This window comes from Prevotella ihumii, assembly GCF_900155655.1.
GTDB classification, from domain to species: domain Bacteria; phylum Bacteroidota; class Bacteroidia; order Bacteroidales; family Bacteroidaceae; genus Prevotella; species Prevotella ihumii.
The window spans coordinates 819,705-935,047 of sequence record NZ_LT706987.1; the positions used below are offsets into that span (position 1 = coordinate 819,705).

General features: G+C 39.8%; 100 protein-coding genes, 2 tRNA genes and 1 pseudogene. 57 read left to right on the forward strand and 46 right to left on the reverse strand.

Annotated elements, in window-relative coordinates; genetic code table 11:
- The coding region (locus CZ367_RS03900) for an IS3 family transposase (RefSeq protein WP_144006016.1) at nt 1-517 on the forward strand (517 nt) is incomplete at its 5' end.
- Between the two features lie 293 nt (nt 518-810).
- Here the strand turns inward: CZ367_RS03900 and CZ367_RS03905 are convergent.
- On the reverse strand, nt 811-1,647 hold the full coding sequence (locus CZ367_RS03905; RefSeq protein WP_449421164.1) for an IS982 family transposase: 837 nt from the start codon (nt 1,645-1,647) through the stop codon (nt 811-813).
- 37 nt (nt 1,648-1,684) lie between these two features.
- On the opposite strand from CZ367_RS03905, the gene CZ367_RS03910 reads away from it, so the two are divergent.
- Nucleotides 1,685-2,302 (forward strand): hypothetical protein, encoded by a 618-nt coding sequence (locus tag CZ367_RS03910; RefSeq protein WP_077195712.1) that lies wholly within the window; start codon nt 1,685-1,687, stop codon nt 2,300-2,302.
- Between the two features lie 27 nt (nt 2,303-2,329).
- On the opposite strand, the gene CZ367_RS03915 is transcribed toward CZ367_RS03910, so the two are convergent.
- The 5 genes from CZ367_RS03915 to CZ367_RS03935 form a co-directional block, all read right to left on the reverse strand.
- Nucleotides 2,330-3,310: an IS982 family transposase gene (locus tag CZ367_RS03915; RefSeq protein WP_077195713.1), complete on the reverse strand. Its 981-nt coding sequence runs from the start codon at nt 3,308-3,310 to the stop codon at nt 2,330-2,332.
- Nucleotides 3,311-3,396: 86 nt separating this feature from the next.
- Nucleotides 3,397-6,198, reverse strand: a complete 2,802-nt coding sequence (locus CZ367_RS03920) for an outer membrane beta-barrel protein (protein ID WP_077195714.1) — start codon at nt 6,196-6,198, stop codon at nt 3,397-3,399.
- 565 nt (nt 6,199-6,763) lie between these two features.
- Complete coding sequence (locus CZ367_RS03925; RefSeq protein ID WP_077195715.1) at nt 6,764-7,999, reverse strand: IS4 family transposase; 1,236 nt, start codon at nt 7,997-7,999, stop codon at nt 6,764-6,766.
- A 68-nt stretch (nt 8,000-8,067) separates the two neighbouring features.
- Nucleotides 8,068-8,334, reverse strand: coding sequence for a hypothetical protein (locus tag CZ367_RS03930; RefSeq protein WP_077195716.1), 267 nt, complete (start codon nt 8,332-8,334; stop codon nt 8,068-8,070).
- Between the two features lie 246 nt (nt 8,335-8,580).
- A complete protein-coding gene (locus CZ367_RS03935) occupies nt 8,581-9,879 on the reverse strand; it encodes a vitamin K epoxide reductase family protein (RefSeq protein ID WP_077195717.1) in 1,299 nt (432 codons plus the stop codon).
- A 92-nt stretch (nt 9,880-9,971) separates the two neighbouring features.
- Between CZ367_RS03935 and CZ367_RS03940 the strand changes: the two genes are divergently transcribed.
- The 3 genes from CZ367_RS03940 to tnpC (CZ367_RS14780) all read left to right on the forward strand — a co-directional run bounded on the left by CZ367_RS03940 (nt 9,972) and on the right by tnpC (CZ367_RS14780) (nt 12,962).
- Nucleotides 9,972-10,388 (forward strand): helix-turn-helix domain-containing protein, encoded by a 417-nt coding sequence (locus CZ367_RS03940; protein ID WP_202613108.1) that lies wholly within the window; start codon nt 9,972-9,974, stop codon nt 10,386-10,388.
- Nucleotides 10,304-10,987 (forward strand): IS630 family transposase, encoded by a 684-nt coding sequence (locus tag CZ367_RS03945; RefSeq protein ID WP_144005935.1) that lies wholly within the window; start codon nt 10,304-10,306, stop codon nt 10,985-10,987. The genes CZ367_RS03940 and CZ367_RS03945 overlap by 85 nt, the downstream gene beginning before the upstream one ends.
- A 559-nt stretch (nt 10,988-11,546) precedes the next feature.
- Complete coding sequence (gene tnpC, locus CZ367_RS14780; protein WP_237581533.1) at nt 11,547-12,962, forward strand: IS66 family transposase; 1,416 nt, start codon at nt 11,547-11,549, stop codon at nt 12,960-12,962.
- Between the two features lie 355 nt (nt 12,963-13,317).
- On the opposite strand, the gene CZ367_RS03955 is transcribed toward tnpC (CZ367_RS14780), so the two are convergent.
- Together CZ367_RS03955 and CZ367_RS03960 are read right to left on the reverse strand one after the other, a co-directional pair.
- Entirely contained in the window at nt 13,318-15,066 is a 1,749-nt protein-coding gene (locus tag CZ367_RS03955) for an LTA synthase family protein (protein ID WP_077195719.1), read from the reverse strand.
- A gap of 34 nt (nt 15,067-15,100) precedes the next feature.
- Nucleotides 15,101-15,634: a transposase gene (locus CZ367_RS03960; protein WP_237581534.1), complete on the reverse strand. Its 534-nt coding sequence runs from the start codon at nt 15,632-15,634 to the stop codon at nt 15,101-15,103.
- On the opposite strand from CZ367_RS03960, the gene CZ367_RS03965 reads away from it, so the two are divergent.
- Nucleotides 15,600-16,160: an IS66 family transposase gene (locus tag CZ367_RS03965; protein ID WP_077195721.1), complete on the forward strand. Its 561-nt coding sequence runs from the start codon at nt 15,600-15,602 to the stop codon at nt 16,158-16,160. The two genes, CZ367_RS03960 and CZ367_RS03965, sit on opposite strands and share 35 nt — an antisense overlap.
- 327 nt (nt 16,161-16,487) lie before the next feature.
- A pseudogene (gene eno / locus CZ367_RS03970) lies at nt 16,488-16,991 on the forward strand (phosphopyruvate hydratase); the annotation flags it as partial.
- Here the strand turns inward: eno (CZ367_RS03970) and CZ367_RS03975 are convergent.
- The 5 genes from CZ367_RS03975 to CZ367_RS03995 all read right to left on the reverse strand — a co-directional run bounded on the left by CZ367_RS03975 (nt 16,978) and on the right by CZ367_RS03995 (nt 21,210).
- Nucleotides 16,978-17,865 (reverse strand): transposase, encoded by an 888-nt coding sequence (locus CZ367_RS03975; RefSeq protein WP_262500716.1) that lies wholly within the window; start codon nt 17,863-17,865, stop codon nt 16,978-16,980. The pseudogene eno (CZ367_RS03970) and the gene CZ367_RS03975 sit on opposite strands and share 14 nt — an antisense overlap.
- Before the next feature lie 265 nt (nt 17,866-18,130).
- Nucleotides 18,131-18,204, reverse strand: a tRNA-Arg gene (locus tag CZ367_RS03980).
- A 112-nt stretch (nt 18,205-18,316) separates the two neighbouring features.
- Complete coding sequence (locus CZ367_RS03985; RefSeq protein WP_077195722.1) at nt 18,317-18,952, reverse strand: trimeric intracellular cation channel family protein; 636 nt, start codon at nt 18,950-18,952, stop codon at nt 18,317-18,319.
- Nucleotides 18,953-18,975: 23 nt separating this feature from the next.
- Nucleotides 18,976-19,932: a D-2-hydroxyacid dehydrogenase gene (locus CZ367_RS03990; protein ID WP_077195723.1), complete on the reverse strand. Its 957-nt coding sequence runs from the start codon at nt 19,930-19,932 to the stop codon at nt 18,976-18,978.
- Nucleotides 19,933-19,938: 6 nt separating this feature from the next.
- Entirely contained in the window at nt 19,939-21,210 is a 1,272-nt protein-coding gene (locus CZ367_RS03995) for a replication-associated recombination protein A (protein ID WP_077195724.1), read from the reverse strand.
- 196 nt (nt 21,211-21,406) lie between these two features.
- On the opposite strand from CZ367_RS03995, the gene CZ367_RS04000 reads away from it, so the two are divergent.
- Nucleotides 21,407-22,222, forward strand: coding sequence for a hypothetical protein (locus CZ367_RS04000; protein ID WP_077195725.1), 816 nt, complete (start codon nt 21,407-21,409; stop codon nt 22,220-22,222).
- Nucleotides 22,223-23,002: 780 nt separating this feature from the next.
- On the opposite strand, the gene CZ367_RS04010 is transcribed toward CZ367_RS04000, so the two are convergent.
- A complete protein-coding gene (locus tag CZ367_RS04010) occupies nt 23,003-23,167 on the reverse strand; it encodes a hypothetical protein (protein WP_202613109.1) in 165 nt (54 codons plus the stop codon).
- Nucleotides 23,168-23,278: 111 nt separating this feature from the next.
- Here CZ367_RS04010 and rpsF point away from each other — a divergent pair, with 111 nt between their 5' ends.
- The 4 genes from rpsF (at nt 23,279) to CZ367_RS04030 (ending at nt 25,649) form a co-directional block, all read left to right on the forward strand.
- Nucleotides 23,279-23,623, forward strand: a complete 345-nt coding sequence (gene rpsF / locus CZ367_RS04015) for a 30S ribosomal protein S6 (protein WP_077195728.1) — start codon at nt 23,279-23,281, stop codon at nt 23,621-23,623.
- Between the two features lie 2 nt (nt 23,624-23,625).
- On the forward strand, nt 23,626-23,895 hold the full coding sequence (rpsR, locus tag CZ367_RS04020; RefSeq protein ID WP_077197354.1) for a 30S ribosomal protein S18: 270 nt from the start codon (nt 23,626-23,628) through the stop codon (nt 23,893-23,895).
- Nucleotides 23,896-23,913: 18 nt separating this feature from the next.
- Nucleotides 23,914-24,435, forward strand: a complete 522-nt coding sequence (gene rplI, locus CZ367_RS04025) for a 50S ribosomal protein L9 (RefSeq protein WP_077195729.1) — start codon at nt 23,914-23,916, stop codon at nt 24,433-24,435.
- A gap of 140 nt (nt 24,436-24,575) precedes the next feature.
- Nucleotides 24,576-25,649, forward strand: coding sequence for an AAA family ATPase (locus CZ367_RS04030; protein WP_077195730.1), 1,074 nt, complete (start codon nt 24,576-24,578; stop codon nt 25,647-25,649).
- A gap of 79 nt (nt 25,650-25,728) precedes the next feature.
- Here CZ367_RS04030 and CZ367_RS04035 read toward each other — a convergent pair whose 3' ends face one another.
- The 3 genes from CZ367_RS04035 to queC form a co-directional block, all read right to left on the reverse strand.
- Entirely contained in the window at nt 25,729-26,388 is a 660-nt protein-coding gene (locus tag CZ367_RS04035) for an IS66 family transposase (protein WP_317041833.1), read from the reverse strand.
- A complete protein-coding gene (tnpB, locus tag CZ367_RS04040) occupies nt 26,274-26,549 on the reverse strand; it encodes an IS66 family insertion sequence element accessory protein TnpB (RefSeq protein ID WP_237581535.1) in 276 nt (91 codons plus the stop codon). Before tnpB (CZ367_RS04040) ends, CZ367_RS04035 begins: the two co-directional genes overlap by 115 nt.
- A gap of 424 nt (nt 26,550-26,973) precedes the next feature.
- Nucleotides 26,974-27,627, reverse strand: a complete 654-nt coding sequence (queC, locus tag CZ367_RS04045; protein WP_077195731.1) for a 7-cyano-7-deazaguanine synthase QueC — start codon at nt 27,625-27,627, stop codon at nt 26,974-26,976.
- A gap of 534 nt (nt 27,628-28,161) precedes the next feature.
- Here queC and gcvT point away from each other — a divergent pair.
- From gcvT to CZ367_RS04090, 9 genes are all read left to right on the forward strand, one after another.
- On the forward strand, nt 28,162-29,247 hold the full coding sequence (gcvT, locus tag CZ367_RS04050) for a glycine cleavage system aminomethyltransferase GcvT (RefSeq protein WP_077195732.1): 1,086 nt from the start codon (nt 28,162-28,164) through the stop codon (nt 29,245-29,247).
- 44 nt (nt 29,248-29,291) lie between these two features.
- On the forward strand, nt 29,292-29,672 hold the full coding sequence (gene gcvH / locus CZ367_RS04055) for a glycine cleavage system protein GcvH (protein WP_077195733.1): 381 nt from the start codon (nt 29,292-29,294) through the stop codon (nt 29,670-29,672).
- 115 nt (nt 29,673-29,787) lie between these two features.
- Nucleotides 29,788-31,098 (forward strand): aminomethyl-transferring glycine dehydrogenase subunit GcvPA, encoded by a 1,311-nt coding sequence (gene gcvPA, locus CZ367_RS04060; protein WP_077195734.1) that lies wholly within the window; start codon nt 29,788-29,790, stop codon nt 31,096-31,098.
- Between the two features lie 51 nt (nt 31,099-31,149).
- On the forward strand, nt 31,150-32,625 hold the full coding sequence (gcvPB, locus tag CZ367_RS04065) for an aminomethyl-transferring glycine dehydrogenase subunit GcvPB (RefSeq protein ID WP_077195735.1): 1,476 nt from the start codon (nt 31,150-31,152) through the stop codon (nt 32,623-32,625).
- Between the two features lie 23 nt (nt 32,626-32,648).
- Nucleotides 32,649-34,007, forward strand: coding sequence for a dihydrolipoyl dehydrogenase (gene lpdA, locus CZ367_RS04070; protein WP_077195736.1), 1,359 nt, complete (start codon nt 32,649-32,651; stop codon nt 34,005-34,007).
- A gap of 361 nt (nt 34,008-34,368) precedes the next feature.
- Complete coding sequence (locus tag CZ367_RS04075; RefSeq protein WP_077195737.1) at nt 34,369-34,974, forward strand: riboflavin synthase; 606 nt, start codon at nt 34,369-34,371, stop codon at nt 34,972-34,974.
- Nucleotides 34,975-35,191: 217 nt separating this feature from the next.
- The gene (locus tag CZ367_RS04080) at nt 35,192-36,460 is read left to right on the forward strand and encodes a nucleoside permease (protein WP_077195738.1); all 1,269 of its coding nucleotides are present in this window, start codon (nt 35,192-35,194) and stop codon (nt 36,458-36,460) included.
- Nucleotides 36,450-37,007, forward strand: a complete 558-nt coding sequence (locus CZ367_RS04085; protein ID WP_077195739.1) for a UvrB/UvrC motif-containing protein — start codon at nt 36,450-36,452, stop codon at nt 37,005-37,007. The genes CZ367_RS04080 and CZ367_RS04085 overlap by 11 nt, the downstream gene beginning before the upstream one ends.
- Nucleotides 37,008-37,064: 57 nt before the next feature.
- Complete coding sequence (locus CZ367_RS04090; RefSeq protein WP_077195740.1) at nt 37,065-37,790, forward strand: 16S rRNA (uracil(1498)-N(3))-methyltransferase; 726 nt, start codon at nt 37,065-37,067, stop codon at nt 37,788-37,790.
- 29 nt (nt 37,791-37,819) lie between these two features.
- On the opposite strand, the gene CZ367_RS04095 is transcribed toward CZ367_RS04090, so the two are convergent.
- The 3 genes from CZ367_RS04095 to CZ367_RS04105 all read right to left on the reverse strand — a co-directional run bounded on the left by CZ367_RS04095 (nt 37,820) and on the right by CZ367_RS04105 (nt 42,000).
- Nucleotides 37,820-38,689: a DUF6057 family protein gene (locus tag CZ367_RS04095; RefSeq protein WP_317041819.1), complete on the reverse strand. Its 870-nt coding sequence runs from the start codon at nt 38,687-38,689 to the stop codon at nt 37,820-37,822.
- A 105-nt stretch (nt 38,690-38,794) separates the two neighbouring features.
- Nucleotides 38,795-40,798: an alpha amylase C-terminal domain-containing protein gene (locus CZ367_RS04100; protein WP_394334155.1), complete on the reverse strand. Its 2,004-nt coding sequence runs from the start codon at nt 40,796-40,798 to the stop codon at nt 38,795-38,797.
- 83 nt (nt 40,799-40,881) lie between these two features.
- A complete protein-coding gene (locus CZ367_RS04105; RefSeq protein ID WP_077195743.1) occupies nt 40,882-42,000 on the reverse strand; it encodes a phosphatidylinositol-4-phosphate 5-kinase in 1,119 nt (372 codons plus the stop codon).
- 1,050 nt (nt 42,001-43,050) lie between these two features.
- On the opposite strand from CZ367_RS04105, the gene CZ367_RS04110 reads away from it, so the two are divergent.
- Together CZ367_RS04110 and CZ367_RS04115 are read left to right on the forward strand one after the other, a co-directional pair.
- A complete protein-coding gene (locus CZ367_RS04110) occupies nt 43,051-46,428 on the forward strand; it encodes a UvrD-helicase domain-containing protein (protein ID WP_077195744.1) in 3,378 nt (1,125 codons plus the stop codon).
- Nucleotides 46,429-46,453: 25 nt separating this feature from the next.
- Nucleotides 46,454-49,327: a PD-(D/E)XK nuclease family protein gene (locus tag CZ367_RS04115; RefSeq protein ID WP_077195745.1), complete on the forward strand. Its 2,874-nt coding sequence runs from the start codon at nt 46,454-46,456 to the stop codon at nt 49,325-49,327.
- 518 nt (nt 49,328-49,845) lie between these two features.
- Here CZ367_RS04115 and CZ367_RS04120 read toward each other — a convergent pair.
- Nucleotides 49,846-51,072 carry a transposase gene (locus CZ367_RS04120; protein WP_077195746.1) on the reverse strand — a complete coding sequence of 409 codons (1,227 nt, stop codon included), beginning with the start codon at nt 51,070-51,072 and terminating at the stop codon, nt 49,846-49,848.
- Between the two features lie 545 nt (nt 51,073-51,617).
- Here CZ367_RS04120 and CZ367_RS04125 point away from each other — a divergent pair.
- The 10 genes from CZ367_RS04125 (at nt 51,618) to CZ367_RS04170 (ending at nt 63,345) form a co-directional block, all read left to right on the forward strand.
- Complete coding sequence (locus CZ367_RS04125) at nt 51,618-52,544, forward strand: hydrogen peroxide-inducible genes activator (RefSeq protein ID WP_077195747.1); 927 nt, start codon at nt 51,618-51,620, stop codon at nt 52,542-52,544.
- 649 nt (nt 52,545-53,193) lie between these two features.
- On the forward strand, nt 53,194-54,609 hold the full coding sequence (tnpC, locus tag CZ367_RS14790) for an IS66 family transposase (protein ID WP_237581536.1): 1,416 nt from the start codon (nt 53,194-53,196) through the stop codon (nt 54,607-54,609).
- A 327-nt stretch (nt 54,610-54,936) separates the two neighbouring features.
- A complete protein-coding gene (eno, locus tag CZ367_RS04135; RefSeq protein WP_077195749.1) occupies nt 54,937-56,244 on the forward strand; it encodes a phosphopyruvate hydratase in 1,308 nt (435 codons plus the stop codon).
- Nucleotides 56,245-56,438: 194 nt separating this feature from the next.
- On the forward strand, nt 56,439-57,227 hold the full coding sequence (locus CZ367_RS04140; RefSeq protein WP_077195750.1) for a Cof-type HAD-IIB family hydrolase: 789 nt from the start codon (nt 56,439-56,441) through the stop codon (nt 57,225-57,227).
- Between the two features lie 30 nt (nt 57,228-57,257).
- Nucleotides 57,258-57,905 carry a cation diffusion facilitator family transporter gene (locus CZ367_RS04145; protein WP_077195751.1) on the forward strand — a complete coding sequence of 216 codons (648 nt, stop codon included), beginning with the start codon at nt 57,258-57,260 and terminating at the stop codon, nt 57,903-57,905.
- Nucleotides 57,906-57,942: 37 nt separating this feature from the next.
- Entirely contained in the window at nt 57,943-58,689 is a 747-nt protein-coding gene (locus tag CZ367_RS04150; protein WP_077195752.1) for a peptidylprolyl isomerase, read from the forward strand.
- A 37-nt stretch (nt 58,690-58,726) separates the two neighbouring features.
- Entirely contained in the window at nt 58,727-59,644 is a 918-nt protein-coding gene (locus CZ367_RS04155) for a patatin-like phospholipase family protein (protein ID WP_077195753.1), read from the forward strand.
- Nucleotides 59,645-59,778: 134 nt separating this feature from the next.
- Entirely contained in the window at nt 59,779-60,558 is a 780-nt protein-coding gene (locus CZ367_RS04160; protein WP_077195754.1) for a ZIP family metal transporter, read from the forward strand.
- A 101-nt stretch (nt 60,559-60,659) separates the two neighbouring features.
- Nucleotides 60,660-61,538 carry an EFR1 family ferrodoxin gene (locus CZ367_RS04165; RefSeq protein ID WP_077195755.1) on the forward strand — a complete coding sequence of 293 codons (879 nt, stop codon included), beginning with the start codon at nt 60,660-60,662 and terminating at the stop codon, nt 61,536-61,538.
- A gap of 31 nt (nt 61,539-61,569) precedes the next feature.
- Nucleotides 61,570-63,345, forward strand: a complete 1,776-nt coding sequence (locus CZ367_RS04170) for a M6 family metalloprotease domain-containing protein (RefSeq protein WP_077195756.1) — start codon at nt 61,570-61,572, stop codon at nt 63,343-63,345.
- 642 nt (nt 63,346-63,987) lie between these two features.
- Here the strand turns inward: CZ367_RS04170 and mscL are convergent.
- Nucleotides 63,988-64,374: a large-conductance mechanosensitive channel protein MscL gene (mscL, locus tag CZ367_RS04175; protein WP_077195757.1), complete on the reverse strand. Its 387-nt coding sequence runs from the start codon at nt 64,372-64,374 to the stop codon at nt 63,988-63,990.
- Nucleotides 64,375-64,606: 232 nt separating this feature from the next.
- Here mscL and gap point away from each other — a divergent pair, with 232 nt between their 5' ends.
- The 3 genes from gap to CZ367_RS04190 all read left to right on the forward strand — a co-directional run bounded on the left by gap (nt 64,607) and on the right by CZ367_RS04190 (nt 67,613).
- The gene (gap, locus tag CZ367_RS04180) at nt 64,607-65,626 is read left to right on the forward strand and encodes a type I glyceraldehyde-3-phosphate dehydrogenase (RefSeq protein ID WP_077195758.1); all 1,020 of its coding nucleotides are present in this window, start codon (nt 64,607-64,609) and stop codon (nt 65,624-65,626) included.
- A gap of 83 nt (nt 65,627-65,709) precedes the next feature.
- The gene (gene miaA, locus CZ367_RS04185; RefSeq protein ID WP_077195759.1) at nt 65,710-66,648 is read left to right on the forward strand and encodes a tRNA (adenosine(37)-N6)-dimethylallyltransferase MiaA; all 939 of its coding nucleotides are present in this window, start codon (nt 65,710-65,712) and stop codon (nt 66,646-66,648) included.
- A 26-nt stretch (nt 66,649-66,674) separates the two neighbouring features.
- Entirely contained in the window at nt 66,675-67,613 is a 939-nt protein-coding gene (locus CZ367_RS04190; protein WP_077195760.1) for a diacylglycerol/lipid kinase family protein, read from the forward strand.
- Nucleotides 67,614-68,046: 433 nt separating this feature from the next.
- Here the strand turns inward: CZ367_RS04190 and CZ367_RS04195 are convergent, their stop codons facing one another.
- Entirely contained in the window at nt 68,047-68,268 is a 222-nt protein-coding gene (locus CZ367_RS04195) for a hypothetical protein (protein WP_077195761.1), read from the reverse strand.
- Nucleotides 68,269-68,530: 262 nt separating this feature from the next.
- Between CZ367_RS04195 and nth the strand changes: the two genes are divergently transcribed.
- Entirely contained in the window at nt 68,531-69,184 is a 654-nt protein-coding gene (nth, locus tag CZ367_RS04200; RefSeq protein ID WP_077195762.1) for an endonuclease III, read from the forward strand.
- A gap of 148 nt (nt 69,185-69,332) precedes the next feature.
- Nucleotides 69,333-70,043, forward strand: a complete 711-nt coding sequence (locus tag CZ367_RS04205; RefSeq protein WP_077195763.1) for a DUF2461 domain-containing protein — start codon at nt 69,333-69,335, stop codon at nt 70,041-70,043.
- 134 nt (nt 70,044-70,177) lie between these two features.
- Here CZ367_RS04205 and CZ367_RS04210 read toward each other — a convergent pair whose 3' ends face one another.
- The 6 genes from CZ367_RS04210 to CZ367_RS04235 all read right to left on the reverse strand — a co-directional run bounded on the left by CZ367_RS04210 (nt 70,178) and on the right by CZ367_RS04235 (nt 75,046).
- Nucleotides 70,178-70,570, reverse strand: a complete 393-nt coding sequence (locus CZ367_RS04210) for a PqqD family protein (RefSeq protein ID WP_077197355.1) — start codon at nt 70,568-70,570, stop codon at nt 70,178-70,180.
- 29 nt (nt 70,571-70,599) lie between these two features.
- Nucleotides 70,600-71,076: a S24/S26 family peptidase gene (locus CZ367_RS04215; RefSeq protein ID WP_077195764.1), complete on the reverse strand. Its 477-nt coding sequence runs from the start codon at nt 71,074-71,076 to the stop codon at nt 70,600-70,602.
- A 10-nt stretch (nt 71,077-71,086) separates the two neighbouring features.
- Entirely contained in the window at nt 71,087-71,974 is an 888-nt protein-coding gene (locus CZ367_RS04220; RefSeq protein WP_077195765.1) for a hypothetical protein, read from the reverse strand.
- 22 nt (nt 71,975-71,996) lie between these two features.
- Entirely contained in the window at nt 71,997-72,479 is a 483-nt protein-coding gene (locus tag CZ367_RS04225; RefSeq protein WP_077195766.1) for a hypothetical protein, read from the reverse strand.
- A 10-nt stretch (nt 72,480-72,489) separates the two neighbouring features.
- Nucleotides 72,490-73,353, reverse strand: coding sequence for a sigma-70 family RNA polymerase sigma factor (locus CZ367_RS04230; protein ID WP_077195767.1), 864 nt, complete (start codon nt 73,351-73,353; stop codon nt 72,490-72,492).
- 229 nt (nt 73,354-73,582) lie between these two features.
- Nucleotides 73,583-75,046 (reverse strand): trypsin-like peptidase domain-containing protein, encoded by a 1,464-nt coding sequence (locus tag CZ367_RS04235; RefSeq protein WP_077195768.1) that lies wholly within the window; start codon nt 75,044-75,046, stop codon nt 73,583-73,585.
- 844 nt (nt 75,047-75,890) lie between these two features.
- Here CZ367_RS04235 and CZ367_RS04240 point away from each other — a divergent pair.
- The 4 genes from CZ367_RS04240 to CZ367_RS04255 all read left to right on the forward strand — a co-directional run bounded on the left by CZ367_RS04240 (nt 75,891) and on the right by CZ367_RS04255 (nt 77,990).
- Nucleotides 75,891-76,124 carry a YecH family metal-binding protein gene (locus CZ367_RS04240; protein WP_077195769.1) on the forward strand — a complete coding sequence of 78 codons (234 nt, stop codon included), beginning with the start codon at nt 75,891-75,893 and terminating at the stop codon, nt 76,122-76,124.
- A 19-nt stretch (nt 76,125-76,143) separates the two neighbouring features.
- On the forward strand, nt 76,144-76,437 hold the full coding sequence (locus CZ367_RS04245) for a glutaredoxin-related protein (protein WP_077195770.1): 294 nt from the start codon (nt 76,144-76,146) through the stop codon (nt 76,435-76,437).
- A gap of 154 nt (nt 76,438-76,591) precedes the next feature.
- Nucleotides 76,592-77,707, forward strand: coding sequence for a DNA replication/repair protein RecF (recF, locus tag CZ367_RS04250; protein WP_077195771.1), 1,116 nt, complete (start codon nt 76,592-76,594; stop codon nt 77,705-77,707).
- A complete protein-coding gene (locus tag CZ367_RS04255; RefSeq protein ID WP_077195772.1) occupies nt 77,700-77,990 on the forward strand; it encodes a DciA family protein in 291 nt (96 codons plus the stop codon). The genes recF and CZ367_RS04255 overlap by 8 nt, the downstream gene beginning before the upstream one ends.
- Before the next feature lie 77 nt (nt 77,991-78,067).
- Here the strand turns inward: CZ367_RS04255 and CZ367_RS04260 are convergent.
- Nucleotides 78,068-78,141: transfer RNA gene (locus tag CZ367_RS04260), tRNA-Thr, on the reverse strand.
- Between the two features lie 255 nt (nt 78,142-78,396).
- Between CZ367_RS04260 and CZ367_RS04270 the strand changes: the two genes are divergently transcribed.
- Both CZ367_RS04270 and CZ367_RS04275 read left to right on the forward strand, forming a co-directional pair.
- Nucleotides 78,397-78,942 (forward strand): DUF4199 domain-containing protein, encoded by a 546-nt coding sequence (locus CZ367_RS04270; RefSeq protein ID WP_077195773.1) that lies wholly within the window; start codon nt 78,397-78,399, stop codon nt 78,940-78,942.
- A gap of 8 nt (nt 78,943-78,950) precedes the next feature.
- Nucleotides 78,951-79,913, forward strand: a complete 963-nt coding sequence (locus tag CZ367_RS04275) for a glycosyltransferase family 2 protein (protein ID WP_077195774.1) — start codon at nt 78,951-78,953, stop codon at nt 79,911-79,913.
- 79 nt (nt 79,914-79,992) lie between these two features.
- Here the strand turns inward: CZ367_RS04275 and CZ367_RS04280 are convergent, their stop codons facing one another.
- Entirely contained in the window at nt 79,993-81,018 is a 1,026-nt protein-coding gene (locus CZ367_RS04280; RefSeq protein ID WP_077195775.1) for an IS110 family RNA-guided transposase, read from the reverse strand.
- A gap of 1,102 nt (nt 81,019-82,120) precedes the next feature.
- Nucleotides 82,121-84,178: a TonB-dependent receptor gene (locus CZ367_RS04290; RefSeq protein ID WP_077195776.1), complete on the reverse strand. Its 2,058-nt coding sequence runs from the start codon at nt 84,176-84,178 to the stop codon at nt 82,121-82,123.
- Nucleotides 84,179-84,402: 224 nt separating this feature from the next.
- On the opposite strand from CZ367_RS04290, the gene CZ367_RS04295 reads away from it, so the two are divergent.
- The 3 genes from CZ367_RS04295 to fmt all read left to right on the forward strand — a co-directional run bounded on the left by CZ367_RS04295 (nt 84,403) and on the right by fmt (nt 87,930).
- Nucleotides 84,403-84,972, forward strand: a complete 570-nt coding sequence (locus CZ367_RS04295; protein WP_077195777.1) for an L-threonylcarbamoyladenylate synthase — start codon at nt 84,403-84,405, stop codon at nt 84,970-84,972.
- Nucleotides 84,973-85,065: 93 nt separating this feature from the next.
- The gene (locus CZ367_RS04300; protein WP_077195778.1) at nt 85,066-86,853 is read left to right on the forward strand and encodes a chloride channel protein; all 1,788 of its coding nucleotides are present in this window, start codon (nt 85,066-85,068) and stop codon (nt 86,851-86,853) included.
- A 60-nt stretch (nt 86,854-86,913) separates the two neighbouring features.
- On the forward strand, nt 86,914-87,930 hold the full coding sequence (gene fmt, locus CZ367_RS04305; RefSeq protein WP_077195779.1) for a methionyl-tRNA formyltransferase: 1,017 nt from the start codon (nt 86,914-86,916) through the stop codon (nt 87,928-87,930).
- Between the two features lie 90 nt (nt 87,931-88,020).
- Here the strand turns inward: fmt and CZ367_RS04310 are convergent, their stop codons facing one another.
- Nucleotides 88,021-88,662 carry an HAD family hydrolase gene (locus CZ367_RS04310; protein ID WP_077195780.1) on the reverse strand — a complete coding sequence of 214 codons (642 nt, stop codon included), beginning with the start codon at nt 88,660-88,662 and terminating at the stop codon, nt 88,021-88,023.
- A 209-nt stretch (nt 88,663-88,871) separates the two neighbouring features.
- Here CZ367_RS04310 and mltG point away from each other — a divergent pair, with 209 nt between their 5' ends.
- The 5 genes from mltG (at nt 88,872) to CZ367_RS04335 (ending at nt 95,816) form a co-directional block, all read left to right on the forward strand.
- Nucleotides 88,872-89,906: an endolytic transglycosylase MltG gene (mltG, locus tag CZ367_RS04315; RefSeq protein WP_077195781.1), complete on the forward strand. Its 1,035-nt coding sequence runs from the start codon at nt 88,872-88,874 to the stop codon at nt 89,904-89,906.
- 673 nt (nt 89,907-90,579) lie between these two features.
- Nucleotides 90,580-92,529 carry a glycogen debranching enzyme N-terminal domain-containing protein gene (locus CZ367_RS04320; RefSeq protein WP_077195782.1) on the forward strand — a complete coding sequence of 650 codons (1,950 nt, stop codon included), beginning with the start codon at nt 90,580-90,582 and terminating at the stop codon, nt 92,527-92,529.
- A gap of 11 nt (nt 92,530-92,540) precedes the next feature.
- Entirely contained in the window at nt 92,541-93,806 is a 1,266-nt protein-coding gene (locus tag CZ367_RS04325; protein WP_077195783.1) for a glycosyltransferase family 4 protein, read from the forward strand.
- Nucleotides 93,807-93,842: 36 nt separating this feature from the next.
- On the forward strand, nt 93,843-95,279 hold the full coding sequence (locus CZ367_RS04330) for a glycoside hydrolase family 57 protein (protein WP_077195784.1): 1,437 nt from the start codon (nt 93,843-93,845) through the stop codon (nt 95,277-95,279).
- Nucleotides 95,280-95,330: 51 nt separating this feature from the next.
- On the forward strand, nt 95,331-95,816 hold the full coding sequence (locus CZ367_RS04335; RefSeq protein WP_077195785.1) for a DUF6359 domain-containing protein: 486 nt from the start codon (nt 95,331-95,333) through the stop codon (nt 95,814-95,816).
- Nucleotides 95,817-96,187: 371 nt separating this feature from the next.
- On the opposite strand, the gene CZ367_RS04340 is transcribed toward CZ367_RS04335, so the two are convergent.
- The 3 genes from CZ367_RS04340 to tnpB (CZ367_RS04350) form a co-directional block, all read right to left on the reverse strand.
- Nucleotides 96,188-96,799 (reverse strand): hypothetical protein, encoded by a 612-nt coding sequence (locus tag CZ367_RS04340; protein ID WP_084793480.1) that lies wholly within the window; start codon nt 96,797-96,799, stop codon nt 96,188-96,190.
- A 356-nt stretch (nt 96,800-97,155) separates the two neighbouring features.
- Complete coding sequence (gene tnpC, locus CZ367_RS04345) at nt 97,156-98,961, reverse strand: IS66 family transposase (RefSeq protein ID WP_394334136.1); 1,806 nt, start codon at nt 98,959-98,961, stop codon at nt 97,156-97,158.
- A gap of 63 nt (nt 98,962-99,024) precedes the next feature.
- Nucleotides 99,025-99,369, reverse strand: coding sequence for an IS66 family insertion sequence element accessory protein TnpB (gene tnpB / locus CZ367_RS04350; RefSeq protein ID WP_077195478.1), 345 nt, complete (start codon nt 99,367-99,369; stop codon nt 99,025-99,027).
- 592 nt (nt 99,370-99,961) lie between these two features.
- On the opposite strand from tnpB (CZ367_RS04350), the gene CZ367_RS04355 reads away from it, so the two are divergent.
- Together CZ367_RS04355 and CZ367_RS04360 are read left to right on the forward strand one after the other, a co-directional pair.
- Complete coding sequence (locus tag CZ367_RS04355; RefSeq protein WP_077195786.1) at nt 99,962-100,462, forward strand: low molecular weight protein-tyrosine-phosphatase; 501 nt, start codon at nt 99,962-99,964, stop codon at nt 100,460-100,462.
- A 12-nt stretch (nt 100,463-100,474) separates the two neighbouring features.
- On the forward strand, nt 100,475-101,254 hold the full coding sequence (locus tag CZ367_RS04360; RefSeq protein WP_077195787.1) for a YaaA family protein: 780 nt from the start codon (nt 100,475-100,477) through the stop codon (nt 101,252-101,254).
- Between the two features lie 251 nt (nt 101,255-101,505).
- Here the strand turns inward: CZ367_RS04360 and CZ367_RS04365 are convergent, their stop codons facing one another.
- The 6 genes from CZ367_RS04365 to fabD all read right to left on the reverse strand — a co-directional run bounded on the left by CZ367_RS04365 (nt 101,506) and on the right by fabD (nt 107,231).
- Nucleotides 101,506-102,846 carry an MATE family efflux transporter gene (locus CZ367_RS04365; RefSeq protein ID WP_077197358.1) on the reverse strand — a complete coding sequence of 447 codons (1,341 nt, stop codon included), beginning with the start codon at nt 102,844-102,846 and terminating at the stop codon, nt 101,506-101,508.
- Between the two features lie 559 nt (nt 102,847-103,405).
- Nucleotides 103,406-103,543, reverse strand: coding sequence for a hypothetical protein (locus CZ367_RS15810; protein ID WP_202613111.1), 138 nt, complete (start codon nt 103,541-103,543; stop codon nt 103,406-103,408).
- Between the two features lie 26 nt (nt 103,544-103,569).
- Complete coding sequence (locus CZ367_RS04370) at nt 103,570-103,815, reverse strand: hypothetical protein (RefSeq protein WP_077195788.1); 246 nt, start codon at nt 103,813-103,815, stop codon at nt 103,570-103,572.
- 18 nt (nt 103,816-103,833) lie between these two features.
- Nucleotides 103,834-104,382: an NUDIX hydrolase gene (locus tag CZ367_RS04375; protein ID WP_237581538.1), complete on the reverse strand. Its 549-nt coding sequence runs from the start codon at nt 104,380-104,382 to the stop codon at nt 103,834-103,836.
- A 122-nt stretch (nt 104,383-104,504) separates the two neighbouring features.
- On the reverse strand, nt 104,505-106,181 hold the full coding sequence (locus tag CZ367_RS04380; protein ID WP_077195790.1) for an alpha-amylase family glycosyl hydrolase: 1,677 nt from the start codon (nt 106,179-106,181) through the stop codon (nt 104,505-104,507).
- A 162-nt stretch (nt 106,182-106,343) separates the two neighbouring features.
- Nucleotides 106,344-107,231, reverse strand: a complete 888-nt coding sequence (fabD, locus tag CZ367_RS04385) for an ACP S-malonyltransferase (RefSeq protein WP_077195791.1) — start codon at nt 107,229-107,231, stop codon at nt 106,344-106,346.
- 789 nt (nt 107,232-108,020) lie between these two features.
- Here fabD and CZ367_RS04395 point away from each other — a divergent pair.
- The 3 genes from CZ367_RS04395 (at nt 108,021) to CZ367_RS04405 (ending at nt 111,704) form a co-directional block, all read left to right on the forward strand.
- Nucleotides 108,021-109,247: a transposase gene (locus CZ367_RS04395; RefSeq protein WP_077195746.1), complete on the forward strand. Its 1,227-nt coding sequence runs from the start codon at nt 108,021-108,023 to the stop codon at nt 109,245-109,247.
- A 103-nt stretch (nt 109,248-109,350) separates the two neighbouring features.
- Nucleotides 109,351-111,468: an ATPase gene (locus tag CZ367_RS04400; RefSeq protein WP_077195793.1), complete on the forward strand. Its 2,118-nt coding sequence runs from the start codon at nt 109,351-109,353 to the stop codon at nt 111,466-111,468.
- A gap of 5 nt (nt 111,469-111,473) precedes the next feature.
- Entirely contained in the window at nt 111,474-111,704 is a 231-nt protein-coding gene (locus CZ367_RS04405; protein ID WP_036894817.1) for a hypothetical protein, read from the forward strand.
- Between the two features lie 33 nt (nt 111,705-111,737).
- On the opposite strand, the gene CZ367_RS04410 is transcribed toward CZ367_RS04405, so the two are convergent.
- The 4 genes from CZ367_RS04410 to CZ367_RS04430 form a co-directional block, all read right to left on the reverse strand.
- Nucleotides 111,738-112,799, reverse strand: a complete 1,062-nt coding sequence (locus CZ367_RS04410) for a relaxase/mobilization nuclease domain-containing protein (protein ID WP_077195794.1) — start codon at nt 112,797-112,799, stop codon at nt 111,738-111,740.
- Nucleotides 112,783-113,214 (reverse strand): plasmid mobilization protein, encoded by a 432-nt coding sequence (locus CZ367_RS04415; protein ID WP_077195795.1) that lies wholly within the window; start codon nt 113,212-113,214, stop codon nt 112,783-112,785. Before CZ367_RS04415 ends, CZ367_RS04410 begins: the two co-directional genes overlap by 17 nt.
- 362 nt (nt 113,215-113,576) lie before the next feature.
- On the reverse strand, nt 113,577-114,128 hold the full coding sequence (locus CZ367_RS04425; RefSeq protein WP_077195797.1) for a DUF3408 domain-containing protein: 552 nt from the start codon (nt 114,126-114,128) through the stop codon (nt 113,577-113,579).
- A gap of 4 nt (nt 114,129-114,132) precedes the next feature.
- Nucleotides 114,133-115,143 (reverse strand): toprim domain-containing protein, encoded by a 1,011-nt coding sequence (locus CZ367_RS04430; protein ID WP_077195798.1) that lies wholly within the window; start codon nt 115,141-115,143, stop codon nt 114,133-114,135.
- Nucleotides 115,144-115,343: the final 200 nt, after the last annotated feature.

Consider the following 115,343-nt stretch of genomic DNA (forward strand, 5'->3'; position numbering starts at 1 on the left):
ATACAAGAAGCCTTACCTCTTGCGACATTTGGACATAAACCATCCAAATCACGTGTGGAGTATAGACATCACCTATATTCCTATGAGGAAGGGCTTTATGTATCTTACGGCTATCATTGATGTCTACAGTCGCTGTATTATGGCCTGGGGACTGCATAACACTCTTGAAAAGGCCAATAGCATAGAGGTGCTGCATACGGCTGTCAATGCTTACGGAAATCCAGAAATCATCAACTCTGATCAGGGCAGCCAGTACACCAGCGAGGAATGGACATCTACCTGCGAGGATTTAGGTATAACCATCAGTATGGATGGACGTGGCAGATGCAAGGATAACATATGGATTGAGCGCTTCTGGCGTACTATTAAAACGGAGTATATTTATCTGAATCCAGAGGATGACGTGTGTCTGCTACGTGAAGGGATAAAGAATTGGATTGAGTACTACAACAAGAGACGACCACACCAGGGTATCGCACATGAGATTCCAATGACCCGTTATGAAAAGAGTGCGTGATATGCATTTTTTTGCCATAATACTATCGTATTCCAAAAAAAAGATGTACTTTTACAGCACCCAAGGAAGGATGACGGTGATACTTTACGCTGTTGTCGAAGAAATGGTGGGGCATCGAGCCCCATCCATTTCTACCCAAGGAAAGGACTCTGGCTCACATTGTCTGTTGTCAGTAATACCCCAGTTCGGGATAACTGAGTGTCTAATACGATATAAATGCAGCGTGAATATGCCTCCTCCCCATACCATTAGGAGTGGGTAATAACAGAAGGCTGAAAGAAATTGTTTTGCCCTTAGAATAGTGACAGCTGTTTGGTGTCTTCGATGCAGTATCCCTGCAATGCCTTTGGCTTGTTGTCGAAGAAACAATATGCTCCCAATGCCGAAATAAGGTTCATGATAAAGTTGCTTATAGATCTATGGCGTGAGTGTACAATCTGTGCCGTATTCTTCAGCATATCGTTGATTGTTTCGATGATGTATCTCTTGCGCAGCATCATTCTGTCATAGAATGGCATCAGCTTGTTTTTCATGTTTACGCGCAACCCAGTTATCAGTTGTATTCCATCCTCAAAGAGGAAGTCAAACAGCTTCTGCGAAATATAGCCTTTATCAGCGAACAGCTTGCCGTACAGTCGTTTAGCGAGAACCTTGAACACATTCGGATCCTTGTCGCTGACATTTGCGCCTGTAAGGACAAAGGCTATTATCTCGCCTCTGTCATTGCACGCAAGGTGGAGCTTAAAGCCATGGCACCAACCCATTGTTCCTTTTCCGTCAGTGGCAATTCTCTTGAATACCTTATTGGCATATCTCCTGAGATTATGGCATACAGGTATCATCGTGGAATCAACGAATGTTATGCCGGTACATCTTCCGAAAGCTCCCAAATTAAGGAAGAACATGAGCTGGAAGAACACGCGGCTTTCCAACTCCACAACGCGATTGTACGACACGGCTTTCGGAAAATAAGACTTCATCGTACCCTTGATGAAGAACAGATAGTAATGCTTGAAATTGCGGAATGTACCAAAATGAAAATACAACAAAATGGTCATAATTTCACTGTCGGACAACGACGCTTGGCGACGTCTACGCTTGACTCCGCTATTGTCTTCAAGTAGATTTATTAAAAATATTGTTTACCTTTGCATAAAATTTAGAATTATGGCTATGAGGTTTCAGATAAATATTAAAAGCGTACTATTGGTAATATTGTTTGTGACATTTTGCCTTCATATTAGTGCGCAAGAGCAGGATTCAAAATGGGAAGAATCACAACAAACATATATTAATTACAAATATGGTTTTATATGGCATCTTAATGAGGAATTTAATTGGAAACTTCAGCCACTAAGACAAAAGGGTTCCATCTTCGCAGCTTCAGATTCTGAATCACATATAGTAGCCTATATATTAACTTCCAAACTTAACTCTAAAATTAATGATATATGGAAGAATCATCAAGATTTCTTAAGAGGTATATCAGAAAATATAGAGCAAGATTCTGGAATAAGGCTCATATATTCAAAAAAAGTTTTATTACAAGGGAAGCATGCACTAAAAACAAAGTTAAGCTATTCTTTGAGTAAAGATGACAGGTTTCAAAATGACGGTATCGATTTTGACATATATCAATATTGTGTGCTTATTAATGGTAATTGTGTTATGTTCAATATAATGGTCTTATCAGGACTTGAGGAAGAACTTTATAAATATAATCTTACAATTGAAAACGCTCTATTCGGTGGAATTGTTCTAACAACACCAGAACAACTCAAATAGACATCTTTTTTATACCCGTTGGCGGAATTAATTTAGTGCATATTTAATTCTGCCAATTGGTCTATTGTTAATGAAGTTTACGTATTGCAGAATGGTGAGTGCGCTAATCTTGCCAATGATTCTGGCAAACAAACCATTCGTTATTTTCGCATAGTTCCTGATGACCAAGAATTGGTCTGTAAGTTGCGAGAATAGCGTTTCAATTCTCTTTCTTGCCTTTGCCAACGGTACGAATGTCGGTTTCCAGTCCTTTTGGTTGTGCCGATATGGACACTCCAGTTTTATGTGTGCAGTCTCGAATAGGTTAAGCTGTACGTCAGCTCCAATATACCCCTTGTCGCCATAGCTGCTACAGTCGTGATAAGTATGTTTTACATCTTTCATATAACGGAGGTCAGCCATACTTGCCTTTGACAGATCGTAGGAATGGATAACTCCGCTTAAGCCACAGAGTGCATGTAACTTATAGCCAAAATAGTATGTATTCTGCGAAGCACAGAAACCAAAGTCGGGAGCTTGCGAGAAATCACTGGTACGTCCCATCTTACAACGTTTTCCTCTTGCTACCCTACAGACCTCTATTGGCTTGGAGTCAACAAAGAACTGTTCCTCTCCGCCATCCATTTCCATGGCTATCCTCTTGCGCAGTTCCTCACACAAGCCAGCTGTTTTCTTTCTACGGTCATTGAATTGTCTCCTTGATATGAGATTGGGAATGCTGTCCTTGTACTCTTGCAGTTTATAGTCGAACAGCCACTTCTCGCTATCAATGCTCTCTGCCTCTGCCGTCAGGGATAATGCTACCACTTCCAAGTCCGAAAACTTAGGAACGGAACCACGACGTGGAACATTACCCGATTCATTGACGAGATTTTCAAAGAATTGCTTGCATATCTCAAGTATTTTGACGAATTTTGTATAAAGGTTGTACATACGATGGTTTGAACTTAACGTTTTGAATACTACTAAGTTACTAAAAATCAATGATATGTACAACTTTTTATTCATATTTATCAACTTAAATTAATTCCGCCAGTGGGTTATTTCTTATTACTATTTACATCATTCAACATTCTAATCTTGAAAAGAATTAATTATTTCTTTTTGGGGTTAATGTTGAACTTCCACGCAAGAGAAAGCATTACATATCGTGGTATGCTGTTGTTCCACGACTCTGTACGTCCTTGCGAATTAATAACGTAGCGTGTGTTTGACAGTTGTTGCAACAGGTCGAAACCTTGTAGTTTAGCGGTAAGATGTCCTTTTAAGAAGGTACGTGCCAACTGAACATTCCAAATCCAATCGGTGGTATTCATCTCTGTTTGTTGATAGCCTCGCCTTGCAAACATCGTTATGTCGGTGGTAAGTTGCAACTCCCAAGGCAATACAATCTGTGCATTCAGCCCTATGTTGTAGTCAGATGCCTTGATTTTCTCAAAGCCTACACGCGCACTATTTATAAGATAGTACTTTCCACCTGTATGGAATGTAAATTCATAGTTGTCGTTCAGACGATAATTAACCTTCAGTTCATCGCCAAACTCCCAGTTATTTACAATGCTTCGTTGGCTTTCAGTGCTTCCTGCTATTGAAGCCATATCTACACTGTGGTTATAATTCGTAGAGAAATTGTTACTGAACAGGATTTTGTTTGCTTTATCCAATGCACGTTTAAACTCCACTTCAAACTTTGTATTCCAATTGCCATTCACATTAGTAGGATATATTGTTGAAATTCCTGTAGCATTATCGAAGATGAGCGCGTATGCCACTTGGTTGTCTGTTCGGTGATAATTAGCTGATAAACTAATTGTTTGTTCCTTTTCTCCATTAAAGGTAATATTGGCATTTACATCATAATGATGCAGGTTACGTAAGTCTTTATTACCCAATCGAATGTTCAGAGGGTCGCTGTCGTTGCGATAATCTGCTGTGGCAAGCAGAGTTGGAAAGTCTGATTTCATACCTGCAGTAAAATCCCACGATACATCATCGCCCCAATGACTAATTCGTATGTTTGGTTCAAAGAATAATTTACGACGAGAAAAACGTTGCTCGTTCACACCATAATAATGGAAGTCAGCATTTAATAAACGCAACGGAAGGTTTACTGTAAACTCTCCATCGAATAGTTTTCTACAGAATTTGAAGTAGTGGAAATTAAATCTATGTTCGTTTCGATACTCATTAAAACGATAACTATTGTTATTATCCAATACAGAAAGCAAAGCATTTGAAGCAGAAGGCAAGACATTAAATTGATTAATATCTCTTCCAGCAATCCAGTCAAGACGGTAAAGCAATTCACTTGCCTTGTTGTAAGTGTAGGTATAAGAATAACTTGGAGCAAACGTTGTCTTACGTATATTTAAATCATAGCCCACACTAGCAGATAGCTTCAACTTCTGATTGGGCATATCAAAGTAATTGTTACGATTGTCGTTGGGCAGACCTCCCTGCAAATATTGAACGTTGTTCAACATAAACTGCTTTTGCTTATTACGATTGTAACTTACAGAAAAGTCTCCGCGTATTAAGTCTGTAATGTACTTAACATAATTGTCTGTCGAGAAGTCAAAGTTGAAATCGCTTGATTCAAGACTGTTTCTCGATAGCAAAGTATTCAGCCTTGTTGTTTCATTTGCAGTGGCGCTGTTCGTACTTCCAAACCCATTATTGCGCAGATAGGAAATACTAAGAGAGTTAGATGTAGAGTAATTAGTCTTATCAATAGAAAGACGGTTTATGCTTTCCCACTTATCCGAACTACTCAGTTGTTTGCTATGATTGTGTAAGAATGAGTTTCCTTCAGGCAAATAAGTCTGCTTGTGTGTAACAGACTCGTTGTTTGTGTTGATATGTTGCCAAGTATTTTCGGTTGAGAACCAAGAAAATTCATTACCCAAGAAATGCAAATACGATGCGCCTGCATTCTTTACAGTAAGCAAACCATTACCAACATCTTGTGGACTCCATTCTCCAGTGAGTTCAGCACGCTGATTATCGTTCAGATTATTGATATTGAAGAAGGCTCCCATACGTTCTTTATCGGAGAACTTCATACCGAAACCACGAAGTTTGTAACGCTTCTGTGTACCGCCACCAGCTTCCAAATCGCCCATATAGCCCGTTGCATATTCACGTTTCAACCTGACGTCCATCACGTAAGTATTATCTCCCATATTTTGTTGCATCAGCCTTGACTTTGTTCCCGCCTTGTTATATACCTTTATTTTGTTCACCGTATAGGCAGGAAGGTTCTCTAAAGCCAGTTTAGGATTGCCGGCAAAGAATTCCTGTCCGTTTACCAACAGACTCTGAATGAACCTCCCATTCACATAAATCCTTCCGTCTTTCTCTAACTTTGCACCCGGCAGACGGGCAATCAAGGCATCGAGCATATTGCCTTCGGCTAAATTAAAAGCATTGGCATTGTAGACAATGGTATCGCCTTTCATGACCATTTTCACCTTTGAAGCAACAACCGTAACTTCCTTCAGTTCGTGTTCTACAATCTTCGTCATTCGGATTTCTTTTACTTTAATATAGTCTTCGCGAGTGCTTCTTAATTCGCAATTCATATAACAAACGTCGTAGCCCTCTTTCTCAGCCTTAATAATGTACTTCCCTTTCGACGTTACAGCATCTTTAAATTCATAATAAGCCTTGTGATAACCAATATCCCAAGGCATCTCTTCTATATCCGCTGTAATCGTATCAATAACAACACTGTCGGCAGTCATTAAGGTAATTTTGGCTGTAACCCCCATACCTGTGATGTTATCAACAACAGAACCTTCAACGGAATGTTTGTAATCATTCGCCTGTGCAGGCAAAGCAAAAAACAATAACAGCAGACAAATACATTGAATGTGCTTTTTAATATAGATTCTCATAAGATTTTAGAGTTTTAATTATCAACTTTTTAGGTTTCGTTATTTTTCTTTACAAAGATACATATATAGATAATAAATTCTCAAAATAAGTATTAATTTAACAGTCTTTTAACACTAAAACATCTTAAAAAAAAGCCAAAACCAATGCAAAAGAATAATATTCCGAAACCTTTCTGAGCGTTAAGGACTGACAAAAGTACAGGTTCTGAAGATATTTATACCCGTTCTAATACTATTTACGTGCGTGAAAATTGAATTATCACAGCTGTGAGAAACATTTATCTAAGCTTTGATAAACTATTATCTAAGCTTAGATAAATACTTATCAAAGCTTAGATAATTTAAAATACACGTAGAAAAATCATACTATATACGGTTTCCCGCGAAAGGGAAACGTGCCAAAATAATATCAGAACCTCTGAAAAAGTCTATCCTGACATCAGAAACAAGGATATGGCTTATTGATTATTATTGCTGTCCGGTAAAACTCAAAAGAGCATAAATATCCTCCCCGAAGCCCTGTAAAATTGGACTTCGGGGGTTATTTTTTTCAAAAGTAAGCCCCCTAGTCGAAAAGACTTGGTTCTGGTGGTGCTTTTTGCATCTCCTTTGCAAGGAAATCATTCCAAGTTTTTTCGGGGTTTTCCATAAATGCGATAAAATCGACGTAGTACATAAGCATAAGTCGTACCATGGTAACAACTTGTGAGAATGCACAGTGTCGCTTGATGCTTCTCGACAGAACTGTTATCAGCAGATTGGCTATCAGAACCACCCATGTCTGTATTTGTACGGCGTTGACGCTGTCCCCATAGAAGAAATGAAGTGGGAAATTCTGTTTGAGCTGTTTGTACAACGACTCGATAGCCCATCTTAGGCGGTAGATTTCAGCAATGTCCTCAACAGTAAAGTCAAAGTTGTTGGTCAATAGTACAACAGGTCTCTTTGTCTCGTAAAATATCTCCACCCTTCGTGCCTCGTGGGTGAGTTCTCCTCTTGTAAAAAGCACTTTCTGATCAATATGCGTTACGAGGCCCTCTGCATTGACATACGTAACGGATTTAAGTACCTCATACTTAAGGTTTTTCTTCATTTTGGTCACGTAGCAAACGCCCTCTTCTGTAAGACGTTGGAATTGCGCGACATCGACATAACCACGGTCCATTGCTAAAGTGGCGTCTTTGGGCAGATGCACCTCTTTGAGCAGGTAATGGTCGTGTTTTGCAGCTGAAGTGAGTTGCACCACCATTGGCACGCCGACATGATACTTCATTACCGTATGCACTTTCATACCGCCTTTCTTCTTGCCTGATTTTGGATGCCGCCCGACACCTTTGAGTATGTTGTCAAAGAGCGTTATAGTGGTAGAATCCATCATGTAAAGCAACTTCTCCCAGTCTTTAGGCTCGTGCGTCTGCCCCTTATAGCACTTGGAAGGGCGGCTGTCCGCTAAAAATTTGGCATACTTCTCCAAAAGATACGCATAAACACTTGCAAAGAACTCCTGAGGGCGGCGTATATTGGCCTCAGCAAGCGTGCTGCGACGAACCAAATAGCTCATTCCGAGGTGTCTGAGCTTGTGAGCCTCAGCCTTCATGCCTATCTCAAGTTCGCGCAGAGAATCAAAGTGTTTGAGTATGCCGAACAGCATTACGACGAGATGTTGGTAGCCGTCAAAGCGCTTCACGTAAGCCTCGCTTCCTTTCGTTTCGCAGCTTATCTGAAGAATTTTCTCTTTGTCGAGTAACTTTAATACTTGACTATAGACCGGCTGTCCGGTAAAATGACTATCTTTGTTCATGGTTATGTTTTATTTTAGTAAAGACAAAGATAACCAAAAGGGCTGACACCTCGTGAGATGTGTCAGCCCTAATTTATTTTGTTTGAAAAAGTTTTACCGGACAGCAATATAAAAAAATATAATAAATCGCTGAAATTATATATTTCAGGCAATTCATAGCCATTTATAAAGATACTTGGAGTATATGATATTTTATTCTTCACACAAAAGTCAAACATACTTATAGCATTTGATTTATTTTTAGAAGAATGATCTTCTCTTATAGGGTGTAATCGGATAAATTCTTCAAGGTTTTTATTATCATTATTATACCAATCAGATAGAATTGATTCCATATCTTTATCTTCATAATATGAACTTAAGAATGTTTCAATAGGGGTATTCTTATATTCTTCAGAGGTTGGATCTTCAAAAAAGATAATTTGTAATTTTATCTCATCATTAGCCCAAGTTTAACGGGCATAATTATTTTTCATAAATTTTCAGTGTGTTTTGAGGGTTTCAGGTTTGCTAAGTACTTAATAATCAGCCGTAGCGTTTTCTGAATACGGGCTAAATCTGATTTGTAGGACACCAGCATATCAATTTTTTTTTGTTACTTTGCACCTATGCACGCAAATGTACAGACACGTTTTAATCCGGCAACNTTTTACCAACTGACTCAAAATAGGATGTGATAATGAGCAGTAATAACAATATGGATTACAAACCTTAACAATATGTATACTGCCATTAGGATTTCCTAAAATTACACCAAAATCATTTGTTATTCCTTCTATCTTCTTCTCATTTTTTAATAATGAGAAAAAAACATCTCTGTTATATTTTAGCTTTTTTAAAAGATTAGATGAATCTTTATTGTCTTTTATCCCTTGAATATATAGCCATAAAAGATAAGCTACTCCAAAAGAGAATATAAAAGAGCCAAATATGCTAAATGTTGAAAAAATATCAAATTTAAAACTATCAGAAAAAGAACCAGCTAAAACAGATAAAATGAAAAGTGCTAAGTTTATAAATTGAACTAATAAACATAAGATGCACCATTGCTTAATTATAAATTTCTGGTAATAAACAGAATAAATAATATAAGGAAGCGATAATAAATTAAAGTAACTAACTGTTACAAAAATATTAGTACTAAACGAATTAATTAATAAAGAAAAAAGTAAACCTAAATAATAAGAAAATCCTATTACAGTCCAAGGAACACCCCATATTTTAGAACCTTTAGAAGATAAGACTGCTAAACAATTAACCTTACGGCTTGAATTACATATTTTCCGAAGCGTAGGCGAATTCTTATCATACTCATACAAAAGCATTAAAGCAGTAATAACCCCACCCAATAATAGAAATAATATAAAAACAACGAAATAGATTTTTACAAAATTAGTCTTTATAAAAAATAAAGAAAACAGAAGATAAGAAAAAATAGAAACTGAAAGCAATATACTAAACATATTGCTTTGATTTTCTTTTTTTCGAGTATATGAATACTCTCTATCTCCTGAATTTTTATTTGATTCCGCATAAAAGATATACCCAGTGAATAGATCTAAAAAAAAATCTCTATCAATTAACTCTTTTTTCTTCTTAATAGGGTTATACCAATTAAGCTTGTCTTCATCTTGACTATAGATAATTGCAAATAAATTGGAGTTATTTTTTATATCTATTATTTGTGCTAAAAAACAACCTTCAATCTTTTCTATATTACTTTTATCTTCTAACTTTAAAGCTATTGATGAAATATTGAATTTCCCAAAAACATCTTTTACTGCACCTAAACTAGGAAAATCAGGATGTTCTTCCAATTCTTTACATAATAGACATTTGGTTAATTTTATATGCAATGCTTGACACAATAATATAGACATTTCCTCTATATTATGCAAAGGTTTAAATAATAAGTAAGTGAGCAAAATTAGTTTACATAAAATATTTATTGTATTTTTCCGTTTTATATGCAATGGGAAAGCCAAAAGTATTGGAGTTGACGGAGGCAGAACGCCTCGCACTCGAAAAAGGATTTCGCTTAGGCGAAAAGCACTGCTTCCGCATGCGTTGTCGTGCTGTGTTACTGAAAGCAGACGGACTGTCTTCTGCAGCAGCGGGCGTGCAAACGGAAATGAGCCACGTGAGCGTAAACGCTTGGGTAAAACGTTTCAAGTCCGAAGGAATAGACGGATTGAATACCCGTTCTGGCAGAGGTCGAAAACCTATTATGGACTGTTCGGACGAGGAAGCTGTGCGTCGTGCAATAGAGCAAGACAGACAGAGCGTGAGCAAGGCAAGAGCGGCATGGGAGCAAGCCTCGGGCAAAGAGGCAAGCGACTCAACATTCAAACGTTTTTTATCAGCATTGGCGCAAGATATAAGCGAATAAGAAAACGCCCAAGGGGAGAACCCTCGCCGCAACTCTATGAATACAAAGTCGAGAAGTTGCAAAAACTTGAAAATCAAGCGTCTGAAGGACGCATTAGGCTCTATTATGCTGATGAGAGCCACACTTGTACTGAAGGATATGTCCCTTACGGTTGGCAACTGCAAGGGGAGGATGTTTATGTCCCCTCCCAAAGGGTGGCACGACTCAATATCTTTGGAATGATAGACCGTGATAACCGTTACAATGGATTCACCACATTCGAAAAGATGACGGCAGATAAAGTCCTCAGTTTCCTTGATGATTTTTCGTTCAACTTGGAGATGGACACTTTTGTTGTCCTTGACAATGCTTCCGTACATAGAAACAAGAAGATCAAAGAACTTCGCCCAATATGGGAGCAAAGAGGACTTTTCCTCTTTTTCTTGCCTCCATATTCGCCACAATTGAATATTGCGGAAACACTTTGGCGTATTCTTAAAGGCAAGTGGATAAGACCACAAGATTATATAACTACTGACATACTTTTCTATACCACCAACAGAGCTTTGGCAGATATCGGAAAGGGGTTGCGTATAAACTTCTCTAAACATGTCGCTTAATTTTGATTAGTTACTTAATCCTCTAAAATTAATCATATGTGCAATAGATTCTTTTTTAAGTTAACATTTACACTATATACCGAACTTTTATTAAAAAGTTTTTAGCTTTACTTGCATCGCAGATAATATAACAACATCATACAACTTTGAGAAGTATTTTACTATTTTGTACAAAAGTAAAATATAAAAACAATGTAACAAATTTTTTATTATATTTTAATACAAATTTAACCCAAGTGTAACTACTCAGTACCCCTATGGTAAATCCATCAGAGAGTAATCCGAAGTGTTAAAACTAACCGCTCCAAATAGTAAACGAACGGCTGCCCGAGAGGATGGGAAATACCTTTTGATGGTAGCAAAAGTACGCTTATTCGCCTATGTATCAGTGTTTTGTATCTATTTTCGGAGACTCAACATAGTCCCCTACACGCCTTGGGGTAGGCTTTGTTAAAAGTCTCCATATTACATTTAACAGTCTGTATCTCAACTGTTTAAGTTTTCTAATACTCTTGTAGGAAATAAATTTACGTAGTATATTTGCAGCGTGAATGAGCAAGTGACAGACAAGGCAGATGTACTCCAGACGATAGAAAACAGATTTGCTTCGTTGGAGAAGAAGGTATCCGACCAGGATACCGAAATAAGCCGTCTCAACCGTCTCGTAAACCAGAAGGATAAAACCATACGGGATCTGAGGCAACGCCTGTCAAAGTATGAGGAACCACCAAAGGACAGTAGCAACAGTAGTATTCCGCCCACCCAAGACTCAATAGGAAACCAGATTGTTCGTCACACTAAGTCGCTCAGGAAGAAGAGCGACAGGAAGACAGGCGGGCAGCCCGGGCATGAGGGGCATTTCCTTGAGACCAATGAGGAACCAGATCTTATCGTCCACCACCATCCTGATGATGTGTGCGAGTGTTGTGGCGAGTCACTCGCTGATGTGGAGGCCGAGGTGATTGGCAAGTCGCAGGTTGTCGACATTCCCTCCATACAACCCACCACTACGGAGCACGTGCTGCTCGGCAAACGCTGCAAATGCGGGCACACGAACAAGTGCAGAGCCTCAAAGAAGTATACCAGCCGCATTTCATACGGCCCTAATCTAAATGCCATAATTGCTTACTTCGGACATTCCCAGTACATCCCCTTTGCAAGGCTGTGCGAGATGTTGCGCGATGTATTCCATCTTCATATCAGCCAGGGAACGGTGCAGAACATACTGACCCGGATGGGAAAGAAATCGGAGAATGCCTATAGGGAAATACGCGACCGTATCGAAGAGGCCGAAGTCGCTGGCGCCGACGAGACTGGGCTGTACGTCGGTGGGGAGCACCATTGGGCATGGGTCTTCCAGAACGACAATCTCACCTATCTCTTCCAGGACAAATCCCGCGGCAAGGCCGCAACGAGGAAGCATTTCCCCAACGACCTTCCTGATATCACGCTCGTGACGGACAGGCACAGTACCTATTTCAGGCTGAACGTCAAAGGACATCAGGTATGCATTGCGCATCTATTGAGGAACATACAATATCTCACAGACCTGGATAAGAACCAGACATGGTCAACGAGACTTACGGAGTTGTTGCAGGATGCGATTCACCTAAGGAAAAGCAAGACGATGGAGAAAGTCAAAAAGGCTGCAGCCGGTTTCTACGAAAGGCTCGACAGACTGCTTGAAGAAAGCACCAATCACTTACACAAGGACTTCAACGCCTTGAAAAAAGGACTCTACAAATGCCATGACTACATCTTCACCTTCCTCACCGATAAGCGAGTTCCATATGACAACAATGCCAGTGAGAGAGGCGTGAGGAACATAAAAGTCAAGCAGAAAGTAAGTGGTTGCTTCAGAACAGACGCTGGTGCTGACATCTACATGAAACTGCATTCGGTGACTGACACCGCCAAGAAAAACGGCAATTCCAAATTTGACGTACTGCTCGCCCTTGCTAATTTGCAAGGGTAAAGGCAGCATACCTATTTCTATAGGGGTACTGAGTAGTTACACCCAAGTTTAACGGGCATAATTATTTTTCATAAATTTTCAGTGTGTTTTGAGGGTTTCAGGTTTGCTAAGTACTTAATAATCAGCCGTAGCGTTTTCTGAATACGGACTAAATCTGATTTGTCGGACACCAGCATATCAATTTTTTTTTGTTACTTTGCACCTATGCACGCAAATGTACAGACACGTTTTAATCCGGCAACTGGTGAAAAGGCTCTTTATTATAGACTAAAAGAGTCATATATTACCAGCCTTAACAATATAAATACCAGCAGGTAAATTGTTTAAATCAACAATATCTCGCGAAAGAGGACATTCATTTCAACAAATCATATTTCAAAATTGTATTTGAAATATCAAATGCTTGTATTGCATGCTGTATTTGAGGTTCAGAAATCGTTTTGTCTGACTTTTCAACATTCAGTTTTGAGCCAACAGCAACAGGGCGTTTTGTTGTGTCTAAAATACTCTGTCCCAAACCTTTCCATGGATAATTATCGAGCTTTAAAAGTTGTAATAATGTTGGATATTGGTCGATTTGTCCCATTACTTTTTCGTATCGTAGGCTCATAGGTGCATTGATGACAATGAAAGGGGTATATTCGTGATTTGAAACGATATTTTTAGCTTTCGGAGAACTACAAATTTCTTGTCTGTCAGCAGCCAATCCTTCGTGGTCGCCAACGATAACTATCATTGTTTTATCAAAATCTTTTCTTGTTTTTAAATAGGTTATGAACTTTCCTAACGCATCGTCTGTATAATTTGCAGTAAGCATATAATCGCCCATTTTGTTCGGATAAGTTTCTTTTAGCTTCATCTTCTGCATCGTTTCAGGGAGTTTAAAAGGTGAATGCCCCGAATAAGTAACCATCTGAATGACTGCATTTTCTCCATTTTTCCATATTTCGCCATGCTTCATCTTCTCTATTACTTGTTCGACAAAGGCACCATCAGCCAAATTTTTCTGTGGTCCCATAGTTTCGGTTGGCTTCCAATCTTTTTTAAAATACATCTTATCAAAGCCAAATTGCTGTCCTATTATCTTTTGATTCCATATGATAGGTTTGTCCACGGTGAGCAAATAGGCTTTCGTTGGCCTTTGTTCTTTCATGGCTTTAATAAGGGTTTTAAAATGATTGGTGGGGTATTTAAACGCATAACTTCCGTTTTGAATCGGCAATAATCCCGCATCTAACATTAATTGGGCGTCAATAGAACGTCCTCCCCTTACCTGAGTTAAAACATAGGGAGCATAAATTGTATTCTTTTCTCTTAGCAATTGATTCAAATTTGGGGTGATTTCTTTTCCTTCAATACTCTTTTCGATACACCAACTTTCCAAAGATTCACAGTAGATAATGATTAAATTACGTCGCTCGGCAATGGTTTTACCCAATGGTTTGTATTGAGGTTGCGCCTTAAACCAAGCCTCAACCATTTGCTTTTTCTCGTCCGTGTATGCCTCATTTTCATATATTATGTCGTAAAGTATGCACCCAAAAACAGTATAAACAGGACCAACACAAGTATAAGAGTTGGGAGTTTGAAGTTTTTCTATTGCTTTTTCAAAGCCACCTCGACATAGAATAATGATTGCAGACAATGCAAATGCCAAGCCTGTTGCATAAGCATATTGTCGCAAACTATGGTCAAATTTGTTTTTCTTTTTCCATAATAATATTGAAAAAAAGAGAGTTTCGAGCGGTAAAATAACATCATACCAACGCATTTGGTCGATAACACTCTCTGAAAAATCCTTCAAATTGCCAATTCTAAAGTAAGAATCAAATGGAATTATCGTATTGTAAGTGCGATTATACATAAGGTTGGCAATTAAAATGCAATCCAACAAAAGCATCAAAGCAACATGTATTTTCTTATTTTTCGTCAGAACTATTGGTAAAGAAAAGAGGAAAGCAAACGCAATTGTATTGATATAAAGGTCTGGAATAGAGAATAAGGTAAATGTAGTTTGCAATGCCCAAAGCAAATCAAACAGCAAAAATTTGACAAATAGAGAAATAAAAAATACTTTATTGTCGATTAGAAAATTCTTTTTCATTTTATATTCAGATTAATTAGGGTCTGCTGAATTATTATCTTTTCACATACAGAGGGTAGCAGACGTAGACCCTCATAGTGACGATAATGATGAAAAATCGCCAGATTTCGGTCAGGGGAAGACAAAGTTCCTTCAGGAACTTCATCACGTTTTTAACGAAGTAGCACATTCCCGTCCAGCATCGTGCTGTATCTGGAAGCTTGGCTCTTATGTCATTGGCTCGATAGATTCTCTTGCCAGTACCGAATGAGCATTCGATTTCATTGCGCTCCCCGATGGCTTTGGCCATTCTGGATTTCATCTCATCTGAAGGAGGATCCTTCGGCGGTCGCCCTAACGGTTTGCAGTATGAATGGATTTCAAAATCCTCAAGTATATCTCGGTTTGCCCTGTTCAGGTAAATCTTATCCGCAAGGATGGTGGCCGGAAGATAGCCGAAGCGTTCTTTGAAAAGTTGAATCTGTAGCAAGAAGTCCTTGCTCTCGTTGTAGGCATCCCAGCTGTGGTGGTCGATGAACGTATAGCCCTCGACTATGCTTGCACCTATCTTGGCCCCGAACTCNACCACGCTCGTGACGGACAGGCACAGTACCTATTTCAGGCTGAACGTCAAAGGACATCAGGTATGCATTGCGCATCTATTGAGGAACATACAATATCTCACAGACCTGGATAAGAACCAGACATGGTCAACGAGACTTACGGAGTTGTTGCAGGATGCGATTCACCTAAGGAAAAGCAAGACGATGGAGAAAGTCAAAAAGGCTGCAGCCGGTTTCTACGAAAGGCTCGACAGACTGCTTGAAGAAAGCACCAATCACTTACACAAGGACTTCAACGCCTTGAAAAAAGGACTCTACAAATGCCATGACTACATCTTCACCTTCCTCACCGATAAGCGAGTTCCATATGACAACAATGCCAGTGAGAGAGGCGTGAGGAACATAAAAGTCAAGCAGAAAGTAAGTGGTTGCTTCAGAACAGACGCTGGTGCTGACATCTACATGAAACTGCATTCGGTGACTGACACCGCCAAGAAAAACGGCAATTCCAAATTTGACGTACTGCTCGCCCTTGCTAATTTGCAAGGGTAAAGGCAGCATACCTATTTCTATAGGGGTACTGAGTAGTTACAAAATAAGCTCGCAAATCTCAAAGAAGTCTAACGACCGATTTGGGCTTAATTTGATTTAGATTAGTATTGCGTGTTATTTTGTGTGAAATGTTTGTTTCTCTCGTTTCTTTTTTATAATTTTGAAGTCGAAAACGAATAAGGTCTTTATTTTAGAAGTAAAACTTTAGCAAAAAAAGATAGGATAACATAAAGTTACCATCTAAAAAAAGAGTTTTTCTCCTAATTATGATCGCTGTCAATGATAGAAAAAACGTTATACAGTTAAAAATAAAATTAAGGTAAAATTATGAAGATTGAAAAAGTACACGCTCGTGAGATAATCGACTCACGCGGTAATCCAACAGTTGAGGTTGAAGTAGTTCTTGAGAACGGTGTAATGGGTCGTGCAAGCGTACCATCAGGTGCATCTACAGGTGAGAACGAAGCACTCGAACTTCGCGATGGCGACAAGGGTCGTTTCGGTGGCAAGGGCGTTTTGAAGGCAGTAGAAAATGTTAACAACATCATTGCTCCTGCACTCAAGGGTTGGAACGTTACAGAGCAACGTGCTATCGACTATAAGATGTTGGAGCTCGATGGTACTCCTACAAAGAGCAAACTCGGTGCTAACGCTATCCTCGGTGTGTCTTTGGCAGTAGCTCAGACAGCAGCTAAGGCTTTGAATATGCCTCTCTACCGCTACATCGGTGGTGCTAACGCATACACATTGCCTGTTCCTATGATGAACATCATCAACGGTGGTGCTCACTCTGATGCTCCTATCGCATTCCAAGAATTTATGATCCGCCCTNTGCAGTCAAGGTGCGTTTCTCATATAGGAATAGGCTCTCGTAGTACATCTTGTTCTTTGCAAGCAAGTCCATTAAGATGCGGATGTCCTTGCGCAAGTAGTTGAGCATCACCCCGATAGTATCACGCACCATCTTGCCTTTCTTCTTGGCTTTCTTGACAAGCTGAAGGTATGCCTGACGTGCATGCTTGTAGTTCGTTCGTGGCTTGTGCAGCTCAAACATATCGCACACCTTTATAATATAATCGGTAACCTTGCGGCAACCATCATGTATTATATCAACGTCAACAGGATAACGCATCTCTGCATCGGCGCAGGTAGCATCAATCTTCAGCACTCCCTTGTGCTCGCGACCTTTTGAGTCGGTGAAGGAAGCGGCATTCGGATCCTCTGGTTCTATAGTCGGCGGGTCCTCATCATTCTTCTTCGCCTCTTCTTCCTCACGCTTGCGTTTCTCTACAAGAAGACGCCTCTGCTTGTCGAGAAGCTTGACTGTCATCTTGTTTAGTTCTTCCTCAGAGATTCGCTTGCGTATCGTGACGAACAGGCTTGGGTCGAATATAGGCTTGTCGGTGAATTCATGCAATCCACAAAAGTACTGTATGTAGGGACTCTCTCTGATAATCTCGATGGTCTCGACATCACTTAGGTTTAGTTTGTGCTTGATAACCATTGCGCCGAGAATCATGCGTGCCGGCTTGTTCCCTGCACCTTTCTTCTGATTGCCCAACCTTGAGTTGTATTCCTTCTCAAGTTCTGTCCATGGAAGAAGGTCACCGAGAGTCACCCATCGGTTTGTCTTGTCCAACTCATCAATGGATGAGCGGAGCAAACCGAGGTCAAGTTGCTTGTATTTTGGAGCGTAAAACTTCATCTTGCTATGGATTTAACTATATAAAGGTACGATTTTCTATTTAAATAAACGAAGAAATAAAGTTATATAAACTTAAATATCAGAGAGTTATAAATTATTCAGTAAACACTAATTAGTAGACCCTACTTATGAATTTATGTGCATAAGGGGAGAGGGGGGGGTGCAACTGGGCTTTACGACTGCCCCCCCCCTTATTCCTACTGAGTTATGAAATTCTATCAATGAGTATAATAAAAAAGAGTTTAGATTTCTCTAAACTCTTTTGTGATTCCGGCGGGATTCAAACCCACAACCTTCTGATCCGTAGTCAGATGCTCTATTCAGTTGAGCTACGGAACCAAATCCGTTGGTTGCAATTTTAAACGTTTTGTGTTGTTTCTCAATTGCGAGTGCAAAGGTATAGGTTTTTCTTGTAACTACCAAATTTTTCTGCAACTTTTTTTTGATTTTTTTATCGTTCATCGTGCAACGTGGGCAAGCTTAAGTGGTAATACACTGCTAAAAAGCGAATTACGCAGATAAATAAAAATGTTGCTATGACAACAAAAGGTAAGCTAAAACTAATCGAATAGAGTAACCAATAAAGCAATCCGCCTGCAACACTTGCCATCGCATAAATCTCTTTATGGAAAATTACAGGCACGTTGTTGAGTAAAACATCACGAATTACTCCACCTGCCACACCTGTGATGCAGCCCAAAACAATTGCCATCCAAAAAGGATGCCCTAATTCTACGGTTTTTTGCAAACCTGCAATAGTGAAGGCTGCTAATCCTAATGTATCGAATACAAACCACGCATTGTCGAGCTTTTTCATCATTTTGCGTGAGGCGATAGTAAGGAGTAGGGCTAATCCTGTAAAGAGTAGATAGCTTATATCGGTTGTCCAAAATGGTGGAACACCGAGAATAAGGTCTCGGATTGTTCCACCACCTATAGCTACGGCAATTCCACACACATATCCACCAAACCAGTCGAAATGTTTAGCTGCTGCGTGTCGTATGCCTGAAACTGCGAATGCAAGTGTACCTGCAACCTCTACTACTTGTTGCACGATATGCACAAGTTGGGGGTCGTTATATATCATCCTGAAATATTAATTATGTGTTTTTATTTATTTACTACGTTTTGCGGCTCTCCGTCGATAAATGCTTTGATGTTTTCGGCACAAATATTCATCAATCGTTGACGTGCTTCCACTGTAGCCCAAGCAATGTGTGGTGTAATATACGCATTTGGTTGCTTGAATAGTGGATTGTCTTTCTTAGGTGGCTCATCGGTAAGCACATCAGCACAATAAGCCTTTAGATGACTTGTTTCGAGTGCTTTTGCTACAGCTTCCTCATTGATAAGTGCACCACGACCTGTATTAATAAGAATTGTACCAGGGCGCATTTTTTCTAAAGCCTCTGCATTTATCATTTCGAAAGTATTGTCAGTTAATGGACAATGCAACGAAATAACATCAGCTGTATTATAAAGACCGTCCAACGTAGTCTTTCGTATCCATTCAGGCAAGTCGCTGCTATTTTTGCTTGTATATGCTGAGATGTCCATTCCCATTGTGTGTGCAATCTTTGCCACCTTGATGCCAATGTTGCCCAAGCCCACAATTCCTAAGGTTTTGCCAGCAATTTCCATCAATGGTTTGTCCCAATAACAGAATGCACGCTTGCTACTCCATACGCCCTTGCGTGTATCTGCGGCATAGTGGTCAACGTATGAAGCCACATTTAGTAAGTGCGCAAACACAAACTGCGCCACGCTATCTGTGCTGTATGCAGGAATATTTGTCACCACCACGCCGTGTTCTTTGGCTGCCACGAGGTCTATGTTGTTATAACCCGTTGCCAACTCGCCAATATATTTTAATTTAGGAAGCTGCTCTATAACTTCTCTTGTCATATTTATTTTATTGACAAGTACCATTTCAGCGTCCTTTGCTCTTTCAATGATTTCATCATCGTTTGAATAATCATAACAAACGAATTCTCCTAATGCTTCTACGCCTTCCCAAGAAATATCTCCAGGGTTGGCTGCATAACCATCTAAATCTACAATTTTCATATCTCGTTATTTTTTAAATCTTTTGCCCCAACATTGCACCATCCATTGATAGTGTCGTTCTTCCTGTGGAGAATGTTGAGCGTGCCAAAATCGCTTTTCTTTCAGTTCATCAGGCAAATATTGTTGTTCTGTAAAATGTGCAGGGAAATCGTGAGGGTACTTGTAACCGTCGTTATATCCCAGTGATGCCATAAGTTTTGTGGGTGCATTGCGTAAGTGAAGGGGGACAGGTTGGTTGCCACTTTGCTTTACTTCTGCCAATGCAGCATCTATTCCCAAATATGCAGAATTGCTTTTAGGCGATACCGCTAAGTAGACAGCAGCTTCTGCCAATGCTATTCGTGCTTCAGGCCACCCAATCTTCATCACTGTGTCGAAAGCTGCATTAGCCAACAAAAGCGCATTGGGATTGGCCAATCCTATATCTTCAGCAGCACTGATAACCAAGCGGCGAGCAATGAATTGTGGGTCTTCGCCTCCCTCTATCATTCGTGCCATCCAATAAAGTGTTGCATCGGGGTCGCTACCACGTATCGATTTGATGAAAGCCGAAATAATATCGTAGTGCATTTCGCCATCTTTATCGTATGCCAAAGGGTTCTGCTGCAGTCGTTCTTCTACGGCCTTATTGGTTATCTCTATCTGTCCTTCGCCTACCGCTTCAATTATCAATTCTAAGATATTGAGTAGTTTGCGTGCATCACCGCCGCTAAAGTGCATTAATGCTTCGGTTTCGGTAAGGGTGATATTCTTCTCTTTCAAATATACATCGTGCGTTATAGCGTGCTGTATAAGTGCTTGCAATTCTTCTTTTTCCAAGCTCTTCAGTACATACACTTGACAACGCGAGAGCAACGGGCGTATTACTTCGAACGAAGGATTTTCGGTTGTTGCTCCGATAAGCGTTACAATGCCTTTCTCTACTGCACCTAAGAGCGAGTCCTGCTGTGACTTAGAAAAACGATGTATTTCGTCAATGAATAGGATAGGGGAGGCTGAATTGAAAAATCGTCCACTTTTAGCTCGTTCTATCACATCTCTCACATCTTTTACACCACTCGTTACAGCCGACAGGGTATAGAAAGGTGTTTCCAATTTGTTAGCAATAATTTGTGCTAAAGTGGTTTTGCCCACCCCTGGAGGTCCCCACAAGATGAACGATGATATACGCCCAGCATCTATCATATTTCTCAACACAGCACCTTTGCCAACCAAATGACTTTGGCCGACATACTCGTCTAATGTGTGAGGGCGCATACGCTCTGCTAATGGTTCCATTGCTCCTAATTAATAATGTATATTGCAAAGATAATAAAACTATTTGATTTTTACAATCTATTGATATGTTTTTTGGGCGCATAGCTTTTTTTCAGAAAAAATGTTTGGAGGATTAATTTTAAGTATATACTTTTGCAACTCTATCCGATGGATAAACTTGTATAAACTAAAAGATAAAAAGGTTTTAAATTAATATATGAAGCGACAAGGACAGGCATTATCATTGAAAAATCTGACAAAAGCAAACGTTTGGGATTTACAAGAGAATGATATATTTCGATTGTGGAAACAAGCTGAACGCGATGCTGACTTGAAAGACAATGAAAATCACTATTTGGATGTTATCAAGAGTGCTTTCACTATTGAGGAAGTAAAATTGGATAGACCAGAGGTTATTCGTAAGTACGAAGACAGAGGCTGTCAGGTAGGACAAGTTCGTCTTGATGATAACACGATTGTAAAGTGGGCGCTAAAGAAACGGTCTATCATCAGAATAACCGACCTGACTAAAGATAACATTCATCACGTTTCAGCTCGCAAGATAGTAGAAGTTTTGGAGCGTAACTTTGGCGGAGGTTGGGAAAGCTTGCCACAAGCTGTGCAAAACATCATATCGTTAGCATTTGAAGTAACAACAACTACCTTGCCTACAGAACGATTGAAGAAGAAAGGTGGATTGTACGATAAAAAAGTAGAAGAAGGCTACGAAGTGCTTGAAATAGCTAAGGGAGCGTGGACAGAAGCCATCTTTGTAAAAGAAAAATACAATCAGGCAATTGAGGTTGAAGATGATGAGGACGAAGTTCTTGATGTACTTCCTGCCCAAAAACTTGCATTGGGTGATGATGAGGACGAAGACGACCTCCCAGAAATGGACGATGAAGAGTCGGATATGGACGAGGACGACTTTGACGAGGCTAAAATGGTAGAAGAAAGCTATCGTACCACAATTGATAGCATACCTGAAGACTTGGATATACAGTCGGTTGATATTTCAGACGACGACTTCTAAAAATTATTTTTTTGGTATTTCAACTTGTAAAATATAAGTAGGAGTTATCCAAAAATACGAAATATAAGCCATATTTACCTTGCAAACAGAGGGGAGTATGGCTTTTTTGATTATTATTGTTACAAGTCAGTTTGGGTGTTTTTTGTATTGATGCAGCCTTACACCTTGCTAAACTCGCTACATCAAGCCCTCTACATCTTATCAACAAAAACATTTGGTTTTAACCCAAATCGGCCATTAGCCCGCAAAGGCTTTTTAAAGCGTTTAGCTGTTATGCTTTTCTTCGTCTTTGCACCTTATTTTGGCTCTTTTCGTTTGTTTTTTCAGTTGTTTAGCTCGCTAAACGTCTTCAAAAACAACCAAAAATAGCTCAAAATAAGCTCGCAAATCTCGAAGAAGTCTAACGGACGATTTGGGTTTAACTCCTAAGCGAGGAACGAGCAATAATTCCTTGTAATTCCTCTTAACTCCTTCTTATTTTCAATATATCCTCATTGATGTTGTAGCAGTAAAGAAAAATTGTTCTATTCTTTACTATGCAGCTATGCGAGAATAAAACATCAAGTGTTTGTTTCCAAAACATATATGTTTGGCATTGCCAAAGTTCAACTTTGACACGGTAAAACATATATCTTTTGGGGACTCAAACATATATGTATTGGAACGTAAGCGTAAGTCTTTTATAATCAGGTGGATACAATCTTGCGTTTTATAGGTTGTCTTGTTTCTCCTATTGGTCTATTCTTCCTCTCCGTTTTTGCAGCCTTTGCCTCTTATCGATTAATAACCTCCACCTCTTATATATAGGATAGTGCCGCCCAAGACGCCGCCCAATCCCGTAAAGAGGAGAATATTGCCGTGTATATGTGCAAAGTGGTGGACAAGAAAAAGAATGATGCCCAACGCCACACTTAAAAGTCCTAAATATTTGATATATCCCTTCATAGCGCACAAAAGTACTAAAAATATTTGGTTAGTTCATATAAAATGACTACTTTTGCACCGCATTTTGCACAAGCAGGTGCATATTATTAATTTAATTATTTTAAAAGTAGTATGAATCAATACGAAACCGTTTTCATTTTGACTCCCGTTTTGTCTGATGAACAGATGAAGGAAGCGGTCGCTAAATTCAAGACTTTGCTCACCGACAACGGCGCTGAAATCTTGAACGAAGAGATTTGGGGTCTCAAGAAATTGGCTTACAACATTCAGAAGAAGTCGTCTGGCTTCTATGCTATGTTGGAGTTCAATGCAGAACCATCAGTTATCAACACTCTCGAAACAGGCTTCCGCCGCGACGAGAAGGTTATTCGTTACATCACTGTTAAGCAAGACAAGTATTCTGCAGCTTATGCTGAGAAACGTCGTGCTAAATGGGCAGCAAAGAAGGAGGCTTAATTATGGCAGAGCAAAAGACAGAAATTCGCTATTTGACCGCACCATCTATCGACACTAAGAAGAAAAAGTATTGTCGTTTCAAGAAGAGCGGTATTAAGTACATCGACTACAAGGATGGAGAGTTCCTCAAGAAGTTCTTGAACGAACAAGGTAAAATCCTTCCACGTCGTATCACTGGAACATCTTTGAAGTATCAGCGTCGTGTGGCACAGGCTGTTAAGCGTGCTCGCCAGATTGCATTGCTTCCATACGTAACCGATTTGATGAAGTAAAAAAAGGAGGCTAAAGATATGGAAATTATACTTAAAGAAGATATTATCGGTCTTGGTTACAAGAACGACATCGTGAACGTAAAGAACGGCTATGGTCGTAACTACCTTATCCCAACAGGCAAGGGTGTTATCGCATCTCCATCTGCTAAGAAGCAGTTGGCAGAAGACCTCCGTCAGCAGGCTGCTAAGATTGCAGCTAAGAAGGCTGAGGCAGAAAAGCGTGCAGCACAGCTTGAAGGCGTAGAACTTGTTATCGCTGCTAAGGTTTCTGCAACTGGCGTAACTTATGGTTCTGTAAACGCTGCTACTGTTGCTGAAGAATTGGCTAAGAAGGGTATTGAGGTTGATCGTAAGATCATCACAATGCGCGACATTAAGAAGGTTGGTACATTTGAAGCTACAATCCACTTCTTCAAGGAAGTTGAAACTAAGCTCCCTGTAACAGTTGTTGCAGAAAACCAGCCAGAGCCTAAGGCAGAAGAAGTAGCTGAAGCTCCTGCAACAGAAGAAGTAGCTACTGAAGAAGCTGCAGCAGAGTAAAAATGTTGTTCTCTCCTAAGAAAGAGAATGATGCTAATTAGAATTTACACTGTAAAGCATAATTAAGACAATAAATCCCAATCATCTATCTTGGTGTTTGGGATTTTTTTATTTCGCACAATACTCACCTTATTATATATATGAAACGAATTGTACTTACGGGTGGTCCTTGCGCAGGCAAGACTACAGCTTTAGTTAAGATTATGGAACATTTCTCCAGTCTTGGCTATAAAGTGTTTATTATCCCCGAAATACCAACACTGTTCCTACAAGCAGGAATGGACTATCTCACAAAGAACAAGGCGTTCTTCTATGAGGGTGAGAAAGCTACGCTCGAAATGCAACTTGCCTTAGAAGACAAGTTCCAGCGTATGGCTGAAACCATTGAGCAGCCTGTGCTTATCGTGTGCGACCGTGGCACAATGGATATTTCGGCTTATATGCAACCACAAATGTGGGATGAAATTACAACTTTGGTAGGTACTAATTCGGAGGCTTTGCGTTCACGCTATGATGCTGTACTCCACCTTGTTAGTGCAGCCGATGGGGCAGAGCAATTCTATACTACGGCTACCAATAAAGAGCGTACAGAGGGGTTGGAATTGGCACGCTTATTGGATAAAAAGATAATTAAAGCGTGGTCTGACCACCCTCGTTTGCGTGTTATCAACAATCATGAGAAGTTTGAAACCAAGTTGGAGCGTGTTTTGCAAGAGATTTCGGACGTATTAGAAATACCACGTCAAGCCGTGGAGGAACGCAAGTACATTGTACGCCTAACAGCTGATATTCCTGAAGCGATAAAGAGCGAAATAACACAAACTTATTTAACATCCGACCCACGTAGCGAAGTGCGTCTTCGTCGTAGAACACTGAATGGCACAACCGTAAATGTGCGTACTGCAAAGAAGACTCTGCCAAGCAATGAGCAAGTAGAAACCGAACGACAGATTGATACCAATCTTTATAAATCATTGCTCCGTCAGTCGGACCCTTATCGCCTTACTATTCGTAAAACTCGCCAAACTTTTATTTGGCAAGGGCAGTTTTTTGAACTTGATACTTACATTTCGCCTTGCAACGGACTTCAAATTCTTGAAACAAAGGGAATTATTGCCCACGAAAATGTAAACTTCCCTCCATTTATCGAGGTAGTGGAAGACATCACAGGAAACACAAAGTATTACAATTACAACTTGGCATTGAAGAAGTAAAATGTAAGCATCCAATATTAGCCGCCTTTCACACCAACAAATAACCCTTATATGTCTGGCAGCATATAAGGGTTATTTGTTATTTGAAGTTTGAAGGTAGCATTTTCGTGAGTTCCTCCTCCGTCATATCTGGCAGGGACCTTGAAAGAACTTCCTTCATCCATTTGTATGGCTCTATGCCTGCTTCCCTGCAACACGCCATGAAGGTATAGAAGATGGCGTTGTTCTCCGCTCCCTCATTGTTACCACAGAACAGGTAGTTCTTTCTTCCAAGCGTGATGGGTCTGATGGCCTGTTCCATAAGGTTGTTGTCTATGTTGAAGCGTCCGTCCTGCACATACCTGCCAATGCGTATCCATACGGCGAAGGCATAACGCAGTGCCTTCTCCATAGCTTCGCCTGGGGTGTACTGTTTGTGTACATCCAACATATAGGTCTCCAAATACTTAAGAATAGGGTAAGCTTTAGCCTTTCGTTCTGTCTCCACTTCCTCGGGTGGTGCTTTCTTGTGTTTGAGGTTTTCCTCCAACTCATAAAGCGTGGCTATCGTTTCGATGATATGGGCGGCGTTCTTATCGTCAGCCGCCAGATGTTCGAACTTACGTCTCACGTGTGCCATACATCCTAACAGCACGATGCCCTGAACGTTCTCAAACCTGCTGTAGACCTCATACCCATCAGACTGTATGGCACCCTGGTAGCCCTTGAAGAGNAACCACAGCGTTCCCAGTGCAGCAATTTAATTCGGTTACGGGCTCGATTGTAGAAAACGTAGACAACACCATCAGAAGGATTGAAGTCATTGCTGCGTACCAATTGGGACAGGCGAAGAATACCCTGACGCATGTCCACAGGAGTGCAACAAACCCGAAAAACATTTGTTTCATTGAGTACAAACATAAGTTTTTCGGGCAAAGGTAGTAAAGCAAGAATGTTACACAAAGGCGGCTAATATTGGATGCTTACAGTAAAATGTAGGCAACAAAAAAAAGATAGTCCAATAATGGAGCAAAACTCTATTGTTGGACTATCTTTGGTTTATATAAGGCTGGTTCTATAAATTAGCTTTGTTAGATTTTGAGCTTATTTTTGAGGTCAAAATGCAAGAGCGTGAAGGAGTGTAGCGAGCTACACGACTGAACGAACTTATATTTTGAACCAAAAACGGAGCAAGCCGAATGCAATCAAACTTGTTTGAATTGTTGAGGCGCAGCCTGTTTTATATAAAAAGAAGCCAAAAGATAACAAAACGTATTTCATAAAAATTTAATGACTATATGCGGTGGTAATTTATAGAACCAGCCATAACTTAGAAGCGTATTTCTTAATCTTCATAGATTGTAGGGTCGGCTAATCCTGCTTCTTGGAAAGCCTCTTTGCGTTCTACGCATGTACCGCATTTGCCACAGTGATGAACTCCATCTCTATAGCAACTCCAAGTTTCTGCATAGTTGATGCCAAGCTGTGTGCCTATGCGCACTATGTCGGCCTTAGTGATGTGAGTAAAGGCAGCTTCTATCTTTGTGTTGTTGAATGTTCCATTTTGGGTGGCAGCGTTCATTGCAGCTATAAATTCGGGGCGACAATCAGGATAAATGGTATGGTCGCCACCGTGATTGGCTACGTAAATGCGGTTGAGATTGTGGCTTTCAGCAATCCCAGCAGCTATAGAAAGCATTATGCCGTTACGGAATGGAACAACGGTAGACTTCATATTTTCTTCTTCGTAATGTCCTTCTGGAATACTCTCAGAACCTTCTAAAAGCGAACTTGTGAAGTATTCTTGCATAAATTCTAAAGGAATTATGATGTGCTTAATGCCTAAGCGTCGGCAATGTAAAGCTGCAAAAGGCAATTCCTTTTCTGCGTGGTTTTGCCCATAGTCAAATGATATGGCGAGTGCTATTGTTGCAGCTTTCTCATATAATAAGGTGATAGAATCGAGCCCACCACTCACAATGATAATAGAATCTTTCATAAATTGTCGTTATTTTAAATTGCGTATCTTGCGAAGATGCAAATATACAAATAAAAAATGACTTTGAGAAAGAAGAGTAGGGAAGAATAATGCTCAAATCTTTATAAGCTGTATGCGCAAATATAAATGTATCTATATCATTATTTGATGCAATTTCAGTTGGATAATTTATTCTTTTAGATAGCCCCTATTTCATTTTGTAATTGATAGAAAAATAAAGCATTAATTATCATCTTTTCTTATAAAACGAAATATGATAATCATAATTATGCTTAAAGCCCAAAAATGCTTTCTATTATGTATAAATATAAAGTTATTCTGGATTATTTCTATCTCTACTTTGCATATTTAATATTTCATTTTAATACAATTAAATTCTCTAAAAAACTTTGTAAGCTAAAAAAACTTTATTATATTTGCAACGAAAGATAGAGGAGAAATCCTTAACGCCTAAATTTAAAGTCCGATAAAATAAAGCAATAATAGAGGGCTTGCATAATATTAAAAATCTAAATAAAAAAATATTAAATCAATATGGAGAACAAAAGAACTTGTCTTTATGATAAGCACGTAGCTTTGGGAGCATTGATTTCACCATTTGGTGGTTTTGATATGCCTATTCAGTATTCAAGCATTATCGAAGAACATAATGCAGTACGTCAGCATTGTGGTGTATTCGATGTATCGCATATGGGCGAACTCATTGTTTCGGGAAATGAGGCAGAAAAGTTTGTCAACTATATCTTTACAAACGATGTTGCAGAATTGAAGGTAGGTCAAGTTATCTATGGTATGTTCTGTATGGAAGATGGTGGAGTGGTAGACGATACTTGTATTTGCAAGGTTGGAGAAAACGAATTTATCTTGACTGTAAATGCAGCTAACATAGAGAAAGACTTTGAATGGATTAAGAAACATACCGCAGGTTTCGATATTACACTTGTAAACGACAGCGAGAAATATGGTCAGTTGGCTATCCAAGGTCCTGAAGCAGAGAAGATTATCGAAGAAAAGCTCGGTATTGCTTGCTCTGAATTGAAGTTCTATGAAGTAAAGAGGGCTCAGCATGAAGGCGAAAACATCATTATTTCGCGCACAGGTTATACAGGCGAAGATGGCTTTGAACTTTATGGTGCTCCATCATACATTGTTAAGATGTGGGACAAGTTGATGGAAGCAGGTGCTACTCCTTGTGGTCTTGGTTGTCGTGATACTTTGCGTTTCGAAGCAGGTATGCCGCTCTATGGTCACGAACTTTCAGAAACTATCACTCCTGTAATGGCAGGTTTGTCTATGTTTGTGAAGTTTGACAAGGAAAACTTCCTTGGCAAAGAAGCTCTTTTGAAGCAAAAGACTGACGGTGTTCAGAAGCGTCTCCGTGGTATTTGGTTGGACGACAACGCTATTCCACGTGCAGGATACAAGGTGCTTAAGGACGGTAAAGAAGTGGGAGAAATCACAACAGGTTATAAACTTATTTCTGTTGAACGTAGTTGTGCAGTAGCATTGGTTGATGCTGACATTAAGATGGAAGACCGTGTTGAGGTTCAAATCCGTAAGAAAACATTTGCTGGAACAGTAGGCAAGAAGAAGTTCTACGACCCACATTACAAGAAGTAATTCCATATAAATCAAGAATAATTAATAATAAAACTATAAATCAAATGGCAAAAGTTATTGAAGGACTCTTCTATGCAGAGTCGCACGAGTATGTAAAGGTAGAAGGTGATGTAGCTTACATCGGTATTACAGACTACGCACAGCACGCACTTGGCAATGTTGTTTATGTAGATATGCCAGAGGCTGACGATGAATTCGAATCTGAAGAAGGCTTCGGTGCTGTAGAAAGTGTTAAGGCTGCTTCTGACCTCAATTCTCCTGTTTCTTGCAAGGTAATTGAAGTGAATGAAGAACTCGAGGACCAACCAGAACTCATCAACCAAGACCCATACGCAAACTGGATTCTCAAGGTGGAACTTACAAACAAGTCAGAACTTGACAATCTTATGGATGCTAAGGCTTACGAAGAGTTTTGCGCAAAATAGTTTATAGACCTCACTTTTTAAGGTAATTGCTGTTTTCCTTCGCAAACGTTTACTTTGTGCAGGGAAAGCAGCTATTTTCTTACTAATACTAATTAGACAATAAAAATAAAACGATATGAATTTTAAATTCTTTCCACATACCCAAGAGGAAACTCAGGAAATGCTCAATAAGGTGGGTGTGAAAAACATTCACGACCTTTTTGCAGGCATTCCTGAAGCACTACGCTTCAAAGGCGAGTATGATATTCCTGAAGCAAAAAGCGAAATTGAAATAAGAAACTTCTTCAATAAGCTCGCTAATCAAAACAAGATAATGACTTGTTTTGCTGGTGCAGGTGTTTACGACCACTATGCTCCAAGTGCTATTCCACAGATTATTAGTCGCTCTGAATTTTATACCTCATATACTCCATATCAGGCAGAAATTTCACAAGGTACGCTACACTATATCTTTGAGTTCCAAAGTATGATAGCTGAGCTCACAAATATGGACGTTGCAAATGCGTCTATGTATGATGGCTCTACTGCTACTGCTGAAGCTATGATGGTAGCTGCTGCACAGTCAAACAAGAAGAAGACTATGTTGTACTCAAAGACATTGAACCCAAAAATTGTTGATGTGCTCAAGACATACGCTCACTTTCAAGGTATTAACCTTGTTGGTATCGAAGAAGAAGAGGGTGTAACATCAAAAAAGGATTTGGAAGCTAAGATGGCAGAAGGTGGCGTTGCAGGTGTTATCGTTCAGCAGCCTAACTATTATGGTATTGCAGAAGACTTCACTGGATTTGCAGATATTTGCCATAAGGATAAAGCATTGTTTGTTGTAAATAGTGTTGCAGCAGACCTTTCATTGCTTAAAACCCCAGGCGAATGGGGAGCTGACTTTGCAGTAGGTGATGTACAAAGTCTTGGTTTGCCAATGGCATTTGGTGGTCCTTACGCAGGCTATATGAGCTGTACACAAAAGATGATGCGCAAAATGCCAGGTCGTATCGTTGGTCAAACTAAAGATGCACGCGGACAACGTGTGTTTGTACTTACTCTTCAGGCTCGTGAACAGCACATTCGTCGCCAAAAAGCTACTTCTAATATCTGCTCTAACCAAAGCTTAATGGCTCTTTATGTAACCATCTATTCATCTATGATGGGTAAACAAGGTTTGAAAGAAGCTACAAAGTTAGGTTTTGATGGTGCTCACTACCTCTGCGAAAAAATGGTAGCAACTGGCAAAGCTAAGTTAGCTTACAATCAACCATTCTTCAATGAGTTCTTGGTAAATATTGAAAATCGTGATGCTTTCTATGATAAAGCAATTGAAAACGGAATACTTCCAGGCGTAAAGGTTGGTAAGGACGGACTCCTCATTGCTGTAACAGAGAAACGCACGAAGGAAGAGATGGAAGCACTTGTTGCTCTTCTCTAAGTCAATGAACTTTTAAATTAAAGTTTTACACACATTTAAATTATTGAAGAAATGAACAATAGATTATATGGCAATTTAATATTTGAGCTTTCACAACCAGGTTGTAAAGCTTATAGCCTACCTAAAAATGAGTTCGGAAACTACGAACTTCCAAGCAATTTGAAGCGTGAGAAAGACGCTGAGCTCCCAGAATGTGACGAATTAACAGTGGTACGCCACTATACAAATCATAGCGGAAACAACTTTGGTGTTGACAATGGTTTTTATCCATTGGGCTCTTGTACAATGAAATACAACCCTACTATTAATGAAGAAGTTGCAGCTCTCCCAGGCTTTACAAGTGTTCACCCAATGCAACCTATCAATACTGTGCAAGGTGCATTAGCTGTTCAGTATGGTTTGGCTAAGTCTTTGGCAAGCATTTCTGGTCTTGCAGACTTTACTGTAAATCCTTTTGCAGGTGCTCAAGGCGAGTTTACTGGCTTGATGATAATCCGTTCTTATCACGAAAAACGTGGTGATACAAAGCGCACAAAGATTATCATTCCTGACTCAGCTCACGGTACAAACCCAGCTTCGGCTGCTGTTTGTGGTCTTGATGTAGTAGAAGTAAAGAGTACTGCTGATGGTCTTGTTGACGTAGAAGACTTGAAACCTTTGCTCGGTGATGATATTGCTGGTATGATGATGACCAATCCAAATACACTTGGTCTTTTTGAAAAGAACATCCCAGAAATTGCTAAGCTCATTCACGATTGTGGCGGTTTGATGTATTACGATGGAGCTAACCTCAACCCAATGTTGGGAGTTGCACGTCCTGGAGATATGGGATTTGACGTTATGCACATCAATATTCACAAGACATTCTCTACCCCTCACGGTGGTGGCGGTCCTGGTGGTGGCCCTGTTGGTGTAAGAGCAGACCTCGTAGAGTTCCTTCCAAAGCCACACGTACTGAAGACAGAGAATGGTTATGAACTCGATGCACCTGAAGCAACTGCAGAATACAATCTCAACAATATGCACGTTGGTCAATTTATGGGCAACTTCCTCATCTCATTGCGTGCCTATGCTTACATCTTAACACTCGGAAAAGAGAATTTGAAGATGGTAGGTCCATACGCAACACTCAATGCTAATTATATTAAAGAGTGCTTGAAAGATGATTATGAGTTGCCTATCGAAGGTATCTGTATGCACGAATTTGTATTCGATGGATTGAAAGATAAGAGCACTGGTGTAACAACAATGGACGTTGCAAAGCGCTTGTTGGATTATGGTTACCACGCTCCAACAATCTACTTCCCATTGCTTTTCCATGAAGCAATGATGATTGAGCCAACTGAAAACGAAAGCAAACGCACACTCGATGGTTTCATCGAAATAATGCACACTATTGCTCGTGAGGCTCGTGAAACTCCACAAGTAGTTTTAGACGCACCAAAGAATACGCCTATTGGACGTGTTGACGATGTTTTGGCAGCAACAAAACCAATCCTTAACTATCGTCAGTCAATCAATCAATAAGAAAATCTTAATAAAAAGATATTATGGAAAAGACCGATTTGATAATTATCGGTGCTGGTCCTGGAGGCTATCACACAGCTGTACATGCAGCCAAAGATGGTCTCAAGGTTACCATCATTGAGAAAGCACACCCTGGTGGAACGTGTTTGAATTGTGGTTGTATCCCAACTAAGAGCTTTGCTCACGATGCTGATCTTTATCGCAATCCACTGCTCTCTTGTGTAGGTGGTGGACACGTTTACTTTAATAGAATACAAGAACGTAAGAACGAAGTAATCAGTAAGTTGCGTGAAGGCGTTAGAGGATTAATGTCACAACCAGGTATCACTTATATAGAAGGTGAAGCAAAGTTTGTTGACAAGAAAGTAATCGAAGTAAATGGTACGCAGATGACTGCTGACAATATTATTATTGCAACAGGTTCGCGTGCACGTATGCTTCCTTTTATTCCTGACCTCAATAGTCCTGAAGGAGCAGCTTTGAAAGATAAGGTAATGACTTCTACCGAATTGTTAGAGATAGACCACGTTCCTACCTCTATGGCAATTATCGGTGCAGGTGTTATCGGTTTGGAGTTGGCTTCAGCTTTTGAAACTTTTGGTAGTTCTGTTACAGTAATTGAGTTCTTGAAAGAATGTCTTCCAACAATGGACTCTGATATTGCAAAACGTCTCCGTAAAACAATGGAGAAGCGTGATATTAAGTTCAATATGAACAGTGCTGTAAGTGCTGTTGCCCCAACTGAAGATGGCAAACAGGTTGTTGTATCTTTCACACAAAAGGGTAAAGAACAGCAAGTAACAGCCGATGTGGTACTTGTGGCTACTGGTCGTGCTGCAAATGTTGAAGGTATCGGACTCGAAGCAGCAGGTATCACTTGCGTAAAACAAGGTATTGAGACCAACGAACACTACGAGACCAACGTACCTGGTGTTTACGCTATTGGCGACGTGAATGGTAAACAAATGTTAGCTCACGCTGCAAGTTTCCAAGGTATGCACGTTATCAATCATATCTTGAACAAGAAAGACAAGATACGCTTTGATATTATGCCAGCAGCAGTATTCACCTATCCAGAGGCAGGCTCAGTAGGAATGTCTGAAGATGCTTGCAAGAATGCAGGTATTGCTTACACTGTCAAGAAAGGCTTCTATCGTTCTAATGGAAAAGCATTAGCGATGGAAGAAACCGAAGGAATGGTGAAAGTGATGGCAGATGAGAATGGCAAGATACTTGGTTGTCACGTCTTTGGTGCACATTCAGCAGACATAACTCAAGAAGTGGCTGTATTGATGAATAATGATGCTACACTCGATGACTTGCGCAATATGATTCATATTCACCCAACCATCGGTGAAGTACTTCTTGAAACCATTATTTAAGCACAAAACTTTGGTACAACAAAAAAAAGTACTAACTTTGTAGCTGAAAGGACAAAAAATAGTCGTACCGATTCGATCGGGATAGTCATCAAATAAATTTGAAAACCGAGATGACTTCTCTTGTTAATGGCGGGCCACATAAAACGCATTTAGCGACTAAGCCGTAAAGGTCAGTGGATTACAAAGGCGGAGAGCTCTCTTATCTTTGATACTCGGACTTTTCATCACATCATCGGTGCGACTTCCCAATTCCTCTCTTAAGAGGGGGCAAACAAAAAGGTGAGGCTCCATTTAGGAACTCACCTTTTTTCATTTAATCAAGTATGAGCAGTAGCTCTCAACCAATAAATTATTTAGAAATATGTTCTCAGGCATTGTTGAAGAAATGGCACAAGTTGTAGCCATCAACCATTACAAAGAAAATATTGACTTAACATTACGTTGCTCGTTTACGAACGAATTGAAAATCGACCAAAGCATTGCTCACAACGGTGTTTGTCTTACTGTTGTTCGATTGACAGACGATACCTATACCGTAACTGCAATGAAAGAAACACTTAATCGCTCCAATCTTGGTTTATTAAAGATGGGTGATAGAGTAAATGTAGAGCGTTCAATGATAATGAATGGTCGATTGGACGGGCATATTGTACAAGGCCACGTAGACGAAACAGCTAAATGTGTGAATATGGAAAGTGCAGATGGCAGTACTTATTTCACATTTGAATACAAGCACGACCTTGAAATGGTACGCCGTGGCTATTTCACTGTTGACAAAGGTTCTGTTACCGTCAATGGCGTATCACTTACAGTATGCGAGCCAACAGAAAACACATTTAAGGTTGCAATCATACCTTACACACTTGAAAATACCAACTTTTCCGACATTCAGGTTGGAACAGTGGTCAACTTAGAATTTGATATTTTGGGTAAATATATTTCACGATTAACACAGCTTTCAAAGTAATAATTACTCAGCATAACTATCTTTTTAACTTATGGTTGCTGAACATTAAAAGTTTTAGGATGTACTCTAAGCAGTGCATCCTATATTTGTTTTTGCTTTTCTCTCCCTCATCTTTTCTTTCCCTCATATCTTTAGTTCAGCGTAATAAATGCTGCAATGAGTTTTGTGGTTTGTAAAAAAAACATTAATTTTGTAGCATAACAAAAATATAATTACGATGAATTTGAAAGTACGCTTATCACTGATGAACTTTTTAGAGTTCGCAGTTTGGGGAGCTTATCTCACGTCAATGGGACGTTATTTAGGAAATCTTGGTTTTGGCTCCGAAATAGCTTTGTTTTATTCTATGCAAGGTATCGTTTCAATTTTTATGCCTGCCTTGATGGGAATTGTTGCTGATAGATGGATACCTGCACAACGCTTATTAGGTTATTGTCATCTACTCGCAGGTCTGTTTATGTTTGGCACAGCTTGGTATGGCTTGTCGGCATCTACCGTTCAGTTCTCTGTTATCTTCACACTTTATTCTCTTTCGGTTGCTTTCTATATGCCTACTTTGGCTTTGACCAATTCGGTAGCCTATTTTGCTCTAAATCAAGCAAATATGGACACGATTAAAGATTTTCCTCCTATCCGCGTTTTTGGTACAGTAGGCTTTATCATAACAATGTGGGTGGTAGACCTGTTAGGTTTCCAAAGTAATCAAAATCAGTTCATTACCTCAGGTGTCGTGAGCCTTATTTTGTTCTTATATACATTTACATTGCCAGCTTGTCCTATCGATAGAAGTGTAGAAAAGAAAAGTTTTGTTGATGCCTTCGGCCTTAAAGCCTTTGCTTTGTTCAAGCAAAAGAAGATGGCAATTTTCTTTATTTTCTCAATGTTATTAGGTGTAAGTTTGCAAATTACCAATAGTTTTGCCAATCCTTTCTTGTTTAGCTTTGGTGCACAACCTGAATTTGCTAATGCTTTTGGAGTTCAGCACGCTAATATTCTCATTAGTTTATCACAGATAAGCGAAACTTTCTGCATCCTCCTCATACCTTTCTTTATGCGTAAGTACGGCATCAAGAATGTTATGTTGATAGCAATGTTTGCTTGGGTATTGCGTTTCGGCTTGTTTGGACTTGGCGACCCAGGTATGCCTGGCGTGCTACTTTTTGTCCTATCTATGATTGTTTATGGCGTTGCTTTCGACTTTTTCAATGTTTCAGGTTCACTTTTTGTAGATAAAAATACCGATAGTTCTATTCGTTCTTCAGCTCAAGGCTTATTTATGTTGATGACCAATGGTATTGGTGCAACGGTTGGAACACTTACAGCTCAAGCTGTTATCAATAATTTTACTCACCACCTTACAATAGGTTCAGATACCTATACCGTAGGCGATTGGCAGTCTTGTTGGTTTATTTTTGCAGGATATGCTTGTCTTGTGGGAGTAAGTTTTGCTATAATTTTCCGTCCAAAAAAGACAAATGCAGAATAAAACAAAATTAGTTTTCAAAGGCGTTACAGAGATTGTGGGAGGCTCAAATATGGGTCTCCTCATTCTCACTGATAGCAATGAGAAGCGTCAAATAGCTATAGTGTGCGATAAAACGATAGAAGAGCAAATCAATCTTCGCTTAGCTCAAGTTCCTATCAAGAATATTCTTTTACCCGAAGTTTTATGTTCGGTAAATCCTGATATGAATTCAGAGAATTATGAGCTCTTCTTCAATTCTATTTCAGGCGGTCAATACAAAGTGGTATTGTTCAATAAAATAACGCTTGAGATGACGCCTATTCGTGCTTCTGATGCTATTTTGCTTGCCAATATAGCCAATTTAGAGATATTTATGGACGACAAACTTTTCCTAAAACAAAGTGTTTCGTATGCTGATGGAAAGAATAAAATAGCCTTGCCCGTAAATGCTTTAAGCACCCCTATGTTGAAAACCGCATTAGAAAAAGCTATTGAGAATGAGAACTTTGAGTTGGCTTCCAACCTTCGAGACGAACTGCAAAAACGTAAACAGCAAGATAATGCTTAATACGCTTTAAGACGAAAATCTTTGAAGGGCTATTTTTAATTCTTTAATGTAATAAGAATGAAAGAGACAAGATACTTTTACGTTCCCAATGCGAGTAATGAAACCGAATTGCCTACCGAAGAAGCAACCCACGCAGTGCGTGTACTTCGTTTGCAAGCAGGTGATGAAATAGTTTTGATGGACGGAGTGGGGACTTTCTATAAGGCTGCTGTAACGATGGCAAGCTCAAAACATTGTATGTATGAGATACAAGAACACTTGCCACAAGACCGCCAATGGGCTCACCACCTACACCTTGCTATTGCTCCAACAAAAGATATTGGACGTATAGAATGGTTAGTAGAGAAAGCTACCGAAATAGGTTTTGACGAAATATCATTCTTGAATTGTAAGTTCTCTGAACGAAAAACGCTTCGTACCGACCGCATTGAACGTATTGTGGTATCGGCAATGAAGCAAAGTCGTAAAGCGTGGAAACCTGTTGTTAACGAAATGGTAACATTTTCCGACTTCATAGCAGCACACAGCGAAGGTGCACGATACATCTGCCATTGCTACTCTGAAATTGAAAAAACAGATTTCTTTCACACTTTAAATACCAATCTTCCAACAAGCGAAGAAATAATAGTAATGGTCGGACCTGAAGGCGATTTCTCTATCGACGAAGTACGCTTAGCCCTTAACAAAGGATTTCTCAGCACCTCGCTTGGAACAAGTCGCCTACGTACAGAGACAGCAGGGTTGAGTGCAGTAATGCTAATGAACCTCTGCACCCGAAAGTAAGTTGGCAAACCTTGTTGCTTTCTTACTTTTTAGCTTTCGTAATAATACTTTGTATAACTACCTTTAGGGTATGGACTTCTTAGCTTTCCTCCTTTTTCTATTGTTTTAAAAAGGTGGAAAGCTTCTTTGTAATAGCGTGGTCTAAGGCTATCTACAGGATAATAGAGTGGGAGATAGGCCATAAATTTCTTTTTGTTTTTGTCTAACAGAAATCCAATTAGCTGGTAGTGCACCGACTTTTTAGTCGACTTATTGATAATGCTATCAGGGGTCAATATAGAATGTACAACCTTTGGGCGCATTACCTTGCTGCCTCCTACTAATGGATATTCAAATGTTTCTTCTTGCAATTTTTGTTCCCTTGCCAATGCATATAGCGTCAACATAGTTGTTGTAGAGTCGGTTTTCTCCATCTTTTTGACAATGGTAAGTGCTCCTTTGTAATCTCTATCTTTTACCAAGGCTTCTATCTTGGCACGTTGGTGAAACAAAAGATTACTATTACCAAAGCCACCAACAAAAAGCAATAGTAAGAGCATAGTTCCGATGTTAATCCATATCAATTGTGAAAAAAGCCCCATACTGCGTGTGTCAGGCTCGTAAGGTTCGTATCTTTTTACATAGCTAATAACGCCAATATAGACAATAAGAAAGATAGGTAGCACCCGAACCCACACGCCAAACGAAATGCTTGTTTTCATATCCGAGTTGACGCTTGTAAGCATAGCAAGCAAAAAGGCAGATGGACAGTAAGTAAGTGCAAAACCTCTTTTCGTTAACTTTAGCACCGAATTGATGCCAATTTGCAACAATTGTAAGGTAAGCGTTATCAGTATTGCCCCCAACCACGGGTGATAATAGGTTTGTCCTGACGATGCTACGTGCTGCGCCAATTGCATTATATCTGCTTGATAGAAATACAAATAGCAAAACGAGAATATGCTAAAAATAAAAGCACAACAATATTTTATTAACTTATTATCCATCTATTAAATATCAAATATTTAAACTTTTTGCAACACTACTGCACTTCTTGCAGGGATATAAAGTTTTAACCACCCCTTGTGTACATCGTTGTAGAGCGCATCAGGGGTTGTGAAATGTTCTACACTATCATCGGCAAAACCAAATCCGCCAAACTCTTGTGCGTCAGTATTTAATACTACCTTGTACGAACCTTCAGGCATTAGCAACCCATAGTCGGTATACGAACGAGTAGGCGAGAAGTTGAAAACAAATAAGAGATTGTTGCGGCTAAACGCTAATATTTGGTCTGCATCATCGTGCCACACCTCTTGAATAGCTGTCTTATTGAAATTCTTTTCTTGTTTTATAGTTTCTAACATTCTGTTATCAAAGTCGTTAAGCCAATGATAACACAACTCCTTATTGTCAACCAAATTCCATTGGCGTTGAGCATAATGGTAGCTCCAACCATTACCCTCTCTTGGAAAATCTATCCATTCAGGGTGTCCAAACTCATTACCCATAAAGTTGAGATAGCCACCATTGATTGTGCCAATAGTGGCAAGGCGTATCATCTTGTGCAGAGCTATGCCTCGACGTGCCATTTCGTTTTCATCACCTTTTTTGAAGTGCCAATACATATCCGCATCTACCAATCTGAAGATGATTGTCTTATCACCTACAAGGGCTTGGTCGTGCGACTCACAATACGATATAGTTTTCTCATCGCTACGTCTGTTCTTTATTTCCCAGAATATAGATGATGGTTTCCACGCCTCGTCAGGAAGTTCCTTAATGGTTTTTATCCAGAAGTCGGGAATGTTCATCGCCATACGATAATCGAAGCCATAACCACCGTTCTTAAACGGAACAGCCAACCCTGGCATACCCGAAACCTCTTCAGCAATGGTGATAGCGTTTTTGTTTACTTCGTGAATGAGACAGTTGGCTAAGGTGAGGTAGCAAATGGCATTATCGTCTTGGTGTCCGTTGTAATAATCCGCATAACCATTAAAGTCTTCGCCCAAACCGTGACTGTAATATATCATCGAGGTAACGCCATCAAAGCGGAAGCCATCAAAGTGGTATTCTTCTATCCAGTATTTGCAATTCGACAATAAGAAGTGTAATACTTCGTCCTTTCCATAGTCAAAGCAGAGCGAATCCCAAGCAGGGTGTTCGCGACGTTCGCCTGCATAAAAGAATTGGTTAGGGTCGCCTGCTAATCGTCCTAAACCTTCTGATTCGTTTTTCACAGCGTGCGAATGAACAATATCCATTATTACCGCTATTCCGTTTTTGTGCGCCTCGTCTATAAGAGCTTTCAACTCGTTAGGCGTTCCGAAGCGCGAACTTGCTGCAAAAAAAGAACTTACGTGATAGCCAAAACTTCCATAGTAGGGGTGTTCTTGGATAGCCATTATTTGTATAGCGTTGTATCCGTCTTTGATGATACGAGGCAATACGTTGTCTTTAAACTCGGTGTATGTACCCACTTTTTCGGCATCTTGCCCCATTCCTATGTGACATTCGTAAATCAATAGGGGAGTGGTCTTGGGTTTAAAGGACTTCTTCTTCCATTGATAAGCGTCTTGAGGTTGCCAAACCTGTGCCGAAAATATCTTTGTTGCCGTGTCTTGCACAACACGTTGCGCCCACGCAGGTATGCGCTCGCCTTCGCCACCTTGCCATACTACATACATTTTGTAAAGTTGTCCGTGGCTTATTTGGTTGGCTTTGAGTTTTAACTCCCAGTCGCCCGTTCCCTCAATGCGATGACAGCGGAAGGTTTCTGTGCGTGTCCAATTGTTGAAATCGCCTATTAAGTAAATTTCGGTTGCATTAGGTGCCCATTCACGAAATACCCAACCGCTTTTTGTGCGATGCAATCCGTAATAATGATGCCCATTTGCAAAGTCGGAAAGTGATTGTTTTCCACCTTGGGTAAATGCGTTCAACTTTGCCATAGCAAACTCGTGTCTGCCGTTTATAGCATCTTGGTAAGGCGTCAGATAAGTATCGTCTTTCACTATACGCAACATTTTAGTCTGCGTCTTCTTTGGTTTGCTTTGCTTTTTACCCTTTTCTGTCATAACAATCTTTATTTATATATACTTGTCTATTCTTAATTGCTGTATTTTCTGCCATTTTCGTAAACTCCACGGTCAATGATACGGCCATTGCGGTCGCGTTCTACAAATTTTCCGTGTCGTTTATCATTGAGATAAGAGCCCTCAAAACGTTTTCCGTCAGGGGTTTCTTCTACGGCTTCACCATTTCTTTTGCCGTTGCTGTATGCACCTTTAAACTTGTTTCCGTCAGCATAACGAATGATAACAATGCCGTCCATTTTGCCTTTGTGGAATTGTCCTTCAATGATGTCATTATTCTTTTTGGTAAGCTTTCCTTGTCCGCTTTGCAAGTCTTGTTCCCAACTTCCAACATATATATCACCATTTTTCCACGACATTGTGCCAATACCCCATCTCATTCCTTTTTGGAAATGCCCAGTGTATTCGCCATTGTTTTTATATTTCATTATGCCTTCGCCTGTCCGTTCGCCATCGCGATAATCGCCCTGATACACATCGCCATTACTAAACCTGTAAATGCCTTTGCCATTTTGAAGGTCGTTTTGCCATTCTCCGTCATATTCGTCGCCCGTGGCATAAATGTATATTCCTTTTCCTTCTTTTAGGTTGTTTACCCAATTGCCTACAAAGGTAGAGCCATCGCCCCATACAAATTTGCCGTGCCCTGTCTTGGTATCGTCTTTCCATTGCCCATCATAGTAAGCCCCGTTAGCAAAGGTGTATCGCCCGAAGCCGTTGCGCTTGTCTTGATCCCAATCGCCATCATACACATCACCATTGTAATAGCTCATCTTGCCTTTGCCTTGTTGATAGTCTTTATACCACAAGCCATTGTATTTGTTACCATTCTTAAATGTATATATACCTTTGCCGTGCTGTTGGTCTTGAAACCATTGTCCGTCATACTTTTCACCATCTGCAAAGGTGTAAATGCCGTATCCGTGGCGTTTTCCTTTTTCGTATTCGCCTTCGTATGTATCCCCATTATTATACACAGCTTTGCCTTTGCCCGAAGGTTTCCCGTGACTCAATTCGCCAGTATATTTTCCGCCATCTTTTGTTATCACTGTACCATTGTTATGGGTTTGTGCAATGGCAAAAAGTGGTAGGGCTGAAAATAAAATATTGATATATATATTTTTTACTTTCACAACTACTTATTTTTTGTTATCTCCATTTGCAAAGATACATTTTTCTCGTGATTTTAACAAATTAATAAACCATTTTTAGGATTTATAAAAATAAGTGTTTTAACCCAAATCTGTCGTTAGACTTCTTCGAGGTTTGTGAGCTTATTTTGAGCTATTTTCGTTTGTTTTTGAAGACGTTTAGCGAGCTAAACAACTGGAAATACAAACGCAAAGCGCCAAAATAAGGTGCAAAGACGAAGAAAAGCATAACATCTAAACGCTTTAAAAAGCCTTTGCGGGCTAATGACCGATTGGGGTTTAATGCAATAAATGTGCAACAAAACGTTATAAAGCATCAAGCGGAGTAGGGAGAAATAAAGCTGATAGCGGGCATAGATTATTGTTCTGTTTTTCTTTGTGTCTTCTTTCTAAAATAATACATCTACCTTTGCAATGCAAAACATATATGTTTGGGGTTGCCAAAGTTCAACTTTGGGAGGGTAAAACATATATGTATGGGGTGGTCAAACATATATGTTTTAGAATGCTATTGTAATTGCTTGTATATCAATAGATTATACGGTTGTTTTCTACAACTTATCTTTCTTTAGTAATTGTTCTATTTTTCCTTTGTCAAGACTTTTGTCTTTATTCATTTAAAAATGGTAGACCAATTTTAAACCCAAATCAGTCATTAGACCAGTTTAGGTGCTTACTTTATTATTTTTGAAACTTATGAGATGCCTTTTGGATTATTTTGGCTTTATTTTACCTATATCTGCAGTCACATAATGTTAGAGCTTGAAGTGCAAAATATTCTGACATTTCATCGTTTGGTTCAGAAAAAAAGAGTATCTTTGCTATTCTGAACACATTGACACAGGTATATTGACGCTACAAGATATAAGTTGTATCGCCCAAAGGAGATATAGCGTTACAAATAAAGCATTTTCTTAGGGCTGTTCACAGGCTTTTCACCTTATTATTATGAGGGAATAGGCGTTCTTTTTGTATTCAAGTTGTTTGCTAATTGATAATCTTAAAAGTCTAAAAAACAAGCATATACGTATTATGAAACAAACATCTTATCCATTAACGGTTTATAAAGCATCGGCAGGGTCTGGAAAAACTTTCACGCTAACGGTGGAGTATATCACATTGCTCGTTAAGGAACCAGAAAACTATCGTAAAATTTTGGCTGTAACTTTCACCAATAAGGCAACGCAAGAAATGAAGATGCGTATCCTTTCGCAGCTTTATGGTATCGCTAAAGGCTTGAGTTCGTCTGATGGTTATTTTCAAAAAGTAAAAGAGAAGACAGGGCTAACAGATGTGGTTATTCGTAATAATGCACAAGTGGCTTTATCTTTGCTTATTCATAAGTATCACGAATTTAGGGTACAGACCATTGATGCCTTTTTTCAGCATATTCTTCGTAACCTTGCACACGAACTTGGACAAACAGCCAACCTACGTGTCGACTTGAATGATGCTCAAGTGGAGAGTGATGCGGTAGATAAGATGATAGAAGAGTTGGACGAGAGCCAGCCAGTGTTCAAGTGGATTTCCGAATACATTGATGAAAACATCGAAGACGATAAGGGTTGGAATGTTATTGGAAAAATAAAATCGTTTGGTAACAACATTTTTCAGGATTTCTATAAAGCACACGAGACTGAACTAAACGAACTTTTTACCGATGAGAAGTTCTATAATGCGTATGTTGCAAAGCTTCGTAAGGTTAAGAAAGATTTAGCTCAAACTTATAAGTCTAAAGCTTCAAATATTTTAAAAATCATTCAAGATAATGACTTGGACAATGCTGCGCTTTTCCGTCAGCACGTTTATTCTTATTTCAATAAGCAAGTAAAAGTTGGACTTAATTATGAAAAGACGCCTAAGTACATTCAAACTTGTTTAGAAGATGCTACAAAATGGACAAGTGGAAAATGTCCTAAAGAGCTGAAACCAGCTATACAGCAATTGGCTGAAACCCAACTTCAACAGCAATTAGCCGAACTTGAGGCGTTTAGAATAGAGAACTGGAAGCCTTATCAGTCGGCAGTTTTAACCCTTGCCCACTTATCTCAATTGCGCTTATTGCATGCTATTTCGTCTGCTGTAGATGACTTAAATAAAGAGTATAACAGATTTATGCTAAGTAACACACAATCACTTCTTAAAGGATTGATAGCTGACAGCGATACTCCTTTTATATTTGAGAAGATTGGCGCACAACTCAAACACATTATGATTGATGAGTTTCAAGATACAAGTACAATACAATGGAGCAATTTTAAAACGCTTTTAGACAATTGTATTGCGCAAGCCGACTCGCATAATCTTATTGTGGGAGACATCAAACAAAGTATTTACAGATGGCGACAAGGCGACTGGCAACTGCTCAACAATATTGATAAAAAATTTGATGATGAGACCATCCATATCGAAACCTTGGCACACAACTATCGTTCGCACAAACGTGTAATCGACTTTAATAATGCGTTCTTCAATAGCATCATCAACGTAACACACGAAGAGTTGGTAGCTGATAAGATAGAATATGCTCCTGCGCTTCTGCAAGCCTACGCCGATGTGGAGCAAATACCGAAGAAAGAGGCGGAAACGGGCTGCGTAAAGATTGATTTGATACCTTCGAAAGAGGCAGACTATACAGACCAAATCTTAGAATTATTGTGCCATAACATTGAAGAGCTGCTCAATGCTGGGTATAAACAAAATGATATAGCCATTCTTATTCGTACTAAAAGCGTATTGCCAAGCATTGCCGAGGCGGTAAACAAGCATTTTGAAGGGGCAGTAAATATTGTTTCAGATGAGGCATTCCGATTGGATGCATCGTTGGCAGTGAATATTTTGGTTGACGCACTACATCTTTTAACCCACCCACACGACGTGCTTACACGTGGAAGATTGGCGAAATTCTTTGTTGAAAGGGTGCGAAATCTCCCCAATTATAAAGATAGCACAACCCTTGTTCAGCTCAACAACTTTACAGAGGACGAGCGCAAGACGATGACAAAAGAAGAATTGAGAGCCAAAGGTAAAGACCTGCAATTAGCGAAACTCAATGCCGCATTGCCAAAGGAATACGTAGAGCAGCGAGAGAAGCTCCTTGGAATGCCTATACTCGACCTTGTAGACCGTCTGTTTCATCTTTTTGAACTCTATTCGCTTGAAGGACAGAGTACATATGTCTGTACGTTCTATGACATACTTAATGATTATCTTGCAGAACACCCAGCTGATATTGACGATTTCATCGCTGAATGGGAGTCTTCGTTATCGTCTAAAACCATTCAAAGCGATGAAGTAGATGGTGTACGTTTGCTTACAATACACAAAAGTAAAGGTTTGGAGTTTGAAAATGTGCTTGTTCCGTTCTGTGATTGGACTTTAGAACTGTCGAACACTATTTGGTGTGAAACTAAAGATAAAGAAACACCTTACAACGAACTACCTTTAGTGCCAATAGATTTCTATAAAAATAATATGAAAGGTACAGTGTATGAGCCTGATTATGCAAATGAGCATTTTCAAAACACAATTGACAATATGAATTTGCTTTATGTTGCTTTTACAAGAGCTGTACGCAATCTCTTTGTTTCAGGTAAGCGAATGAGCAAGAAGAAGCGTGCTGATCTGACAGGAGATGTTAAGACAACAAGCAATCGTTCACAAAATATAGAACTTTCGCTCGATGAAATCGCTGAAAAACTTAGTACGTGCATTTATGAAGGGACTGATAATGAGAAAGAAAGACTGCACTTTGAGTATGGTAATTTAGAGTCTGTGCTAACAAAAGAACCATCTTCAGAAAGTATAAAAGAGATAAATGAAAGTCAAAACCCCTTCCTTTCGGCTATCAAAACTGAAAAAATACGCATTGAAACCTTTCCTCAGACGGTAGAGTTTAGGCAGAGCAACAAGAGTAACGACTTTGTTTCGGGCGAAGAAGTGGAAGAGACCGACCGCAATCGATACATCAAGGTGGGAAACATACTCCACAATCTGTTTTCAACAATTTATACTTCTGACGATATTCCTGCACGACTTAGCGACTTAGAGCAACAAGGTATTATTTATAACGATGATGTTACAAATACCGAACTGCGTGAAAAGATAGCGCAAGCAATGAAGAATGAGAAGGTGAAAGATTGGTTTTCAAACCGCTGGAAACTTTTCAATGAGTGTGCTATTATACAATATGATGCCACAACAGATGAAGTTTTAGAACATCGTCCTGACCGTGTGATGACTGATGGCAATGAAGTTATCGTGGTAGACTTCAAATTTGGTAAAGAAAGAGAGGAATATAAGTTGCAAGTACAGCGATATATGACGCTCTTAAAAGAGATGGGACACCAATCCATAAAAGGTTATTTATGGTATGTAATGCGTGATAACATCGTTGAAGTAACACTTTAATAAAAACTAAAAACAAACTTATACAATGGAAACATTCTTATCATATATAGCAAAAGATTTACTTTCAAAATACGGAAACAACCTTTCGGATATTGCAATTGTATTTCCTAACAAGCGTGCTTCGCTTTTCTTGAACCAAGAACTTGCCAAGAACGCTAACAAACCTATATGGAGTCCAAGTTATATAACGATTTCTGAACTCTTCCGTCAGCAATCTGAACTTATCGTAGCAGACCCTATAAAGAGTCTTTGCGACTTGTTTAAGAGCTATACCACCATCACTGGGCGCATAGAAACCTTAGACGAGTTTTACGGTTGGGGACAATTGTTGCTTGCCGACTTCGATGACATCGATAAAAATATGGCAGATGCCAAGATGGTGTTTAATAATGTGAGAGACATTCACGAACTTGACACAATAGATTATCTCACCGATGAGCAGAAAGAACTGCTGCGTAGGTTTTTCATCAATTTTGTTGACGAACCCACCAAACTGAAAGAACGCTTTATTTCGCTTTGGAGCAAGCTCTATGATATATACACCGACTTTAAACAAAGATTAAGAAGTCAGGGACTTGCTTACGAAGGTATGTTATATAGAGAGGTAATCGAAACCAACAATTTGCCTACCCATCACAAGCAATTCATATTTATTGGCTTTAATGTACTTCAATCTGTGGAACAAGAATTGTTCGACAGATTGAAGAAAGAAGGTAGAGCTTTTTTCTATTGGGATTACGACCGTTATTTTCTTAATGGTGCGAACGAAGCGGGTGTCTATATCAATAAATGGTTAGAAAAGTTTCCTAATGAGGTAATAGACAAGCACGCCGACCTTTACAACGCCTTCCAATTGCCCAAAGAAATACGCTATATGTCAGCCCCAACCGAGAATTTACAGGCGCGATATGTTACCGAATGGCTGAAAGAGGGCGAACGTTATAAAGATGGAAAGCGAACTGCCATCGTTATGTGCAATGAAAACCTGTTGCAAACCGTTATCCATTCCGTATCGAAAGATATGGGCGAGGTGAATGTAACGACAGGTTTCCCCCTCCAACAAACACCCATTTCATCGATGATAACCCAACTTTTGAAGTTGCAGACCGAAGGCTACTCGCTGAAAGAAAATGCTTTTCGCCTGCATTACGTCAACCGTGTACTGCGCCATCCATACGGTAAATACCTGATAGACGGTGCTGACGACCTACTCTTGAAGTTGAATACGGAGAAACAATATTATGTCAATATAGGAGAAAATGCCACCTTTATCCATATAGAACACGACCGTCAGCACCTTGCAGACTTAGTGGCGTGGTTGGCAGAAGCTACCAAAATCATTGCAAAGAATGGAGTTGCAAGTAAAGAACCTCTGTTTCAAGAGTCTGCATTTAGAATGTTCACCCTTTTAAATCGTCTTTTAGAGTTGCTCAATAGTGGTGATTTAGAAGCCGACTTTAATGTTTTCAAACGTCTACTTGGACAACTGATAAGCAGTACAAGTATTCCTTTCCACGGCGAACCAGCCAAAGGAATACAAATAATGGGTGTGTTAGAAACTCGCAACCTTGATTTCGACCACGTGCTTTTGCTCTCGTGCAATGAAGGCAATATGCCTAAAGGGGTAGATGATACCTCTTTTATTCCTCATTTCATACGCAAGGCATACGGACTCACCACGATAGATAACAAGGTAGCTATCTATTCTTACTATTTCCACAGCCTTTTGCAACGTGCAAAAGACGTTACCCTATTGTATAACAACTCAACCCAAGGAAGCAAAGTGGGCGAAATGAGTCGCTTTATGTTACAATTGATGGTGGAATCGCCACATACCATAGAGCGAAAAGCACTACAAGCAGGGCAAGAACCTATGCCCACCGAGGCTAAACCTATAGAGAAAGATGAGGTGGTGAGGCAAAAACTGAACGAGCTGTCTTACTTTTCACCTACTGCCATCAATAACTTTTTGCGCTGTCCTGTGAAGTTTTATTATAATTACATTGTAGGGCTGAGCGAAGCTAACGACAACGATGAGGACGAGATAGACAACCGTATGTTTGGTAACATCTTCCACTTGGCAGCCGAATTGATGTACAAACAATTGTTCCCCGATACCGCTATAACCAAAGACGAAATAGACCACGTACTAAAAACGGGTAAATCTGCCCAATCGGTTACTTCACCTTATCACGCCTCAACCTTAGACAGTGTGATAACTGAGGCTTTTGCTCGTGAACTTTTTATGCAAAAAGAAGGTACAATAAAACACCCAAAACTAAATGGTTTACAGCTTATTAACCGTGAAGCGATAAAGCGATATTTGAGGCAACTACTACGGGTGGATAAGCTCGTTGCTCCTCTACGTATCATAGCTCACGAGTTTGATGTTTATAAACAAATAGACATTAATGTGGAGAACCAAAAGAAAACCATCACTATTGGGGGACGTGTGGACAGATTAGACGAAATAAACCTTAGCCACGCTCCACAATTGAGAGTAGTGGACTATAAGACGGGCAACCACGTAGCAAAGGAGCTAAACACAATAGGAGAGATATTTGATTCTAAAAACATCATCGATAAGAAAAGCGACTACACGCTGCAAGCCTTGCTGTACAGTATATTAGAAACAACGAATGACGAGGAGCACAATCCACACCACAACCCTGTAAGTCCAGCACTCTTGTTTATCCAGCACGCATACGCTGAAGATTATAGTCCGATGCTCTCTCTTGATGGTCAGAGGATAACCGATGCGAACTATTATGCGCAAGATTTCTTTGACCAACTAACTGAAATTATGGAGTCGCTATTCGATAAGTCTATTCCATTTACCCATACAAATAATGTGAAGATGTGCGAATATTGCCCTTACAAACAACTTTGTGGCAGATAACAACTTAGAAAAACGAGGTATGAGCCACATAGTGTGCAAAACGATAGAGCAGAAGAATAGAACAATTTGCAAAAAGGACATACCTTTTAAAACACAGGCTGTAATGTGTTAATAGCCAATGTGTTATGTTTGTAATCTAAAACATATATGTTTGAGGTGGTCAAACATATATGCTTTACACGCCCAAAGTTCAACTTTGACACTGCCAAAGATATATGGATAGTTCTATAAATTACCACCGCATATAATCATTAAATTTTTATGAAATACGTTTTGTTATCTTTTGGCTTCTTTTTATATAAAACAGGCTGCGCCTCAACAATTCAAACAAGTTTGATTGCATTCGGCTTGCTCCGTTTTTGGTTCAAAATGTAAGCTCGTTCAGTCGTGTAGCTCGCTACACTCCTTCACTCTCTTGCATTTTGACCTCAAAAATAAGTTCAAAATTATTGCTGTCCGGTAAAACTTTTTGGTGGCTATCTGTGTTAGCAATAGTTCGTTAAAATTTGAGATAATTGCTACGCAGCTTTCCTCTGCCAGCCAAAGAGTTCTTTGATAGTATGACTAATTAACTTTCGGTTCGGTATGCTCCGACACCTGTCGAAAATTAATTTTGCAATGTATGTGCTCGCTATGAGCTCCTTGAAAGAAGCCATGGAATACGGTAGCCCGTTTTCCTTCATCATCACCTTTGCCACATTCTGTGATGCAAATGATGCGTTGTAGGAGAAGTCCAACTGATTCTTGTGCCTTGCCTGGCAATGCGCGAGTCCGGTATACTGCTTGGCATCGCGGAAGCAAAACTCGATTTGGAATCTTGAGCGGTATGTGCGCAACACTTCCTCACCTGATATGGCTGTCTTTGTAGAGAAGAAAAGTTTGTGCTTGCCGTTCGGCATCACCCAAATGACAAGACGCACTTTCTGCTTCAGTGCCTTTGAATAGGCGATGAGTGTGTAAGCTGTGCCTTCAAGTCCTTCGATATGCATCTTCGCCATACGCGTGAGGTCGAGTTTCTTGTAATTGATTTTCCCGTCAAGTGTTTTGGGACGCCCGGGCTTATTGGAACGAGGTCCCGTGTACACATAGTATAGGCTCGCCGTATCCCTGAAACGGCTGACAAGATGAAAGCCTTGCTCCTTGATTCCCTCCACAAACGGACGGATAGAGAAGAAAGCATCAGCGACAACAATATCGGTGACCTTCAACAATTCTTTCCTGTAGCGTTTGATGACGGCAATGTAATGCTGCACAAGAGTCATGCTACGCAGTTTCAACTCTCTTGTAGAAGGGGTTTGATGGGCACGAAGCATCATACAGTTGTTGGCGTAGACATCGACAAGGGCAAGTCCCATGATTTCAAGTCCGTGTTTCATGGAACCTGCACAGCCGGACCAGAAAGTACCAACATGCGGAGTCTTCTTGCCTGACTTACTGATGTAGCTCGGATCTATGGCTATAGCCAGCAGTCCGTCCATGTTCAGATAACGCTGGGAAAGGTAGAGGTTGAACTTAACCCAGTTGATGCACTTAGCCCGGCTGCGGTTGAAATTCGTTCTGTAGGTCTGCTCGCAATGGGTGCCGTAACGCTCCATTTGAGTGAAATTTATCTTTCTTTGTATCGCCATGTACAATAAGAGTATTTCCAAGAGTAGATTCTCAAAAGTTTTGCCTAATTTTGCAGATGAGCTTTTGATGGCATCTCTGCAGATTTCTGTATATTGGTCGAGTGGTTCTGATGTCATTTGCTTTATGTTTTTGCTACTATAAAGTTACTGATAATCAGCCACTTGGCCAAATTTTATTAGTTATATTAAGTTAATTAACTCTCTCATTTTCAAACGATTACATTAGAATTAACGAAGTATTGTGTTAGTAAAAATAGACTTAAACTTATTATTTCTTAGAATTATCGGTTATTATAGGTCTTTTCTTGTCAAAATAAGTGCATTTTATAATGCTTACAGTTTGAAACTGAAAACCAAGCCCCTGGATGAGTAAAACGGCTGCAATACCGATGGATAAAGAGATACAGAGCTTTCAGTTTATTTTTACCGGACAGCAATAGTTCAAAATCTAACAAAGCTAATTTATAGAACCAGCCATATGTTTTGCAATTCAAAGATTGATGTCTTAGTTTTGAAAGATAGACAGACGAAAAACAGAACAATATATAAAGGTGTGTGTAATCAACATTTTTGATGGGTTATAGTTATTTCCATTAAGCAGAATGGAAAATATTTTGTAACTTTACACACGATTATAAAACCTTGAAATACGAAACGAAAAGATGACACTTCAACAACTTGAATACGTTATGGCTGTGTATCGGTTTAAGCATTTTGCTAAAGCTGCCGAACATTGCAACGTAACCCAACCTACGCTTAGTTCGATGGTACAAAAATTAGAAGACGAGCTTGGTATAAAGATATTCGACCGCAGAAAGCAACCCATAAAGCCTACACCATCAGGTCTGCTCATCATAGAAAAAGCGTGGAATGTGCTTTTGCGTGCTCGCCAACTAAAAGAAGTGGTAGACGAACAAAAGAACACCCTTACAGGTACGTTTAATATAGCCGTGTTGCCTACCATAGCCCCTTATCTTATTCCACGCTTTTTGCCCAAAATGATGAACGACTATCCTGAAATGGATATACGTGTAACAGAGATGCAAACGGAGGAAATGCGTCGTGCGCTGAAACGAGGCGACATTGATGCAGGCATCTTGGCTATGATAGAAGGATTGGAAGATTTTGAATGTAGTCATTTGTTCTACGAAAAGTTTTTTGTGTATATTGCTAAAGATGAGAAACTATTTAATAATAAGGCAATTAGAACGATTGATTTAAGTGGAGAATATCTTTGGTTACTTGACGAAGGCCATTGCTTTAGAGACCAATTGGTGAAGTTTTGTCAACTGAAGTCGGCTGCAAGAAGCAAGAAAGCTTATAACTTGGGTAGCATCGAAACCTTTATGCGCATTGTAGAAAGTGGGAAGGGGGTAACCTTTATTCCCGAATTGGCACTGCTCCAACTATCCGAAGAACAAAAAGAATTGGTGCGTCCTTTTGCTCACCCTATTCCTACTCGTGAGGTGGTACTTGCAACGCCTAAGAATTTCATTCGAAAAACCTTACAAGAATTATTTGTACAAACAATACAAGAGGCTATCCCCTCGGAAATGTTGAACTTGAAAAAGTCGCAAGAAGCGATTTAACCCAAATCAGGCATTAGCCCACAAAGACTTTTTAAAGCGTTTAGCTGTTATGCTTTTCTTCGTCTTTGCACCTTATTTTGGCTCTTTTCGTTTGTTTTTTCAGTTGTTTAACCCGCTAAACACCTTCAAAAACAACCCAAAATAGCTCAAAATGTCTTTCCCTAGAAAAAGTTGACTCGCAAAATCAACAATTATGTGGAAGTACAATTGTGAGAAACGTAACAAGTATTACGATGAAGTAATTCGTCTTTATACCCAAGAGGGTTTGGGGCGCACAAAAATTTCTCGAATCATTCCTGTTGGAGAGACAACAATTTCAAGATNTAAGGTAACTACTCAGTACCCCTATGGTAAATCCATCAGAGAGTAATCCGAAGTGTTAAAACTAACCGCTCCAAATAGTAAACGAACGGCTGCCCGAGAGGATGGGAAATACCTTTTGATGGTAGCAAAAGTACGCTTATTCGCCTATGTATCAGTGTTTTGTATCTATTTTCGGAGACTCAACATAGTCCCCTACACGCCTTGGGGTAGGCTTTGTTAAAAGTCTCCATATTACATTTAACAGTCCGTATCTCAACTGTTTAAGTTTTCTAATACTCTTGCAGGAAATGAATTTACGTAGTATATTTGCAGCGTGAATGAGCAAGTGACAGACAAGGCAGATGTACTCCAGACGATAGAAAACAGATTTGCTTCGTTGGAGAAGAAGGTATCCGACCAGGATACCGAAATAAGCCGTCTCAACCGTCTCGTAAACCAGAAGGATAAAACCATACGGGATCTGAGGCAACGCCTGTCAAAGTATGAGGAACCACCAAAGGACAGTAGCAACAGTAGTATTCCGCCCACCCAAGACTCAATAGGAAACCAGATTGTTCGTCACACTAAGTCGCTCAGGAAGAAGAGCGACAGGAAGACAGGCGGTCAGCCCGGGCATGAGGGGCATTTCCTTGAGACCAATGAAGATCCAGATTTTATTGTCCACCACCATCCTGATGATGTGTGCGAGTGTTGTGGCGAGTCACTCGCTGATGTGGAGGCCGAGGTGATTGGCAAGTCGCAGGTTGTCGACATTCCCTCCATACAACCCACCACTACGGAGCACGTGCTGCTCGGCAAACGCTGCAAATGCGGGCACACGAACAAGTGCAGAGCCTCAAAGAAGTATACCAGCCGCATTTCATACGGCCCTAATCTAAACGCCATAATTGCTTACTTCGGACATTCCCAGTACATCCCCTTTGCAAGGCTGTGCGAGATGTTGCGCGATGTATTCCATCTTCATATCAGCCAGGGAACGGTGCAGAACATACTGACCCGGATGGGAAAGAAATCGGAGAATGCCTATAGGGAAATACGCGACCGTATCGAAGAGGCCGAAGTCGCTGGCGCCGACGAGACTGGGCTGTACGTCGGTGGGGAGCACCATTGGGCATGGGTCTTCCAGAACGACAATCTCACCTATCTCTTCCAGGACAAATCCCGCGGCAAGGCCGCAACGAGGAAGCATTTCCCCAACGACCTTCCTGATGTCACGCTCGTGACGGACAGGCACAGTACCTATTTCAGGCTGAACGTCAAAGGACATCAGGTATGCATTGCGCATCTATTGAGGAACATACAATATCTCACAGACCTGGATAAGAACCAGACATGGTCAACGAGACTTACGGAGTTGTTGCAGGATGCGATTCACCTAAGGAAAAGCAAGACGATGGAGAAAGTCAAAAAGGCTGCAGCCGGTTTCTACGAAAGGCTCGACAGACTGCTTGAAGAAAGCACCAATCACTTACACAAGGACTTCAACGCCTTGAAAAAAGGACTCTACAAATGCCATGACTACATCTTCACCTTCCTCACCGATAAGCGAGTTCCATATGACAACAATGCCAGTGAGAGAGGCGTGAGGAACATAAAAGTCAAGCAGAAAGTAAGTGGTTGCTTCAGAACAGACGCTGGTGCTGACATCTACATGAAACTGCATTCGGTGACTGACACCGCCAAGAAAAACGGCAATTCCAAATTTGACGTACTGCTCGCCCTTGCTAATTTGCAAGGGTAAAGGCAGCATACCTATTTCTATAGGGGTACTGAGTAGTTACAAAATAAGCTCGCAAATCTCAAAGAAGTCTAACGACCGATTTGGGCTTAATTTGATTTAGATTAGTATTGCGTGTTATTTTGTGTGAAATGTTTGTTTCTCTCGTTTCTTTTTTATAATTTTGAAGTCGAAAACGAATAAGGTCTTTATTTTAGAAGTAAAACTTTAGCAAAAAAAGATAGGATAACATAAAGTTACCATCTAAAAAAAGAGTTTTTCTCCTAATTATGATCGCTGTCAATGATAGAAAAAACGTTATACAGTTAAAAATAAAATTAAGGTAAAATTATGAAGATTGAAAAAGTACACGCTCGTGAGATAATCGACTCACGCGGTAATCCAACAGTTGAGGTTGAAGTAGTTCTTGAGAACGGTGTAATGGGTCGTGCAAGCGTACCATCAGGTGCATCTACAGGTGAGAACGAAGCACTCGAACTTCGCGATGGCGACAAGGGTCGTTTCGGTGGCAAGGGCGTTTTGAAGGCAGTAGAAAATGTTAACAACATCATTGCTCCTGCACTCAAGGGTTGGAACGTTACAGAGCAACGTGCTATCGACTATAAGATGTTGGAGCTCGATGGTACTCCTACAAAGAGCAAACTCGGTGCTAACGCTATCCTCGGTGTGTCTTTGGCAGTAGCTCAGACAGCAGCTAAGGCTTTGAATATGCCTCTCTACCGCTACATCGGTGGTGCTAACGCATACACATTGCCTGTTCCTATGATGAACATCATCAACGGTGGTGCTCACTCTGATGCTCCTATCGCATTCCAAGAATTTATGATCCGCCCTGTAGGTGCTTCTAACATTCGTGAAGCATTGCGTATGGGTGCTGAAGTATTCCACACTTTGGCTAAAAACTTGAAGAAGCGTGGTCTTTCAACTGCAGTAGGTGACGAAGGTGGTTTCGCTCCTAAGTTCGAAGGTATCAAGGACGCTCTCGATTCAATTATGCAAGCTATCAAGGACGCAGGTTACGAGCCAGGCAAGGATGTTAAGATTGCTATGGACTGTGCTGCTTCTGAATTTGCTACACTCGAAAATGGTCAGTGGTTCTACGACTACAGCAAGCTCAAGAATGGTATGCCTAAGGATCCTAATGGTAAGAAGCTTACAGCTGACGAGCAGATTGCTTACTTGGAAGAACTCATCACAGAGTACCCAATCGACTCAATCGAAGATGGTCTTGACGAAAACGACTGGGAAAACTGGGTTAAGCTCACAGCTAAGATTGGCGACCGTTGCCAGTTGGTAGGTGACGACTTGTTCGTTACTAACGTGAAGTTCCTCGAAAAGGGTATCAAGATGGGGGCTGCAAACTCAATCCTTATCAAGGTTAACCAGATTGGTTCTTTGACAGAAACCCTCGAAGCAATCGAAATGGCTCACCGTGCAGGTTACACATCAGTAACTTCTCACCGTTCAGGCGAAACAGAAGATACAACAATTGCTGACATCGCAGTTGCAACAAACTCTGGTCAGATTAAGACTGGTTCTATGTCACGTACAGACCGTATGGCTAAGTACAACCAGCTTATCCGTATCGAAGAAGAACTTTGCTGCACAGCTAAGTACGGCTACAACAAGATTAAGTAATATCTTTCTTTTGTAACATTACTTGTACAAGAAGAAGTTATTATATCGATAAAAAGTTTAGGGAACAACTGCAAAAGGTTGTTCCCTAATTTTTGTTTTTATCCCAATTCTGTTCCCCATTTCTCGGTATTTAAAGACGCACATTCCATATTTAGAAAAATATTTATTATCTTTGTATCCTAAAATTCAAGATAATGAAGGCAATAAAAGCTGTATTTTTCGATATTGATGGAACGTTGGTATCGTTCGGAACACATAAAATTCCCCAATCTACAATTGATGCTATTACTTTGGCAAAAAGTCGAGGTGTGAAGGTATTTATAGCCACAGGACGACCTGTAGCAATTATTAATAATATTGATGCCATAGCACACCTTGTTGATGGATACATCACCTTTAACGGGGCGTATTGTTTTGTTGGAGATGAAGATATTTCGGTAACACCTATACCTAAAGCTGATGTTCAAGCGATGGTGGCTGATGCTACCCAACGCAACTATGCGCTCTTAGTATGTGGTAAACGTGAGGTAGCTATGCACAACTGCAAACCTATTTTTACAGAAATCTTTGTAGAAGGGCTTGGCGTGTCGAATGTTGACTTAGATAAGTCTGCAACCGACTTGTTAGATGCTCCTGTGCTGCAACTTACACCATTTTTTACGGCAGAAGATGAAGCTAAGATTATGCCCGAAATGCCTCACTCGGTATCGGCACGATGGCATCCTGCCTTTACTGATATTACGATAGAAGGTGCTGATAAGGGCAATGCTTTGCGCAAAGTGGCAGACTATTTAGGCTTAGATATTGCAGAATGTGCAGCCTTTGGCGATGGAGGTAACGATCTTACTATTCTGAAAGCAGCAGGCGTAGGCATAGCTATGGGCAATGCTGTAGACGGAGTGAAGGCTGTGGCTGACTATGTTACCACCTCCGTAGATGAGGACGGAATTAAGAATGCGATGGAGCATTTGGGTATAATATAATAAGGAGAAAAAATAAAATATTGAAGGAAGTTGGAAAATAATCATCAGATAGATACAACAAAACAAGAGAAGCGAGTGCGCTTTGTTGTGCTTTTTACCCTTTTTGTTATCATAGCTGAAGTACTTGTAGGACTGATGTCGCAGTCTATGGCACTATTGGCCGATAGCATACACATGGGCTCGCACGTTTTGGTAATTGGGCTTAATTGGGTGGCTTACATTGTTGTACGCCATTTACAGACTAAGAAATCAACAACCTACGATGCACAAAAAATCCTCAACTTGTCAGGATTTACAAGTGGGTTGTTACTCTTTGGCACAGCCATACTTATTGTAACAGAAGCCTTTGAACGAATGGGCGAATTGGACACGCACCTATCTAACTATAGTTACGCTGTGGGTGTGGTTCTTGCCAGCCTCATAGCCAATGTTATCTGTGTATTGGTAATGCGTGAAAAGGACGAAAAAGGCGACTACAACAGTAGAGCTGTGTATTTTCATCTTGTTTCCGATGTACTTACAAAGATTGGCACACTTGGTGGTTTAGTCTTTGCCTACTATTGGGACATTATGTGGATGGATGCTGGTATTGCCATAGTTTCGGCAGTGATAGCAATGAATTGGTCGCGCAATTTGCTATGGGAAACAGGGCGACTGCTTACACGGAGAGCAGAATAAGTTGAAGATAAATAATATAAAAAGAATTAGAATAGATATGTCAACACGAATAAGAATAAAAACAAACAAAGGAAATATTGTAGTGCGTCTTTATGATGAAACGCCAAAACATAGAGACAACTTTGTGAAACTCGTTAAGGAACAATATTTTAATGGTACGCTTTTTCATCGTGTCATCAAAGACTTTATGATACAAGGAGGCGACCCTAACAGCAAGAATGCTCCAAAGGGTAAAATGCTTGGAACGGGCGGTCCAGACTATACAATTCCTGCTGAAATCGTTTATCCACAATTGTTTCATAAGCGTGGGGCATTGAGTGCGGCACGTACTGCTGATGAAGTAAATCCTGAACGTGAAAGTAGTGGCAGCCAATTCTATATTGTTTGGGGGAAGACATATAATGCTAACGAGCTTAAACAAATGGAAAAACAGATGGCTATGCAGCAAGAGCAAATGGTTTTTGATGGGCTAAAGAAGATTTATTATGCAGAGATAATGGAGTTGAGAAAGAACCGTAATCGCGAAGGATTGATGGCACTTCAGGAAAAAATAATAGAAGAAACAAAGGCTAAGTGTAAGGAAATGGGTAAGCCTGTCTTTACCCCTGAACAAACAGAAGCCTATACAACTCTTGGCGGAACTCCGTTCTTGGATAATCAGTACACTGTATTTGGAGAGGTGGAAGAAGGATTGGACATTGTAGAAAATATACAAAACATAGCTACAATGCCTAACGACCGTCCCGAAGAGGACATCGTTATGGAAATGGAAATTGTAGAATAGCGGATAAACGCTTAATCAATTGTGAAAGTGAAAAGCAATGAAGACAATTATAAAGAAAATTTTAGCCCTATTTAAGCACAAGAAGCAACGTTCAAAAAATGTTGCTTTGGTGCTTTCAGGTGGTGGGGCACGAGGTTATTTTCACATTGGAGCAATTGAAGCATTAGAAGAGCGAGGCTATACCATTACCTCTGTGGCGGGCACATCTATGGGTGCATTAATAGGAGGAGCGTATGCAAATGGGCATTTGAACGAACTGAAGCAGTTGTTTCTTAGCTTGAATAAAAAGAAAATATTGCAGTTATTAGACGTTTCGATGGGACTTGACCACATCACCAATGGTGAACGATTGATGCAAACTTTAGATAATGTACTCGGTAATGCAAAAATAGAACAACTAAAAGTGCCCTTCACTTGCTGTGCTTCTGATATTGTGTCGGGCGAAGAACGTGTTTTCACTTCTGGTTCATTAAGAACTGCTGTGCGCGCCTCTATCTCTATTCCTGGATTTTTTAAACCTGTAAAAGAAAATGGACACATCTATGTAGACGGAAGTGTACACAACACGTTGCCGTTAGATAGGGTAGTGCGCAATGAAAACGACCTTCTTTTAGCCATAAACGTTAATGGCGCAGACACTTGTCCATATATGGCATACCTTAAGAATAAGGAAGAAAGAAAAGATAAAGAAGGTATTTTTCGCAATATGGTGAAGCACTTACCGTTCTATAACGTAAAGTTTTCAGCCAATTATATGAATATGGCAGTGCGCATATCAAGTATGGCAATACAAGCAAATACACAACTTGCATTGCGGCTAACGCCACCAGAGATACTTGTAGAACTGCCTATGAACCTGTATAGTATGTTCGATTTTAATAAAGCTGCCGAACTCATAGCGTATGGAAAAGAAGAAATGGCACGCCAATTGGATGCTTATGAGCAAGAAATGTAGTAAAAAAATGTTTAATACAATATTTTACAACTACCTTTGCTACGATTTCTCTCCACTTAACAATAAATGTGTATAAGGAGCAAAAGAATAAAAGGAATTAACTCTGAATAAACAAAGATAACGAAAATATAGATATGAACGGAACAATTATAGGTCTTCTCATTCCGCTTTTGGGCACAGTATTGGGCTCGGCTTTTGTATTTTTTATGCGAAAAGAAATGCCTGCACGCTTACAAAAATCCTTGTTAGGATTTGCTTCGGGCGTAATGGTGGCAGCCTCAATATGGTCGCTTATTATCCCATCAATGGAAATGTGGCAAGGCGAAGAGAGACTACGCATTATCCCAGCGTTGGTAGGTTTCTTAGTCGGAATGGCTTTTTTACTTCTTATTGACTTTATTACTCCTCACCTTCACATAGGCAGTAACACTCCTGAAGGTCCACGTACCAAACTTAGTCGCACAGCAATGCTAACCTTTGCTGTCACCATTCACAACCTTCCCGAAGGAATGGCTGTAGGTGTTGTATTGGCTGGTGCGTTGCAAGCAGGTAGCCATATAACGACAACGGCTGCATTGGCAATGGCATTGGGTATCGCTATTCAGAATGTGCCAGAAGGAGCTATTATCTCTATGCCAATGCGTGAAGCAGGCAATTCACGAATGAAATCGTTTATCATTGGTTCATTGAGTGGCGTTGTTGAACCCATTGGCGGAATATTGGTAATATTGCTTGCAAGTTCTATCGTTCCAACTTTGCCTTATTTGCTTAGCTTTGCTGCTGGCGCAATGTTCTATGTAGTGATAGAGGAACTCATTCCCGAAGCATCAGAAGGCGAACACTCCAATCTGTCCACAATAGGTTTTGCCATCGGTTTTGGTCTTATGATGACCTTAGATGTGGTATTAGGATAAGGCTAAATGATAAATATCAGCGATACTCTCTTATTCCAACGAATTATGAAATATATTATCGGAGAATTGGAAAACTGATATATTATCTCTACCTTTGCAATATGATATTCTATTTTTCAGCAACAGGCAATAGTCATTGGGCAGCCACACAACTATCTGAAGCTACTAATGAAGCCATTATTTCTATCACTTCGGCACTAAAAACAAGGTGCAATTATGAGGTGAAAGACGATGAAATGATTGGCTTTGTTTTTCCTGTGCACGGTTGGCGAGTACCAAAAATCGTCGAAGAATTTATACATACACTTTCTTTTGTACAAAATAACAGCAAGAAAGTGTACCCTAAAAAAGTTTTTTGTTTACTCACAACAGGCGATTCTATCGGTAGAACGATGGAACGATTTCTACACCTACTACATACTCACCCTACATTTGTAAATGCGGAACTTTATGCGTGCGAGTCAGTTATAATGCCTGAATCGTACGTAGGCTTGCCTTTTATGGATGTTGATACAGCAGAAAAAGAAGCGAAAAAGATAAGTGCTGCAAAAGAAAAAATAGCTCATTTTGCATCAATCATCAATAATGCAAAACAAAGAGAAGAAGAAACTAAGGGTAATAAAGCAAAGAAAAACTTAGAAGATGTGGAGGGTAAACATCCAATAGGTTGGAACTCGCTTATTCGTGGACCTATACCCGACTTCTTTTCAGGACCTGTTGGTGGCTTCTTTAGCAAATTTCTCATTACCGATAAGCATTTCTACGTAAACAAAGAGAAGTGTATAAAGTGTGGAATATGTGCTATGCAATGCCCCGTTAACGATATTGAAGGCGGAAAAGCCCTAATGCCACAGTGGGTACACAATGGCAAATGCCTTACTTGTTTTGCCTGCTATCACCATTGCCCAACAAAAGCTATAGCATTTGGAAACAGAACAAAAGGAAAAGGACAATATTACTTTACCAAACGAAATAAATAAGATAAGACATAAAGATATAAAGAAAACAAAAATGAAGAGAAAACTTATACTCATACTTTGCTTAGCCTTAGTAACCCTAATGGCTAATGCAGCAAAGGCCAACTCTACACCCGTTGTAGTAGCACAACCTGATGGAACAAAATTAACAATAGTGCTTCACGGTGATGAACACTTCAGTTGGGTTACAACACTTAATGGAACATTGCTAACACGCAGTGCAAAGGGATATTATGTAGCGAAAGTGAACGAAGTAGGCGAGCTTGAACCATCAAATATTCTTGCACACGAAAACAATTTGCAAACAACAGCCGAACGTCAATTGATAAAGATGCAGAATAGACAATTATTCTTCAAATCAGCCAATAAAAAACTGACAGCTGCCCGCAGAAAAGTAAATGGTATTGGTTCAATGACCCCAAAATACTTTCCTCACGAAGGTTCACCAAAGGTACTTACCATCTTAGTAGAATTTAGTGATACAACTTTCACACTTCCTAATCCGAAGAAAAGTTTCAATCAATATCTAAACGCAGAAGGTCAGATGGAAGACTTTGGCGGCCATGAAAAGTTAAATTACGGTAGTGTACGTAAATATTTTACAGATATGAGTGGCGGCAAATTCACACCACAATTTGATGTATTAGGTCCTGTAAAGCTAAAGAAACCACAAACTTATTATGGTAAAGATGGTTCTATCAGAAAAGATGTGCTAATAGACGACCTTATTCGTGAAGCCTGTACAGCAGTTGCAGATAGTGTAAACTTCGCCGACTATGATAGCGACAAAGATGGGGTAGCAGACTTAGTTTATGTTATTTATGCAGGTTACTCACAAGCTTTGGGAGGCAACGTAGATACAGATATATGGCCAAAATCATCTTGGCTTGGCTCTGAATTTAAGATAGACAACGTTACCATTAAGCGTTATGGCGTAAGCAATGAACTAAATTATACACATAATGCAAAGACAGCGAGAGGTCAACACATAGTGGCTATTAATGGTATAGGATTGTTCTGCCACGAATTTTCACACACTATGGGTTTACCAGATTTTTATCCAATAAACGAGACAGCCAGAGTAGACAATCAGGCAATGGAGTTTTGGGATTTAATGGACGGTGGTGAATACACAAAAGGTGGTTATGTGCCAACTCCTTATACACCTTGGGAACGCGAAGTGATGGGGTGGACAAAGGTAGAAACCCTTGGCGAGACACCTAAAAAAGTAGAAATGCAACACGATATGGCATATAAAATAACTTCTGAGCACCCAGATGAATATCTGATAGTACATAATATTCAAGATAAAGATTGGTACACAGGGGTTTATAAAAAGATTGGTCACGGTCTTTTAGTCTATCGCATAGATTATGAATTGCCATATGTAAATATGGGCGACCGTGTAAATGATGTTGTAGGAAAACCAGGAATGACAATCGTACCAGCTGATGGCTTGTTGGTATCATCTTACAACCCAGCTTATAGAGGCAAACCTTATTTGGCTCACCACGCAGGCGACCCTTTCCCTGGTACAAGCAATGTAGACTCGTTGATAAGTGTTCAACTTAATCACAGTACACTCAATAAACCTCTTTATAATATTAAAGAAGATATTGATGCAAAAGTTGTCTCATTCGATTATTTAAAAAAGATGACACCAAATGCTATCTCATCAACTGCAATCACCAATCAAACTGCAGAAGAAGCCAATAAGATATATACTTTGAATGGCGTATTTGTAGGCACAGACATCAACAAACTTAGTCACGGAGTATATATTCAAAATAAAAAGAAAATAATAAAGTAGATTTTTATCATACAACGCATAAATAGCAAATTCCCACTTTGGCATATCAATAGCCAAGGTGGAAATTTTTAGTTTAACCCAAATCGGTCGTTAGACTTCTTCGAGATTTGCGAGCTTATTTTGAGCTATTTTTGTTTGTTTTTGAAGACGTTTAGCGAGCTAAACAACTGAAAAAACAAACGAAAAGAGCCAAAATAAGGTGCAAAGACGAAGAAAAGCATAACATCTAAGCACTTTAAAAAGCCTTTGCGGACTAATGATCGATTTGGGTTTAATATCAATTGACCAACCGACAAATAGGACAATACGCATTTAAGTAAAACTGCCAATCGTCACTCTTGTAACACATTGATTATAAACACAATACAAAGCAGTTCTGAAACATATATGTCTGACCTTGCAAAACATATATGTTTTACCCTCCCAAAGTTGAACTTTGACACCCTCAAACATATATGTTTTAGAAACGAAAGATCGATGTCTTAGCTTACAAGGATAGAATGTAGAAAAATAGAATAATATATTCAAGGGCAAGCAAATACATATACCTTAATATATCTATTACGCTAAAAATCGATGCTTAGAAATAAATAAAGCGCATATTTTAAATGCGCTTTATTTATGTAATATACTAAAGTAAAATTATTTATTCTTCAACAAATCGCGTATTTCGCTGAGCAACTTCTCTTCGTTACTTGGCTCTGCTGGAGCTGGTTCTTCTGGAGTTTCCTTCTTTTTCTTTGCAAAGCTATTTACCACTTTAATCATTGCAAAGATACAGATTGCGATGATAAGGAAATCGATAACACTTTGAACAAACATACCATACTTCACTTCAGCTTCTCCAACCTTGAACGCTAAATTTGAGAAGTCTACACGTCCTGTAAGCATACCTATAACAGGCATAATTACATTGTCAACCAATGAAGATACAATCTTTCCAAATGCGCCACCAATGATTACACCGACAGCCATATCCATAACGTTGCCACGCATGGCAAATTCCTTAAATTCTTTTACAAAACTCATAATTTATTTTTTTTACTTTTTGTATGTGGCAGACAAACTTTCTATATCCTTATAGCCAATATGAATTATTTGTTTCTTGCTATACATACTATTCTTTAATAATGTTTAATACTCTTTTCGATTGCAAATATAAGAATATTTTTGTAACTTTGCAGTGGAAAGAACAAAAAATTGAATTCTCAATTAGGTTTTAACTAAAATATTATTCACTTTAAATAAAGGATAAAGACAAATGATTAAAATTGGTATTAACGGATTTGGCCGTATCGGTCGTTTTGTATTCCGCGCAAGTCTTGAAGAGGCAAACGCTAAGGACGTAGTTGTAGTAGGTATTAATGACCTTTGCCCAGTAGATTACCTTGCTTATATGTTGAAGTATGACACTATGCACGGAATCTTTAATGGAACAATCGAAGCTGATGTAGAGAAGTCACAACTCATCGTTAATGGTAACGTTATTCGCGTAACTGCTGAACGCAACCCTGAGGATTTGAAGTGGGACGCAATCGGTGCTGAATATGTTGTTGAATCAACAGGTCTTTTCTTGACAAAGGAAAAGTCAGAAGCTCACATCAAGGCTGGTGCTAAGTACGTTGTAATGTCTGCTCCTTCTAAGGACGATACTCCTATGTTTGTTTGCGGTGTAAACCACGACAAGTATGTAAAGGGTACACAGTTTGTTTCTAACGCATCTTGCACAACAAACTGTCTCGCTCCTATCGCTAAGGTATTGAACGACAAGTTTGGTATCACAGATGGTTTGATGACAACTGTACACTCTACTACTGCTACACAGAAGACTGTTGATGGTCCTTCTATGAAGGATTGGCGCGGTGGTCGTGCTGCTGCAGGCAACATTATTCCTTCTTCAACAGGTGCTGCAAAGGCTGTAGGTAAGGTAATTCCTGAATTGAATGGTAAGCTCACAGGTATGTCTATGCGTGTTCCTACATTGGACGTTTCTGTAGTTGACTTAACTGTAAACTTGGCTAAGCCTGCTAAGTACGAAGAAATTTGTGCTGCAATGAAGGAAGCTTCTGAAGGCGAATTGAAGGGTATCCTCGGTTACACTGAAGATGCAGTAGTTTCTTCTGACTTCCTCGGCGACCCACGCACATCTATCTTTGATGCAAAGGCTGGTATCGCTCTTACCGATACATTCGTTAAGGTTGTATCTTGGTACGACAACGAAATCGGTTACTCACACAAGGTTGTTGAGTTGATTAAGCACATGGCTAAGGTTAATGGCTAATCATACAATAAGATAAAAACTCTATTAAAAGTCATTCGGTTTTGTTGCCGAATGACTTTTTTTTGTTATATTTGTGCTGTATTATGAAAAAAATGATTACGATAATTGGACCAACTGCAAGTGGAAAAACATCGTTTGCCACAGCATTGGCAGCTACGATGGGGGCTGAAATCATTAGTGCAGATAGCCGACAGGTGTACAAGCGTATGGATATAGGTACGGGAAAAGATCTCTCGGACTATGAAATTAATGGTAAGAACATTCCTTATCACCTTATCGACATTGTAGAACCAGGTACAAAGTATAATCTTTTTGAATATCAGCAAGACTTCCAAAATGTGTATGCTGAACTCAAGGCTGCCCAAAAGCCTATTATTCTTTGTGGTGGCACAGGTCTTTATGTGGAAGCGGTGCTAAAAGGGTATGCACTATCGCCTGTCCCACAGAATACAGCATTGCGTGCAAGATTGGCAAACAAGACGTTAGCCGAACTTACCCACATACTTGAAGACCTAAAAGCAAAAAATCATTCGGCAATGCACAATCGGTCTGATGTAGATACAACAAATCGTGCCATACGTGCAATAGAAATTGAGACTTACGAATTAGAACATCCCACACCCGATAGAGCTATGCCTGCAGTCGACTCGCTCATAATAGGAGTGGATATAGACAGAGAGCAGCGCCGACAAAAAATAACCCGACGCCTAAAAGCACGTCTGCAAGAAGGAATGATAGATGAAGTAAGAGCATTGCTCGATAGTGGTATTCCGCCTAAAGACCTCATCTATTATGGACTTGAATATAAATATGTTACACAACATATTATTGGCGAACTCAGCTATGAAGAAATGTTTAGAGGCTTAGAAATAGCCATACACCAGTTTGCCAAACGGCAGATGACTTGGTTTCGAGGTATGGAACGAAGAGGGTTTACTATTCATTGGGTTGATGCAGCACGGCCAATGGAAGAGAAAATACAATATGTGCAAAATCTTTTGCAGAACGAAAGCACTACATAGAATTAACAAAAACAAACTAAAAAACTATGGTAGATGAAAAGAAATGGGGCATACTTTATTGTCCAAAAGGCGGTTTTTTAACCAGTTCTAATAAACGTTGGAAGCGAGCAGAACGCTGTTTGAAAGCTCACAACATTGATTTTGATATGGTAAAGAGCGAAAGTTCTGCCAGTGTTTACCATCTTGTCAAGATGATGATTGGCAACGGATACAAAACAATTATTATTTTTGGAGGCGACTCAGCACTAAATGATGCTGTAAATTGCGTAATGCAGGAAGATAGCGAATTGCGCAATAGCATTGTTTTTGGCATTATTCCTAATGGTGTAATGAACGATTTTGCCCATTTTTGGGGCTTTCAAGAAGACAATATAGAGGAAACTATTTCGTGGTTGCACAAGCGTAGAGTACGTAAAATTGACCTCGGTTGCATACGCTATGAAAATCGTAGAGGTGAACGTTGCCATCGTTATTTCCATAATTGCATCAATATAGGACTTATTGCAGCTATAATGAACCTTCGTCGTCGCACGCGTAATCTCTTTGGTTCGCGCACACTTTCATTTCTCTTCTCTTTTGCCTTGCTTGCTTTCCAACGTATGGATTACAAGATGCACATCAAAATTAATACAGATAAAATAAAGCGCAAAGTGATGACTGTATGTATTGGCAATGCTCAAGGTTACGGACAAACGCCTAATGCAGTGCCATATAACGGACTATTAGATGTATCGGTAGTTTACAATCCACGTGTTACCCAATTGTTTGAAGGCATTTATCTCTTCCTTAAAGGTAAATTTTTAAATCATCGAAGCGTACATCCATATCGTACTCAAGAGGTAAAAATGCAGATAGAACCTCGCACCTTGGTGGGCATAGATGGGCGCCTAATGAACAATATACCTGTAGACGAGTTTAAAGTTATCGTAGAAAAAGAAGTGATAAACTTCCTTATACCAGATTAAGGGTCAGTAAGAAAGAGATTAATATCAGATACTTAAACCCAAATCGGTCGTTAGAATTCTTCGAGATTTGCGAGTTTATTTTGAGCTATTTTTGGTTGTTTTTGAAGACGTTTAGCGAGCTAAACAACTGAAAAAACAAACGAAAAGAGCCAAAATAAGGTGCAAAGACGAAGAAAAGCATAACATCTAAACGCTTTAAAAAGCCTTTGCGGGCTAATGAGCGATTTGGGTTAAATCATTATATACAAAAAATAGGATATATCCACATTGCACAGATATATCCTATTTTTTGTTTCGTTGCAGCCATTACAGCTTATTCTGAATTAGCCCAAATTGGTTATTATAATGAGAATGTATTCTTCATGTAAAAGACATCTCATAAGTTTCCTAACAATAAAGCAAACTCATAAATTAGTCTAATAACCGTTTTGGATTAAATAGACTTGTAGCCTGTAGTACAATTCTTCTTTAGTAAGTCTCTTAAAGTAAGTTCCTTACCTCCGTGTTCTACAAATGCTTCGTGCATTTCTTCCCATCCTTCATTCTCATCTTCAGAATGTTGGAAAGTGATTGCTTTACTCTTTGCTTCAGCTATTACCCATCCTACGACTGCGATGATGAGCAATACTGCAAGACCTATCATTGGAGTTGTCATAATTCTTTATATTTTATTTTCTTGCAAAATTACTGTAACTTTATCTGACTACCAAATTTTACTGATGAAAATATAAGTTTCAACATCTTTTTTCGCATTTTCAATGTTATCTATCACCTATTTAGATGGTGTATTACACCTATTTATACATATTCCTAACGTTATTTGTGTATTCTCAAAAATTATCAAACGCTAATAAAAGTATTCGCACAACTTTTTGTACCTTTGCTTCATTATATTCTATAAATAGATTAAGGACAAGATGACAAGAAAAGAGCGATATACCTATATATTAGATTACTTTAGAGAAAATGTTGGGATAACAACTACAGAATTAATGTTTGGGTCTGCTTTCCAATTGCTTTGTGCAACATTACTTTCAGCTCAATGCACCGATAAGCGTATCAATGAAGTAACGCCCGCACTCTTTGCACAATATCCAGATGCAAAAGCAATGGCGAAAGCTGAAGTAGAAGAAATCTTCGAATATGTTAAAAGCGTGTCTTACCCTAATTCTAAGGCGAAACACTTAGTGGAAATGTCGAGAATATTGGTAGATGCCTACGGAGGCGAAGTACCATCAGAGACAGAAGAATTGGTTAAACTTCCTGGAGTAGGACGCAAAACAGCCAATGTCATTCAGGCTGTATGGTTTGGCAAACCTACATTAGCTGTGGATACGCACGTATATCGTGTAAGTCATAGATTGGGCTTAGTACCACAAGACGCCAACACTCCACGAAAAGTAGAAGACTATTTAATGAAGAATATTCCGTTAGATGAGGTTTCATCTGCTCATCATTGGATACTCCTCCACGGACGTTACATTTGCAAGAGTGCACGTCCTATGTGTGAAAAATGCCCATTTGAAACGTTTTGCCCTAAGATTTTAGAGAATAGTAAGTTAGGTAAATAAAACGATGTCTTAAGATTTTAGTGAGCAGTAAGTAAGGCTAATAAAACAATGTCCTAAGACTTTAGAGAAAAAAGATTGGGTAAATAAACTATATTTCTTAAGGATTTAGAGAATAGTAAGTCAAGAAAGTAGAACTAAAAGAATAAAGATGAATACAAAAGAGATACACCATTTTTTGCAAGCCATTGCAGCCAACAACAATAGAGAATGGTTTCAAGAACATAAAAAGCAATACGAAACAATACGAAAAGATTTTGAAAGTGGGGTAGAGATGGCCATCAAAGCCTTGACAACGATTGATGATGAAGTTTCCCATCTTGAAGTAAAAGACTGCACCTATCGTTTTTATCGTGACACACGTTTCTCTCCTGACAAAAGTCCATACAAGCGACATCTTGGCGCATATATATGTGCTAAAGGCAAAAAATCATTACGAGGAGGCTACTATATGCACATCGAACCCAACAACTGCCTCATAGCAATAGGATCTTATTACCTTCCAACAAACATACTTACTTCGTGTCGCAATGAAATAATGGGTGACATAGACCATTGGCGTAAAATAGTGGAAGACGGAAAGTTTGTTAAAACCTTTGGCTATGCTAATGAGGGACATTGGGAAGATGGTAACGTTACTGACAGAGGCTTTGGACTTACGGCGTTAAAGACTATCCCTAAAGGTTTTCCACGTGATTACGAGTTTGCACAATATCTGCGAATGAAAGATTATTGTTGTTGGGTGAAAGTTCCAGATAATTTCTTTGAAGGTAATACTTGGGTAGATAAGTTTGTAGAAATTTGCAAAATTGGTAAACCAATGATGGACATGATGAACTCGGTAATAGACGATTACGAGTAAAAACACATAACTCAATAGCAACGGAAGTAAAAAGAATAATAAAACAAAAGTCAAGTTGCTATTATCACAAAACAAACTGTAGGTTGTAAAAAGTCTGCCTACAGTTTGTTTTCTTTTATATTTCAGATTTAGAATTATCCAAATAACTTTTTAAAGAAGCCCTTTTTCTCTTTAGCAGGTTCTTCTTTTTCTACTGTATTAGCCTTTGTTTCAGCACTTGTTTCATTACTTTTCTCGCTCAATTGTGGGATGTCATCTCCCTCTATAATGCCCGTTTCTCCCCATTGAGCTACAAGTTTGGCAATGTCATTAATAGCTGTAGCCTCATCTATTTCATATTCGCCAACAAGACGCTTTGCCAAATCTTCTATTGTAAAGTTGTCCATTGCTTGTGCTTCTTTCCATAAGAAAGCAGAAGTTTCGTTCATTGAGATGATATTACAGAAGTCGATATTCTCTTCTCCTTCAGCCACTATGATGTTTTCGCCACATACTTGACGTAAATTAAATCCTATCTTTGTTTTCATTTTTCTATATTTTATTTGTTTCTCTATCTTTATATTGTGCCCAAAAGCGGTATCCATAGTCGCCTGTAAACACCAAGAAGAATACGTCTAAACGGACGTAATGCAGTCCATACTTTGCTATAAATGCGCCATTTTCTTCCGTCAGTCCTGTCTAATGTATTGCGACCTTTGCGATAAAACCCTATCACAGCCCCCACAATATTTTCCTTTTTACAATATTCGGTAGATAGGTTTCCATCGCCTAATAGGGTAATATCGTCATTTTCAATGCGAATAATGCGATGTAAAACAAAATGTTTGGGCATTATTTCTGCCAACACAGGGTCGCCTATACGCAATGTTGTGGGCTTAACGAGCAATGCTTTGTCGCGATTATTTTCCAAGAATGGACGCATAGAATACCCTTTCAATCGGAGCGTTACCGTATGTCCTTCTTGCAACATCTTTACTACCTCAGGCAGCAAACTTGCATTCTCAAATTGTTTTTCAGCCTTTTCTATCCTCACACGCCTTTTTTTATGATTTAGCTATCCCTTTATAGCACACCTCAGCAGCTTCTTTATTGGGCAAACAATGAAGAACATAAATATCCGACTTCTCAACAATCTTTGTAATCATATCACACAGTGCATTGAAAATATCCGAATCCCACTTCATTGTGGAGCACGATGGAAGTAATGAAGCAAAAGCCTGTATAGGGTTAAGTCTTTCCACAGAATTGGTTTCAGCTCTATCAATACGTGTTATTGCGCCCAATTTAGCTTTTACGTTACGATAGCAAGGCGTTTTACCACTCCACGGACTACCATAAATCCACAATTCATCGTCTATCAAGCGTATAATGGGGTTATCGTCATTCATAAGGTCTGAGCCCTCTATATAGCGAAGCCACATACTTACTTGTGTAGATTTTCCTGTGCCACTCTTGGCTATAAACGCATATCCATACCCATTATTGCGCACCAAAGATGCGTGTATAAGCAATATTTGTTTACTTGCACCAGCAAAAGCAAATATGAGCATTAATGCGTTGTTTAGCCCAAACGTACGCATATTATAATCTCCACTGAGCGCACAACGACAGTTGGAAAAATCTTTGTTGGTTATCAATAGGCAGCATACCGAATTAGCAATGTTCTTAATTACAAATTGATAGCCGCCGTCACTAAGTTTTTCAACAATAGTATCACCATTTCCCGTGTCAAAACTGCGTATCAGATGGCGTTCTTCTGGTGCTACTTCCGTCAAACTATCGTCCACAGTAAGTTGAAAAAACAGCTCACCATCATTATTCTCAACACGAAAAGGTTCGAACGAACGCAATAAGTGCATACCATTTGCCTCTGACTTAGCAAAATTGATACGTACGTTGTGATCTGCTATTTTGAAGTTGTGTGTCTGCATCTCTTCTCTTTCCGTATCTTATTTATTTGGAATTTTCTTTTCGTCCTACAATGTTCTTATTCCCATTGCTTTGCACAGTTGTTGTCTGCGTATCAGGTCCAACGGTTGTAAATCTAAAGTCGGTTGCAGCAATATGGTTTATGATATATTTCACCTTGCTCTTCTTTGTGTATTTCTTTTGCAACTGAACATACTTTTTCATTGCTTTCTTCTCATCATCAGCAAACAATACCATACACATAGGGTAGTTTGCTCTGCCCATACGTTCTATATAATTGCGCAATTGATACGAATAATCTTCTCTGTTTACTAAAAAGTGAGTTCGGTTGTCTTCACGATACACGTCTACGGGTTGTATATCGGTGAAATAAAGTGTAGAGTCGTTGAATGATGTAGCAAAGCCGAACATATAAACCTTCGCTGTTTTGTATCCTTCTTGGGCAAATGTTTCAGTTGCCAATCCCAATAGCATTGCTGCTATAACCAATAATTTGTATAATTTCATTTTTTATTTTTTATTTTCCTAAATATTCTTTGAGCAGCCTATTGCCTGAGTTATGTCTCAGTGTGTGCAGGGCTTTTTCTTTTAATTGTCTTACACGCTCACGGGTAAGCCCTGTAAGTTCGCCAATCTCTTCAAGCGACTTTTCGGTTTCGTTGATACCAAAAAACGCCTTCACCACTTCTCGTTCACGTGTTGATAGTTTGCTTAATGCGTGTTCTATCTCGTTATTTAAACTTTCTTTTACTAAACTTTCATCTGCCGCAGGTGTATTCCTATTGGGCAATACATCAAGCAGACTATTGCCTTCATCGTTAGCAAAAGGGGCATCCATCGAAACGTTGATGTTGTTCATTGATAGTGCCTCGGCTATTCGCTCGTGTGTAAAGTTCGTTAGTTCCGCCAACTCTTCTATACTTGGCTGTCTGTGGTATTCTTGTTCAAAGTCGTTGAGCGTTCGGCGTATCTTATTATACGAGCCAATTTGGTTTTGTGGTACACGCACAAGCCTACTTTGGTCGTTTATGGCTTGCAGTATGCTTTGCCTAATCCACCATACAGCATACGAAATAAACTTGAAACCGCGTGTCTCGTCAAATTTCTGTGCTGCTTTTATCAATCCCAAATTACCTTCATTGATGAGGTCGGACAGTGATAAGCCTTGATGTTGGTATTGCTTGGCTACCGACACAACAAACCTTAGATTGGCTTTTGTGAGCCTTTCCAATGCTTTTTCATCGCCTTTTTTAATTCTCTGTGCGAGTTCAATCTCCTCTTCCAACGTTACAAGTTCCTCACGACTGATGTCTTGTAAGTATTTTTCGAGCGCCTCGCCTTTTCGATTAGTAATCGAATTAGTTATTTTGAGTTGTCTCATCTTATGGTAGGAATTGATATTAAGTTGGGCAAATTTACATAAAATCAGCGAGTTTCCCAAAGTTTTCTTCGATTAATATGTGTATAAAACCTACTTTTTCAACGAACGTCATTGTGTTTTATATTTTACGAACATTGTCTTTCAGTAAATACGCATAAAAACAAAACCTTGCTATCGCTAAAGTGCGACAACAAGGTTTCTGATATTTCGTGTTATTGCTATACTTCACTTATTCGCTTAGCGGTACAGCAAAGTAAGCCTTCTTACCTGTAGGATAGATACCTTGGATATAGAGTACAGGGTCTTTGCTTATAGAAGCAGTCTTTACTACTTTTTGCAAAGCATCAATAGAATTGATAGTTGCATCGTTTACCTTCTGAATAATAAATCCACGTGTAATACCTGCTTCGCGCAAGCTACCGCTATTTACTTTCATCACTTCAAGACCATAGCTGATGTTGAGTTGCTTTTTGAGTGCATCGGTTACAGGTCGGAACTGTCCTCCGAGCACATCAATATCGGCTTGAGCTATAGGTTTGGTTGTACCTTGTGCATTCTTTAGTATTGCTGTCTTGGTCATTTCTTTCTTGTTGCGCAAGAAGGTTATTGTTGCCTTATCGCCAGGACGCTTGCTATTGAGGGCTTGCATTAGTTCAGACATCTTGGTGATTCGTTGTCCGTCTATCTTGGTGATAACATCGTTCTTTTGCAATCCCAATTCGGCTGCATTGCCATCTGCACTTACTTCAGCTACATATACACCTTCGTTAGTACCAAGGTCTACTTCCTTGCCTTCTTCTTTCTGAGCGTTGATATAGTTCAATACATCGCCACCTGTAATGCCCAACATTACACGCTGAACACTTCCATACTTTTTAATATCGTCTACCACCTTGCTCATAATAGAGGTGGGAATGGCAAAACCATAACCACTGTACGAACCTGTTTGAGAGAAAAGCATAGCATTGATACCTACCAATTCGCCTTGCACATTAACCAATGCACCACCAGAGTTGCCTTGATTGATGGCAGCATCGGTCTGGATAAAGCTTTCAATTCCGTTTGATGCCCCCAAACCACGAGCCTTTGCACTTACGATACCTGCTGTAACGGTATTGTTAAGGTTGTAAGGGTTGCCTACAGCAATAACCCATTCGCCCACTTTCAGGCGGTCCGAGTCGCCAATAGGGAGTGTTGGCAGATTGTTGGCACTAACCTTTATCAAAGCAAGGTCGGTGCTCTTGTCTGTACCTACGATACGTGCCGAAAATTCACGATTATCGTTAAGGGTTACGGTAAGTTCGTCTGCACCTTCCACAACGTGATTGTTGGTTACGATATATCCATCAGATGAGATGATAACACCACTACCTGTGGCTTGTTTCTTAGGAGTTTGAATTTGCTGACGACGTGAGCCACCGCCATTGCCTTCAGGCATACCGAAGCCAAAGAAATCGAAGAAACCTCCAAATGGGTCGTCTTGTACTTCGATAGTTTTAGTTTTTGAGTTTTGTACAAACTTGATATGTACCACAGCTGGCAACGCTTTTTCAGCTGCGTAAGTGAGGTCTACAGGCTGACCAGGGGCTACTACAGGGGCTTTTGCTCCATAAACCTTGATAAAAGCTCCTGTTGAGAGTGCTAAAGCAAGAACGCAAGAAGCACCCACGAAAAAGTTTCCGATTTTTTTCATAACTTTCTTTTATATGATGTTTTAATTTTTTGATTTCCGTTTTTGTGATTGCAAATATACATTCAATAAATCTAAAAGAATAATTTTGTCATTTTTCTTTATTCCATTTAACACTTTGTTTTCGATACTTAACGGGTTTTCAAATCTTGAGCACTTAATTTTACATTCGTTCAACATAAGTAAAAGATCCTAAGCCCACAAAAGTTTTGTGGTGAAAGATAAAATAACCGAGTTAGTATCATAAATAAACATACTGCGAAATGGCTCACTCTTACCTTAACAATATGACCTTTACAATAAGGCAATTGTTGTTCTGTTTTTCCTTGCCTTATCTTTCTAAAACAAAACATCTATCTTTGAAAAGCAAAACATATATGTATGAGCTTCCCAAAGTTCAACTTTGAGGGGGTAAAACATATATGTTTGGGAGGGTTAAACATATATGTTTTGGAAAGCAAATATAAACGTCTCATTATCAATTGTTTACATTTGTGCATTCTTAACATTCCGCTCTACAGTAGATTGTTCTATTTGTGAACTACGAAAAATCGGCAACAATATTCCTTGAGTGCTCAGTGTGGAGTTATATCGCTGTATTAACCCAAATCGCTCATTAGCCCCAGTCGGACGTGTCGGACCAGTCGGACCAGTCCGACTTGTCCGACACGTCCGACTGGGGCTAACGACCGATTTGGGATTAAGGATTATCATATAGGAGTGAAAAGAAGAGTATAAATAAAGTTAAAACAAGTATTAAGGTAACATTTGTGCCCTAAAGATAAGGTGAAAGTGCGTACTTTTGCTTGCGATAAAATTTAATAGTAATCACAAATAAAATAAGAATATGGCACACGGACACGATGTACTTCATATGATGGAAGGCAATAGTTATGCAACTAAAGAAGAATTGGTAAAAGCAATTGTAGAAAAGTTTGGTGAAGAAGAACGCTTTCACACTTGTTCAGTAGACGGAATGACCGCCGAAGAATTGGTAGACTTTCTTGAAAGCAAAGGCAAATTTATGCCTGCACAAGCTGAATCGTTTACAGTAGACGCATCTAAAATTTGTAATCATTAATCTCTATTGAGAAACCGCAATGATTAAAATATATGGAATGAAGTCTTGTCCCGACTGTGTAGCTGTGGACAAGCAAGCGGAAGGCAATCCACAATACGAGGTGATAGATATTGGCGAACACGTGCGTTACTTGAAAGAGTTTCTACGTTTGCGCGATACAAATGCAGTCTTCGACGAGGCACGCCGTGAGGGTTATGCTGGCATACCTTGCTTTGTATTGGAAGATGGCACTGTTACGCTCAACCCTAAAGAAGCAGGGTTGAGCAGCACAGAGGTAGCAGAAAGTTGCAGAATAGATGGCAACGGGTGTTAATCTAATCATAATTGATTAGCAGAAACACCGTTTTTTCGCATAAATTGATTAACTTTGTACACTCATTCTATATCTATAGCGTGGCACAGAAAGGCGCTACCCATAGGTGGAGAATGGGTGTACAACGTTTATATTATTTCCTCGTAGAACTGTTATGCGCTTAGATAAAATTTCGATTATCAATTTCAAAAATATTCAGACGGCAACTTTAGCGTTATCGCCTAAGATGAATTGTTTCATTGGACATAATGGTGAGGGTAAGACCAACTTCTTGGATGCTGTTTACTACTTATCGTTCTGTCGCAGTGCGTTCAATCCAAAGGATTCGGAAGTGATGCGCCACGAGAACGATTTTTTTGTGATTGAAGGCGAATATACCACCGATGGAGGTGACAAAGAGAGCGTGTATTGCGGAATGAAACGAGGTACGAAAAAGCATTTTAAGCGCAATAAGAAAGAATACAAGAAGCTAAGCGAACACATAGGGTTAGTGCCTTTAACCTTTATATCGCCAGCAGATATTTCGCTAATAGAAGGGGGAAGCGAGGAACGACGCAAACTGATGGACGTGGTTATATCGCAGTATGATAAAGAATACATCGACTTGCTATTGCGCTATAACAAAGCCTTGCAAAACCGAAATAGCTTATTGAAGCAAGAGGACGAACCTGACGCTACACTATTGGAGCTATTAGAAATGCAGATGGCAGAATATGGAGAGACTATTTATAAAAAGCGAACAGCTTATATAGACGAACTTGTGCCTGTATTTCAAGACATCTATCAACGCATAGCACAAAATCACGAGGAAGTATCGTTAAACTATGTTTCGCACGGGCAACGTGGCGACTTGCTTTCGGTGATACAACGAGACAGAGCAAAAGACAGAATTATGGGCTATTCGCTTCATGGTATTCATAAAGACGACCTTGTAATGATGCTCGGTGGCTACCCTATAAAGCGTGAAGGAAGTCAGGGACAGCGTAAAACCTTTGTATTGGCACTGAAATTGGCACAATTCACCTTTCTGAAACGTGCCACTAACGAACGTGTGCCGTTGCTATTGCTCGATGATATATTCGATAAGTTGGACGCCAATAGGGTAGAGCAGATAGTGAAACTTGTGTCGGGTGAGGAGTTCGGGCAAATATTCATCACCGATACCAATCGTGAACACTTAGACAAAATACTAAAAAATTCGACCTTCGATTATAAACTCTTTAATGTTGTAGGAGGAGAAATAAGCGAAAGCGAGGTGGCTTATGTTTAGACGAAAGGTACAGCCCTTATCCGAAGTATTGGGCAAAATGTTGCGTGATGGTGGACTTGAAACTCCGCTGATGCAGAAGCGTCTCATTGATGCGTGGGAAGTAGTAGCAGGCAAAACCGTAGCCCGATATACCCAAGAGAAAGCTATTCGCAACCAAACACTTTATGTTAAGATAGTAAATCCTGCATTGCGTCAAGATTTAAGTATGATGCGTTCACAATTGGTGAAACGCCTTAACGAATATGTGGGTTCGTTTGTCATCTCTGATGTAAGAATATATTGATAGTAGGAATTGGATAAAAGAGAAATAAAAAAAGGATAAATCATTTCTGACTTATCCTTTTTTATTTTGATTTTTTGAGCCTCTTGTCGGATTCGAACCAACGACCCCGAGATTACAAATCACGTGCTCTGGCCAACTGAGCTAAAGAGGCGGGGTGAGCAAGCGATTCTTATCGCGTCGCTACGACCTTCTGCCCTTGCTATGTTCCCATCCTGGGGGATTCAAAGGGAGCTGACCGTAAGAGACTTGCTCGTCTCATTACTTTCTTTCTGAAAGCGAGTGCAAAGTTAATCATTTATTTTTAATATCCTGTAAAGTATCCCTTATTTTTTCTGATTTTAACAAAAAAACATAATTTTCGCAGCTTGTTACCTTATTTATAATATTAATTGAGTAATTTTGCATTATGAATAAGGACGAAATAAAACAACTTAGTGCGTACGCACGCTATGATGGCATCTATTTAGCAATTGTGTGGGCAGCTTCGTTTGCTTGCTTTCTTGCTATGACTTGGCAGAGCTTTCTCAGCCAATTTAGTACCATATTGCTGCTTTCCACTCCATTTTTTGTAGCTTATCGCCTAAAGATATATCGTGAAGAGGGTCTTGGAGGAGCGATTTCTTTTAAGCGTGCTTATTTCTACTGTGTACGAGTTTTCTTCAATGGAGCATTTATTTTTAGCTTCTTGCAGTGGCTTTATATGCAATTTGTTGATAACGGAAAGTTGGTACGTATGGTTTCAACTATCCTTTCTGCACCTCAGTACGATGCGCTTTATGCCTCAATGGGGGTAAGCAGAGATGAGTTTTTGACCTTAGTTCCCGATGCTTTTGCACCTATGACCATTTCGGTAAATAGTTTTCTCTATGGTGCTTTCTTTGGCGCAATGATAAGTTTGCCCATTGCTGCATTTATGTTTCGCTCTGTGCGTTCAAATCAAAATTTGTTATAATCTAAAATATGGATATATCAGTTATAGTACCACTCTACAACGAAGATGAAAGTTTGCCTGAATTACATTCGTGGATTCGTAGAGTAATGAACGAGAATAAGTTCACATACGAGATAATTTTCGTAAATGATGGCTCAACCGATAGGAGTTGGGAGGTAATAGAACAGCTCTCAAAAGCCGACGAAAACGTACGAGGCATTAAGTTTCGACGTAACTATGGTAAGAGCCCTGCACTCTATTGTGGATTTAACGAGGCGCAAGGCGATGTGGTAATAACGATGGACGCTGACTTGCAAGACTCGCCCGATGAAATTCCTGCACTCTATAAGATGGTAACAGAGGACGGATACGACCTTGTAAGTGGTTATAAACAGAAACGTTACGACCCTTTATCAAAGACACTTCCTACAAAGCTTTTCAATGCTACAGCACGTGCCATTAGTGGTGTGAAAAATCTTCACGACTTCAATTGTGGACTAAAGGCTTATAAGAAAGCTGTTGTAAAGAACATTGAGGTGTATGGAGAGATGCACAGATATATCCCTTATTTAGCTAAAGAGGCTGGATTTAAGAAGATTGGAGAAAAGGTGGTGCAGCATCAAGCACGTAAATATGGTTCAACTAAGTTTGGTATAAACCGCTTTTTCAATGGTTATTTAGACCTTCTTACACTATGGTTCTTAACCAATTTTGGCAAGAAGCCTATGCACGTATTTGGCTTGATGGGAAGCTTTGTTTTCTTCATTGGCTTTATAGCTTTCGTGTGGTTCATCATCGAAAAGATGATAAATCTATCTAATGGCATTTATGGAGACCTACTCACCAATCACGCATCATTCTTTATTGCGCTTGTTGCAATGATATTGGGTACGCAACTCTTCCTTGCAGGCTTTCTTGGCGACTTGATTAGTCGTAATAGTAGTCGACGTAACGAATACTTGATAGCTGAAGAAATAAACATAAAGAAGTAAATTTGTTGAAGACGGAATACGCTTAACCCCAAATCGCTTTCTATGTTAAAATCCAAATGTTTTGACCATTATTTTCAATTTATGCTGAGATTTTATAATCAGGGGTGAATGTTTGGCGGTTTCTAACCATTGCAGTGACCAAATGCACAAGTTTGTTCTTGACATTGTTCAATGCAACTTGCTTCTTCTTTCCTCGTTCCACGAGGCGCATATAGTACCTCGCCATAACGGGATTGAATTTGACGGCAGCCAGTGCAGCTTGTGTCAGCATGGCCTTTATCTGGCGGTTCGCCATATAATGTACATGCGGATCAGAATGCACACTGGTGCCAGAGTCTTTTCCGAATGGGGCTAAGCCGTAATAGCAGGCAATCTTGCGCGAGTCGTAGTTGAAACGACGGAAGTTGTCTGTATACACCATCAGACAGACAGCGTTCTGCGTTCCTATGCCAGGCACCGAGGTCACGATTGTGAACACCTCGGTGAGCTCTTCGTCCGACTTAATGAGCTCGGCGATTCGCTTGTCTATTTTCTCAACTTCCTTATTGAGTTCTGATACGATATGCCTTCCGCTCTGCGAGATCATTGTCTTGATAGGCGATTTCTCCATAGTGAGCTTCTTCTCGCCTCTACGCACCTGAAAGCTGCATCTATGGCGTACCACCATTTGACGATACAGAAACAGCTCTCGTAGTTGTGCAAGTGACTCGCTAAGTGGCTCGTACATAACGGCTTTGTCGTGATTTCTCATAGCGTATTCTGCAATCATCGAGGCGTCGGCGCGGTCAGACTTCAATCGTCTGAGACCTGATGCGTCCTTGATGCTCTTGGCGTTCTCAAGCCACATATCGTAGCCTTTGCCGTAGAGGAAGTTGCATAGTCCTTTGCTGTAGTCGCCAGTATTTTCACCGCAGAAGAGCCACAGGGAAGGATCGATACCGTAGGAATTCTTCTCCACCCACTTGACCAGTTGCTTGTAGCCAGACACTGTTGTCTTGAACTCGTTGAACACTCTTGGGGCCGTTTCTGTCAGACCGTCTGCAAAAATGATAGCCACATCAACTTTTTCTTTCGAAAAATCAACTCCGATAAATAAATTCTTCATATATTTGNGTCGAGATTTGCGAGCTTATTTTGAGCTATTTTTGGTTGTTTTTGAAGACGTTTAGCGAGCTAAACAACTGAAAAAACAAACGAAAAGAGCCAAAATAAGGTGCAAAGACGAAGAAAAGCATAACATCTAAACGCTTTAAAAAGCCTTTGCGGGCTAATGACCGATTTGGGTTAAAGGTGTATCTCTCAAAACTTTTGCTTACAATTGCACACAAATTTATGCCACTTTTGTGTATCACGTTTCTTTTCAAACACATATACAAGAATTATGACCCTTGTGTAGTTTCCTGATTTTGGTTGACTACTTGCTTGTCTTAAGTCTTGATAAAGTTGACTCAGTTAAACATTAAAACTGATTATAGTTGACTATTGATCCTTATCACTGATATTTGTTGACAGAGTCATTCTTATAACTGCCCAGGGTTGACTGGAGGGCGTAGCCCGGAAGTCAACCCTGGGCATGGCTGCAAAGGTAAACCATTCTCAGGGATTATACAAAAACTTTGATTCTCTTTTATATNATCAGCACGAAGTGATTCGTGAGTCAGTTCCTTCTTCAAACGTGCAATCTCTGCCTGCAAGTCTTTGATCTCTGTATTCTCGGCATCTGCAATAGGAGTTCCAGAATGGATGAATGTTCGACGTTTCATAATGACTTTGACTTGGTTTTCACTTGCAAAGTTACGAATCCATCTTGAAATTGTTGTCTCTCCAACAGGAATGATTCGAGAAATTTTTGTGCGCCCCAAACCCTCTTGGGTATAAAGACGAATTACTTCATCGTAATACTTGTTACGTTTCTCACAATTGTACTTCCACATAATTGTTGATTTTGCGAGTCAACTTTTTCTAGGGAAAGACATTGTATTTCACAATCATCCGAAGTAAAATGGAAAAACAGAAAAAGATAAGCGGCAAATACACTATCTATCAAATAAGATAGTAATGGATATAGTGGCTAAAAAATAAAAATTCAGCAATGGGTATAAAAAAGGGTTATTATAATGCACTGCCGTTTGTTGCAAATACATTATAATAACCCAACGAAATAATGAATCTTATTTTTGGAAGTTAATCCTTTAATTCGTTCATCATTAGAGATTAATCTCTAACGATGTGCCGAATGTCAATGGCTTACCCTTTTGTCCGTAATAGTCTTTTCCTGTTACAAACCCGTATGCTACATAGTCGGTTGCTGTGAGGTTTTTACCCCATACTTCCCAAGTGAAAATGCCTTTGCTCATACTTACCTTTGCATTCAGTGTTGCATAGAAGTTTTGACTTACGGCATTATTGTCTGTCCAATAGATACGACCGACTCCTGTCATTCCTGCGCTGAACACTAATCTGTCTAACCAGCCCATTGGCATTACTGTATAGCTTCCTGTAAGCGCAAGTGTGTGGTTAGGTACCATTGGAAGATACTTATGTGAATAGTTTTCCTTTTCGCTCTTCACGTATTTCAAATATCGGGCATGGGTATAACCATAGTCCAAGTTGAGGTTCAAGCCCTTTACAGGACGATAACCCAAAGCAAACTCTAAACCCTTGCTGTGCGCACGTCCTGCATTGAGAATGACATTGCCCAAACCTTGTACGGTATAAGCGGTTTGCATATCTCTCCAGTCGATAAAGAAAAGATTTAATTCTGCCGACAATTTGTTGTCACAAAATGTGGTGCGTGCTCCTAATTCATAATTCCAGCTGTATTCAGGGTTGTACGAACGTTCGTAATCTTCCTTGAAACTATTGTTGAAACCACCTGGTTTGTAGCCGCGTGTTACACTTGCGTAATACAAATTATTGGTTGTAGTGAGATATTGGATGGTGAATTTAGGCGTAAACTGGCGGAAGTTAGCCTTGCTTTTAAAGTCTGATACGTGTCTTACGCCATTGTTTACCAAATTAACCATATCTTGATTGTAGTTGGTTTCAGCGTGTTCGTAGTCGAAACGTGCACCAATTGTTGCTGAAAGACCTCTCCAGATGTTGTATGAACTTTGATGATAAAGAGCTATCGACTTGGTAGGTACGTTAAAGTCGGTAGGCATTTCCACTTTCTTTGGAAGCATAGCTACCTTGACAAATGAGTTGGAATCGAACAATAAACCGAATGCGCCTACAATCCATTGATAACGACTATTGTTATTCGATTTCAATGTAAACTCTTGCGATAACATATTTTGATGGAAATTATTGTTTACAAAGTAAAGGTCGTTCACCGTAAAATCTTGGTCGATACCCATATTTGTTTTTATAAATTGATAAGATGTTTGGCTGTTAAAGCTCAAAGCATCATTTTCGTAATGGGCATTGAAACCTGTTGAAGAAATAAGTCTGCGGAACGAACTGTAACGATTATAGTTCACATCTGCCACCTTTCCTGTCGTCACATCGTATGGTGCGTATGGATACCCCCCTTGGTCGCTATATGCAAAGGTTGAAGTAAGACGGAGCAGCCATTGTGCAGCAGGTTTCCAATACAATCCTATGCGTGCTTCCCCTTCGTCCATTTTATCAGCCTTGTCATTGAGGAATGCGTTCTTAAACATACCGTCATTGTGGTGATACGAGCCACCAACAGAGAAGCCGAAGCTATTAGAAAGTTTTGTATAGTTGGATGCCTTTGCTACAAAGTCGTTATAGTTTCCATACCCAACTTTCACTCTTGTGTTTTGATAATCAAGCGGATTGTGGCTATACACGTTCACAATACCGCCAATGGCATTACGTCCATAGAGCGTACCTTGAGGTCCGCGGAACACATCTACTGCTGCCATCTCGCTAAGGTCGAAGTCGAATGCAGACGACTCAAAGTGTGGTACACCGTCAACATAATATCCCACAGCCGAACCTTTTGCTTTCACACCTATACCTCTTATATATACAGGGGTATTGGCACGTGATCCGTAATCGGGCATATAAAAGTTGGGGATTACTACGGATAGGTCTTTAGGACTAACAATCTGTTGACTTCTCAACAAACGTACATCGACTCTTGAGACAGATGTCGGAGTAAGATTTTTTTGATTTTGCTTTGAATCAGATATTACTACTTCTTGTAAATCAACATTCTTAAACGTAGTTGTGTCAACTGGAGCATCGGGAGTACCACTTACAACGAGTGGCAACAATAATAATTCGCTAATCATACTTTTTATAGGATTGAATTTCGGGTGCAAAGTTAATCTTTATTCAACTTTTTCACAATCCTTATTTATAAGGAAATTTATGAATTACCTATCTTAGTTTTACTTTTGTTTTCTAAATACACGATGGTTTCGACTTATTTTTTAGGTCTTTCGTTTGCGTATTCCCTTTTTTTACAATATCTTTGCGTAATTGTAATCACAATAACATATAAATCAAAACGACAATGAAGCAAGAAGACGATATAAGAACAGCAATAGAAGTGATGCGAAAGGGTGGAGTAATACTTTATCCGACAGATACTATTTGGGGATTAGGGTGTGATGCCACTAATGCCGAAGCTGTGGCAAAGATATACAAAATAAAGAAGCGTGAAGACTCAAAAGCATTGATATGCTTGGTCGATTCTGATGCTCGCTTGCAGCGTTATGTACGCAATGTACCCGATGTGGCGTGGCAGTTGCTTGACGCAGTGGTGAAGCCTACAACCGTAATCCTTGATAATGCTGTAAATCTTGCGCCAAACTTGATAGCCGAAGATGGGTCTATTGGAATAAGAATAACTAAAGAGCCATTCTCTCAAGAGCTATGTTATCGTTTTCAGAAGGCTATTGTTAGCACCTCTGCCAATATCAGTGGCGAACCTGCGGCACAAAACTATTGCGACATTTCAGAAGACATACTCTCGGCAGTAGATTATGTTTGCTTTGCTCGTCGTCAAGAGCACAAGCCCCACGAGGCCTCTACTATCATCAAGATTAGCGAGTCGGGCGAGGTAAATATCATTCGTAAATAATCAAAGTTTCTAAATATCATTATTAAAACATTTTGATACGCTACGCAAAGTTTGAGTAATTCAAATCGCTTTGTCGTAACTTTAAAATCATTTATGCAGGAATATAAGTTTATTACCAATATAGACAGATGGCGTCAGAAAAATATTTCCGACCGCCAATTCGTATTGGTACTTGCTTTTTTAGTGGGATTTTTAGCTGCCGTAGCTGCCTACGTACTCCACATCATCATTCATCAAATAGAATCGCTTATTACGTCAGGCTTTAGCCTTATCTCCATCAACTGGCTCTATCTGCTTTACCCCGTAGTGGGTATATGGCTCACCAGCTTGTTTGTAAAGTACGTTGTTCGCGACCACATTTCGCACGGCATTACCCGTGTGCTTTATGCTATTTCCACCAAACGTTCCGAGCTGAAAGCCCACAATACGTGGACTTCTATCGTTGCTTCAGCCATTACTATTGGATTTGGAGGTTCGGTGGGAGCCGAAGCTCCTATTGTGCTTACAGGCTCTGCCATTGGTAGTAACTTAGGAAGGCTTTTCCATATGGACAAGCGCACTTTGATGTTGCTCGTTGGTTGTGGCGCTACCGCAGCTGTTTCGGGCATCTTTAAAGCCCCAATTGCAGGTTTGGTGTTCACCTTAGAGGTATTGATGCTCGACTTAACGATGGCATCATTACTTCCTATTCTTATTTCTTCCGTTACCGCAACTTGTTTCTCTTACTTCTTTACAGGCGGAGAATCAATGTATAACTTTCAGATAGATTCGCTTTGGAGCTTAGACAAAGTACCGCCAACCATTCTTCTTGGCATTGCCTGTGGCTTTCTCTCACTCTATTTTATGCGTGTAATGTCGTGGTGTGAAGATGGATATGCCAAACTTTCTAACAGGCCTTATCTCAAGTTGTTGGCAGGCGGATTGGTACTCTCATCTCTTATTTTAGTGTTCCCAGCCTTGTACGGTGAAGGTTATAGCAGCTTGCGTATATTCATCGAAGGTAATTCTGAAGCCGATTGGAATCAGGTGTTAAGAGGTTCTATGTTTGCAGGTCAAACCAAATTTTTGTTGCTCTATGTAGGACTTGTTATGCTCACTAAAGTCTTTGCAACGAGTGCTACCAATGGGGCAGGAGGTTGTGGCGGAACATTCGCTCCTTCGCTCTTTATCGGTGGTTTTGCAGGCTTTTTCTTTGCTCGTTTTTGGAACGTACAGCAGATAGGCGAGTATATTCCCGAAAAGAACTTTACCCTTTATGGTATGGCTGCGGTGATGGCTGCCGTAATGCACGCACCACTCACGGGTGTATTTCTTATAGCCGAACTCACAGGAGGTTACAATCTTTTCATTCCGTTGATTATCGTAACCGTTTGTTCTTATCTCACCATTAATATCTTCGAAAACCATAGTATATACGCCGTACGCTTAGCACGACAAGGTCAGCTCATTACCCATCATACCGACAAATCGGTAATGACAATGATGAATATGCAAAGCATTATCGATAAGGAATATACCTCTGTCGACCTAAATATGGAAATGGGCAAACTTATTCACGTCATAAGTGCGAGCCGAAATAACTATATTCCCGTTGTGAACGATAGCGGAAACTTGATAGGAGAGATAGATATTACAAAGTTGCGCCATATCATTTTCAGAACCGAATTGTACCACCGTTTCCACGTCAACCAACTAATGTCGCCCCCTGCGGCTACACTTGTTGTAGACGATCCGATGGAACGAGTAATGAAGGTATTTGACGAAACAGGCGCACAGGTATTGCCAGTTTTGGAGACCGATGGACAACTCTGCGGCTATATCTCACGCACTCGATTGTACAGTATGTATCGCCAATTGGTTGCAGATTTTAGTGCTGAATAGTCTATGTATCAATAGATTATTGGCAAAAAGAAGAACTTGATTTTTACAGAATTTGAATTAATGGAAAAGAAAGATTTACGAATAGTATTTATGGGTACACCAGAGTTTGCCGTAGAGTCGTTGCAAGCTTTGGTAGAAAACGAATATAATGTTGTTGCAGTGGTAACTCAACCCGACAAACCCGTGGGTAGACACCAAGACACCTTACAACCACCGGCAGTAAAGGTTTATGCAGAGAAAATGGGTTTGCCCGTTCTTCAACCTGTAAAAATGAAAGACCCTGACTTTATTGACCAACTTAAAACATTCAATGCTGACCTACAAGTAGTGGTGGCTTTCCGTATGTTGCCCGAAGTGGTATGGGATATGCCTCGCTTTGGCACATTCAATGTTCACGCTGCCTTGCTTCCACAATATCGTGGTGCAGCTCCCATCAATTGGGCGGTTATCAATGGCGAAACCCAAACAGGTGTTACCACTTTCTTCCTTGATAGGGATATAGACACAGGACGCATCATAAAACATAAAACGTTTGACATCCCCGACGATGCAGATGTAGAATATGTGTATGACGGACTGATGAAAGCGGGCGCAAAATTGGCTATGGAAACAATAGACCTTATATTAGATAATGTGGAAAAAGATAGTTCACCTACCCAATTTGCCATCTTCCGTGAGGCCGTAACCGAACCACAAGACGAAACAAAAGCACTCAAAGCTGCTCCAAAGATATTTAAAGAAACGTGCGAAATCAATTGGAATCAACCTTCAAAGTGTGTTTACGACTTTGTACGTGGACTTTCGCCTTACCCTGGGGCGTGGTCAGAGATGTTGCCCTTAGATGAAAGTGTAGCTAAGGGACGCAACAACACGTTGAAAATATATAAAACGGAAAAGACCAACCGACAAAGCGTTGGCAGCGCAGGTACTTTTGTTGCAGAAGGAAAACACATCTATGTGAATACTGCCGACTACCAATTGGAGCTGAAAGAGATACAACTTTCAGGAAAAAAACGTATGGACGGCACATCATTCGTTAATGGATTTAAGAATATAAACGAGTTTAAGCTGAAATAAAAACCAACGCTTCAGAAAAATAAGTTGCATATACAACCTACACCAATGCGAGCGAAAGGAAACATTCTCTTTCGCTCGCATTGGTGTATATTAAGGTAGAAGTTCTTCGGGCTTACTGACAAAGTATGTAGCACCGTGATCTATCAAAAACTCCTTATCACGAAATCCCCAAAGCACACTTACGCAAGGAATACCGCAGTTTCGAGCCGTTGCCACATCTACATCGCTATCGCCAATATACACAGCCCCTTCTTTGCTTGCACCCAATTGCTTCAATGCTTCTATCACCGTGTCGGGAGCGGGCTTTTTCTTAATGTTTTCACGTTCACCAATTGCCACTGTGATGGTTTCGGGAAAGAAATGACGAGCCAAATCTTGTGTAGCGGCATAAAATTTGTTGCTTACAATTGCCAATTTCTTGCCTCTTTGTTTCAGCTCGGTTAGCATTTCCATAATGCCTTCGTAAGGTTTGGTTGTATCAAGATTGTGTTCAAGATAGTGTTGGCGAAACGTTGCATACACCTCCTCAAACTGTGGATTGTCGAGACCATTAGGAATGGCACGCTCCATCAACTTTTTTACTCCATTTCCCACAAACATACGCACCTCTTCCACAGTGTGTTCGGGCATATTATGGGTACGCAAGGCATAATTGGTGCTTGCAGCCAAGTCGTTCAATGTTTCTAACAATGTGCCGTCTAAATCGAAAATGTAGGTCTCAAACTCCTTCATACTATCTTTTTTGTTTTATTTATTTCAAAAATTCGCTTACTTTCTCACCCATCAAAAGCGAGTTGTAAACCACTACAAAAGTACAAACTATCTGCCTAAAACAAGCTGATAGAATATTAAAAATAAAAAAACTTATGCTTTTTTGCCTATATACGCAAAGCCTTTTTTACTAAAATGCGTACCTTTGCAGTGAACTAAAATCATAACTAATGGCAAAATCAAAGCGTAAGCAAAACAAGCATCGTGGACTAAAATTTATAGGAATCTTCGGTTTCGTAGGTGCTATTCTTATTTATTTCTTCTTCTTTTCGGCGATGTCGAAGAGTGGAGAGCGAGAGTATCTCACAATTGACGACAATGATAACATCGACTCTGTATATGCAAAGTTAGCCCCTCTTTCTACCAAACACGGAATGTGGGTGTTCAAACAGTTGGCAGCTGTTACCTCATACAAAGATAAGATAGAGAAAGGACGCTATGCTGTGGGCAGTATGGGCGCACTACAAACATTCCGTTATATAGCCAATGGTCGCCAAGCCCCTGTTTCGCTTACCATTCGTTCGGTACGTACATTGGGCGATTTGGCTAAAGATGTGAGCAAAAAGATGATGTTTACCCGTTCGGAATTTCTTGATAGCATTACTTCTGACGAAGTTTGCAAGAAATATGGCTATACACCTGAAACCATCATTGCAATGTTTGTACCCAATACGTATGATTTCTATTGGGACACAACAATAGCCCGTTTTATGGAAAAGATGGACAAGGAAAACAAACGTTTTTGGACTTTTGAGCGTACAGAAAAGGCTGAAAAGGCAGGATTTACCAAGGTAGAAGTAATGACTTTGGCAAGTATTGTGGACGAGGAAACCGATAACGAAGCCGAAATGCCTAAAATAGCAGGTATGTACATAAATCGTTTGAAAGCAAAAATGCCATTGCAAGCCGACCCAACTGTGAAGTTTGCCATCGGTAAGTTTGAAGCACACCGCATCTATCATAAATGGTTGAGCTACGACAGTCCTTATAACACTTACAAATACAAAGGACTTCCCCCCGGTCCGATACGTATTCCTTGCGTGGCTGCCATTGATGCTGTACTCAATTATGTTCACCATAATTATATGTATATGTGTGCAAAGGAAGATTTCAGCGGTACACACAACTTTGCCGAAACCTACGAAGAGCATCAGAAAAATGCAGATCGTTATGCTAAGGCGTTGACCGAACACGGCATAGAATAAGAGGCATAATAAGTTCGTTATACGAATGATAAAGAGCATATTCTGAACCGCTACCCAACTGTTTATCGCTGTTGGGTAGCGGTTTTTTTATATATTGATAAAGATAAAATAGATAATTGAGAGTTCGCAAACAGAACAAAAGAAGAACAAAGGGTAGAGCAGAATAATTCTGACGAAAAGAACAGAAAACTGAAAAAGTAAAGTATTGATAACTATCTATTAATCATTGATTTACAAAACACTTATTTAAGACTTCTCAAAGTTCAACTTTGAGGAGGTAAAACATATATGTTTGAAGTGGTCAAAGTTGAACTTTGGCAAAGCAATACATATATGTTTTGTATGCCTAAGATAGACCTATTGAATTTAGAACATCAATTTGTTAATCATAAAAGATGCACAAAAGGAAGAATAGAACAATACAGCGAACCTTGCTCAGTTAGAGGATTGTTAAGGGTTAGTACTATTTCTCACATACGAAGGATAAATGCATCATATATATATGATAGAATGTTAAAATGAAATTACAAGTAGAAAAATATTGTATCAATTCAACGTTCTTAATTTATTTTTTGTAACTTTGAGGAGGAATGAAGAGTTTTTAGAATTGTATAAATTCTCTTTCTGCACTATTGGAAACTAATCCATTGTGAACGAATTAAAAATTTAGATTATGGGCTATCTTAAATTTGAAAAGGCTCTAATGACGAACTTGCAAGACACACTACCGAGAGAATTGTTGCGTACAAATCGTTCGGGTGCCTACTCTTGTTCGTCCATAGTAGATTGTAATACACGAAAGTATCACGGATTGCTTGTTGTTCCTGTGCCAGAACTTGATAACGAAAACCACGTGTTGTTAAGTTCGGTAGACCCTACGGTTATTCAGCACGGAGCTTCATTCAACCTTGGTTTGCACAAATATCACGGCGAAAACTTTAGTCCTAATGGACATAAATATATAAGAGAGTTCAATTGTGATATTGTACCCACAACGTTGTATAGGGTAGGGGGCGCACTATTGAAAAAGGAAGTTGTGTTTCAGCATTACGAAAACAGCATCCTTATTCGTTACACTTTGGTTGATGCTCATTCGCCCACAACACTTCAATTTCGCCCATTCTTAGCCTTTCGTAGTGTAAGAGCCTTCACGCACGAAAACGCTGCTGTGAACAAACATTACGACGAGATAAGCAATGGCATTGCTACGTGTATGTATGAGGGTTACCCTACCTTGTATATGCAGTTCTCAAAAAAGAATGAATTTCATTACGAACCCTATTGGTATCGTGGGTTTGAATATCAAAAAGAGGTGGAGCGTGGATATAACGTGAACGAAGACTTGTATGTCCCAGGGTATTTTGAGATGCCAATAAAGAAAGGAGAAAGCATCGTTTTTTCTGCTTCCACATCTATGGTGAAAACTTCATCATTGAAACGATTGTTTGACAAAGAAGTGGAGGAGCGAAATCCTCGTGATAACTTTTTCCATTGTTTGGTAAATGCTGCACACCAATTCCACAAGCGCACGTCTGAAAACGATCGTTATATCCTTGCTGGATACCCTTGGTTTAAGTGTAGAGCGCGCGACCAATTTATAGCATTACCGGGATTGACGCTCAGCATAGAAGAGCAAAACAACTTTGAACTCGTGATGAAAACTGCCGAAAAGGGTATTCGTGAGTTTATGGAGGGAAAGCCTTTGAGCGTAGATATTACAGAAATAGAACAGCCTGATGTGCTTTTATGGTGTATCTGGGCTATCCAACAATACGACAAAGAAGTGGGGAGAGCGGCTTGTTTGAAACGCTATGGCAAGTTCTTGAATGATATTATAGAATATATAGCACAAAGCAAACACCCTAATTTGGTGCTTCACAACAATGGATTGCTCTATGCTGAAGGCAAGGACAAGCCCATTACGTGGATGAATGGTGTGGTGAATAATCGCCCATCTACACCTCGTTCGGGCTATATTGTTGAGTTTAATGCTTTATGGTATAACGACTTGAAATTTGTGGCTTCAGTTCTTGCAGAACAAAAACAGACAGAACAGGCACAAGAATACGAGGAATTAGCAGAAAAATGTAAGTATTCGTTTATAGAAACCTTTATGAACGATTACGGCTATCTTTTTGATTATGTGGATGGTAGTATGATTGATTGGAGTGTTCGTCCAAATATGATTTTGGCTGCTGCATTAGATTACTCTCCATTAGATAAAGCACAGAAAAAAGGAATTGTAGATATTTGCACACGTGAGTTGCTTACACCTAAAGGATTGCGCACGCTATCGCCAAAGAGCGGTGGATATAACCCTATTTGTAATGGCACAGAAGAGCAGCGTGAAACAGCATACCATCAAGGCACAGCTTGGCCTTGGTTGGGTGGTTTCTACTTAGAAGCGTGTCTGAAACTATACAAGCGCACTCGACTTAGCTTTATAGAACGACAGATGGTGGGTTATGAAGATGAGGTGCTTTACCATTGTTTGGGAACAATATCTGAATATTTTGATGGCAATCCACCGTTCCGTGGTCGTGGTGGTATATCCTTTGCGATGAATGTTGCTGAGGTATTGCGTACCTTAGAGTTGCTTGAGCGTTACAGATATAAAGATTAGGAGGTGGAGATATGAAAGTATTAATGTTCGGTTGGGAATATCCCCCACACGTTTTTGGCGGTCTGGCTACTGCTAATTTTGGTATCTCTGAAGGATTATATGCCCAAGGCGATATAGAGACAACGCTATGTTTGCCCCATCCTTTTGGTGATGAAGACAGAACGTATGCCAATATTGTGGCAATGAACTGTGTACCCGTGGCGTATCGTGATGTAGATTACAACTATGTAGAGCAAAGGATTGGAAAGATAATGTCTCCCGACTTGTATTACAAACTTCGAGAGCACATCTATGCCGACTTCAATTATATGAATGTAAACGACTTGGGTGCATTCGATTTTGCAGGCGGTTATCCTTCTAATTTGCACGAAGAAATAAACAATTACTCTATTATTGCAGGAGTTGTGGCTCGAGCAATAGATTTTGATATTATCCACGCACACGATTGGCTAACCTTTCCTGCAGGTATTCACGCTAAACAAATCACGGGTAAGCCCTTGTGTATTCACGTTCACGCAACCGACTTCGATAGGTCGAGAGGTAAGGTAAATCCAACTGTTTATGCTATCGAAAAAGACGGAATGGATAAAGCCGATTGTATTATGTGTGTATCGGAACTCACCCGACAAACGGTTATTAACCAGTATCATCAGCCACCCTCAAAGGTATTTACGGTACATAATGCGGTTTATCCATTGAAGAAAGAAATAGCCGATATGCCACGTCCGTGCCATAAAGATAAAGAGAAAGTGGTAACATTCCTCGGTCGATTGACAATGCAGAAAGGTCCTGAATACTTTGTTGAAGCAGCTAATATGGTACTACACCGCACACACAACATTCGCTTCTGTATGGCTGGGTCGGGTGATATGATGGAACAAATGATTAGTTTGGTGGCAGAACGAGGCATTGCAGACCGCTTTCATTTCCCCGGATTTATGCGTGGTAATGAGGTGTACGAATGTCTAAAATCTTCTGATGTGTATGTGATGCCGTCCGTAAGCGAACCATTTGGCATCTCTCCTTTGGAAGCTATGCAGTGTGGAACGCCTACTATAATCTCCAAACAAAGTGGATGTGCAGAGATATTAGATAATTGTATCAAGGTGGATTATTGGGACATACACGCTATGGCAGATGCAATTTATTCTATCTGTAACAACGACAGCTTGTTCGATTATCTATCCATAGAAGGAAAACGAGAGGTAGACCAAATAACGTGGGAAAAGGTGGGAAAATGGATTAGAGAGCTTTATCTGCGCACTTTAGGATGGTAAACTAAGGGAGTACTAACATTTATTAAACAGAAGACAATGAAGACAATTTGCTTATATTTTGAGATACATCAGATAGTTCATCTACGCCGTTATCGTTTCTTTGACATCGGTACAGACCATTATTATTATGATGACTACGAAAACGAACGCACCATCTCTGATATTGCTCAGCGTAGTTATATGCCTGCATTAGAAACCTTATTGCAAATGATTCGTGATAACGGAAAGTTCTTTAAGGTGGCCTTTTCGCTATCAGGAGTGGGCATTGAAAGCTTAGAACAATATGCTCCCGAAGTTATAGAAAAGCTTCAAGAGCTTGCAGAGACAGGTTGTGTAGAGTTTCTTGCCGAGCCTTATTCGCACGGCCTATCATCTTTGGGCAATGAGGAATATTTCAAACAAGACGTAAAGAAACAGAGTGAAAAGATAAAAGAATACTTTGGACAAACACCTAAGGTACTTAGAAACTCATCACTTATATATAATGATGATATAGGGCTGATGGCGCATCAAATGGGCTTTAAAGGTATGCTGACCGAAGGTGCAAAACACGTATTAGGTTGGAAGAGTTCGCATTATCTTTACCATTGTGCATTAGCTCCAAAACTTAAACTTTTGCTTCGTGACGTAGCATTGAGCGATGACATATCGTTGCGTTTCAACAATTCTGAATGGAACGAATATCCTTTATTTGCCGACAGATATATGGACAAGATTGCAGCGTTACCCGATGAGGAACAAATGATAGGCATCTTTATGAACTTATCAGCATTGGGCATTGAACAACCATTAAGCAGCAATATATTAGAATTTTTCAAGGCTTTACCTGTTTGTGCAAAAGAGCGAGGTATAGCTTTCTCTACTCCATCTGAAGTCTGTATGAAGATGAAGAGTGTGGCTTCATTAGACGTGCCATACGCTTTGAGCTGGATGGACGAAGAGCGCGACATCAGTACGTGGTTAGGCAACCCGATGCAACGTGAGGCTTTCGACAAGTTGTATAAGGTTGCTGACAGAGTCCGCATAGCCAATGACCCACGAATAAATCAAGACTGGGATTATCTGCAAGCAAGCAACAACTTCCGTATGATGTCTACAAAGCGTACCAACGTAGGATTGGATCGTGGCATTTATGCCTCTCCTTTCGATGCTTTCACCAATTATATGAATATACTTGGCGACTTCATTAATCGTGTAAATGCCTTATATCCAGACGAAATAGATAATGAGGAGCTCAATGGACTACTTACTACAATACGCAATCAGGGCGAAGAAATAGAAATGAAAGACAAAGAAATTAGCCGTCTGAAAGCAAAGGTAGAAAAGTTGGAGAAAGAAGGCGATAAACTACGAAGTAAGTCAGCTAAGACTTCTAAGACCAATAAAACTGCATCTGCTAAGAAGACTTCTACAACCAAGAAGTCTACTTCAGTAGCATCATCAAAGAAAACTGCAAGTAAAAAAGTAGAATAATACCCTAATAGTAAATAAGCGTCTGCCATACGGTGGACGCTTTTTGTATTTATGAAACATCTCATTTCCCTTTTATTTCTTTTGTTCCTAACAGTCTTATTTGGCTGTGAAAAAGACCTTGTAAACGAAACATCAAACTCAGAAAGTGATAATATAGAAACAGAGAGTGAGGAAGTAGAACTTTATAGCGACACTGCCATTAGCGTCCAACAGTTTAAAAATCAAGACTTTGGCGATAAGTATGTTTGGGTAGCAGGTTATATCGTAGGTTCGTGTTCTAAATCTATCGATAATGCTATATGGGAACCACCATTCGAATACGATACAGCAATACTCTTAGCCGATGAACCTGAAGAGACTGACCCTGAACAAGTTATCGCTATCAAACTGCAAGATGAAACACTGAAAGACCAATTTAGCTTAATGCGTAATCCCGAAATCTATGGTGCAAAAGTATGTTTTTGCGGTAAACAGCAAAAATACTTAGGCATTATTGGTATGAAAAACAGCATCATAGGATATGGGTGGTTAAATTAAACCCAAATCGGTCGTTAGCCCGCAAAGGCTTTTTAAAGCGTTTAGATGTTATGCTTTTCTTCGTCTTTGCACTTTATTTTGGCTCTTTCGTTTGTTTTTTCAGTTGTTTAGCTTGCTAAACGTCTTCAAAAACAACCAAAAATAGCTCAACATAAGCTCGCAAATCTCGAAGAAGTCTAACGACCGATGTGGGTTAAAATTCGAAATACAATAGGGGATAAACATAACTTTGTCTCTATCTGTTTATCATTATAATAAACCTAAGATAGAACCAAATTATATTTCTCCCTTACTATCAACAACTTAAAAATATACTTAACAGTTTCTTAAGCTCGACAATATGCTAAAGAAACAAGAAGTGTAGGCACAGCTTATTTCAGTATCAACTTTTTTACAGTCAATCTTCTTTGCATCAGAACTCCCATTAATGTTTGTTCGTCAAGCCTGTTGTAAACCGTGTAAGCATACTCGGGTTTTCCGTCTGCATCACAACTTATCCTTTCCAAAATACCAACCTCGTCTTCTGTCATTCTAACAATATTAAGGCGAGCGTGACCTTTTATGTCTAAAATGCCAGTTTTGGGATCAAACCTATAGTCATAGTCATACTTAACATTTTGTCCCGTTGCGTTTGAGAAAAAGAATGAGTGGCATTGGCCGTCGGAAAAATAATAATTGATAGGGCTCATACCTACGATTGATTGATAGAAATCGGCAGTGGTAACATTACCATTTTTGTCAATCATACACGATGATTGCCATTCCCAACCTGCACTTTTTGTAAGGCGTTCAAACTCTTCAGCCGATATATTCTGCTTATTTTTAGCATAACATTCACCTTTTTTATTGAACGCAAAGGTTACAGGAGGAACAACTTTAGACGTATTTTGCTTCGTTTGTTCCTTAGTAGTGTTACACGCACTTACCCCCATCAATGTTCCTCCAACCAAAAGGGAAGCCATCACTTTGTTTCGTTTCATCATATTGTTAGTTTATTGTAAACTAATAACTACAAATCTTTCCATTTATTGTTTATAACCATTTAAATTATTCTTTTTTAGCAAAGGGCAGCAAAACAATAACTCTTAAATTCTATTTATCATAACACTGATTATGTAATAAATATATCTTTTATACCATCATTCATATTGTTCTATAATACCATTGCAGCAATTCATAGGCACAATATATTTATGTTCTCTTTTTCATAGTTCATCTTTGATGATGCAAAACATATATGTTTGACAAGGCTAAACATATATGGTAAGCATCCAATATTAGCCGCCTTTCACACCAACAAATAACCCTTATATGTCTGGCAGCATATAAGGGTTATTTGTTATTTGAAGTTTGAAGGTAGCATTTTCGTGAGTTCCTCCTCCGTCATATCTGGCAGGGACCTTGAAAGAACTTCCTTCATCCATTTGTATGGCTCTATGCCTGCTTCCCTGCAACACGCCATAAAGGTATAGAAGATGGCGTTGTTCTCTGCTCCCTCATTGTTACCACAGAACAGGTAGTTCTTTCTTCCAAGCGTGATGGGTCTGATGGCCTGTTCCATAAGGTTGTTGTCTATGTTGAAGCGTCCGTCCTGCACATATCTGCCAATGCGTATCCATACGGCGAAGGCATAACGCAGTGCCTTCTCCATAGCTTCGCCTGGGGTGTACTGTTTGTGTACATCCAACATATAGGTCTCCAAATACTTAAGAATAGGGTAAGCTTTAGCCTTTCGTTCTGTCTCCACTTCCTCGGGTGGTGCTTTCTTGTGTTTGAGGTTTTCCTCCAACTCATAAAGCGTGGCTATCGTTTCGATGATATGGGCGGCGTTCTTATCGTCAGACGCCAGATGTTCGAACTTACGTCTCACGTGTGCCATACATCCTAACAGCACGATGCCCTGAACGTTCTCAAACCTGCTGTAGACCTCATACCCATCAGACTGTATGGCACCCTGGTAGCCCTTGAAGAGTTCATCTGCCACAGCGCCCGACCGCAACCCGTCCTTCCAATGGAAGAACACACCCTGGGAGTGCATGGCGTCACGCACGCCCCACAGGTATCCCTTGCGCGTCTTTCCCTTGCGGTCGGCAACCTGTACGCTGGTCTCGTCAACTTGAAGATAAGGACTTTGCAGGATCTGTCTTACTTGAAGTTTGTAAAGCGGATAAAGCGCATCGGCGGCATCGTGAACCCAGCTATTGACGGTTGAGGTGGGGATGTTCACGCCCAGTTCCTTCCATCTTTCACATTGCCTATACTCGGGCTGGTGATAGGCGAACTTGGCGGTGATGATCTCGGCGAGCAGGGAAGCGTCGGCAAAACAATCCACCGCTTGCTTTTTCAAGGGGGCTTCCAGGATGTCGACCTTCGCATCCGTTGGACGGGCTTCCTTCAGGCGGCAGATGACACGATCTTCTACCCTGACATAAAAGGATGAGGGACGCAGACACAGATGCTCACTTCTGTCATGTCCGATGATGACCATGCGCTCAGCGTCATAACCCTCTGGATATATCTCCGTCACCTGTCGCTCTATATTCTCGGGAACATAGGAGGCGTAGGCCCTACCCTTTCTGGAAGGACGGCTCACACGGCGTGATAACCTGCGTTGTCCGGCCTGCTGTTTTATCTCCTTGATGATGGGAAGGGCTTCCACCTGAGCCAGGGAACCCTCTTTGGCCCACTGCTCGTCAAAAAGCGTACCCGCCCAGCCGCTTGCACTCTCAGGCAGGCGTTTCTCGCTGCGCCTGCCAAATACCATGCGCTCAAGTTCAAGAATACGACGGGACTTTCGTTCCAGCTCAGCATCCTTAATCTTAAGCTCAGCATCCTTATCCTTGAGCTCAGCATCCTTATCCTTGAGCTCAGCATCCTTATCCTTGAGCTCAGCATCCTTATCCTTGAGCTCAGCATCCTTATCCTTGAGCTCAGCATCCTTATCCTTGAGCTCAGCATCCTTATCCTTGAGCTCAGCATCCTTATCCTTGAGTTGAGTATCCTTGTTCTTAAGCTCAGCATCCTTGTTCTTGAGTTGAGTATCCTTGTTCTTAAGCTCAGCATCCCTTTGCTCAAGAAGTTTAACAACAGCTTCCCGAGTGAGAGAATGGTAGTCAGATGTCATTGTGCAATAAGGCATATCCATCACATTATCAGTTCTTTATACGATGTAAAATTACAAAAAATATCTGACACTGGCAAGAAAATACTAAGATTTATTGTATCTTTTTCTTCGGTAGCAATTAGGATTTATACCTTCAATATAGAGTACCAATTCGTCCCAGCGAAGTTCATAAAATCCAGCTCTCGCCCGTATGATTTTAGGACTTAGGCAACCCTGTGCCATCTGTTTATGATACACGACAAAACCACAGCGTTCCCAGTGCAGCAATTTAATTCGGTTACGGGCTCGATTGTAGAAAACGTAGACAACACCATCAGAAGGATTGAAGTCATTGCTGCGTACCAATTGGGACAGGCGAAGAATACCCTGACGCATGTCCACAGGAGTGCAACAAACCCGAAAAACATTTGTTTCATTGAGTACAAACATAAGTTTTTCGGGCAAAGGTAGTAAAGCAAGAATGTTACACAAAGGCGGCTAATATTGGATGCTTACCATATATGTTTGGGACGGTCAAAGTTGAACTTTGACAAGCTCAAAGTTTAACTTTCAGGACTGCAAAGATTTAGTGCGCATAACCACTTGATAACCAAATGTTTATAAAACATCAAAGTTAGACGAAAAATTGTTCTATAATTCCGATTTAACACTTATAGAACTTCTTTTAATAGTTGGTCTATTTAGGAACTCAAACTCATTATATACTCCGTTTTGATAAAATATTTGCACAATAAAAATGTGGTTGACAAATTATTTTTAATATCTTTGCATAAGTTATAGTTGTACCAAGAGGTGTAGTGGCTCGATTTATTTGCAAGCTCATCAACACGTATCGAGTTCCGTATGCAGATGTAATTTAGTGTGGAACGTGATAGATCACGCCCCTACATTAATTAATAAACTTGTATTGATAGTACTTTGTATAAACAATAGCTGCCCTTTGGGGTTGTAGGGCTCGACGTATCGATTTACAAAAACTCCCCATCGGAATAATAATAAAATAAACAAAAGCAATAAAATAATGGAAATACGAAATGATAAAAATCAGAAAACAAAAATATTATTTATCTGTTTAGGCAACATTTGCAGGTCACCTGCTGCCAATGCGGTAATGCAACAAATGATTGATAAACAAGATCTTAGTTCCTTGTTTTATGTAGATTCAGCAGGTATAGGCAACTGGCACGTAGGCGAATTGCCCGACAGCCGAATGCGTAAACACGGCTTGCAGCGTGGCTACACCATCGACCATATTGCTCGACAATTTGACGCTTCAACTGACTTTGATGCCTTTGATTACATTGCAGTGATGGATAACGATAATTATAAAGAGGTGTACAGCAGAGCAAAAACAGCGTCAGAGAAAGCAAAAATTGTAAAGATGGCAGATTATATCCACCATTACGATAACGTTACAGCAGTTCCCGACCCTTATTATGGCGACGGACAGGCATTTGAATATGCTTTGGACCTTATCGAAGATGGTTGCAGTGCGTTCCTTTCTTTTTTAGTTAACTCATAAAACTCCCTTGATATGCAAATCATTCTTGCCTCTGCAAAGATAATGAATACCCAAACTGAGCGTTCTATTCCATCTTTGTCTACTCCGATTTTTATTCGTGATGCCCAACAATTTGCATTGGAATTAGCCAATTTTGAAGTAGAAGAGTTGATGAAAATGCTAAAATGTAATGCAAAATTGGCATTGGAAACTAAGTTAAGGTATCAAGACTTCTTCAATGAAGACAACTTTTCGCCTGCACTTTTTGCATATTACGGTCAAGCATATAAAACCTTAGATGCCAATACATTGACTCCAAAAGATATAACGTATGCCAACCAACACTTATGGATATTGAGCTTTCTTTATGGAATGTTGCGCCCTTGCGATGCTATTCACTCCTATCGCCTTGAAGGTAATGTAAAGCTTGAAATCAATAACGAGGATACTTTCTTTGCTTATTGGAAACCTAAGTTGACCGATATGCTCATCTCTGCAGTGAAAAACGATGATGGGGTATTGATGCACTTAGCCACCGAAGAGTTTGAACATCTCTTTGATTGGAAGCGAGTTGTGAAAGAATTGTGCGTGATAAAGCCAAAGTTTTTGGTAGAAAAGAATGGCGTATTGAAGAATGTTACTGTGCATTCTAAAAGTTGTAGAGGACGTATGACACGCTATATTTTGCAAAACGAAATCACAAACGTGGAGGATTTAACCCATTTTGAATACAATGGCTTCCACTTTGCAGACGAATTAAGCTGCCCCACTCCCCCATCGTCAGGACTTATCGAATTGTTGTGGAAGCAGTAAAAAATGGTTTTAATGGGTTTTAAACCCAAGTCGGTCATTAGCCCACAGAGGCTTTTTAAAGCGTTTAGATGTTATGCTTTTCTTCGTCTTTGCACCTTATTTTGGCTCTTTTTGTTTGTTTTTTCAGTTGTTTAGCTCGCTAAACGTCTTCAAAAACAACCAAAAATAGCTCAAAATAAGCTCGCAAATCTCGAAGAAGTCTAACGACCGATTTGGGTTAAACCATCATTAAGCGATAGTTAAAACCCACCTTAAAGCCTATGAATGATATACTTACGTGTCCACACACCTTGTAAAATTCCGCGTATGGATAAGAACAATAAAAAGGCTATCCATAAGGCGTGATTGCCGATTGATGGGTAAGCAAGATGGTAAAAAACAAAAAAACAAATGGCAGCTATTAATGCCGAAACGAGCATACCTTTGGTTTCGGAGATGCCAATAAAAATGCCATCATAGATAAAGGCAAAGACACCTGCAATAGGAATTAAATAGCTCCACATCAAATAAGGTTGTGCCTGCAGGACAACATCAGTATTGTTGGTCAATAAACTCAAAAAGTTGGTACCGCCTACAACATAAATCGCTGTAAAAAATACTACCATAGCAAGTCCCCAATATAGCAATTGGCGTTTCAATAGCTTGAACCCTATGGCGTTTTTAGCACCATAATATTTTCCGCTAAGTGCTTCGGCAGCATAAGCAAATCCGTCCATAAAGTAGGAAAAAATGGTAAACAAAGTCATCAACAACGTGTTGACAGCCAATATCATTGCGCCTTGTCGCCCTCCAGCACTCGTAAAATACATATTCACAGCTATCAAACACAGGGTTCGGAGAAAAATATCACGATTGACAGAGAAGAAATTTCCCCAATTATCCTTTGTTTGCAAAATTGTTTTCATAAATCTAAGAGACAGGGTTGCATTGTTTTCAGCTTTAAAGAAATAGTTACACTTCAAACCAAAATGCAACGTTGCCACACTTAACGCAAATCCTACCCATTGCGCAATGAGTGTTCCTGTTGCCACACCTTCAATATTCCACCCTAAAACATATACAAAAAACATTGATGCAACTATGTTTACAATATTTTGAGCTATCGCTATAACCATTGGCACCTTAGTGTTTTGCATACCAATGAACCACCCCGTAAGTCCGTATAGTCCCAACATTGCAGGTGCTCCCCATATCGTTATTTTAAAATATTTATGCACTAACGGATATACACTTTGTGGTGTGTTCATCGCTCTGACCATTCCCCACTCTATCAAGTATTGACCAATGATAAACAGACAGCCCATTCCTAAGCCTATAAATAAAGCACGCAAAAGAATACTCAATGCTTCGTTCCAATCTGTTCGCCCGTATGCTTGCGAGGTCATACCACTTGTTCCCATTCGCAAAAAGCCTAATCCCCAATAGATAAGATTGAATATCATTGAGCCAATAGCTATCGCACTGATATAGTTTTCGTTGCCAATATGCCCCACAATGGTTAAATCTACCAAACCTAAAAGTGGAATTGTAATGTTGCTTACAATTGAGGGAATAGCTAAATGAAGTATTTCTTTATTGAGATTATTTGTCATTTCTTTGATATTAATTTGTATATTAATACAAAAGTACAGCTTAAAATGTAAAAATGATATATATTCAGTAAAATATGCAATAAGTTGTGCATAAATTGTAATATATCCTATCTGAAAATTGCATATCTTTGCATTGTCATTCAATCATAATAGTGTAATTATTTATTTAGGTAAAAAGTTTTGGAGGATTTAGGTATAGTCAGAAAGGGATAAAGATTGTTCAGAGTAATTAAGATACTTAAATGAAAAGAGCTCAAGCAAGCATAAGATGGTAAATCTAATGCTTGCTTTTTTCGTACCAAATATTTACTCATTTCTTTCACGATATTTACCCATCCCCTTCTGCATATCCACTTTTTAGGCTGGTTCTATAAATTAGCGTTGTTAGATTTTGAGCTTATTTTTGAACCAAAAACAGAGCAAGCCGAATGCAATCAAACTTGTTTGAATTGTTGAGGCGCAGCCTGTTTTATATAAAAAGAAGCCAAAAGATAACAAAACGTATTTCATAAAAATTTAATGACTATATGCGGTGGTAATTTATAGAACCAGCCTTTAGTCATCGAATATAATCTTTCGCCACTAAATCATAATAGAGTGCTTCCAATTCAGGTAATGAAAGCCGCTCTACAGAGTGCTCTATCACACGTATAAGCTCTGCCTTGCGTGTATCTTCTTGTATCTTATCAAAATCCATACTTCTGTATTCGCTGTTTCTAAGTTTTATAATTGTTGTTCCAAGAATGATATTGCTTCTTGCATATCTGCTGCGAATGTTTGATGCGACTGCAAGAATTCAGTTCGCCCTTTCGACAATTCGTTGTATAACGCTTCGTTCATACCATCAACATAGGTAGATATGGCAAACTCAATATCGTCTTTTTGCATCTCATCAGTAGAATATTCATACACTCGAAACTTCTGATGCAAAAAGCAATAAGCAGAGTTTATACTATCTTTGGTTATCATTTATTTATTTCTAACTTCTTATTTTATAAGCTGTGGGTGGTAGGTAGCGAAGAATTTCCATAAGGGTGCAATCATCATCGCTTGTATAAACTTTCCCACTTGCAGCATCTCATAAACCTCTTCTTTCGTCTTCAGATCCACTTCTATATCCTCTGTCCTGTCCAAATGCACGTTTGATGTATGTTCTACTCCCTTTGCATAATAACAATAACATAAGTTGTTGGCAATACTCGGATTAGGCGACACACACATTATCTCCTTCCATTCTCCCCCGGTATATCCTGTTTCTTCCTCTAACTCACGTTTTGCAGCTGCCAAGGGTTCTTCATTTTCCTCTACACAACCTGCACAAATCTCAGTTGAAACCACCCCTAAACCGTGGCGATACTGCCGTTCTATAATAATTTTACCTTCCTTTGTTTCGGCTATAACGTTAATCCACGTAGGATAAGAAAGCACATAATACTCATCGTGTACAGTACCATTGGGCAATTGCACTTTATCGCATCGAGCATTCAACCACGGACGATTGATAATAACCTTACTATCAATCGTTTTCCACATCATTTCTTTATCGCTTCTTGACATCATTCCTTACACTTTAAAACTTGAAATTTACTTGATTAAAACTTATAATTTGCTTGTCTAAAACTTGAAAATTGTTTATTTAAAACCTATGATTTGTCCGTCTAAAGCTTATAAATTCGTCCGTTCAAAGCTCCAACACTCATTCCGACAACGTTGTCCTTACGGAAATCACTCACTTCACTTTCATTGGTCAACAAATCAATCATTTCCTTCTTTCCTTCAGCCATCTGTAAATACTCGAAAGCGTGTGCAGGAATATTTATATCAATGTTTAGAACCTCATCGCTAAAGTTTGCAACAACAAGCAGTATCTCGTTTCCATCTTTTCGCATAAATGCAAAGAGTTTATTGGTGTCAAATCGAGGATTGTCATAATTGGCATACACCAAATCAAAGGTCAACCCTGAAGCCACAGCCTTTTCCTTATTGCAGATGTTCAAGATGGTTTTATAAGTTTTCTCCAAGTCTTTCTGCTCTTTTGTCAAACTTCTACGTGCATAATAGCCCTTGCGAATACCCTCCACACACCAATAATCGAAGATGGTAGAACGTCCGTCACAACCCGAAAAACCTTCAGCGTCCATTCCCTTTTCACCAAACTCTTGCCCTGCATAAATCATCACAGGATTTGATTGAAACAAGGCTGAAACTATCATTGCAGGAACTCCTTTGCGCATATCACCGCTAAAAAAGTCGGAAGCAATACGCTGTTCGTCGTGATTTTCCAAGAAGTAGAGCATCTGATTACGAATATCGTTGGTAGCTTGCCAAGCGTTGGTAATGGCACTTGCCGACTGCTCTCCACACATCACTCCACGGAGACAATCGTACATTCCCACCTTATCATATAAGTAATCGAAGCCCGAAGCCACATAAGCCCGATATTGATTAGGGTCATACACCTCACCAATAAAAATGAGTTTAGGATATTCTCGTTTCACACGCTCGATAGCATACGTCCAAAATGCCGTTGGTACCATCTCTGCCATATCGCAACGGAAGCCATCAATACCTTTTGATGCCCAGAATAACAATATTTCTGTCATCTTCTCCCACGTAGACGGACGAGGCGAAAAATGATAACTCGTGCCGCCAAGGTCGCAATAATCTATCCCATAATTTAGTTTTATGGTTTCATACCAATCATTTTGTTGTGGATAGGCATCAAATTTGTCGTTGCCTGTACACTTTGCAGGAAACTCCTTGTAAGTTATTTCGGAGAGCGTACGTCCATTTTTTACAAGCCCGTCAAGGTGTAAAGGTTCATTAGGACAATAATAAAAATTGTTCTGAGCATCAAAGTGTTTGCTTACATCATCGTTCTCGCCCAAGTCTCGCACGCCCTTTGGCTTTGCTATACTTTTATATTCACGGGCAACGTGATTAGGCACAAAGTCAATAACAACCTTCATTCCAGCCTTATGCGTGCGGCTTATCAATGCTTCAAACTCACTCATTCTATTTTCCACATCAACTGCAATATCGGGGTCGATGTCGTAATAGTCGGTTATGGCATAAGGCGAACCTGCCTTACCTTTAACCACTTGCGCATTTTGGGTAGGTAAACCAAATTCTGAATAATCGGTTGTAGTGGCGTGACGTATCACACCCGTGTACCAAATAGAATTTACTCCAAGACCTTTTATTTGTTTCAAAGTCTTAGTATCAAAATCGTTCATCTTCCCCACCCCATTTTCTGCCAATGTTCCGTTGGGTATTCTGTTGGTATTGGTATTACCAAACGTGCGTGTAAAGACTTGATATATAACTAATTTCATAGCGTTTTCTCTTTGCCACCTCTACAATAAGGCTTTCGCAAGATATGAATTAAAATAAAAGAGACAATTCTCACATAGATGTGTTCTATATGAGAAAGTGTCTCTCATTACGAATTAAAAGTTGAGTTCCACCTACTTGTAATAGGTCAACTTCACTTCTTTTTAGTTTATGCCGTGTGCATTGACACCCTTATCTATGCGTCCAATCATTCCTTGAAGTGCTGCACCAGGACCACATTCTATAAATTCTGTTGCACCATCGGCAATCATATTCTGCACGCTCTCTGTCCAACGAACACTTGAAGTGAGCTGTGCAATAAGGTTAGCCTTGATTTCAGCAGCATCAGTATGAGCCTTAGCATCAACGTTCTGATATACAGCACACTTAGGTGCGCTAACTGTTGTTGCCTCGATAGCAGCTTGTAGTTTCTCCTTAGCAGGTTGCATCAATGGTGAGTGGAAAGCTCCACCAACTTTCAAAGGCAATGCACGCTTTGCACCGGCAGCCTTGATAAGTTCGCAAGCTGTCTCAATACCTTCCTTAGAACCAGAAATAACCAACTGACCAGGGCAATTGAAGTTGGCAGCTACCACTACCTTGCCTTCGTTAGAAACTTGTTCGCAGATTTCAACAACCTTTTCATCAGCCAAACCAATGATAGCAGCCATTGTACCAGGAGCTAACTCGCACGCTTCTTGCATAGCATTGGCACGAGCAGCAACGAGACGTAAACCATCTTCAAAAGTCAATGCACCAGCAGCAACCAAGGCAGAAAATTCACCAAGAGAGTGACCAGCAGTCATTTCAGGCTTAAACTCATCGCCCATACAGAGTGCAGAAATTACACTATGAAGGAAAACAGCAGGCTGTGTAACCTTCGTTTCTTTCAACTGTTCATCAGTACCTGCAAACATAATTTCTGTTATCTTGAAACCGAGAATTTCATCAGCTTTGTCAAAAAGTTCCTTTGCCAATGAATTATTTTCGTAGAGGTCTTTGCCCATACCTACGAACTGTGAACCCTGTCCGGGGAAAACAAATGCTTTCATTCTTTTTTATTTTATCTTTAATAAATTACTTCTTATAGGCGTACAAAAGTACAATAAATAAGTGGAATGTGCAAATTTAAGAAACCTATGTTGCCGTTTATCTTTACCAAAGCTATTGTTCTATTTTTCCACATCTCATCATTACAACGTAAACCATATACCTTTGACCTTCCCAAACATATATGTATGGCATTGTAAGATAATATCTAAAATACAACTTATTGAAAATAAACAAGTTACCTTGTTAATATAACTGAATAGGTAACGATTTGGAAACGAGCGAGCTACTTGGCTTTGCTGTTTTCTGCCTAACAAAGAACGCTTGTTATTCTGTTTGCAAAGATAATACTTTATTGAGAATAGAGCAATTCTTTTAAGTGAAAAATATACTTTCTGTCAGAAAAACAAGGATTTTCACCATAAAAATACTACCTTTGTAATATATTTCTTTAAGTATTTTTACACTATAACCAATTAAAGATTTGGATGTCTTAGTTAGTATTCATAGAATAATATTTTGACATATGGAACCTGTATACATTGATATTCATATTCATACATCATCTAACCCTGATAGTCTTAATGTAAATTATGACTTTGAGACTCTTTTTACTAAGGTGAGAGACAAAGCCCAAGCACAAAATATTTTGCTTTCTTTTACTGACAATACTTCGTTAATTCTAATGTAATCGTTTGAAAATGAGAGAGTTAATTAACTTAATATAACTAATAAAATTTGGCCAAGTGGCTGATTATCAGTAACTTTATAGTAGCAAAAACATAAAGCAAATGACATCAGAACCACTCGACCAATATACAGAAATCTGCAGAGATGCCATCAAAAGCTCATCTGCAAAATTAGGCAAAACTTTTGAGAATCTACTCTTGGAAATACTCTTATTGTACATGGCGATACAAAGAAAGATAAATTTCACTCAAATGGAGCGTTACGGCACCCATTGCGAGCAGACCTACAGAACGAATTTCAACCGCAGCCGGGCTAAGTGCATCAACTGGGTTAAGTTCAACCTCTACCTTTCCCAGCGTTATCTGAACATGGACGGACTGCTGGCTATAGCCATAGATCCGAGCTACATCAGTAAGTCAGGCAAGAAGACTCCGCATGTTGGTACTTTCTGGTCCGGCTGTGCAGGTTCCATGAAACACGGACTTGAAATCATGGGACTTGCCCTTGTCGATGTCTACGCCAACAACTGTATGATGCTTCGTGCCCATCAAACCCCTTCTACAAGAGAGTTGAAACTGCGTAGCATGACTCTTGTGCAGCATTACATTGCCGTCATCAAACGCTACAGGAAAGAATTGTTGAAGGTCACCGATATTGTTGTCGCTGATGCTTTCTTCTCTATCCGTCCGTTTGTGGAGGGAATCAAGGAGCAAGGCTTTCATCTTGTCAGCCGTTTCAGGGATACGGCGAGCCTATACTATGTGTACACGGGACCTCGTTCCAATAAGCCCGGGCGTCCCAAAACACTTGACGGGAAAATCAATTACAAGAAACTCGACCTCACGCGTATGGCGAAGATGCATATCGAAGGACTTGAAGGCACAGCTTACACACTCATCGCCTATTCAAAGGCACTGAAGCAGAAAGTGCGTCTTGTCATTTGGGTGATGCCGAACGGCAAGCACAAACTTTTCTTCTCTACAAAGACAGCCATATCAGGTGAGGAAGTGTTGCGCACATACCGCTCAAGATTCCAAATCGAGTTTTGCTTCCGCGATGCCAAGCAGTATACCGGACTCGCGCATTGCCAGGCAAGGCACAAGAATCAGTTGGACTTCTCCTACAACGCATCATTTGCATCACAGAATGTGGCAAAGGTGATGATGAAGGAAAACGGGCTACCGTATTCCATGGCTTCTTTCAAGGAGCTCATAGCGAGCACATACATTGCAAAATTAATTTTCGACAGGTGTCGGAGCATACCGAACCGAAAGTTAATTAGTCATACTATCAAAGAACTCTTTGGCTGGCAGAGGAAAGCTGCGTAGCAATTATCTCAAATTTTAACGAACTATTGTTACTGATCATAATGTAATAAATAAGAGAGTATATCTTACTGCACTTGACGCATGTAGTCCAGATATACATTTAATGCTTGGCGTAGAATTACATATCCATTATGTTTTAGAAACAGAAGCATATCACTGCCATATGTTTTTCAAAAATGAGATAACGGAACAGTCTATAGACGATATAAATGATATATTGGATAGACTATATCCTCGAAAAACAGTTGATAAGAAAGATACTTCTATTCCAACTCTTGATAAGGTTATCAATGAGTTCGACAACTATGATTTTGTTCTACTTCCTCATGGGGGGCAATCTCATGCTACTTTTAATAAGGCTATACCATCAACAAAGAAGTTTGATACTATGATGGAGCGCAGTGTTTATTACAATCAGTTCGATGGCTTTACAGCAAGAAGCGAATCTAAACGAGAAGAGACAGATAAGTACTTTCAAAGACTTGGTATTAGTGATTTTGTAAACCTTGTAACTTGCTCAGACAACTATGATCCTGCCAGATATCCTAATGCCAAAGCCAAAGATGCAGAACCTTTCGTTCCAACTTGGATGTTTTCTCAACCCACTTTTGAAGGATTTAGATTATCTTTGTCTGAGAAATCTCGTTTAATATATAGCCTGTCTAAACCAGAATCATGGTCAGAAAAGATTGAAAGTGTTAAATATAAAAATGAACATCTTGATATAGATGTACAATTTAGTTCAGGTCTCAATGTTATTATAGGAGGATCCTCAAGTGGCAAAACACTGTTGGTAGATTCTATATGGAGGAAGCTATCCAAGAAATCTTTTGAAGATTCTAATTATAAAGATTTTGATGTTGAAAATATCAATGTAGTTAATCCTTCGGAGATGACTCCTCACTATTTAGGGCAGAATTATATTATGAAAGTTATAGGAAATGATTCTGAGCAAGGTATTGAAGAAATCGAAATCATTAAAAGCCTGTTTCCTGACAATAGAGAAATTTCAGAACAAGTGGGAAGCAGCCTCGCTACATTAAAAAAAGATTTAACAGAATTAATCCGCACTGTAGAAGAGATTGAGTCTATAGAGCATAAGATGAGAGTGACTCCACAAATAGGTAGATTACTTGTTTTAAATCCCATTAGACAAAACATCATTTCCACCCTGCTACCCAAATCAAATGAACGTAATTCTATTTCCTATGAGAATCTTAAGAAAACAAATCATATAGCTGCATTATTAGAGATAAAAACGCTTTTACGGAACAATCCTTTTGTGTCTGATTACAATACAACTATAGATGAGTTAATCAAAGTATTACAGATCGTGTACAAATATAGTGAAGTTGAAAATAATGTTTTTACAACTATAAACAACGCTAATAACACATATGCGAGTATTCTTCTAACAGAAAGTCAAGAAGATCAAACTAAAACACAGCAATTCGATAAATTGATAAAGCAAATAAGTGATTATGTTTATTTAAATAGGAAATTTAAAAAATACTTACATGCGATAGCTTCTTATCAAGTTGAGTTTGAAACAAAAGAAATAAAATCCTCTGGACATTCTCTATTTATAAAGAATCAATATAAAATTAACAAAAATATTGTTCTTGATGTCTTTAATAGTAAGTTAAAAACAACTTGTAAGATTGATGCTTTTAATAATATCTCACCAAAAAAATTATTTCAAAAGAATTTTAGTGGGCAAAAACCTAAAGTGATAGACTATCAAGACTTCATAAATAGGGTTTATAAAGATTTTGAAAATATGAACAAGACTATCTATAGTATTACAACTGAAGAGGGAAAGGATTTCAGTCGCCTCAGTGCAGGATGGAAAACTTCTGTACTATTAGATCTTATTCTTGGATATGATAAAGATATAGCCCCAATTATTATTGATCAGCCAGAAGATAATCTTGCAACTAAATATATTAATGATGGTTTAGTGAGTGCGATTAAGAAAGTAAAAAACACGAAACAGATAATTCTTGTCTCTCATAATGCAACAATTCCAATGATGGGAGATGCTCAACAAATTATTTATTGTGAAAATAAAAATGGTGTAATAGTAATACGTTCATCACCGCTCGAAGGAAAAATTGGAGAAAAATCAATTCTTGATTTAATAGCATCAATAACGGATGGTGGCAAACCTTCAATAAAGAAACGAGTAAAAAAATATAACTTAAAGAAATTCACAACTTAGAACATATGAAATTATTTTTTAAAAAGGACGAAATGGGAAATATAACAGTCCAAATACAGAAAGGTACTACTGCCATAGATTATGACTATGTTGAAATGTTAAAGCAACTTATAGAAGAGAATAAAATAGAATGCGACTGGGAAAATATAGAGGAACTCGAGCAACAAAAGTTTACAGAATTACTTGATAAAATCAAAGATGCTGTTGCTGAAGGGATGAGCAAACCTTTAGAATAGCTCTGTACGATTTAGCGATGCGGGAGGTAGCCATCATATATTTCTTCCTCGCTTCTTCTTTCTATTGGCTTGGGTCCTTAGTTTGCGCTGCCATGCAGCTTCGGCATGATCATTGCCCTGTGCGGTTGGCGTAATCATCTCGCCCAAGCCTTCCATTACTTCATCGACTACGCTAATGGCAGTATCTGCTATTGTACCAATAGTATTAAGTGGTTGTAGGGTATTTCCATCTCGTGAGATATTGGAACGGCTTGGAGGAACAAGTTGATAAGCTGTACCAAAATTTTCTTTTTCCTTTGGCGGATTATACTCGTGTTGTTGCAATGTCTTTGACTCTGCCTTATTGCGAAGGTCAAAGTTTTTCTGCAAGGAACGATAGCCAAATTCCCTGCCGACCTCCGAAGCCTTGAACGTATGTTCTCCGTATGAGAACTTTAAGCCATAAACCTTGCCCTGCTTGTTCTTCATACGCTCTATGGTAATACCGTTCTTGTTCAGTTCGTAGAGGAACATGGAATGTCCCGTGATACCTGTACCTTTGTATTTATCAAGCAAGGTATAGCATATCCTTTGCAGTTCTTTCTTTGCTTCCTCCCTTGTGGGATTAGCTTTTGCCTTTTGGTGTTTCCTCTCCGCCTTGACCTCCTTTGCGATGGTCAAGCCTTTCTCCCTGCTGATGTCCTCCGCCACCCTCGCTGCCCTGTTGCTCACAAAAGTGGTGTCATATACCTCTCCACACAGACTGATGCGGTTGGCGATGATATGAATATGCCTGTTATCGGTGTCCTTGTGGGTTACGGCTACCCATTGGTGATTGTCAAGCCCCATTCGCTTGGCAAACAGATGAGATATCCTCATCAATTCAGAAACAGGCAGTTTCTTCTCGTCCTGCGGAGCGATACCTATTTCGATACGGAGGAACTTGTTCCTGCATCGGCTGTTGTAGTCGCTGACCACCTTCATTTCCTCATGGATAGCCTTCGGCTCCCTGCTGCAAAGATTGTGGAAGGCAAGCCGACAACCGATCTTGCCCTCCCTGAAAATATAGTCCAATGCCGTGCTTCCGTGCGCTATCGCCTTACACTTTCCTACCATTTCTCGTCAATTTTAAGACCTTATAAATATCGTCATCAATCCGAAAGTGAGGGTCGTAAAAACGCTTAAATGCTTCCTTGGCACATATGGAAAGGTTCTTCGTTATCGGCACCCATGCCTTATCCTTGACCTTGATAAGGTTGGAAATCTGCCCGTAGAACATTCCTGTCCGCTGGAGTATGGCAATGGCTTCCCTCTCATTGTCCGTCATTGGAGGAACTGCTATCACTTCACCTCTGATTAACATCTCACGGCAGTAGTCGGAGAATTTACGCCCTGTGCTTTCCGCCCTTGACTTGATGCGCTGCTTCTCCTCCAAGCTGCACCTAACCTTGATGAACTCCGTCTTGTTCATACTCTGTTCTTCCTTGTCCTGTTGCTGCCATCGGGCAGTTTTTCCCTTGTATCTTTTCATATAAGTTTCTTTGAAAGTTTATCATTGTAGATGGTTTGTTATTTCTTAATTCCTAAAAGTTTATCGATGAGAACGAAGTGATTACGGTCTTATCTCCCCGATTGTCTGACGAGGGGAGCAAGAGCAGTTTGTGGGTACAAACTGACGTCTTGCAATATCAGCTGAGATACCGATAACGCCTTGGGGGGTTTCCCCTGCCGAAAGTGAATGCACGGCATTCCGTGTCTAACTGCGTTCGTGGCATTCCCTCCTTTCTTTCTTTTAGACAATAACATAGTCTTCGCTTCTTTTGGAAAAGGGTCGAGGGGTTTAGAGAAAAGGGACGACCTTTCCAAGAAAAGCCCTCGCTCCTTTTTTCGTGCTTATAGCTTTCTCCACTTCTCTATATCCTCGTGGTATTCCTCCAAATGACTGCGCACGAGGTTCTCCACGAAACTTGAAAGGTTGCTGCCCCTGTCGCCCAATCTTCGCACGATGAGGTCTGCACGTTCCTGTGTTTCCTTGCTCAGATAGACAGCCTTCCTATTACTGAGTTTGGCAGGTAAAAGATAGGCTTGCTTGTAGGCTTCAAGCGTTTCCTTTCTCATTTTGGCACTGATGCGTTTCTGAACAGGAACGCTCTCGGAGTGCTGCGGACGCTCGTCATTTTGCGGTCGCTTGGCATTCTGCGATTGCCCGATATGCCGTGCCATCCTGAATTGCTCTGATTGCTCCGTGGAACACTCCGATTGGATTTTTGCCGTACGTTTTTCCTGCTGCCGTGCATCCTCTATCGGCTCTTCCATGGGAGCGGTACTCCCCTTTAATGCGACTTCATTTTGCGTTGTCGGCACACTGCCGTCTTCGTCATCTCCTCCGTTCAGATACCATTCGAGGCTCTTGTCCGCTTCTGTAGTGTTCATATTCTTTTCCATTTTTCTATCTCATTTTATGTTTAACTTGTTTTACCTTTATGGGATTGGTTTGTGTTTGTGACATCGTCAATGATAGGCTTTTCTGCTGTTCACGCACCCTGTGGATGTGATATTCGTTGAGGTCTTTGAAGTTTCCGTAATGCACTGACATATCCTCGACCTTGAAACCAGCCCTGATGAAATCATTGGTTGCCCTCTTTCCTGCATCATCATTGTCAAGGAAGGCACGGATATTGGTTAGGTGTCGGTCGTTCAGATAGCGGATAGCCCTTGCAACATTGCTTACGGAGTTCATCACGAGGCAGACACTCGTTACTTCTTCTTTCATTGAAAGGAGAGAAAGGAAATCCATAAATCCCTCGAACACGCATACAGGCTGTATCTTATCAGTGTCCTTATCTCTCAACTTGTCTATGAATATCGGAGTAATGTCCTTCGGGGCAATCGTTCCCTTGAAGGAACCATTGTCCCGAAGCTCATAGCCACCCGACTGATTGGCAAAGCCGATGGCTTGGTAATGATGGTCTCTTACCTCATAGCTGATACAACGTAGAAAGGGTGTAGCCTTTTCTATGTTGATGCAGCGTTCTTCTGTGAGGTATTTCTGCAAATGGAGTGGCAAGGTGTCTGATATACCTGTCAGTCTCCTTGCTCCACCATTTGTAGAGGCTGCTTGTCTGATGCTTTCCTGCATGAAAGTGTCTTGTACACTTTCTTTATAAGGACTGTGCACTGTATCATCGAGAGTGTTCCGCCCTAAGTGTCGGATGGTTTCTGACAGTGTGCAGCCTTCCAATCGCATACAAAGGTCGATAATACTTCCACCTTTGCCTTCGCCATAGTCTATCCAAAGGTTCTTCTCTGTGTCCACCTTGAAACTTGGATGTGCGTCTTCACGAAACGGTGAGCGGTAGAGGGCATAGGCTGGTGTGCTGCGCACTGGTTTGATACCTTTCCTCTCAAGATACTCCACAATGGGGTATCGTTTGATGCGTGATAATTCTTCTTCTTTCATTGTCGTATTGTTTTATTGGTTGAACATTTTTCCATTCTGATTTTTATATCGGATTATATTTTGATTATGCTGATAGGGCAAACTTCATTTATTCTTTTTCGTTTCCTAAAGTTTTTCCCCTAAAAACTTTTTTCACTTTCTTCTTACTACATATATTTTGATTGTAAGTGATTGACATTCAGATATGAGTTGTAGTAAAC

Coding starts and splice junctions, on each gene's coding strand:
- miaA (WP_077195759.1), top strand. CDS start 65,710: ATGAAAAAAATGATTACGATAATTGGACCAACTGCAAGTGGAAAAACA.
- rpsF (WP_077195728.1), top strand. CDS start 23,279: ATGAATCAATACGAAACCGTTTTCATTTTGACTCCCGTTTTGTCTGAT.
- gcvPB (WP_077195735.1), top strand. CDS start 31,150: ATGAACAATAGATTATATGGCAATTTAATATTTGAGCTTTCACAACCA.
- CZ367_RS04075 (WP_077195737.1), top strand. CDS start 34,369: ATGTTCTCAGGCATTGTTGAAGAAATGGCACAAGTTGTAGCCATCAAC.
- mscL (WP_077195757.1), bottom strand. CDS start 64,374: ATGAGTTTTGTAAAAGAATTTAAGGAATTTGCCATGCGTGGCAACGTT.
- fmt (WP_077195779.1), top strand. CDS start 86,914: ATGGAAAAGAAAGATTTACGAATAGTATTTATGGGTACACCAGAGTTT.
- gcvT (WP_077195732.1), top strand. CDS start 28,162: ATGGAGAACAAAAGAACTTGTCTTTATGATAAGCACGTAGCTTTGGGA.
- CZ367_RS04365 (WP_077197358.1), bottom strand. CDS start 102,846: ATGACAAATAATCTCAATAAAGAAATACTTCATTTAGCTATTCCCTCA.
- CZ367_RS04150 (WP_077195752.1), top strand. CDS start 57,943: ATGTCAACACGAATAAGAATAAAAACAAACAAAGGAAATATTGTAGTG.
- CZ367_RS04205 (WP_077195763.1), top strand. CDS start 69,333: ATGAATACAAAAGAGATACACCATTTTTTGCAAGCCATTGCAGCCAAC.
- CZ367_RS04325 (WP_077195783.1), top strand. CDS start 92,541: ATGAAAGTATTAATGTTCGGTTGGGAATATCCCCCACACGTTTTTGGC.
- CZ367_RS03930 (WP_077195716.1), bottom strand. CDS start 8,334: ATGGAATCAATTCTATCTGATTGGTATAATAATGATAATAAAAACCTT.
- CZ367_RS04225 (WP_077195766.1), bottom strand. CDS start 72,479: ATGAAATTATACAAATTATTGGTTATAGCAGCAATGCTATTGGGATTG.
- CZ367_RS04405 (WP_036894817.1), top strand. CDS start 111,474: ATGAAATTATTTTTTAAAAAGGACGAAATGGGAAATATAACAGTCCAA.
- fabD (WP_077195791.1), bottom strand. CDS start 107,231: ATGAAAGCATTTGTTTTCCCCGGACAGGGTTCACAGTTCGTAGGTATG.
- CZ367_RS04400 (WP_077195793.1), top strand. CDS start 109,351: ATGCTTGGCGTAGAATTACATATCCATTATGTTTTAGAAACAGAAGCA.
- tnpC (WP_394334136.1), bottom strand. CDS start 98,961: ATGGATATGCCTTATTGCACAATGACATCTGACTACCATTCTCTCACT.
- rpsR (WP_077197354.1), top strand. CDS start 23,626: ATGGCAGAGCAAAAGACAGAAATTCGCTATTTGACCGCACCATCTATC.
- CZ367_RS03925 (WP_077195715.1), bottom strand. CDS start 7,999: ATGAACAAAGATAGTCATTTTACCGGACAGCCGGTCTATAGTCAAGTA.
- CZ367_RS04380 (WP_077195790.1), bottom strand. CDS start 106,181: ATGAAATTAGTTATATATCAAGTCTTTACACGCACGTTTGGTAATACC.
- CZ367_RS04100 (WP_394334155.1), bottom strand. CDS start 40,798: ATGTTGCGTATAGTGAAAGACGATACTTATCTGACGCCTTACCAAGAT.
- tnpB (WP_077195478.1), bottom strand. CDS start 99,369: ATGTTTGTACTCAATGAAACAAATGTTTTTCGGGTTTGTTGCACTCCT.
- CZ367_RS04245 (WP_077195770.1), top strand. CDS start 76,144: ATGATTAAAATATATGGAATGAAGTCTTGTCCCGACTGTGTAGCTGTG.
- CZ367_RS04140 (WP_077195750.1), top strand. CDS start 56,439: ATGAAGGCAATAAAAGCTGTATTTTTCGATATTGATGGAACGTTGGTA.
- CZ367_RS04085 (WP_077195739.1), top strand. CDS start 36,450: ATGCAGAATAAAACAAAATTAGTTTTCAAAGGCGTTACAGAGATTGTG.
- CZ367_RS04165 (WP_077195755.1), top strand. CDS start 60,660: ATGATATTCTATTTTTCAGCAACAGGCAATAGTCATTGGGCAGCCACA.
- CZ367_RS04370 (WP_077195788.1), bottom strand. CDS start 103,815: ATGATAACCAAAGATAGTATAAACTCTGCTTATTGCTTTTTGCATCAG.
- nth (WP_077195762.1), top strand. CDS start 68,531: ATGACAAGAAAAGAGCGATATACCTATATATTAGATTACTTTAGAGAA.
- CZ367_RS15810 (WP_202613111.1), bottom strand. CDS start 103,543: ATGGATTTTGATAAGATACAAGAAGATACACGCAAGGCAGAGCTTATA.
- CZ367_RS04095 (WP_317041819.1), bottom strand. CDS start 38,689: ATGCAATTGGCGCAGCACGTAGCATCGTCAGGACAAACCTATTATCAC.
- CZ367_RS04290 (WP_077195776.1), bottom strand. CDS start 84,178: ATGATTAGCGAATTATTATTGTTGCCACTCGTTGTAAGTGGTACTCCC.
- CZ367_RS04300 (WP_077195778.1), top strand. CDS start 85,066: ATGCAGGAATATAAGTTTATTACCAATATAGACAGATGGCGTCAGAAA.
- CZ367_RS04220 (WP_077195765.1), bottom strand. CDS start 71,974: ATGCAGACACACAACTTCAAAATAGCAGATCACAACGTACGTATCAAT.
- CZ367_RS04235 (WP_077195768.1), bottom strand. CDS start 75,046: ATGAAAAAAATCGGAAACTTTTTCGTGGGTGCTTCTTGCGTTCTTGCT.
- gcvH (WP_077195733.1), top strand. CDS start 29,292: ATGGCAAAAGTTATTGAAGGACTCTTCTATGCAGAGTCGCACGAGTAT.
- CZ367_RS03910 (WP_077195712.1), top strand. CDS start 1,685: ATGGCTATGAGGTTTCAGATAAATATTAAAAGCGTACTATTGGTAATA.
- CZ367_RS03940 (WP_202613108.1), top strand. CDS start 9,972: ATGGGAAAGCCAAAAGTATTGGAGTTGACGGAGGCAGAACGCCTCGCA.
- CZ367_RS04120 (WP_077195746.1), bottom strand. CDS start 51,072: ATGACATCAGAACCACTCGACCAATATACAGAAATCTGCAGAGATGCC.
- CZ367_RS04125 (WP_077195747.1), top strand. CDS start 51,618: ATGACACTTCAACAACTTGAATACGTTATGGCTGTGTATCGGTTTAAG.
- CZ367_RS04275 (WP_077195774.1), top strand. CDS start 78,951: ATGGATATATCAGTTATAGTACCACTCTACAACGAAGATGAAAGTTTG.
- CZ367_RS03985 (WP_077195722.1), bottom strand. CDS start 18,952: ATGATATATAACGACCCCCAACTTGTGCATATCGTGCAACAAGTAGTA.
- CZ367_RS04340 (WP_084793480.1), bottom strand. CDS start 96,799: ATGATGAAACGAAACAAAGTGATGGCTTCCCTTTTGGTTGGAGGAACA.
- CZ367_RS04115 (WP_077195745.1), top strand. CDS start 46,454: ATGGAAACATTCTTATCATATATAGCAAAAGATTTACTTTCAAAATAC.
- CZ367_RS03920 (WP_077195714.1), bottom strand. CDS start 6,198: ATGAGAATCTATATTAAAAAGCACATTCAATGTATTTGTCTGCTGTTA.
- mltG (WP_077195781.1), top strand. CDS start 88,872: ATGGCAAAATCAAAGCGTAAGCAAAACAAGCATCGTGGACTAAAATTT.
- CZ367_RS04160 (WP_077195754.1), top strand. CDS start 59,779: ATGAACGGAACAATTATAGGTCTTCTCATTCCGCTTTTGGGCACAGTA.
- gcvPA (WP_077195734.1), top strand. CDS start 29,788: ATGAATTTTAAATTCTTTCCACATACCCAAGAGGAAACTCAGGAAATG.
- queC (WP_077195731.1), bottom strand. CDS start 27,627: ATGAAAGATTCTATTATCATTGTGAGTGGTGGGCTCGATTCTATCACC.
- CZ367_RS04170 (WP_077195756.1), top strand. CDS start 61,570: ATGAAGAGAAAACTTATACTCATACTTTGCTTAGCCTTAGTAACCCTA.
- CZ367_RS03945 (WP_144005935.1), top strand. CDS start 10,304: ATGGGAGCAAGCCTCGGGCAAAGAGGCAAGCGACTCAACATTCAAACG.
- eno (WP_077195749.1), top strand. CDS start 54,937: ATGAAGATTGAAAAAGTACACGCTCGTGAGATAATCGACTCACGCGGT.
- CZ367_RS04210 (WP_077197355.1), bottom strand. CDS start 70,570: ATGAAAACAAAGATAGGATTTAATTTACGTCAAGTATGTGGCGAAAAC.
- CZ367_RS04310 (WP_077195780.1), bottom strand. CDS start 88,662: ATGAAGGAGTTTGAGACCTACATTTTCGATTTAGACGGCACATTGTTA.
- CZ367_RS04425 (WP_077195797.1), bottom strand. CDS start 114,128: ATGGAAAAGAATATGAACACTACAGAAGCGGACAAGAGCCTCGAATGG.
- CZ367_RS04360 (WP_077195787.1), top strand. CDS start 100,475: ATGCAAATCATTCTTGCCTCTGCAAAGATAATGAATACCCAAACTGAG.
- CZ367_RS04270 (WP_077195773.1), top strand. CDS start 78,397: ATGAATAAGGACGAAATAAAACAACTTAGTGCGTACGCACGCTATGAT.
- CZ367_RS04255 (WP_077195772.1), top strand. CDS start 77,700: ATGTTTAGACGAAAGGTACAGCCCTTATCCGAAGTATTGGGCAAAATG.
- CZ367_RS04030 (WP_077195730.1), top strand. CDS start 24,576: ATGAAACGAATTGTACTTACGGGTGGTCCTTGCGCAGGCAAGACTACA.
- gap (WP_077195758.1), top strand. CDS start 64,607: ATGATTAAAATTGGTATTAACGGATTTGGCCGTATCGGTCGTTTTGTA.
- CZ367_RS04230 (WP_077195767.1), bottom strand. CDS start 73,353: ATGAGACAACTCAAAATAACTAATTCGATTACTAATCGAAAAGGCGAG.
- CZ367_RS04240 (WP_077195769.1), top strand. CDS start 75,891: ATGGCACACGGACACGATGTACTTCATATGATGGAAGGCAATAGTTAT.
- CZ367_RS04375 (WP_237581538.1), bottom strand. CDS start 104,382: ATGATGTGGAAAACGATTGATAGTAAGGTTATTATCAATCGTCCGTGG.
- CZ367_RS04330 (WP_077195784.1), top strand. CDS start 93,843: ATGAAGACAATTTGCTTATATTTTGAGATACATCAGATAGTTCATCTA.
- CZ367_RS04415 (WP_077195795.1), bottom strand. CDS start 113,214: ATGAAAAGATACAAGGGAAAAACTGCCCGATGGCAGCAACAGGACAAG.
- CZ367_RS04410 (WP_077195794.1), bottom strand. CDS start 112,799: ATGGTAGGAAAGTGTAAGGCGATAGCGCACGGAAGCACGGCATTGGAC.
- CZ367_RS04430 (WP_077195798.1), bottom strand. CDS start 115,143: ATGAAAGAAGAAGAATTATCACGCATCAAACGATACCCCATTGTGGAG.
- CZ367_RS03990 (WP_077195723.1), bottom strand. CDS start 19,932: ATGAAAATTGTAGATTTAGATGGTTATGCAGCCAACCCTGGAGATATT.
- CZ367_RS04090 (WP_077195740.1), top strand. CDS start 37,065: ATGAAAGAGACAAGATACTTTTACGTTCCCAATGCGAGTAATGAAACC.
- CZ367_RS03995 (WP_077195724.1), bottom strand. CDS start 21,210: ATGGAACCATTAGCAGAGCGTATGCGCCCTCACACATTAGACGAGTAT.
- CZ367_RS04155 (WP_077195753.1), top strand. CDS start 58,727: ATGAAGACAATTATAAAGAAAATTTTAGCCCTATTTAAGCACAAGAAG.
- CZ367_RS04355 (WP_077195786.1), top strand. CDS start 99,962: ATGGAAATACGAAATGATAAAAATCAGAAAACAAAAATATTATTTATC.
- recF (WP_077195771.1), top strand. CDS start 76,592: ATGCGCTTAGATAAAATTTCGATTATCAATTTCAAAAATATTCAGACG.
- CZ367_RS04395 (WP_077195746.1), top strand. CDS start 108,021: ATGACATCAGAACCACTCGACCAATATACAGAAATCTGCAGAGATGCC.
- CZ367_RS04000 (WP_077195725.1), top strand. CDS start 21,407: ATGAAGCGACAAGGACAGGCATTATCATTGAAAAATCTGACAAAAGCA.
- CZ367_RS04195 (WP_077195761.1), bottom strand. CDS start 68,268: ATGACAACTCCAATGATAGGTCTTGCAGTATTGCTCATCATCGCAGTC.
- lpdA (WP_077195736.1), top strand. CDS start 32,649: ATGGAAAAGACCGATTTGATAATTATCGGTGCTGGTCCTGGAGGCTAT.
- CZ367_RS04010 (WP_202613109.1), bottom strand. CDS start 23,167: ATGAAGGGATATATCAAATATTTAGGACTTTTAAGTGTGGCGTTGGGC.
- CZ367_RS04080 (WP_077195738.1), top strand. CDS start 35,192: ATGAATTTGAAAGTACGCTTATCACTGATGAACTTTTTAGAGTTCGCA.
- CZ367_RS03955 (WP_077195719.1), bottom strand. CDS start 15,066: ATGAAAAAGAATTTTCTAATCGACAATAAAGTATTTTTTATTTCTCTA.
- CZ367_RS04335 (WP_077195785.1), top strand. CDS start 95,331: ATGAAACATCTCATTTCCCTTTTATTTCTTTTGTTCCTAACAGTCTTA.
- CZ367_RS04110 (WP_077195744.1), top strand. CDS start 43,051: ATGAAACAAACATCTTATCCATTAACGGTTTATAAAGCATCGGCAGGG.
- CZ367_RS04280 (WP_077195775.1), bottom strand. CDS start 81,018: ATGAAGAATTTATTTATCGGAGTTGATTTTTCGAAAGAAAAAGTTGAT.
- CZ367_RS04320 (WP_077195782.1), top strand. CDS start 90,580: ATGGGCTATCTTAAATTTGAAAAGGCTCTAATGACGAACTTGCAAGAC.
- CZ367_RS03915 (WP_077195713.1), bottom strand. CDS start 3,310: ATGAATAAAAAGTTGTACATATCATTGATTTTTAGTAACTTAGTAGTA.
- CZ367_RS04295 (WP_077195777.1), top strand. CDS start 84,403: ATGAAGCAAGAAGACGATATAAGAACAGCAATAGAAGTGATGCGAAAG.
- rplI (WP_077195729.1), top strand. CDS start 23,914: ATGGAAATTATACTTAAAGAAGATATTATCGGTCTTGGTTACAAGAAC.
- CZ367_RS04190 (WP_077195760.1), top strand. CDS start 66,675: ATGGTAGATGAAAAGAAATGGGGCATACTTTATTGTCCAAAAGGCGGT.